This window comes from Janthinobacterium sp. RA13 (assembly GCF_000745325.1).
Lineage (GTDB): Bacteria > Pseudomonadota > Gammaproteobacteria > Burkholderiales > Burkholderiaceae_D > Janthinobacterium > Janthinobacterium rivuli.
The window spans coordinates 5,378,653-5,493,995 of the sequence record NZ_JQNP01000001.1 but is presented as its reverse complement, the minus strand read 5'-3'; the positions used below and the strand labels follow the sequence as shown (position 1 = coordinate 5,493,995).

Here is a 115,343-nt window from a genome sequence, read left to right as displayed (position 1 = left end):
TATGGCATACGGCCAAGGCTACCACGTGGGGTCGGTTTGCCGCCGCAGAAGTAGTACTCTGCGCCGTAGCCAGGACCGCCGAATGGATTGTCTTCGCCAGCATCGGCAACCGGGTTGGTGCCCAAGCAAGTTTTCGGACGACCCGATTGGATCAACAGATTGGCGCCAACCGACCACTCGTTAGTGAACTCGTAGTAGCCGAATGCTTTCAACTGATGACGGCGATCGTTCGGCAGCAAGCCCATCGAATCCGGAGTGAACTCGGGGAAGTCCCAACCAGCCGAGGTACCAACGTCGGTTTGACCGGTATCGGAACGGGTTTGACCTTCCATGTTGCCGTAGCTACGCGACCACGTGTAGTTGATCTTGCCATACCAGCCATTGCGGAATGGATGTTCGGCAAACACGTCCAGAGCAGCGTACGTACGTTTCACTTTCGGGAAGCCCAGTTCTTCTTTGGACAGGTGCACGTAACGGCCACTGCCATCGGAACCGTTCAGCCATACCGTTGCATCTTCGCCCGGATTGAAGATGAAGCAAGGAATATCCGTAGCGGTAACAGGAATACCGTTTTTGGCGGCATACGCGCGCAGCGGACGAGTATCGCAGCTATCATCGATACCGGCGCCCAGTTTACGGTAGGTCGCCTTGGCGCCGAAGTTCAGGCTAGGGTTGTAGGCCTTTTCAAAGCCCAGCGTGATTTCATCCTGGTAGTTAGGCTTGAGATCTTTGACAACAACACTGCGCACGTCCTTGCGTTGGCCGTATTCATTGTCTGGCGAGATCGGGGTATTGATAGCAACCAGGCCCGTAGGCTGGCCTTGAGCGTCGATACCGGTATAGGTAAAGTCTTGCGTAATCAAGGTCGAACGGCTGGCGGCACGTGCAGCTACCTGGGTAGGCAATTGCAGGTGATAACGACCGGCGCTACCAAATACCTTCATCGAAGCGTCACCAAAGACGTCCCACGATGCGGCCAGACGCGGAGCGATCTGGTTTTTCACATCGATGAACTTCTCGCCGTCGCCGTTTTTGTTGGTGTATTGCTCATTACGCAAACCAGCCGTGATCAGCAAATTCTTGGTGACTTGATAACGATCTTCCAGGTATTGCGCCGATTGGGTTGCCGAAGCATCCGTCACGCTGGAGAAGTCCGACAGGCGTGCGTAGAAACCGCGCGTGCCGTAACCACCGAAATCACCGACCACGCCAGGACGACCGCCCGACAGGTTGACCGGTTTATTGGCATTAGCCGCACCTACAGTACGATAGCTCCACGAACCGCCACCAGCACGGAACTGGCCAGCGTTAACGGAATCGATTTCGTTGTGATCGACACCGACACGCAGGGTATGGCTACCCAGCTTGTATTCCAAGTCGGCACGGAAGGATTTCACCTTATCGCTACCAGGCTTGGTGATGTTGCCGGTCGCACCCGAGTATTTTTGGTAGCTGCGGTACAGATTCTGCGCGTCCAGCTCCGGTACACGACCAGCCACCGTGGAAGTAACCGAACGCAAGATGCCGTTCACGTCATAGTCTTCGTACGTGGTGCTGCGCGGTGCCTTGGAGATACCATACAAGGTCGTGAAGACCAGATCGTCGGTGAGTTGGCCCGTGTACTTCAGCGCATTCGACTCGGCACCGTTACCGCCGCCGTTCTTGTCGTTCTGTTCCGAGTACTTGACGCCGGTCGACTTGAACGTGTCGGTGTTCAAACCATACGCACGCTGGCGGTCTTTGGTGGTATCGCCGATCGAAGTCCATTCCAGGCGATGGTTATCGGTGATATTCCAGTCAAATTTGGCCAGGTAGCGGGTTTGCTCGACACGGCGGTCGGCCCAGCCATCGCGCGCCAGGGTGGTGCTGGCGGTGCTGTTGGCGATGCCGGTCTTGGTCGCGGTTTGATCCACGGCGACAAACATGAACAGTTTATCTTCCACGATCGGGCCACCCACGTACGCGCCGTAGTAGTTCTGCGTGCTCTGGCTGGTGTCACGACGGAAATGCAGCTTGCCATCCGTATCCGGATTCTCGCCCGTGTTTGGATAGTTGATATTCTTGGAATCCGAACGCATCGAGTTTGGCGTAATGGCCGCTGTTGCGCCAAATTCCCAATTATTGGTACCGCTCTTGGTCGTGACGTTGAGCACGCCACCGATGGAGCGGCCGAATTCGGCACCGAAACCGCCGGTCAGCACTTGCGCTTGAGCAATCGCACCAAACGGCAATTCCGACGAGCCGAGCTGAGTCAACGGATTGGTGACGGGGAAACCGTTGACATAGAACGCATTTTCCGACGCGCCGCCGCCGCCGATACTCGTGCCGCCATAAGCGGAATCAGCACGCGTGGTGTTCGGCGCCAGCAAAATGATCGAACTCAAGTTCGTGGCAACTGGCAACTTATCCAGTTCCTTCGCGGTGAAGATCGCGCCATTGTTGGTATTCGAGACATCGATACGGTTACGGCGGCCAGTCACTTGTACGGCCTGTACTTTGGAACCGAAGGATGCATCCACACCCTGGCCAATCACAACATCCGTTTCCTTCGATTCGATCACCTTGCCGTCGCGAATCAACTCAACTTTGTAGCGACCGATAGGCAATGCCGTGACCGTGTAGCGACCACCGGCCTCTACCGCAACGGTACGCTTCAGTCCCGTATCCAGATTTTGCAGCGACACGGTCGTGCCGGCAGGCGCCTCAACCGTACCGTAAATCGTACCGGATGCATTCGACTGTGCCATGACAGGCGCTACGACCATCGTGGACATGGCGCCGGCACTGAAGGCCAGCGCCAGGGCACGTACTAAAACAGTTTTTCTCAACATGTGGTTTCCTAATTATTAGATTAAGCGTCTCTGGTAGAGTTGCTTGGTAAATTTAAGCACTAAATCATGTTTAATACGTTTTTATTTCCGGTTTTAGTTTTTGATGACTTGACACTCCCCCGCCACTGATAGGACAGGCTTCAGACAAAACAGGAAAAACCTACTTGCCTAAGCGATACATAAAACCATAGGCGATTGTTCACTGTCAACATAGGAGAAAAATATGATGCAAAGATACAACAAAATGAACGGAGCGGGAAAAATGGCAAATGCGTCCAAGATTGTGCGGCAATGCACCATTTTGATGCGCTGCAAAAAAACGCATATTAATATGCGAAAAATTATTGTTTGAAAACACATGACGTTGGGCGCGCCTCGCGTGTATGGCTACAAGCTGAAATGCCTGCCGTGGCGCACCTGCAGCCCTTGGCGCCCTGCCTTTCAAGCACACGAAGCCTATGGGATGGCAGCATGCTTGTTGCAGATTGACAACACACGATGGAATTGAACTATTCAAATCTTAAGTTTTCAATTACATTGTATGAATATCTTCAACGAGAATATTCACATTTGAATATAAGTTATTAGATCCACCAACGATTACCAAAATCTTGCAGTGAAATTTTTATATTCAATATTAAAATAAATAACAAATAGAAATACACCTCGCATTCTCGCCCCTCTGAGAAACAAAAAAAATCAGCACCATCAAAAAATCATATCTGCACAATCAAAAGCAATTAACTCGGAAATGCAATAACCTCACCACTCAGGGAGAATCGCATTAAGTAATTCCGCAGTTATTGAACGTAATAATTTAAAATAAAAAGCAGGTTTGGATGGCCGGTGCCGGTGCGCAGCATCCTTCACGCGTGCGAAGCTTCAATGTGGCAGCGCCAGCAGCACGCTGCCATGCCATGCCACGATGGCAGCCTTCCCGAGGCTGCGAAAAATCCCCTCTCCCCGTATCGCTGCTGCACTTCTTGTCCATTCAACTTAGCAAGAAAATTCAGAATTTGCCTATACATATTGATAATCAATTTATTTGACCGCTAGCCCGCCTGATCAACCGGTACACGGACGTGTGTAATTTGAGCGAGCAAAAACAGCCCCCCCCCCCCAGCACACAAAATGAACTGTGCTCAAAGACAGGTAAAACACCTCGCCATCAACTTTTCAGGCAGAATTTGCCTACCGCATTGCAAATGCCAGCCGAGGCTGTTCAACGACAGGCTGGCGCACCCAAATGGTGCATTGCGGAAGTTTGCTGTCATGCCATAGCCTCATGTAGCCGATGCCACCATGACGTCAGGGGAAGCGCCGCCTCCTGCGCTGAACCCGGCCGCCGGCAACTTCCATGGGGCAGGAAAATGGCCCGACATCCGCCCGGGCAGCCATGCATTGCGTGCCAGAAGGAGTAAAATGCCGCCTTGCGTCGCGCCACGCGGCTGCCCACTCTCCGCTAGATACGGAGCCCTGCACTTTTCGGATAGACACCATGTTGCGACTCAACGAAGTAAAACTCCCCCTCGAACACGACGAAGCGGCCCTGCCTGCCGCCATCCTGGCGCGCCTGGACATAGCCGCCGCCGATTTGCTCGGCTTTACCGTCTTCAAACGCAGCTATGACGCGCGCAAGCGCAGCGCCGTGGTGTTGATTTACTCGCTGCATGTGGACGTCAAAAATGAAGCAGCCGTGCTGGCGCGCCTGCAGCACGATGTGCACCTGATGCCCGCGCCCGATACCGACTACAAATTCGTCGCCGGCGGCGAACAGCTGGCCGGCCACAGCACTGAACCGCGCCCCATCGTCATCGGCACGGGCCCGTGCGGCCTGTTCGTGGCGCTGATCCTGGCGCAGATGGGCTTGCGTCCCCTCATCCTGGAACGGGGCAAGCAGGTGCGCGAACGCACGGTCGACACCTTCGGCTTCTGGCGCAAGCGCGAACTGAATCCGGAATCGAACGTGCAGTTCGGCGAAGGCGGCGCCGGCACCTTCTCGGACGGCAAGCTGTACAGCCAGATCAAGGATCCCAAGCATTACGGCCGCAAGGTGCTGACGGAATTCGTCAAGGCAGGCGCGCCCGAGGAAATCATGTATGTGAGCAAGCCGCACATCGGCACCTTCCGCCTGGTCAAGATGGTGGAAGAAATGCGCGCCAACATCGAGCAACTGGGCGGCGAATACCGCTTCAGCAGCAAAGTAGTCGATCTCGACATCGTGCCGGGCGCCGATGGCGGCCAGGTGCGTGGCGTGGTGCTGGATAATGGCGAAACCATCGCCAGCAACCACGTCGTGCTGGCCATCGGCCACAGCGCGCGCGACACCTTCGAGATGCTGCACAAGCGCGGCGTGTACATCGAAGCGAAACCGTTCTCGATCGGCTTCCGCGTGGAACACCCGCAATCGCTGATCGACAGCTGCCGCTTCGGCCCCAGCGCCGGCCACCCTATCCTGGGCGCGGCCGACTACAAACTCGTGCACCACGCCAGCAATGGCCGTTCCGTCTACAGCTTCTGCATGTGCCCGGGCGGCACGGTGGTGGCGGCCGCCTCGGAACCGGGCCGCCTGGTGACGAACGGCATGAGCCAGTATTCGCGCAACGAGCGCAACGCCAACAGCGCCATCGTCGTCGGCATCACGCCGGCCGACTACCCGGGCGACCCGCTGGCCGGCATCGCCCTGCAGCGCGAACTGGAAGAGCGCGCGTTTGCCCTGGGCGGCGGCAACTACGATGCCCCGGGACAATTGGTTGGCGACTTCGTCGCTGGCCGCGCCTCGACGGAGTTCGGCAGCGTGGTGCCGTCCTACAAGCCGGCCGTGCACCTGACGGACCTGGCGCCGTCCTTGCCCGAATATGCGATCACGGCCCTGCGTGAAGCGTTTCCGGCGTTCAACAAGCAGATCAAGGGCTATTACAAGGCCGACGCCGTGCTGACGGGCGTGGAAACGCGTACCTCGTCGCCGATCCGCATCAAGCGTCGCGACGACAACCTGCAAAGTCTGAACACGCGTGGCCTGTTCCCGGCTGGCGAAGGCGCCGGCTATGCGGGCGGCATCCTGTCGGCGGCCGTCGATGGCATCAAGGTGGCAGAGGCGGTAGCGCTGTCGATGGCCGCCGCCTGAGGCCCGTACAGCAGATCAGGCTGCCAGCGGTAGCCTGATCTGTATATGGCAGCCGGGTGTGCTGTCGATGGCGCACACCTGACCGCCCAGTTGCTGCACGATCGTATAGACGATGTGCATGCCCAGGCCGGAGCCGCCCTGGCCCCGCTTGGTGGTGAAAAACGGTTCAAACATGTGTTCGCGCACGGCGGGCGCCAGGCCGATGCCGTCGTCGGAAAATTCCAGCAGCAGCCAGCGCGTAGCCGCCTCATCACCGTCCGCCTCGATGCGCGCGCGTATCGTGATGCGTCCCGGCCCGCCCTGCGGATAGCCGTGGCGGGCGCTGTTCATCAACAGGTTCGAGATGATTTGCGACAGCTTGCCGGCCGCCAGGCGCACCTGGCAATCGGGCGCGATATCGAGTTCCACGCCCAGCGCCGCCTTGCGCAGTTCCGGGCTGTGCGCCGACACCAGGCCGTGCACATAGTCGTGCAGGGCCAGGTCGGCCACGTATTCGCTGACCTGGTCCACGGCCAGCTGCTTGAAGTTGCCGATCAGGTCGGCGGCGCGCGCCAGGTTGCGCTCGATCAAGGCGGCCGCGCCTTTCAGCGACTCGGCAATGTCGATCAGTTCGGCGCGGCTGACCTTGGCGCCGCCCAGCAGTTGCACCAGCTGGTCGGCATAACTGCCCATGCTCGACGCCGCCGTCAGCGCCACGCCGATGGGCGTGTTGACTTCATGCGAGACCCCGGCCACCAGCGAACCCAGGGCCGCCATCTGCTCCTGCTCGATCAGGTTGGCCTGCGCCGCCAGCAGCGATTCGCTGCGCTGGCGCACGATTTCTTCCAGCTGTCGGGTGCGCTCCTGGTGCTGCAGCTCGGCCGCGCCGCGCGCCGAGAAGATCGACAGCAGCAGCAAGGCCAGCAAACGCTTGTTTTCATCGATGGGCCGCGTGTCGATGGCCGACAGGATGCCCAGGGTCTTGCCGTCGGTATCGATCAGCGGCATGCCGACATAGCTTTCGGCCCGCATGTCGACCAGGAGGCTATCGAATGGAAAGCGACGCTGGATGTCGCTGCCGTGAAAACACATGCTCTGGCAGGTCACGTCCTGGCAAGGCGTGTGCTGCAGGCTGTATTCGATATTCGGCTGGTAGCCATCGCCGCCCCACAGGGCCAGGGTGCGGATGCCTTCGCTGCCATCGTCCAGGCGTACCAGGCGCCCGGCGATCACATAGTGCACGTCGAGCGCTTCGGCCAGGTCCTTGACGAGGATGCGCAGGAAGTCGTCGCCCCGGGCGTGCGCCGTCGAGGCGGTGATCGAGCGCAGGGCCGCTTCCGCCAGGGTGCGCCGCTGCTCGGGATCGAACAGGGGTTCTTGCGAATTCACATCAAACAACGGAATACTCATGAATGCTCCTGCACGGCACCGGCAGCGCAGGCACAGCTGCCAGCGCGGCGATTCTCAGCCATGACCCGCCCCAGCGGACCTGCCGCGATTGTACCCCTGGATATTGTTCAATAATACAGATGCACAGGAATTTTTTACAACCAGCCGGAACGCTTGAACAAGTAATACATATAACCGCAGACACAGCTCATCACTGCCACGGCGGCCGGATAGCCATAATGCCAGTCCAGCTCCGGCATGAACTTGAAGTTCATGCCCCAGATGCCGGCAAACGCCGTGAACACGGCAAAGATGGCCGCCCAGGCTGCCAACTGCTTGTTCACTTCACTCTCGTCGATGGCCACCATCGACAGATTCACCTGGATCGCCGTGCTGATCGTGTCGCGGATGGTGTCGAGCGTGCCGTTGATGCGCGCCAGATGGTCGTGCACGTCGCGGAAATACTCCTGGGTATCGTGGCACAGCGGCGGCACGCGGCCGCCGTGCAGCTTGCCCACCGCTTCCATCAGCGGCGCCACCACGTGGCGCAAGACCATGACCTTGCGTTTCAACTGGTACAGCCGTTCGATATTGTCACGCTCGGTGCCACGGTCGAAGATGCGGTCCTCGATCAGTTCCAGCTCCGATTCCAGCGCGTCGAGCACGGGAAAGTAACGGTCGACGACGGCGTCCATCAGCGCGTACAGCACGAAAGCCGAGCCCTGGCGCAGCAAGTGCGGTTCGCGCTCGGCGCGCGCACGGACGCCGAGGAAACCCTGCGAGCTGTTGCTGCGCGACGAGAGCACGTAATTGGCGCCGACAAAAATGTCAACTTCGCCCAGCACCAGCTCGTTCTCGACCATTTCCACGGTTTTCACGACGGCAAACAGGGAATCGCCATATTCCTCGATCTTCGGACGCTGGTGGCCCCGCTGTGCGTCTTCCACCGCCAGTTCGTGCAGGCAAAACTCGTGCTGCATCTGTTTCAGTTCGTCCGGCGTGGCGTCGAGCAAGGCGACCCAGACGAAACAATCGGGGCGCTCGACGTAATCGCTGATATCGTCGATCGGCAAGTCGGCCAGTTTTTTGCCATCCTGGTAGGCCACGCAGTTTATGAGCATGCTATTCCACAGTTCAAGTTAACACCGGACGAAACAGTCCGGCAGGCGCCAGCTTACCTTATCGCCTGTCATTGTTGTGGGTGTTGTGGCGTGCGAGAAACGCCGCAAGGGAAAGCGGACGGGGCATAAACCCCGTCCAGACGGCAGTCAGTCGTCCTTGGCGCCGTCGATGCCCAGTTCGGATATCTTGCGGGTGATGGTGTTGCGGCCGATGCCCAGGCGCACGGCGGCGTCATTCTTGCGCCCGTGCGTATGCTTGAGCGCCGTCTTGATCAGGGCCGACTCGAATTGCCGCCCCAGCACGGCCATGACTTCCTGCTGCCCTGCGCCCAGCATGCCGGCCGCCTGCAATTCCAGTAAACCAATCCAGCCCGGCGGCGCGCCATTGGCAGGCGCGGCCGCTTCAAAGACCTGGCCGCCCTGCGCATGGGCAACGGCCGCCGGCACAGCTTCGCTCGCCGCCACCGTGGCGGCGCCATCGCCCTGCCCCTGCGTCAGTTCCAGCGGCAAGTCCTTGATTTCCACCGTCTGGCCCGGCGCCATGACGGTGATCCAGTTGCACAGGTTTTCCAGCTGACGCACATTGCCGGGCAAGTCGAGGCTGCTCAAGAACTGCATCGTCGGTTCGCTCATGCGCTTGGCTTCCACGCCCAGCTGACGCGCGCTTTGCACCAGGAAGTGGCGCACCAGAATGGGGATATCCTCGCGCCGCTCCCGCAAACTGGGCAGGCGCAGCCGGATCACGTTCAGGCGGTGATACAAGTCTTCGCGGAACAGGCCGTCGCGCACGCGTTGCTCAAGGTTCTGGTGCGTGGCCGTAATGACGCGCACGTTCGCCTTCATCGGCTGATGCCCGCCGACGCGATAGAAATGGCCGTCGGACAATACGCGCAGCAAGCGCGTCTGCAGGTCGAACGGCATGTCGCCGATTTCATCGAGGAACAGGGTGCCGTTCTCGGCTTGCTCGAAGCGGCCGCGGCGCGTCGTCTGCGCGCCCGTAAACGCCCCGCGTTCATGGCCGAACAGTTCCGATTCCAGCAAATCCTTGGGGATCGCCGCCGTGTTGAGGGCGATGAACGGCTGCGCCGCGCGCGGGCTGTGCTTGTGCAGCGCGCGCGCCACGAGTTCCTTGCCAGAACCGGATTCGCCCGTGATGAGTACGGTGACATTCGATTGCGACAGGCGGCCGATGGCACGAAACACTTCCTGCATGGCCGGCGCCTGGCCGAGGATTTCCGGCGTTTCGGACGGGCCCGACTCAACGCTCGTCTCGCGCAGGCTTTCTTCCAGCGCGCGGCGGATCAGCTCGACAGCCTTGTCGATGTCAAACGGCTTGGCCAGGTATTCGAAGGCGCCGCCCTGGAAGGCTGCGACGGCCGAATCGAGGTCGGAAAAGGCCGTGATGATGATGACCGGCAAGCCGGGAAAGCGCGACTTGACCGTCTGCAGCAATTCCAGGCCGGACGCGCCCGGCATGCGGATATCGGACACGAGCACTTGCGGCGTGTCAAATTCCAGCGCGGCGATGGCGTCGCGCGCATTGGCAAAACTCTTGGTGGCGAGATTTTCCCGCGCCAGGGCTTTTTCCAGCACCCAGCGGATTGATTCGTCGTCGTCAACTATCCAGATTGGCTTCATTAGTGTGTGCGTCCCGCAATGGATTTCATGGGTGGGATACCGCCTCGCTTATGGCAAGGGTAGAACGATCCTGAAATCGGTGTATCCAGGCCGGCTTTCGCACTCGATCACGCCCAGGTGCTGTTGCACGAAGGTTTGCGCCAAGGTCAGTCCCAACCCACTGCCGCCTTCCCTGCCCGACACCAGCGGGTAGAAAATCCGGTCGCGGATCTGGGGTGCGATGCCCGGTCCATTGTCAATGATATGCAAGTCTAATGCCAGGCCGTAACGAACCTTGGCCAGGGTCACCTGGCGCGCCACGCGCGTCTTGAAAATGAGCTCCGCATCGCCCGCTTCGATGCGTTCGGCCAGGGCTTGCGCCGCGTTGTGCGCGATGTTGAGCACGGTCTGTATCAATTGCTCCTTGTCGCCGCGAAACTCGGGAATCGACGCGTCGTAGTCGCGCGAAATGGTCAGACCGCTGGGAAATTCCGCCAGGATCAGGCTGCGCACCCTTTCGCATACTTCGTGGATATTCACATCGCCCACGATATGCGGGCGGCGGTGCGGCGCCAGCAGGCGGTCGACCAGGGTTTGCAGGCGGTCCGCTTCCTTGATGATGACTTGCGTGTATTCGCGCAGCTCGCTCAGGTGCAGGGCCGGCAATTCCAGTTCCAGCAGCTGCGCCGCGCCGCGGATGCCGCCCAGCGGGTTCTTGATTTCATGCGCCAGGTTGCGGATCAGCTCCTTGTTGACCTGGCTCTGGTCGAGGATGCGCTCCTCACGGTCGAGTTTTAATTGCTGCACGTTTTCGCGCAGTTCGATCAGCACGCCGTCGCGCGGCGCGTCGAGCGCGCTGACGATGCTGTGCACGCGCAGCGGCTCGCGCCCCAGGCGCTCCAGGCTCAGGTCCTGGCGCAAGTCGGAAAATTTATGTTCGAGTGCCTGCGCGCAAATGCCGGCCAGCTCCTCGGGATTCAAGAACAGCGCCGTCAGCTTTTGCCGCGACAGGGCCTTCAATGAGCTTTCCAGCAGGTTTTCCGCCGCCGCGTTGGCATAGCTGATGCGGCCGTCGCCATCGAGCAGAATCACGGCCGAGGCCAGCAAATCAAGGCCGGCCAGGTGGGCGGGACGGCTGGAATGGTTGTCTAGTGTCATGTGCTTTACCGAATATTCGCGATCTCGCGTTTCAGGGCCTCGACGTTCTGCTGTGTCCGGCCAATGTTGTCCTTCAACTGCGCCACTCTTTCCTGGTATTTCGCATAGTTACGCTCATTGCCCTGACGTTCGGGCTGGCCGCCATTGAATTCCAGCCGCTGCGCCGCCAGTTTCTGCTCTTCGCTGCGCAATTCGTCCTGCAGGATCTGGCGCCGGTCCAGGTCGCGCGCGCGCTGCTCGGCGCCATCGACCTTGGGAAACGCGCCAGCGACAGGCGCCGCCGTGGCCGCCGCCTGTGTGGCGGGCCGGGCCGGCGCGCCGGCCAGCGGCGCCGTCTTGCGTGGCGGCTCCGTCATGGCGCCCGGCAAATCGAGCAGCTGGCAATGCGCGCCAGCCCGCTTGTCCGTGTACGTCTTGTGTCCTTGCGTATCGGCGCAGACATACAACTGCCCGTGCGCCTGTGCCGCCGCGCCCAGCAATCCTGCCATCAGCGCCATTCTGTAATGCTTGGTCAATCTTCACTCCTGTCGGCTCGTGCCGTATCAATCCTTGGCCGACTATACAACACCGTACTGTCACCGCCTTGGCGTACAGCATAAAAAAAACGCGGGCAAGACCATCGCCTCACCCGCGTTTTTTATTCACTACCGGCATGTTGCCGGCGTGGCGCCATTACAGCGAGTAGTACATGTCGAACTCGGCAGGATGCGTGGTCATGCGCATGCGCTGTACGTCCTGCATTTTCAGTTCCAGGTAAGCGTCGATCATCGAATCGCTGAACACGCCGCCACGGGTCAGGAACTCGCGGTCCTTGTCCAGTGCATCCAGAGCTTCTTCCAGCGAAGCGCACACGGTCGGGATCAGTGCGTCTTCTTCCGGCGGCAGATGGTACAGATCTTTCGAGGCGGCTTCGCCCGGATGGATCTTGTTGGCAACACCGTCCAGGCCAGCCATCAGCAGTGCGGCGAAGCACAGGTACGGGTTCGCCAGTGGATCCGGGAAGCGCGCTTCGACGCGGCGGCCTTTTGGATTGGCCACGTGCGGGATACGGATCGAGGCGGAACGGTTTTTCGCCGAGTACGCCAGTTTCACTGGGGCTTCGTAGCCTGGTACCAGACGCTTGTACGAGTTGGTGCCCGGGTTGGTGATCGCGTTCAGTGCCTTGGCGTGCTTGATGATGCCGCCGATGTAGTACAGGGCGAAATCGGACAGGCCGGCATAGCCGTCGCCAGCGAACAGGTTCTTGCCATCTTTCCATACGGATTGATGCACGTGCATGCCCGAACCGTTGTCGCCAACGATAGGTTTCGGCATGAAGGTAGCGGTCTTGCCATAGCTGTGCGCCACGTTCCACACCACGTATTTCAGGTTTTGCGTCCAGTCGGCGCGCTCGACCAGGGTCGAGAACTTGGTGCCGATTTCATTCTGGCCGGCGCCGGCCACTTCGTGATGATGTACCTCAACCGGGATGCCCAAGGACTCGAGAATCAGGCACATTTCCGAACGCATGTCCTGGAAGCTGTCCACTGGTGGCACGGGGAAGTAGCCGCCCTTGACGGTAGGACGGTGGCCGCTGTTGCCGCCTTCGATGTCCTTGCCGGCCGACCACGAACCTTCGTCCGAACCGATCTTGACGAAGCAGCCCGACATGTCGATCTTCCAGCGCACGCTGTCGAAGATGAAGAATTCTGGCTCAGGGCCGAAGTAGGCGGTGTCGCCCATGCCCGACGATTTCAGATAGGCTTCGGCGCGTTTCGCGATCGAGCGCGGGTCGCGGTCGTAGCCCTTGCCGTCCGACGGTTCGATCACGTCGCACTGCATGAACAGGGTCGTTTCTTCCATGAACGGGTCGATATTGGCCGTGTTTGGATCCGGCAGCAAGATCATGTCGGACGCTTCAATGCCTTTCCAGCCAGCGATCGAAGAACCGTCAAAGGCGTGGCCCGACTCGAATTTGTCCATGTCGAAGTGCGACACGGGAACCGTCACGTGCTGCTCTTTACCACGGGTATCAGCAAAGCGGAAATCAACGAATTTGACTTCGTTTTCTTCTACCATCTTCAAGACTTCTGCGGCTGTCATTGCCATGCGTATCTCCTAAATGAATGTGGGGTGAGCCGACCTTAGTGCGTCTGGGCTGATGAAGCGAAGCAAACATTGCGTGCCACCAAAACTCATAAGGATCATAGCAGATTCCATGCCAGCTTCTGATGGGATGTGGCGGCCCAAGTCAAAACCCGGCCTTGCCAGTGAAAGTTTTCCTGCCCGCGATTTTCCTGCTGTGTTTGCGTCAAATCAAGAATGCACTAAGCAAGTGCAAAAAACGAATAACGCACCATTATCGTGCATTTTGTGCCGATTCTTGAAAAATGCCTCGTTGTGGTGCATACGCGATGCACCATGGTTTTCCGTTTGCGAGGCGCGGACGGCGCACTATAATCGTCCACACCTGCCCACTTTCATCGAGGACGCCATGACCACCGCCGCCGACATCCTGACCACCGCCCGCAGCCGGGCCAATGAAGGTACGCCGTATGCCGGCGCCGTCACGCCGCAGGAAGCGTATGACCTGCTGCAGGGCGATCCCGCCGTCAAGCTCATCGACGTGCGCACGAATGCCGAGCGCGACTGGGTGGGCCGGGTCGACATCGCTGATACCCAGCATGGTGCGGTACAGTGGGCCATCTACCCCGGTGGCGTGCCGAATCCCGATTTTATGCAGCAACTGGCCGCCCAGGCCGGCAAGGACGAGGTGCTGCTGTTCCTGTGCCGCTCCGGTGTACGTTCGCGCCACGCCGCCAAGCTGGCGACCGAGCACGGCTACCTGCACTGCTACGACATCCTCGAAGGCTTCGAAGGCGACAAGGACGCCGACGGCCACCGCAAGCAGATCGGCGGCTGGTGCAAGGCGGGACTGCCGTGGCTGGGCGCCTGACGCTGGCCAACTGACTATCTGAACAGTGTTTGATCTGGCAGGCCACCTTGCGGCCCGCCATCGGCTACAACCATCCATGCGCGCCCGATTTTTTCAACTGCGGCGCAAATTCTCCTTGCGAACATGTACCTTATATAGTACAACGTAGAGGTGCGTCATGGATGCTTCCGGCTTGCGGCAGATTACCCTGCTGTTCTATGCGAACGGCAATGGCGGCGAACCCGTGCGCGACTGGCTCAAATCGTTGCCAGTTGAAGACCGCCATGTTATCGGGCAGGATTTGATGCATGCGCAATGGCGCTGGCCCGTCGGCATGCCCTTGTGCCGCCATTTGGGGCAAGGATTGTCGGAAGTACGCAGCAGCCTGCCCGGCAACCGCATCGCCCGCGTACTGATCTGCCATCATGGCGATTGCCTGGTGGCGCTGCACGGCTTTATCAAGAAAACCCGCGCCACGCCCGATGACGACCTGGCGCTGGCCCGCAAACGCTACAAGGAATTGACATGAACGCCACCGCTCCGCACCTCGGCAGCAGTCTCGACGACTTCCTCAAGGAAGAAGGCATTTTCGAGCAAACGCAAAACCGTGCCATCAAGGAAGTGATCGCCTGGCAACTGACGCAGGCGATGCAGGAACAATCGATGTCGAAGACGCGCATGGCGGCCCTGCTGCAGACGAGCCGCTCGCAACTCGACCGCCTGCTCGACCCCAGCAGCGACGTCACCCTGTCGACCCTGGAGCGGGCCGCCGCACTGGTGGGACGCAAGCTATCGATCACCCTCGTGTAAATCCTCAGGCCGGCTCGCCCGCCTCGGCGGCAGGATGCTCGCCCATCAGGGTCAGGATGCGCTTGCGCACGAAATTGATGTGGCTGCGCAAGCCATACAGGCCATCGGCAAACGACAGGGGAATCGAGATCTGGTTGACCATCTCCTCGATCTGGTCGAGCCGTTTCAATTGCGCCGCATACACTTGCGCACGCAGCTCTGGCGGCACGTCTTCCAGCGCCTGCTCCACCGTGCGCAACTGGCCGTACCAGCGGTACACCCGCGAACGGATGCGCCACACGTACAAGGGCGGCACCACGCGCGACAGCGGTAAAATCAGCGCGCCCAGGGCCACCACCAGCACCCACATACGGTCAAAGAAATTGGCCAGCCAGAAACTCATGTAGCGCTGCAGCACGGGCGCGCCATCCTTGTAGAATTTCAGCGCTTCGGGCGCCACGGGAATTTCCGTGTAGCGCGCGGACGGGAACTGCCCCTGCTGCTGGAACCAGCCCGTGCCGCCATGGATGCCGGCCGCCGCCTGCACGAACAGGTCGATCAGGGCCGGATGCAAGTCTTCGCGCGCGACCAGGGTAGCCGTCGGCGCGATCAAATGATAATCCTGCGCGGGAATATTCTGCCCCAGGTCGACGATGCCACGTGGCAAGACAACATGCGTGAGGAAAGGCAAACGCCGCGTGTAGGCTTCCGCTTGCGAAAAATCAAACAGCTTGATGCCCGGCGTTTGCAGCAGCATCTGGATCAGCGGCGCTTCCGGCGCCGAGCTGAACACGAGACCGTCGATGCGCCCTTCCAGCAGCTCCACCGTGGCGGGCGTGTTTTGCAAGTCGCTCACCGTCAATTCCTTCGCTTCGACGCCATTCACAGACAGCAACTGCCGGAACAGGCCGGGCACGCCCGTGCCCTCCGGCCCCAGGTTGATCTTCAGGCCCTTCAATTGCGTCAGTTCCGTCACGGCCTTGTCTTCGCGCATGAACAGCCAGACGGGTTCCGTAAACAGGCTGCCGAGGGAAATGAGGCCATGGCGCTCGGCATCGTCGTGTTCCGTCGAGCCACTTTGCACGAAAGCAATATCGGTCTTGCCCGCGTTCAGGCGCTGCAGGTTTTCCTGCGAGCCCAGCGACGGCTGCAAGGTCACCTTGATGCCGTGTTTGGCCAGGGTAGCCGCATATTTCTTGCCGAATTCTTCGTACGCGCTATTGTCCTGCCCGGTCGACAGGCTCACCTGGCGTGGCGGTGCCGGGTCGACCAGCCAGTAAGCGAGCGCGCAAAACGCGCCGACCAGCAGCAAGGTGGGACCGGCGGTGGCGAGAAAATCGCGCACGGAAAAGCGGCTGAACGCGAGGATTTTGGACATGTGGTGGCGCATAGGTTTCATGGGTGGCTACGATGCCAAGAAAACCTCAACTATGCAAGGCACTTTCACATGCACGGCGTGGCCAAATCCGCTACAGTGCTGGATCGACCATCTGCCTTCTGGAGCCCTGCATGCTGAAAATTCTTGGAAAAGCCGCCTCGATCAATGTCCGCAAAGTCCTGTGGACGTGTGAGGAACTCGATCTGCCCTATGAACGCGAAGACTGGGGTAGCGGCTTTCGCAGTACCGACGACCCGGCCTTCCTGGCCTTGAACCCGAACGCCATGGTGCCCGTGCTGCTCGACGGCGACCTGGTGCTGTGGGAATCGAACACGATTTGCCGCTACCTGTGCGCCCAGGCGGGCCGCGACGACTTGCTGCCAAGCATGCCCCGCGCCCGCGCGGAAGTGGAAAAATGGATGGACTGGCAAATGGGCGACCTCAACAACAGTTGGCGCTACGCCTTCATGTCGCTGGTGCGCCAGAGCCCGGCACACCAGGATGCGGCGCAGCTGGCAACTGGTATTGCCGGATGGAACAAAATGATGGGCGTGCTGGAACAGCAGTTGCAGCGCACGGGCGCCTACGTCTGCGGCGAAGCCTTCACCCTGGCCGATATCGTGCTGGGCCTGTCCGTCAAGCGCTGGCTGATGGCGCCGATGCAACGCCCCGACTACCCGGCCATCGCCGCGTATCACGCGCGCCTGGAAGATAAAACGGCCGTGTTTGCCGGCTAATCGAGTTCGATTGCCTCGACCGTGCCGCCGATGACATAGCAATCGCCATCGCGGCGCACCTCATCGAGGGTCGCCGGGTCATCGTGCGTGTAGGTGCCGTCGATATCGACGCACCACACGTCGCCGTAACGCAGCAGCTTCACGCCACAGCAGATGCGGTTGATGAAGTTGCCCGGCGTCTTGATCATCAATTCGCGCACGTCGCCCACCGTGATGGCGACCTGGCGCCAGACGTTGCCTTCCAGCCCATGATTTCTTGCGTACAAGACGATGCGCACGGCCTGCACGCCGCCGGGCTGATACTGCTGCTCGATGGACACGAGAGCGCCATCGTCAAAGCGGTGGTATTGCTGAAAAATCTGCTGCGTCTTGTCCAATTGCACTCCTCAAAAAAAAAGCCGGCCTTGCGGGCCGGCGTTCACACAGGCTAGATACTTTTAATTAGTACACTGCTTGGCCACGCCTTCGGCCGGCGCGGGCGCCTCGATCAGCGGCATCAAACTTGGCGCCAGCGACACCAGCAGTTGCACGGGCAAGGCGCTCGTGAAATCGTAGTTTTTCGATTCCGGCCCCCGCACATACGCCGTCATGCTGCCATAGAAGCGCTCGCCGATATTGAACACAAATGTCGCCGAACGGTTCACATAGCGCGACTCGATCAGGCGGCCACCGGCGCCATACACGTCGAAACGCTGGTCGCCCGTGCCCGTCTTGCCGCCCATCGGGATCGGCACGCCGTCGGCGCCGACAAATGCCGTCTTCGCCCGTTTCGCCGTGCCGTCCGACACCACTTCGCGGATGGCCTTGGCCACCGCTTTGGCCACGTCCGGCGACAATACTTGCTCCGCTTCCACCTTCGTGCCCCGCTTGACCATGGTGTCATATGGCGTGTTGGCGGCGAAATGCATGGAATCGATGCGCACGCTCGGTTTGCGCACGCCATCGTTGATGATGATGCCCATCAACTCGGCCAGCGCGGCGGGACGGTCGGCCGACGCGCCCAAGGTCGTCGCATACGACGGCACGAGCGAATCGAAGGGATAGCCCATCTTCTTCCACTGGCGGTGGATTTCCAGGAATCCTTCCACTTCCAGCAAGTTGGCGATGCGGCGGTCCTGCGCATGCTTGCGGTGCGTATTGAACAGCCATTTATAGACTTCCTGGCGTTCCTTCTCGCTGGCCGCCACCATCTGCGACAGGGTGGAGCCTTCGTGCTGGCGCAGATACGCCACCATCCACAGTTCCAGCGGATGCACATTGGCCAGATAGCCGCGGTCGGCCAAGGACCAGTTTTCCATCGCGTACTGCTGGTACATCTTGGCCACGCGCTCGGGCGGCACTTCGTTTTGCGACGTCAAGTTGGCGTTGAGGAAATCGCCAAATTCCGCGACGGTCCCCTTCGGATTGACGGTGCGGAAGATATTGGCCAGGCGCACGGGGGTCGGGCGGATGCTGGCCAGCAGGATTTTTTCCTGCTCGTCGACGCTCTTGCCACGGTATTTCTGATAGAAGCGGTGCAGGAACTCGCGCCCTTCCTTGTCGGCAAAACGGCTCAGGTACTGGGCGCGGCGCGGATCATCCGCGTCCGCCAGCAGCGAAGCCGACGAATCGGGACGCGAGAACATGTAGTAGCGGGCCACGTCGCGCATCAGGCGTACGAACACCAGGTTAGTCGACTGGCGCAGCGCCTGCTGCAAGGTCATGATGCGGCTGTCGTCAAGCTTGGAGAAGTTGCCGAAATGGTGCAAGCCGCCGCCCGTAAAGAAGCCTTCGCCCGGGTTGCCCGAATATTTGCGCTCCATGGCGGCTGCCAGCATGGCCGGCAGGTTGCGCGCCTCGCCGATGGCCAATGGTTTCAGATAGGCAATCGCCCACTGCGACAGCATGTCCTTCGGATCGACGGCAATTTTATTCAGCTCGGCGGCGCCCATGCCGCTGTAGCGCTGGTGCAACTGGTCGATGATGTCCAGGTAGGTAACCAGGGTGCGCAGCTTGGCGGTGGAACCGAGGTCCAGCTTGGCGCCCTCGTTGATGTCGAGCGGCTGGTCATAGTTATCGGTCTGCACGCGCAGCAAGTTGGCCTGGTCGCCCTTTTGCAGCAGGGTAAAGCTGTAGACGACATTGGCAGGGTCGCCATTGCCCAGCATGCCCTTGCCCGTCAGGCCGGCCGCTTTCGCCACTTCCGGGTCGCGCAATTCGCGCAAGACCTTGGTGACGGCGTTTTGCGCCTGTGCATCAAGCGTGCTGACCACTTTCAGGTCGAGACGGTCGAGGTTGTACAAGCGCGGATCGCCCAGCATGCTGGCCAGGTGATTGCGCACGGCATTCGAGGCCTTGCGTGTGACAAACGAGGTCGATGCTTCCGATTGCACGCCGGAGGCCGTCGACGGACGCAGCTTCTCGGCGATGGCCGCATTGCGCAGCTGCGGCGAAATCACGCCCGCTTGCGCCAGCAGGCGCAGATGGCTGTTCGTCAATTCTTCCAGGTCGGCGCCGCCGGCCACCAGGTAATGCGAAGGACGGCGCTGCGCGATCAGCAGGCTCAGCGCCTGCTTGTAGGCCAGCGCACTGCCCGGCTGGTCCATATTACCCTTGAGCAAAGTTTTCACTTCGGCAAACGGACGGCCATACCAGACCCACATGCCGTCGCCAATGCCGTTGACTTCGCCAAAGCCGCTTTTTGCCGACAGCGGCACGGTATTGAGGTAATTGACGACGATCCTGCGCCGCGCTTCCATGGTGTTTTCGCCATCCTGGTACGAGCGCAGGCTGGCCGAAATCATCTGCATCAGCTTGTCCTGCATGGAACTGGTGCGTCCGTCTTCCGAATGGCGATATTTTTCAATCTGCGTGGCCAGGGTGCTGCCGCCGCCACCGCGGTGGCCGCCGAACAGGTTCAGCGCCTTGTCGAGGACAGCCTTGCTCAGGCGGTCCCACTCCACGGCGGGATTGCGCTCGGGCGTGCCCGGGTCCAGCAATTCGCGGTTTTCGATGAACAGCAGGCTTTGCACGAGCGCGGGCGGCGCTTCGGCGAAGCCGTCGAACATGCGCTCGGGATAACTGGCCGCGAACAGCGGCGCGGCGCGGCAATCGAGGATGGTCAGCCCGGCGCGGTTTTTCTCGTGATATGTGGCAAAGATGCCCCGGTCGACCAGTTGCACCATCTTCGGCGACATGCGCGCCTGCGCCGTCACTGCATAGTCGCGCGCGTTGAGCTTGGTGATGAAGTCCGGCAAGCTGGCATAGCCGAGCCGTTCGTCATACGGGCCGTGCTGCGGATAGCGGATGGCGCCCGCCGGTGCGGGGCCGGGCTCGACCTTGAACGCCAGCTGGCGGTCCAGGCGCGTGAAAAACTCCGCCTGCAAGGCCGACGTGCGCACTTCGCGCATGACGAACCACGCCACGCCGGCGATCAGCGCCAGCACGATGATGGCAAAGATGGGCCAGATGCGCGAACGGCGGCGCTTCTTCGGCGGGCTCGCCGGCGGTGGCGCCTCGGCGCCCGTGTCGGAGAGTGGATCAGAAGGGGGCCGCTCTTGCGCGGCCAGATTGACGCCTGTGTCTTTCATGGGATGCTGGGGTAAGGTTGGGTTTGGACGGCGCGGGAAATGCGGTAGCGATACCGCTCCGCGCGGGATAAGACCAGGGCCGGCCAGGGCCGGTCACGACAAAGCTTGCTTAACATGATGTCCATACCGGTGAATCAAAAAAACACGCTGCTGCACAGGCAGGCAACCCCGCGTTCGACACGCCAGGCTCCTGTTCACCATTCCACCACATCGGCATGAGAACGACTGACGAGCGCACACAAAAATCTTGCTTCATTGAAGATTTTCGCAAAAAAACAACGTCTTGGAATGTACGCTTGCGTACTAAGAGCCTATCCCAGTAGATGAATACATCCCCTGCTGGCGCCCCTCAGAAGCGGGGACTGCGTTGATCGTCGTTGCGTGGCTCGCCACGCGTCCTCCTCACGCCTTGTCCGCGCTCCTGATGCGCTGCCAGCAGAAGACGCTCCCTACTGGGATAGGCTCTAAGATGCAAAGCGGGCTGGACGCCAGCGAAAAAGCCGCCGGCGCCGGGCTGGCTGCATGTCAGATGGTGGTGTATTCGGCCTGCAAGGTATCGAGCGCGGCGCACATCTGCGCGAAGGCGGCCGTCGCTTGCGAGGGCTCGCCCTTGACGCCCAGTTCGATATGCCGGCGCGTCTGCGCATCGCCCACGCTGGGCAGGCTGAATACCTTAATCAGCGGAAACTCCGCTTCCAGGCGCACCATCAGCGGCGTCAGCAGGGATTCGGCCGTTTCATACACGAGCAAGGCATGTTCCGCGTGCGGCACCTGGTTGAACAGGTGGGCGTAATGCGTGTCGAGCACCCATTCGATCATGGGCCAGGACATGACGGGAAAGCCCGGCACGAAGTAATGCTCGCGCACGGCAAAGCCGGCAATCTTGTTGTACGGATTCGGAATCAGCTCGGCGCCGTCGACAAATTCCGCCATTTTCAGGCGGTGCAGGTTTTCCGGCGAGTTCAAATCGGCCGGCACGCCCGCCTCTGCTCCCATTTCCGTGATGCGTTGCTGGATATTGACCTTGCCCTGCGGATGCAGCACCAGTGGCAAGCCCAGCGCATCGGCCGCCGCCTGGCGCGTATGGTCGTCCGGGGTGGCGCCAATGCCGCCAAAGCTGAAGACGATGTCGCCGCTGGCAAAGCTGCGCTTGAGCAAGGCAACCAGGCGGGCTGGCTCGTCGCCCACGTATTCCGCCCAGCTCAGCTGCAATCCGCGTTGCTTGAGCATTTGTACTACTTTCGGGAAATGCTGGTCCGTGCGCTTGCCCGACAGGATTTCGTCGCCGATGATGATCAATCCGATAGCCATGAAGCTCCCTCGTAGAATTCGATAAGAATGGTCAGACGTCCGCCGGCGCCACGTCGGTCATGCCGCGTACGCCCCGCAAACGCGACAGTGCTTCCAGGCAGTAATACTGGAACCACAGACCCGTAAAGATAAAGATCAGCACATACAACCAGATGGCGAACGCCGCCAGGAAGGGGAAGAACACCACCGACATCACGCCACCCATCCACAGCATGCCGGGCACGGCGCCGGCCGCGCCGGACACCATGCCGATGGCCAGCAGGGGCCAGCGCTGCTCGCGCATGATGGCGTGGCGCTCGTCCGCGCTGGCGTAGTCGGCCATGGCGTCGTACGCCATCACGCGGTACGTCAGCCAGCCCCACAGCACGGCCTGCCCCGCCAGTGCGGCCGGCGGAAACGCGTACAGGGGCAGCATCAGCACCCAGACCAGGATAAACAGCAGGAATGTCGCCAGCGAAGTGGCGACGCTGCCGAGCAGGCTGCCGCCATGCTTCTTGTCCAGTTGCGGAAAGTGCCGTCCGCCAATATGGCGGCCGATGGCCGGCATGGCGAACAGGCCCATGAAGATCAGCGCCGTCAGGATCATCAGCGGCAGCAGCATGAACATGGCGATCAGCGGCACGATGACGGCTTTCAGCACGCCCAGGCCAAAGGTGGACAACACCTGGCCGCTGGTGCGGAAGAAATCGTACTGCGTGAACAGCGCATGCAGGCTGTCGATCAGCGGCTGCAAGCCCACATACAGCAATCCGCCCCAGAGCACCAGCGAGAGGATGAAGGGCGCCACGCTCAGCAGCAATATCCTGCCATGCAATTGCGACAGGAAAGCACGGCCATACGAATTCAACACATTACGCATCAACGGCGTCCTTTTCGTTTAACTCTTGCAAATTCCACCATGCGGCGCAGGCCCAGCCATTGCTGCTGCCAGAAGCCGCGCCCATAGTGGCGTCCCGGCCTGCCCACGCCGTTGCTGTCGATGCGGGCCAGCTGGTCGCGCACGCCCGTGCGTGCATAGCCCGACGAGAAATTCGCGGTGCCCAGCAGCATATCCCAAATTGGCAAGACCACGCCGAAGTTGCAACCACCCATGCTGCCCTTTCCCTTCGACTCGTGCCCCACGCCGATCGCATGGTGCGTGCGGTGGAAACGGGGCGAGATCAAGAGCCGCTCGCCGATGCGGCCGAAGTGTATCCTCACATTCGCATGCTGCAAGCTTTGCAGAATGCGCGAAATCGACACCAGCAGCACATACTGGCCCGGCGGCACGCCGATACCGAGCGCCACCAGGGCCATCACCACGTCGCGTAAAAAATCGTCGAGCAAGTGGTTGCGGTCATCGCTCCACAAGTTCATGTTTTGCTGGCTGTGATGCAGGCTGTGCAAGCCCCACCACCAGCCGAAATGGTGCGAGGCCCGATGGTAGCAATAGTCGACGAAGTCCAGTATCACAAAATAAATGATAAAACTGAGCAAGGGACTGATGCCGGGCAACAGCGATTCCAGGTTCAAGGGATGAATATTATCGAAACGCAAGGCGCCCGCCAAGGCATCCATCAGCGGATCGAGCGTGAAGAAGACCACGACAGAAAACAGGCCGATGCGGTGCAGCACGGTGTACAAAAAATCGTTCCAGCGGGCGCGCGGGTCGGTGATCTTTTGCGCGGGAATCAGGGCTTCGAGCGGACGCAGCACGAGAAACAGCAGCACCAGTTCGCACAGGCCGATCAGCAGCCATTCCGTTCCCTCGAACGCTTCTTCCGTGAATTCGCCAAAGCCCAGGTGATACACGAGCGGATTGACGATGGTCTGGAACAGCCAGCCTTGCGCCACGCCAAAAGCGTCGACCACCGTGTCGATCACGGGCGTGACGTAGCCGAGGATATCGGCGGCGATCATGGCTGGCCCTTCTTTTGCGCGTAGGCAGGATGCTCGCGCAGGGTGGCAAAGCAGAACCCCTTGTCTTGCAATCCGCCAATCAGGGCGTCGAGGTTGGCCGGCGCCCACGCATCCTTGCGCGACCAGATGCCCATGTGCGCAATGAAAATGTCGCCGCTGCGCAAGTTCGCCAGGGCTTTTTTCAGCAGCATGGCGTTCGGATATTTATCGCTGGGCAGTTCATCGCCCGAATACCCCGCCGGCGCCCAGCCCGCATGCTGGTAGCCGCAGGCGCTGCCGGCCGCCAGGGTGCGCGGCGACGTGTAGCCGCCCGGCGCGCGCCAGAACGGGTCAAGCTTATGCCCGGTCAACTCCTGGAAGCGCGTATCGACGCGGCGCAATTCCTCGCAGAACTGCTTGTCGGTGAAGGAAGCGAGCTTGCCGCCATCCTTGCCGAACTGCGGCTTGACCTGGATCAAGCCGTTGGCCAGATCCTTCTTCCAGTACACGTGGTCAAACGTATGCGTGCCGAATGCATGGCCTTCGGCGACACGGGCTTTCCAGTATGGCGCCCACGAGGCATCGAGCGAATAGTCGCCGCGCGTGGTCTTTTCATTGGCCAGGAAGAAAGTTGCCTTCACATGGCGCTGATTCAGCACGTCAGCGATCAGTTGCGCTTGCGACTGGCTGCCCGTGTCGAAGGTCATGTAGATGGTGCCCTTGCAGGCGGCCGGGGCCGAAGATGCAGCCGGAGCCTGTGCGGCTTTGGCCAGTGCTGCTGGCGCCGGTGCGGCGGCATGCGCGGGTGGCAGCATGGCGCTGGCGCATAGCAGCATGGCGGGCACGCAGCCCGAGAAAGTGAGGCGTTTCATCATCACACCCGCCATCACATGCGCGGCGAGTGGGTGGCGAAATACACGCCATGGGGCGAGCGGCCCACCGGTATGGTCTTGATGACCTTGCGCGTGGTCAGATCGATCACGGCCACTTTCTTGATCCAGCGCAGGGTTACCCACATGGTCTTGCCATCGGGCGTGATTTCCATGCAATCGGGGCCGCCCGGCACATTGATGGTACCCACGTTTTCCAGGGTTTGCTGGTCGATGATGTTGATGGTGTTCGACACGCGGTTCGAGACGAACGTCATGCGGTTGTCACCGAGCGCGCGGAAATTGTGCGTGCCGGCGCCCGCCTTGATGCGCTTGACGGTCTTTTGCGTGCGCCAGTCGATCACTTCCACGTAATCGCTGCCCATGATGCCGACCAGCAAATGCTTGCCATCGGGCGTCATCGTGATGCCGGCCGGCGCCGGGCCGACAGGCATGGTCCATTTGACGGTTTGCGTGGCCAGATCGATGGCGCTGACCTGGTTGCTGCCCTGCTGCGTAATGAAGGCCATGGTGCTGTCGGCCGTGAACGCCATGTGGCTAGGCAACTTCGGCAGCGGGATGCGCTTGGCCAGGGTCAGGTTCTTGCCGTCGTAGCGGTACAGGTCGATGCGGTCCAGGCGCAGCGAATTCGAAATGAACCACTTCTGGTCCGGCGAAAAACCGATCTGGTACGGGTCGAGGATGTTGCTGATGCGGCGCTGGATCTGGCCCGAGACGGGGTCGAGGAAAATGAGCTCGTTGCCGACGGAACTGGCGACGATCAGCGACTTGCCGTCCGGCGTTTCCATCAGATGGTGCGGTTCCTTGCCGACGGCAAAGGTCGACAGGGGAGCATAGGTTTTCTGGTCCAGCAGTTGCACCGTGGCATCACGGGAATTGAGCACCACCACCACTTCGGCTTGCGCCGTCGATATTGCGGAAACCAGGCACAGCGAGGAAAAAACAAGGCGGCGTAGACTGCGGAACATGGAAGAAATCACTGTTAAATACAAAACATGCATTTTACGTGGAACACTGTATTTATTGTGCGAAATCCCCCCTTAAATGCTGCCGGCAGCCACACATCGCCATAATTTCCGTTTTTTCCCTGTGCCGGGCCTGGAATGGCGCTTTGCAACTCATTGCTCTACAATCTGAAGCTTTCATCGCCTACACAAGGATTATCATGACCACCACCACTACCGCTTCCGGCCTGCAATACATCGATACCGTCGTTGGCGAAGGCGCTGAAGCGCAAGCCGGCAACAATGTTGTCGTGCATTACACGGGCTGGCTGCAAAACGACGACGGCAGCGCCGGTTCGAAATTTGACTCGAGCAAGGACCGCAACGATCCATTCGAATTCCCGCTGGGCGCAGGCCGCGTCATCCAGGGTTGGGACGAAGGCGTGCAAGGCATGAAAGTGGGCGGCAAGCGCCAGCTGATCATCCCTGCGGCACTGGGCTATGGCGCACGCGGCGCCGGCGGCGTGATTCCACCGAACGCCACCCTGATTTTCGACGTCGAACTGCTGGGCGTATAAGCTCCAACTGCGCAGCGCTGAAGCGACTGTACCGGCGCCGCCCCTGTTCACGCAGCGGCGGCGTTTTTTGTTTTGAGTGTGCCCTCTAATGCACGGCGCGCTTTTTTCACTATGATGTCAGGCACTGCAGCACGCACGGTGGCCACTCCGCCGGGCCTGCCGCACTTTTCCAGCGATTCCATCAGCACACAGGAGCCATCATGAGTTTACAAGAGCAATTCGAACAAGCGCAGCTCGATTCCAAGACCCTGTCCGAGCGTCCGGACAATATGACCTTGTTGAAAATCTACGCCTTGTTCAAGCAAGCGTCGAGCGGCGACGCCACGGGCGAGCGTCCTGGCATGACCGACTTCGTCAACCGCGCCAAGTTCGATGCCTGGGCGGCCCTGGCCGGCACCTCGAAGGAAGATGCGCAGCAACAATACATCGACCTGATCGAAGACTTGAAGGACTGATCGTCCCTCCCTGCCCCGGCGCCTGTCGGGGCAGTATAATTTCTGCATGACACCATCACTGATTTCCCAGGTTTCGCTGGCGCATGCCGACGACCTGCCCCGTTTGTTCGACGTCTGGTACCTGTCCGTACGCGCCACCCACGATTTCCTCGCCGATAGCGATATCGCCTTCCTGATGCCCTTCGTACGAGAAGAGCTGGCCAGAGTGACGGCCGAACGCCTGCTGCATGTGCTGCGCGCCGATGACGGCGTCGTTTACGCCTTCCTGTGCGTCGAGCACGCCAGGATCGAAATGCTGTTCGTGCATCCCGACCAGCGCGGCAGCGGCGCCGGCCGCGCGCTGGTCCAGTTCGCCATCGCCAGCATGAAAGCCACGGCAGTCGACGTCAACGAACACAACACGCAGGCATATGGCTTTTACCGCCACCTGGGCTTTATCGTGGAAAACCGCTCGCCGCTTGACCCGTTCGGCAAGCCTTTCCCCATTTTGCACCTGAAACTGGCCGAAAACGGCTAAAAACTCACCAAAAACCACAAAAACAGGCCGTTAACGCAAAAGTGGCTACCAAATCGGTAGCCACTTTTCATGTTGAAACGGCGTTAACACTTACTTCTTGGCTGCCGCCAGCGCCTGCGCGATCCAGCCGTCAAACTTTTGCTGGTGGAACTTGATCCAGCCGGCCGTATGGCGGGCGATATCGGCCTGCGTGTTTTCGCCGCGGCGCATGCGCTCATTCTGCGCATTGATGTCCGCCACGGGCAGCTGCATCACTTCGAACAGCTTGGCCGCGGCCGGGTTTTTCTCGGCCCAGGCCTTGTTCGACACGATGCGTGCCGTGTTGACGGAAAAACCGTAATCGCTGCCATCGTCGAGGCGGGTATTCACCTTGTCCGGATTGGCCGAGAATGGCACTTTCAGCCAGATCACGTCCTTGCCCGGCACCAGCACGCCACTGACCCAGTATGGCGTCCACGTGTAGTACAGGATCGGTTCGCCACGCTTGTAGCGGCCCAGGGTATCGGCGATCAGGGCCGCATAGCTGCCCTGCACGTGCGTCACCGTCTCGCGCAATTTGTACGCATCCATGTGGTTCTCGATCAGCGCTTCGCAGCCCCAGCCGGGGTTGCAGCCCGTCAAGTCGGCCTTGCCATCGCCATCATGGTCGAACAGCTTGGCCAGGGTCGGATCGCGCAACTGGTCGATATTCGTGATGTTGTACTTTTCCGCCGTCGCCTTGTCGATCAGATAACCTTGCGCGGCAGGGCCCGCATACTGGCCCGTGCGCAACAGCTTGGCGTCACCGCCCGCATTGTTATAGAAATCCTTGTGCATCGGGTCCCAGTGCACGGCCATGAAGGTGGCGTCGCCGTTGGCGATGGCGATATGCGCGGTCGGGTATTCCACTTCCTTGATCGGCTGCACTTCATAGCCGAGCTTTTCCAGGGCCTTGTCGACCAGCATGGTCTGGAAGGTTTCTTCCGCGATCGAGCTTTGCAGCGGCTGCACCTTGACGCCCTTGCCGGGCAGCGCATCGGCGGCCACGGCCGGGGCCTGCGCCATGGCCAGGCTGGTGGTCAGGGCCATGGCGGCAATCGCCAGGGCGGAAAACAGCTGGAACTTGCGTTGCGATTTTTGCGTCACTTTAAAATTGTCAATTTGATGCATGTGCTTCCTTTATTGTGCGTTGGCCAGCGTAGCTTGCTGTTCAACATTATTTTTCTCTGCATTGCCGCGCACCAGGCGCAGCACGAAACCGGCAGGACCCGTCTGGTACCAGTGGCGCACGCCACGGCGTGGCTGGCCCATCGCTTGCGTCAAGCGGTCCAGGGTGATGGCCAGCAGCACGATGCCCAGGCCACCGACGGTTGCCAGGCCCATGTCCAGGCGGCCGATACCGCGCAATACCATTTGGCCCAGGCCACCGACGGCGATCATCGAGGCGATCACGACCATCGACAGCGACAGCATCAATGACTGGTTGATACCGGCCATGATCGATGGCATGGCCAGCGGAAACTGCACGCGGGTCAGCAACTGCCACGGCGAGGCGCCATAGGCGCGGGCCGCTTCGATCAGGTCGGGACGCACCTGGCGGATACCGAGGTTGGTCAAGCGCACGAGCGGCGGCAGGGCAAAGATAATCGTCACGATCACGCCTGGGGCATTACCGATACCAAACAGCATCACCACTGGCACCAGATAGACGAAGGCGGGCGTCGTTTGCATGGCGTCGAGCAAGGGGCGCAGGATATTCTGCGCGCGGTCGCTGCTGGCAAGGAAAATACCCAGCGGCAAGCCGATGGCCAGACAGAACGCCAGGGAAGTGAGCACCAGCGACAGGGTCGTCATGGCTTCGGGCCAGATGCCCAGCATCGACACGACCAGCAGCGCCAGCACGGTGCCGACGGCCAGGGTGCGGCTGGTAAATTGCCACGCCAGCAAGCCGATGATGGCGATCACCGTCAGCGACGGGGCCGCCAGCAGCACGCCTTCCACGCCGTTCAGGGTGCTATCGATCGGCGCGCGCACTGCCTGGAAGAAAGGGCGGAAATGGGCGACAACCCAGCCCAGGCCCTGGTTGATCCAGCTTTCCAGCGGCAGCGAGCCGTCGAAAATCTGCGTCAGGTGAAAGCCGGTCGCATGTTCCGGCTGCACGGCAGGCGCGGCGGCGTCCAGCCAGGCAGTGCTGGCGTCGGTCGGCGGCGTCAGCGCCCAGGGATTGATTTGCGCGGCTGGCTGCTCAACAACAGCTTCTACTGTGGAAACGGTGCTTGGGTTCATGCTTGTCCTTTCTGTTGTTGTTCGGCTATGGCTGGCGTGTCGCGGTCAAGGAACTTCAGCAAGGTTGTCTTGCTGATGGCGCCGCGGAAGCTGCCGTCATCGGCCACCACAGGGACGGCGTAAGGCAGTTGCGCCACCTGGCCGAACAGGCCGGCGACTGGCTCATCTGCGTTGATGGTCTGCACGTCGGGCAGGTAGGCATGCGCCAGGCCCAGCGGACCAACATGGCCGTCGAGCGCGCTGCGCAGCGAATCGGCCGACACGACGCCAAGGAACTTGCGCTGCGGATTGACGACGTAGGCAAACGCGCGATCCTGCTCTTCCAGCATCGACAGCGCGGCGCGCGAACCGCGGCTCGGCGATTCCGACACGACGATCTGGCTCTTGCGGGCAATATCGCTGGCCTTGAACACGGCCGCCGCATCGACGCCGCGCACGAAGTTGCGCACATAATCGTTGGCTGGTTTGCGCAGGATTTCTTCCGGCGTGCCCACTTGCACCACGTGGCCGTCTTTCATGATGGCGACGCGGTCGCCGATGCGCATGGCTTCGTCGAGATCATGCGAAATGAAGACGATGGTGCGGCGCTTGATTTGCTGCAAGCGCAGCAGTTCCGATTGCATTTCCGTACGAATAATCGGATCGAGCGCGGAAAACGCTTCATCCATCAGCAAAATCGATGGATCGCAGGCCAGCGCACGGGCCAGGCCCACGCGCTGCTGCATGCCGCCCGACAATTCGTCGGGATAGCTGGCACCGTAGCCATCCAGGCCTACCTGCTCCAGCGCTTGCTGGGCCAGCGCATGGCGCTCGGCCTTGGGCATACCCGCCAGTTCCATGCCGAAGGCAGTGTTGTCGAGCACGGTAATTTGCGGCAGCAGCGCGAACGACTGGAACACCATGCTGATGTCCTTGCGGCGCAGGGCGCGCAGCTGGGCGTCCGGCAAGGTATTGATGTCGTTGCCGTCGATCAGGATGCGGCCGGCGGTCGGCTCGATCAAACGGTTCAGCATGCGCACCAGGGTCGACTTGCCCGAACCGGACAGGCCCATGATGACGAAGATCTCGCCCGCTTCAATGGTAAAGGTGGCGTCGAAAACGCCGATGGTGCAATCGGTCTTGGCCAGGATATCCTGCTTGCTGGCGCCTTGATGAACGAGTTCAAGTGCTTCTTCTGGCTTGTCGCCGAACACTTTGAACACATGGTCGATAATGATTTGTTTTGCCACGATGTGGTTCTCCCTCGATTTGACGAATGGAATGAAACCCAGCAAGCTGCCAGCTTGCGGCGGGAATCAGCAAACCCTGTTGCGTCGGCTACGCCACGGCGCAAAAAGCGCACGGGAGCGACAGGAAACAGGGGGTGACACGCGTGTGACCAGCGGATGGCCAAGGCCGGTGCCGGGGTGCCGTGTGCGTGCTAAAAGAGGCTGTGGTTCAGGACTTTTAACAACGCTAGCGCCATGCAAATACATGGCACCAAATGTATTTGACCGAAAAAATCGACCAAGCTACTTTTAACTGGATGCGGGTGTAAAACCCGAAGAATTATTCACCACTCAGCGAGTGGGGAGTACTGCGAAGCAGAAGGTGAAACGCGGTGTAGCTGTTGTAAATATGACTCAAGTATAACGCAAAAAGCCACCAAAGTCCAATGGCTTTCCAAATAGAAATGTGCTAGCAATGTTCGCCAGCGTACAGTCAGACGTGAAAAAGGCGAAAAGCGACGGGTTTTCATCGTCTTTTCGCCCATCACTGCGACACGTTCCCTAGCACCAAACATGGCGCCAGACAAGCGGCTCAAGCTGGCTCGGTAAACACCTTGCGCATCTTCTCGGCAATCTTGCCTTCAATCGTGGAGGCGAAGGCGCTGAGCATGAAGCCCAGCTTGATTTGCAGTTGCGCCTGCTCTTTTTCCAGGGTCAGCGACCCATCGACGCCGCTGCGCTCGAAACGCAGCACGTCGCCATCCCAGGCGCACGCCAGGTCATATTCCTGGGCCAGCTTGTCGGCCACTTGCTGCGCCGCTGCGCGCGCCTTTTCTGCTGTCAGCTTATGTTGCTGAACTATATTTATATCCGCCATCAAACGATCCTTTTATTATAAAAACGGGTGCCATACGGCCAGCATCATACCAGCCGCCACGTGGCAGCCGCAGCCATGGGGAATGCCGGCACATGGAAAAAACCGCGCTTTCCTGTGCGGCGCTTGCGCCACATCAAACCGAAACCAGCGAAGCAGGCCGACTATCTCCATTCCAGTTGCGAGTGTTTTGGAGAGCTACCATGGACCAGAAAGTCATCGTGCCGGTCGAAGCCGTGCTGACCAAATGCGTGTCCTTGCCCGTCGGCTATGTCCCCACCCCCTCGGCGCCCTACCGCCAGCACCGCAAGAATGCGCAACTGACCCTGCAGCCGGGTCGGCCGCGCCTGACCGAGGCAACGGCCCGCGACTTGGCCGCCGTGCCTGTCGGTTCGCGCGTGCTGATCTGGAAGCAAGACCCGTCCGTGAGCGAGCTGGGCACGCGCAAGACCTTCCTGCCCGGCCTGACCCTGCAAGGCCCGCGCGACGCGCGCATCACGTTTGGCGAACCGGGCATCGCCCGGGTCAGCCCGAACGCCTTTGGCGACTTCATCGTCTCGCCCAACACCGACCAGTTCGACGCCGTGCACACGTTTGCCATCGTGCGCATGACGCTCACCATGTACCAGCGCGCGATGGCCAGCAACGACACGGCGCCGCCCCTGCCCTGGCAATGGAACAACGCCAACAATACGGAACCGCTGCGCGTGTTCCCGCACGGCTTGCCCAACGTCATGAATGCCTATTACAGCCGCAGCGACAACGCCCTCAAGTTTGGCGACTTTATTCCCAGCGGCGCTACCGAACGCGTCTACACCTGCCGTTCGCTCGACATCGTTTCGCATGAAACAGGACACGCCATCCTCGACGGCCTCAAGCCGAATTGGCTGCTCAACAATAATCCACCGCAGACGGGCGGCTTGCATGAATCGTTCGGCGACCTGACGGCCATCTTCCTGGCCCTGTCGCAGCTGGACCAGGTCGAAGCCGTGATCGCGCAAACCAAATCCGACCTCCACGATAAAACCTTCCTGGCCGACCTGGCGGAGCAGTTCGGCCTGGCGCTGGGCCGGCCTAACGGTTTGCGCAATGCAGACAATGACATCAAATTGTCGGAAGCAGGCACGGAAGTGCACGCCATCTCGCAAGTGTTTACGGGCGCCATCTACGACATCCTGGCCGACATCTTTGCCCACGAACGCCAGCCCCAGCTGGAAGACGACGCGGCCGTGCTGCACCGTTGCGGCGACTACCTGCGCAGCCTGGTCTTGCGCGCCCTGGTGGCGTCCCCCGATCACGCAGCCACGTACGCCGACGTGGCTGGCCACATGCTGACCCTGGCGCAGGCCGATGGCTACACTACCTACCTGGATTTCATCCGCAACAGCTTTACCGTGCGCGAAGTGCTCAAGAACGCCATGACGGGGGATGGACAGATGAACTTTGCCGCAGGCATCGTCGATGACGAGGGTGCCGTGCAAGACAGGCGGGCCTGCTGCGGTACCATGAACCATGCGGAATACAGCGAGTCCGATCAATTGCTGGAAGCGGAACGCGAAGCGCTGGCGGCCTGGTGCCGCAGTTACGCCCCCCGATAACGCCGTACGCGCCCACCAGCCAGCAGTCAGCCACAGGCGATGACATGCCGCATCACGTCCCCACCACCATCCTCAAGAAGGAGCAGCATGAAAATTTCAGCCCGCAGCAGCGGCGGCTTTGCCGGCCTGAGCGAACAGTACGAGATCGATACGCAGGCCCACCCGGCCGGCCCCGGGCTGGAAGCGGCACTGGCCAGCAGCGGTTTTTTCACGCACCCGCAAGCCACAGGCGAGCAGGTGGGCGCCGATATCCCCAAATGGCAGATCACCGTCGACGCCCCTGCCGCGCGCCGCACCATCACCTTTGCCGAGGATGGCAGTGCTGAAAATGCACGTTGGCAACAGTTACTGACGCAAATACGCGCCAGCGCCTGATTGTTCCGGCACTTGTTTGGCACATGTTTGGCACTTATTTTTACTGATCTTGATTTGAGTAAAACAAAAACGCCACACGGCAAGCCCTTGCGTCGCCCGCCCTGCACCCCGCACCGGCGGGCGACTGTCGCTTTCTTGCCGCGTTCTTTATGGCAACGTCCCGGATAGTCGCTGAATTGCCCACTCTGCGCGGCAACGGCACTGCCAAAAAATGAATTTGCTTATACGTATTGTATATAAGCGGGATTTGTGAGAAATAGCGAATTGCCTTAAAATACAATGCTTTGCTTTAGTATGCGCCGCCGAGTTTCCTGCAGGCGCTACAGCACCTCCCCAAAAATTGATAGGACTGTTATGACCCACGTTGTCACCGAATCCTGCATCGCCTGTCGCTATACCGACTGCGTCGATGTCTGCCCGGTAGATTGTTTCCGGGAAGGCCCGAACTTCCTGGCGATCGATCCGGACGAATGTATTGACTGCGCCGTCTGCGTGGCAGAATGCCCGGTGAACGCGATTTTCGCGGAAGAAGACGTGCCGGGCGACCAGCAAGCCTTCATCAAGATCAACGTCGATCTGGCGCGTAACTGGCCGTCGATCACCAAGACGAAGGCTGCCTTGCCGGAAGCCGAGCAATTCAAGGACGTCAAGGACAAGCTCGACATGCTGGTGCGCTAAACACACGGCGATGCCGCGGCCGTTCCGGCGGGAAGATTCTTCTCCGCAGGGGCGTAGCGGCAAAAAAATAGACAAAAAGCAGCGGAAACGCTGCTTTTTTTGCTTTTAAAGCATCGTTGCAGGTCTATCCACGCAAGTGTGGCGCGCTGTCACACCAAAGCGCAAACTGTGGACCTATGCGTGGTAATGCACATTTTGTCCTCAACAAATATCGTAAAATTGGATTATGATATTTGAGCCGATATTGGCGCTTGGAATTAAACAAGGACTCTATATGCTTTACCAACTGCACGAACTGCAACGCTCTTTCCTCACTCCGGTGATGCAATGGGCAGACATGTCCTCCAAGTTATTTACCAACCCGGTTTCTCCACTGGCCCACACCCCGTTTTCGCAACGCATCGCAGCCGGCTACGAGCTGATGTACCGCCTTGGCAAAGACTACGAAAAACCACAATTCGACATCAAATCCGTTCTCGTCCAAGGCGAGAGCGTCGACATCCGCGAACACGTTGTCGTCACCAAACCGTTTTGCCGCCTGATTCACTTCAAAAAAGAAGCCACTGGCTTGCAACAGCCCAAAGTTCTGCTGGTTGCCCCCCTGTCCGGTCACCACTCGACCCTGCTGCGCGATACCGTGCGCGGCTTGCTGGCCGAGCACGATGTCTACATCACCGACTGGACGGACGCGCGCATGGTACCGCTGACGGAAGGCCCGTTCCACCTGGACGACTACATTTATTATGTGCAGGAATTCATCCGCCTGCTGGCGCCTGATTTGCACGTCATTTCCGTCTGTCAACCGACCGTGCCCGTACTGGCAGCCATCTCGCTGATGGCGACGGCCAAAGATCCGCACATGCCGAAAACCATGACGATGATGGGCGGCCCGATCGACCCGCGCCGTTCGCCCACGCAAGTGAACAACCTGGCGACGGAAAAGAAATTCTCGTGGTTTGAAAACACCGTGATCTACGCGGTACCACCGAACTATCCGGGCTTTGGCCGCAAGGTGTATCCGGGCTTCCTGCAGCACGCCGGCTTCATCGCCATGAATCCGGGCCGCCACGCGCAAAGCCACCGCGAGTTCTATATGCACCTGGTGACGGGCGACGACGAGCCGGCGGAAGGCCATCGCCAGTTCTACAACGAGTACAACGCCGTGCTGGACATGCCGGCCGAGTACTACCTGGAAACCATCAAAACGGTTTTCCAGGAATTCAGCCTGCCGATGGGCACGTGGAAAGTGGGCGGCCAGCTGGTGCGTCCGCAAGACATCACGAACGTGGCGCTGTTCACGGTCGAAGGCGAGCTGGACGACATTTCCGGCGCCGGCCAGACGCAGGCGGCGCATGACTTGTGTTCCGGCATTCCTGCCGAGATGCAACAAGACTTCGTGGCGCCGAAATGCGGCCACTATGGCATTTTCTCGGGCCGCCGCTGGCGCGAGATTATTTGCCCGAAAATCGGCGAATTCATCCAGAAACACGGCTAATACACGGCATTTCCGTCAAAACGCCACGCCAGCTCACACTGGCGTGGCGTTTTTTTATGCCCAGCTCATGCGCGCGACGTTTCGATTTTCACCGTCGGACGCGTGTTGACAAAAATCTGCTCGACCCGCGGCTCGCCCGGTCCCGGCTTCTTCATCGCATAGCCATTCACGGGCTGCGAGCGGTTCACCCACAGCGCGTAATACAGGTGGTCGGCGCGAGGATCCTCCGTGTTCGGGTGGATCAGTATCGTCAGCCCCAGGCTATTAAGCTGCAGCCACGGCACGATCACGGGCAATAAATCATTGGTAAAGCCGAAATAGAACGACGGCGTCACGTGCGGGCCGCGCGGCTCCAGGTTCCAGTCGCCCAGCTCGATCTGGAAGCGTTCGGCCGCCCAGCGACGTATCAGCGCCGCCTTCTGGTAACTGTCTTCGTCAAAATAGATATGCGCGTGATAGCTCTCGATATCCGTGTAGGCGCGCGGTGTCGACGGCAAGGTTTCCTCGCCGGGCCGCACGCTGACGGGGCGCGGCGTGGGCGCCGTGTCCGTATGCTCGCCCCACGGGCTCTTGCCAAGTGCTGGTTTCGCGCGCTTGACTGCGCCATCCTGCGCCAGGGCCGTCCCCGCCAGGCCGGAAGCGGCCAATGCCGCCACCAGGCCGCCGCCGCGCAAGACCGTGCGGCGCTGCGGCGAGAGGAGATTGGCCCATTCCAGATCGATGGCCGCGTGTTGATTGTTGTCAGACATGGTATTTCCTGTTCTTGATGATAAGTATGAAGAGAAGGCGGATCAAAAATGCACCGTGGCGCGGGCGTAGTAATAAGCGCCGAGAACGCCAAGCGGTCCCGAGTTATCGTAGGCGCCTGTGTACTGCGCCAGATTCGCGGCGCTGCGCGCTGCGCGCGGCAGCTGGCCCGGTTTCTGGTCGAAGACATTGTTGGCGCCCACCGTCACGTTGATGCGCTTGCTGACGTCGTAGCCTAGGCTGACATCCGTCACGAAGGCGGCTTTCAGCTGGTAGTCGCCGCCCGTGATGGCGTTCAGGCGCTTGAGCTTGCCGTAGCGCGTCTCGCGCAGGTTGAACGTCCAGCCGGCTTTTTCATACGCCAGGGTAAGGATTTCCTTGTCGCGCGGGGCCCGGTACAGCAAGTCGTACTCGGCCGACTTGCTCAGGGTGCCGATGTTCGGCAAGCCTTGCAGCACGGCCGGCAAGGCCGCCTTGCCCACCAGGCTCGTGTGGTTGAAATTGGCGGCCGCCGTCCAGCGCAGCTTGCCATCGGCCACGCGCAAGACATCCTCGGCGGTGAAATCGATGCCACGCGTGCGTGTGTCGCCCACGTTGGCAAAGTAATGCGCGACGAGGCCATTGCCTACCGTCAGCCCCGCCGAGCGCAGCAGGTTTTCAATGACGGTTGCTTGCGCCCCCGTCAGCGGCCGGCCACTGCCGTCGAGCGCCACGCCCGAGCTGCGGTCGATACCGATGTTCGACGACACGCCCAGGCGGTCGCTGACCTTGATTTGATACGCGTCAACGGCCAGACGCAGAGTGGGCGTAGGATTGAAGGTCAGCCCGGCCGACAGATTCGTCGATTTTTCCGGCTTTAAGGCTTGCGCGCCCAGTGCCCGCGCAGCGGCCGAGTTCGGCTGCGCCAGGGTATACGGCACGCCCGCATGGTCGGACGTGTTCGAATATGATTGCGTCACCAGGCTCGGTGCATGAAAACCATTGCTGACGGTGCCGCGCACGGCGACCGTGGGCGTGACGTCATAGCGAGCGGACAAACGGCCCGTCGTCTTGCTGCCGAAATCGGAATATTTCTCGGCGCGCAGTGCCGTGTCGAGCAGCAACTGCGGCGTCAGTTTCGCGCCCAGGTCAATGTACGCCGCATAGCTGTGGCGCGCCGTGTCGGATGCATCGACGGGCAGGTAGCCGGCCAGCGCCGACGAGCCGCTGCCCTGCCAGGAAGCGGGCTCGCCCGGGCTGCGCTGCTGCGTTTCATGCGAGTACTCGAGGCCCAGGCTCAAGTCGGCCGGCTCGCTCAAGCCCAGCGGCACGGGACGGCGCACGTCGGCATTGGTGGTCGAGCGGCTGTAACGCTGATTGCCGATGTCAAAATCCGTCTTGCCGCCCGGATAGGTCAGCGAGTAATTGGCCGAGTGCTCCACGCCCACGTCGATATCGTCGCGGCCATACGTCGTGCTCAGGTCCCAGGACCAGCCGGCCGTCTCGCCCTTGATGCCGCCTGTCAGCGAAAAGTCGTTTTCGCTCGTCGTTTCATACGGCGTAAAGCCGTCCGGATATACGGACAGCAAGCCTTTGTTGTTATTGAAAATGGTATTGGGCAGGCGGAAATTCTGCGCCGAGCGGGCATTGCGGTGCGCATACGTGCCGAAGCCGTACAGTTGCACCTCGTTCGACAGGTCATAGCCGAGGTTTGCGCTGAGCGAGGCGGTCGTGCTTTGCGGCACGCCCGTATTACGCCATGGATTGCTGTTGCGGTTTGCTTCTGCCGGGTTCGGCGTAGCGCCGGCAGGCAAACTGTTGTTCGGTCCCAATTTGACCAGCTGGCCATCGCTGTTGCGCACGGCCGGGTACGACAGATAGCCGGGATTCAGCCCGAAATTGCGCACGGCGATGCCCTGGCGCTGGACTTCGGCGCCGAAGTGGGCAAAGCCGTGTTCGCCCAGGCGCGTACCGCCATCGATGCGCGCGGAACCGTTCGTGCCGTCACCCGCGTAGGTGGAACCGAGTTGCGTGCTGAAGCTACCCTTGTCATCCGCTTTCAGGATGATGTTGATGACGCCGGCAATGGCGTCGGAACCGTAGATGGCCGAGGCGCCGTCGCGCAGGATTTCCACGCGGGCAATGGCGCCCGTGGGAATCAGGGCCAGGTCCGTGGCGACGGAACCGGGAAAGCCATCCTCATTGACGATGGCCGTCGTATGCCGGCGCTTGCCATTGACCAGCACCAGGGTATGCGAGGGGTCGAGGTTGCGCAGTTGCCCCGCGCGCACGATGCTGCCCAGGTCGGGCTGCACGCGGGCTGGCAAGTTGAAGGATGGCAAGGCCGTGTCCAGCGCATCGAGCAAGTTCAACTTGCCCGTCGCTTGCAATTGCTGCGCGCTGATCACGTCGATCGGGGCGGCGCTGTTGGCCACCGTGCGGCCCGTGCCGCGCGCGCCCGTGACGATGACGGTGTCGAGAGGGGCTTGTGCATGCGCCACGCCAGGCACCCCCAGCACCAGCACGGCCACCGAGACGGCGTGCGCCAGTTGCCGCAAACGGGGAGCGGGGTCTTGCTTGTGAATCAGTTCCAGCATACGAAAACATCCTTTCAAAGTCGTCAACACAATGGCTGCAGACTAAAGGATGGACAAACAAACAAGAACGAATGCTTTCGTGTTTAGATATTTCGTTTTGGCAACTAACAACAGCGGCGCGCCGTCTCAGGGAGTGGCGGGGGCGGTCGCCAGGCTCTGATCGAGCCGCTTCCAGTAATCGCGTTCCAGCCGGGCCGTATCGATGTCGCGCGCGGCCTCGTTGAAGCGTTTTTGCCGCGCCGCCCCTTCCGCATCGCGCTGGAAGCACACGTGGACGGGGCGCTCCTTGAAGACGGTATCGATGATGGCGATGCGCTCCCGCTCGGCCTTGCTGAAGTTGCGTCCCATCAGCAAGTGCTGCAGGACATGGCGCTCAATGACGATCACGCGGTAACGCTTGATCAGCAGTTTCTTCAGGTTCGTCGCGTCGTTCAAGCCCTCTTCCGTATTCAACTCGCCGCGCGCCACCATGCCATCGAACTGTTCCCCATTCGAGTAGCCGGCCACGGTGCCGATGCGCAGCTTGCCCAGTTCCATCAGGCTGGCGCCGGGCACGCCATCCTCTTTCAGGTAGGCCAGCACACCCTGCGTGTTACCAACCGGCACAGAAAAGTGGCAGAGTTTTTCCCGTTCGGGCGTGCGCCAGACGGCCAGCAGCCCGGCATAGCGGGAACTGGCCAGGCCAAACTGCATGGCGCGCTTCCATGGGAAATATTCATATCTGACCGCATAGCCGAGACGCTCGAAGACGGCGCTGACCATGGCGCCCGACATGCCATCGGCCGGCAGGCTGCGGGAAATGAAGGGCGGCCAGTCTTCCGCCGCGAAGCGGACGATGCGCGAGCTGGCAGCGCCCGGCGCCGCCATGGGAGCAGCAGCCTGCCCGTATGCAAGGGCAAGTGTAGAGTGCATGAACAAACAGAAGGGCAAACCAACTGTCCGGAGGAAACGCATGTTTGGCTCCTATGGCCTGGCGCACCTGGCAATACAGGCGTGGCAACAGGACTGGCGGTCGGTTTTTTTTAATAACGAGCTTGATAAAAATCATGCTCCCACAAAAAAAAGGAATTGCAAAGTTGTTTATTTGCACTTTGACATTCCCATAGGAAATAAAATCCGATTGCGGCGCGCCTGCAACAGGCCCGCCATGGCGCGTGCTATCCCCTCTTGCAAAACAGGTTTTTACTTGTGCGCGCGCCGGATGGCCGATAATGGCGTTTTACCGTGGAAGATGACCGTGCCGCACCCTGCCCCTCCCTCACTTGCCGACCAGATCGAAGACTTGCTGCCGCAAACGCAATGCACCAAATGCGGCTACAACGGCTGCCGCCCATATGCGGAAGCGATAGCCGCCGGCAGCGCCGACATCAACCAGTGCCCACCGGGCGGCGTGCAAGGCATCGCGCGCCTGGCCGGCTTGCTGGGCAAAAAAGTCATTCCGCTCAATCCCGTCAACGGCCTCGAACGTCCGCGATCTGTCGCCTATATCGATGAATCGCTGTGTATCGGCTGTACCCTGTGCATCCAGGCCTGTCCCGTGGACGCCATCGTCGGCGCCGCCAAGCAGATGCATACGGTGGTCACCGATCTGTGCACGGGCTGCGACCTGTGCGTGGCGCCCTGCCCCGTCGACTGCATCGTCATGTACCCGGTCAGCGGCGACGCCACGGGCTGGGATGCCTGGAGCCAGGCCGAGGCGGACGACGCGCGCGCGCGCCACGATTTCCGCACCCAGCGCCTGCGCCGCGAAACAGAGGAAAACGAAGCGCGCCTGGCCGCCAAGGCCGTCGCCAAGATGCAGGAAGTGACGCAGGAAACACCCGCCACACCTGACGAACTGGCGGAGAAGGAGCGCAAGCGCGCCATCATCGCCGCCGCCATGGAGCGCGCGCGCGCCAAGGCCGCCGCCAGCACGGATACCCCCCAGCCAGCCCCCACCACCCCGAAAAAAGACGCATGAACGCCGCCAAACGCCTGGAAATCTTTACGCGCTTTCGCGCCGCCAACCCCTCCCCGAAGACGGAACTCGAATACACGACGCCGTTCGAGCTGCTGATCGCCGTGCTGCTGTCGGCGCAGGCGACGGACGTGTCCGTCAACAAGGCGACCCGCTTGCTGTATCCGGTCGCCAATACGCCGGCCAAGATACTGGCGCTGGGCGTCGACGAGCTGGCCAGCTACATTCGCACCATCGGCCTGTTCCGCACCAAGGCGAAGAACGTCATCGCCACCTGCCAGATCCTGCTGGAGCAGCACGGCGGCGAAGTGCCGCGCGACCGCGCCTCGCTGGAAGCCTTGCCCGGCGTGGGCCGCAAGACGGCGAACGTGGTCATGAACACGGCGTTTGGCGAACCGACGATGGCCGTCGACACGCATATCTTCCGCGTCTCGAACCGCACCGGCATTGCGCCGGGCAAGAATGTCGATATCGTCGAGCAAAAGCTATTGAAGTTCGTACCGAAAGAATTCCTGCACGACGCCCACCACTGGCTGATCCTGCACGGCCGCTACACCTGCACGGCGCGCAAGCCGCAATGCTGGAACTGCATGATTGCCGACCTGTGCGACTACAAGGACAAGTCGCCGATGCCGGCCGTGGTATAGGTAAAAAAAACGGCCCGAATGGGCCGCTGTCGTTGCGTCGTAGGTCGGGTTAGCCCACAGGGCGTAACCCGACAACACCACGGTCCGTGCCAACAATATTGTCGGATTACGCTCCGCTAATCCGACCTACAGCAAGACCATATTGTCGCGATGGATCAGCTCATGGCCTTCCATGTAGCCGAGGATGGACTCGATCTCGGTGGACGGCTTGCGCATGATGCGGCGCGCTTCGCCGCTCGTGTAGTTGGACAGGCCGCGCGCCACGGGCACGCCATCCGCGTCGACGCAGGTGATCACGGCGCCGCGGCCAAATTCGCCATTCACGCCCGTCACGCCGATCGGCAACAGCGACTTGCCTTCCTGGCGCAGCTTTTGCGCGGCGCCCGCGTCCAGCACGACGGCACCAGCCGTATGCAGATGATCGGCCATCCACTGCTTACGCGCAGTCAACTGCCCCGTTTGCGCCCGCAACTCCGTGCCGATCGCTTCGCCCTGGGCGAGGCGACTTAGCACGTCGCTGTCGCGGCCCCAGGCGATGATGGTGTGGGCGCCGGACTTGGCGGCGCGCTTTGCGGCGAGGATTTTCGTCAGCATGCCGCCACGCCCCAGGCTGCTGCCGGCGCCGCCGGCCATCGCTTCCAGGGCCGGATCGCCAGCGATGCCCTGCGTGATCAGATAGGCGTTCGGGTCCTTGCGCGGGTCGGCCGAGAACAGGCCGTGCTGGTCCGTCAGGATGACGAGCGCATCGGCTTCGATCAGGTTGGCGACCAGGGCACCCAGGGTGTCGTTGTCGCCGAACTTGATTTCATCGGTGACGACCGTATCGTTTTCATTGATGATCGGCACCACGCCCAGGCGCAGCAGGGTCGTCAGGGTGGAGCGGGCATTGAGGTAGCGTTCGCGGTCGGCCAGGTCGGCGTGCGTGAGCAGCACTTGCGCCGTGCCGAGGCTGTGGGCGCGGAAGCTGCTTTCATAGATTTGCGCCAGGCCCATCTGGCCGACGGCGGCGCAAGCCTGCAATTCGTGGATATCGGTGGGGCGCTGCTCGAAACCGAGGCGCAGCATGCCTTCGGCGATGGCGCCGGAGCTCACCAGCACGACTTCCTTGCCCAAGGCGCGCAAGCCGGAAATCTGCGCGGCCCAGCGCGCGATGGCGGCATGGTCGAGTCCGCGGCCATCGTTGGTAACCAGCGAAGAGCCGACTTTGATGATGATGCGGGTAGCTTTTTGAATCACGGAATCCATGGGGCGGCGCTCTTCACTTAATAGACGTCAGCGCGCAGGACGCAGCAGCAGCAAGGCCAGCCCCGCCGTCAGCTCCATTGCGCACATGAACAACACAAAACCCTGGGGCAAGCCGAAGCTGATGGCCGCGAACAGACGGCCGGCGGGCTGCGCCAGGACCAACATTGCAGTGATATCGCCGAGGACAGGCGGTTCGCCCTGCCGTGCCGCGAACAGCGCCAGGAGCGCGGTAGCGCCCCAGACACCGACATGAGTAGCGTAGAACTGGCTGTAGCCGTTGACGCCATTGAGGAAGATGCCCATGCCGGCCGCCATTTCATCGGCGAACAGCAGGCAGGCGACCGCGCTCAGCCCGTAAGCATACGCGATCAGATGCAATACACGGCGCTGCCACGCTTGCTTGCGCGCTGGCGCGGCAGCGGCCGTCTGTACCGACATCAGGGCAAAGCCTTAGTCGAGGATCTTGAAACGCGGATCATCCGGGTCGATCGACGAGATACCGCGTGCTTCTTCGGTCATCTGCGTTTCTTCGGCACGGCTTTCGCTGTGTTTCTTCTCTTCCAGATGCTGGTAAATCGCATTCACCAGTTCCGGGCAACCCTGATGGTTCAGCGCGGAGATTTCGAAGACGGGACCTTTCCAGGCGAAACGCTTGAGGAAGTCCTTGACGATCTTCTTGCGCTCTTCTTCCGGCACCATGTCGAGCTTGTTCAACACCAGCCAGCGCGGCTTGTCGACCAGCGACTCGTCGTACTTCTTCAATTCCTTGACCAGCGCCTTGGCTTCCTTGACAGGATCGACGTTGGTTTCAAACGGTGCCAGGTCGACGATGTGCAACAGCAGACCCGTGCGCTGCAAGTGACGCAGGAATTGATGGCCCAGGCCCGCGCCTTCGGAAGCGCCTTCGATCAAGCCGGGAATATCGGCGATCACAAAGCTCTTCTCGTGCGACACGCGCACCACGCCCAGGTTCGGGTGCAGGGTGGTAAATGGGTAATCGGCAATTTTCGGACGCGCGTTCGAGACGGCCGAAATGAAGGTCGACTTGCCGGCGTTCGGCATGCCCAGCAGGCCTACGTCGGCCAGCACTTTCAGTTCCAGGCGCAGTTCGCGGCGTTCGCCTTCCTTGCCCTCGCCCTTTTGGCGTGGTGCGCGGTTGGTCGAGGACTTGAAGTGGATATTGCCCCAGCCGCCTTCGCCGCCCTTGGCCAGCATTTCAGTCTGGCCGTGTTCGGTCAGGTCGGCCAGGATTTCGCCGCTCGCGTTGTCGATGATCAAGGTGCCGACCGGCATGCGCAGGTGGATGTCATCGGCGCCCTTGCCATAGCAATCTGCGCCACGGCCAGGCTCGCCATTGCGAGCCTTGTGCATTTTGGAGAAGCGGAAATCGACGAGCGTGTTGATATTGCGGTCGGCGACTGCCCAAATGGTGCCGCCCTTGCCGCCATCGCCGCCATCGGGACCGCCGAAAGGCCGGAATTTTTCACGGCAGAAAGAGGCGCAGCCGTTGCCGCCATCGCCCGCGATGACTTCGATTTTTGCTTCGTCGATAAACTTCATAATTTTGCCGCCATAAAACTAAAAAGGCTCTACCTTGGGCAGAGCCTTTCGATTGAAGGCTTGCGCCTTACATCATGCGATCATTGCGGAGCGAACTGGCGCTCCGCGATGAATTACGCTGGTACTGCTGCGTTAGGTACAACGGTCACGAATTGCTTCGAGCCAGCACCTTTGACAACGAACTTCACTTTGCCCGCGATCAGCGCGAACAACGTGTGGTCCTTGCCCATGCCTACGCCTTCGCCGGCGCGCACTGGGGTGCCGCGTTGACGAATGATGATGCCGCCAGCATTGATAGCTTGGCCGCCGTAGACTTTAACGCCCAGACGTTTTGATTCTGAATCACGGCCGTTTCGCGTTGTGCCGCCGCCTTTTTTATGTGCCATTTAAGACTCCTTGATAGCTGATTATGTAGACAAACTGCGTCAAACAGCGGCGATTAGCCGTTGATCGAAACGATTTGGATTTCGGTAAAATTCTGGCGATGGCCTTGATGCTTTTGGTAGTGCTTACGACGACGCATCTTGAAAATTTTGACCTTATCATGGCGACCATGCGCCACAACCGTAACCAGTACCGTTGCACCTTCGACCAATGGAGCACCAAACTTGATGCTGTCGCCCGCGCCTACTGCGAGAACTTGATCGATGGTGATTTCGGAACCAATGTCTGCCGGTATCTGTTCTACTTTAAGTTTTTCGCCAGCGACAACTTTGTATTGTTTGCCACCGGTTTTTATGACCGCGTACATGATTTGAAACCTCATCAAATGTTGAAAGAATTTGTCCCACTGCCATGAAAAGCAAGCCGTGCACAACAGGGGGAACCAGCGATTATACACGGACTGAGAAATTGCGTCAAAAACTATTCACAAAGCTTGACGATCGTGGTATGTCGACAACCTGACCACCGTGTCAGGCTAGCGCCAGGCGGACAGCAAAACGCGCGCCAGTGCCAACAAGGTCAATCAATTGCTCTACAGTCATAGGCAAACGTCACGCACGCGCAAGCCTTGTCGTATAATCGCGGCACCCACAATCTAATGCAGGTTCGCCTTGTCTGACGCTAACAAACACGTTAACCAAAACACCATCGTGCAAACGATTGCCGCCGATATGGACGCAGTCAATACGGTGATCCGCCAAAAGTTGCACTCCGATGTGATTCTGATCAACCAGATCGCTGAATACATCATCAGCGCAGGCGGCAAACGCATCCGTCCCGTGCTGATTTTGCTGGTGGCCAATGCCCACGCCTATCGCGGCACGGCGCACCATGAACTGGCCGCCGTGGTCGAATTCATCCACACCGCCACCCTGCTGCACGACGACGTCGTCGACGAATCGTCGATGCGCCGCGGACGCCAGACGGCCAATGCCCTGTTCGGCAATGCCGCTTCGGTGCTGGTGGGCGACTTCCTGCACTCGCGCTCGTTCCAGTTGATGGTGTCGCTGAACAACATGCGCGTCATGCAAATCCTGTCCGACGCCACCAACGTGATCGCCGAAGGCGAAGTGCTGCAGTTGCTGAACATGCACGATCCGGACGTGACGCAAGAAAGCTATTTGAACGTCATCCGCTCGAAGACGGCCAAGCTGTTCGAAGCATCGGCGCAACTGGGCGCCCTGATCGCCGGCGCCAGCGAAGACGACATCGAAGCGGCTGCCGAATACGGCCGCTCGCTGGGAACGGCCTTCCAGCTGATCGACGACGTGCTCGACTATGCAGGCGACGCCGCCGAGATCGGCAAGAATGTGGGCGACGATTTGCGCGAAGGCAAACCGACCATGCCGCTGATCTGGCTGATGGAAAACGGTACGCCGGAACAGCGCGAACTGGTGCGCAGCTGCATCGAGCAAGGCGACGAACAGCATTTCGATACCGTCCTGGCCGCCATCACCAATAGTGGCGCCCTCGACTACACGCGCAAGCAGGCGGAAATCGCCGGCCAGCGCGCCGCCGACGCCATCGCCGGCTGGCCGGACAGCGTCTACAAGCAATCGATGCTGCAACTGTGCTCGTTTGCCGTGGACCGCAATCACTGATCGCGTTGCACTGTCAACAATACAAAACGGCGCCACTGGCGCCGTTTTTTTATTTCACAGGCTTGCCATCGGCGCCGACCACGGCCTGGCCGTCTTCCTTGGCAAACGCGCCTTGCTGCGGCAGCGGCAATATCTCCAGCACTTTTTCCGACGGCCGGCACAGGCGCACGCCCAGTTGCGTGACGACGATGGGGCGGTTGATCAAGATAGGATGGGCTTGCATGGCGTCCAGCAGGACCACATCGCTGAGCTCAGGATTGGCCAGGCCCAGTTCGTCGTACAGGGCACCCTTGTCACGCATCGCCGCGCGCACGGACAAACCCGCGCGTGCGATCATGTCGACCAGCTCTTCACGCGAAGGCGGATGCTTGACGTAATCGATGATGACGGGCTCGACGCCCGTGTTGCGGATCAGGGCCAAGGTATTGCGCGAGGTGCCGCAGGCCGTGTTGTGATAGATCGTGATCGTCATGTCGTGATGTCCTTCAGTTAGTGGGTTCGCTGACGCAACAAGGCGCGCCAGCGCAGCAGTTCTCGGTCAAAAAGGCCAGCAAGCCGTTCATGCCCGCATAATTGGCGGCATAGATGATGGAGCGCCCCGCCTTGCTTGCCGTCACCAGATTGGCATGCGCCAGTTCTTTCAGGTGAAACGACAGCGACGAGGGCGCGATCGCCAGCGCTTCGGCGATTTTCGTCGCCGCCATGCCTTCCGGCCCCGCTTGCACCAGCAGGCGGAACACGGCCAGCCGCGATTCCTGTGCCAGCGCAGCCAGGGCTGCGATGGCGGCCGCACTCGTCAATGGCGCAGTTTGCGTTGCGATTGTCTTTTCATTTTCCATATTTCAATAATAGTCGAATTATTGAATCGTTTCAAGCGACACCTCTTACGTAACCCAGCGCACCGACTGTCATGGTCTATCGGTCTATCTTGAAGAAAAAATCACTGCGATTGGCATCCCCATGACACGCTCAACCCCGCTCAAAATCCTCGGCTGGAGCCTGGCCGCCCTGCTGGCCCTGATCGCCATCGTGGTCATCTTCGTGCTGACCTTCGACTGGAACCGCGCCCGCCCCTACATCAACGAGAAGGTGTCGGAAAGCACGGGCCGTACCTTCGTCATCGGCGGCGATCTGCAGGTGAAATGGCAGCAGGGCCTGAAAACGGAACCGGGCTGGCGCCGCTACGTGCCGCGCCCCGTCATCAGCGCGCAGGACGTGCGCATGAGCAACCCGGACTGGGCGACGGCCGGCCCGCAACTGGCCAGCGCGAAACGCATCGACGTGGCCATCCATCCCTTGCCCCTGTTGCAGCATCGCGTGGTGCTGACAGACCTGGCGCTAGCCTCTCCCAACATTGCCCTGCAGCGGCGCGCCGATGGCAGCAACAGCTGGACCTTGAAAGACAACGGCCCTTCGGCATGGGACGTGGAAATCCAGCGCATGGCCTTCGGCGACGGCGTCATCCGCTACCTCGACGAAGGCATCGCGCTGGACGTGCACGCCAAGGTCAGCTCGACGGCGCCCGACGCCACGCCGGGCGATGCGCCAGGCAACGCTCCCGTGCAGAAATACGGCATCGCCTTCACCTTGGGCGGCAGCTACCGCAAGGCACCCGTGACGGGCGGCGGCAAGGCCGGCGCGGTGCTGTCCTTGACCGACAACAACACCGTGTATCCCGTGCAGGCGCATGCCGTGCTGGGCAAGAACAAGGCCAGCATCGACGGCACCTTGACGGATCCACGCTCATTGTCGGGCATCGATTTGCAGCTGAGCCTGGCCGGCGCCAGCATGGCCGACCTGTATCCGCTGACGGGCGTACTGCTGCCGGAAACGCCGGACTACGCGACCAAGGGCCGCCTGCTGGGCAAGAAGGACGGCGCCAGCTGGAACTGGACCTATCAAAACTTCAAGGGCACGGTGGGCCAGAGCGACCTGGCTGGCACCCTGCAATATTTGCCGCGCCAGCCGCGCCCCCTGCTGCGCGGCGAAGTGACGTCGCAGCAACTGCGCCTGGAAGACCTGGGCCCCACCATCGGCGCCGACAGCAATGCGCGGAAACAGGCGCGCGGCAAGGCGCCCGTGCAACCCGATAACAAAGCCTTGCCCGTGGAACAGTTCAACACGGCCAAATGGAATGCGCTCGACGCCGACGTGAAATTCACGGGCAAGAAACTGGTGCGCACGCACGATATCCCGCTCAACAATGTCGTTGCCAACATCCACATGAAAGACAAGGTGCTGAGTTTGACGCCGCTCAACTTCGGCATGGCCGGCGGCGACATCACCTCGAACATCACGCTCGATGGCCGCCAAAAAACCATCGCCGCGCAAGCCAAGGTGGCGGCGCGCCACCTCAAGATACGCGAACTGTTTCCCAAGCTGCAATCGATGCAGGCGAGCTTCGGCGAAGTGTATGGCGATGCGGCGCTGACGGGCCACGGCAATTCCGTCTCGGCCATGCTGGCCAGCGCGAATGGCGAACTGGCAGCCACCGTCAGCGAAGGTTCCGTCAGCCAGTTCATGCTGGAGCTGGCGGGCCTTAACCTGGCCAACGCCGTCTTCGTGAAAATCTTTGGCGACAAGCAAGTGCACCTGAACTGCCTGGCCAGCGACTTCGCCGTGACGAATGGCCAGGCCGACGTGCGCCGCTTCGTGCTCGACACGGACACGGCCGTGGTAAATGTCACGGGCAACGTCAACCTGGCCACCGAAACCCTGGACCTCGACGTGCGCCCCCGTACCAAGGGCGCCCGCATCATCACGCTGCGCACGCCGCTGTACGCAAAAGGCACGTTCAAGAACCCGGACGTGGGCCCGCAAAAAGGCCCGCTGGCCCTGAAAGCCGGCGCCGCCGTAGCCTTGGCCACCGCCGTCACGCCGCTGGCCGCCCTGCTGCCGCTGGTCAACGTCGACAAAGCCCCCGACACGGACTGCGCCGCCGTCATGGCACAAGCCAACGCCACCCGCAAAGCCCCGACTTCGCCGGCAACGAATGCACCAGCGAAAAAAGTCAGCGAAGCGGAAATCAAGAAGGCGCAGCAGGAAAAGAAATAGAGGTTGATGCAGCCGCTTGAAACCCGCCCCGCCATCTGCTGTAATAAAGGAAAGCGGGGTGTGGCTCAGCCTGGTAGAGCGCTGCGTTCGGGACGCAGAGGCCGGAGGTTCGAATCCTCTCACCCCGACCAAATTTCTTTTTTGCAAATCAAGAACTTAGAAAAGCCACAGCTACTGGGCTTTGTCATTTTTAGTCCGTTAGTGGCAAATTAGCGTAGCTGTTCGGTGTTCCACTTCTAGTATCGGTTCGCCGTGGCCGCCGACAAACGGCAGATTGGCTGGCCCGAGGCGGCATGTTCGTCGCGTCGAGCACAAGGCTCGTTTCGCCCTCTTGCATGGTTCTGACTCCTTGAATTGATGGAGCCCGATTCTGGATGCCAAATGATCAGCAATGAAAAATGGGAGTAAGTAGCGCACTTGCGTACAATTTCCTGAATTGGCATGATGAAGTTGTTTCATAGTAGTTTGACACAGAGCTCTGACCGTCCACTCGAACGAGCCCAACAGGTTCATCAGCAGCGCGACACAACGCATAAACAATCTCAACTGGAATCCCCAGGCTCGGTCTGGCCGGAATCGCACCCAGCGCCAATCGGCCGACTTCGACTGATAGTCGTGGAGGCAAACATTGCCAGGTCAACAGCACTGCATCAGCCTGCTCGAACCAGAATACAGCCGTGAGGACAGGTGTTCCATGATTCACCTCGCCCGCCGTTCGCCAGCATGACGGAAGTAAGCTGATCCCCTAAATACCCCGAAGAAACTAATGATGATATTGTCCAAAAACAAGATGGGTTCGGAACTATCAAAGCAAAATGGCATCTCGGAATAGACAATCCGTACGTCTGCAGCTTGGCTTGGTTAGTAGCCTCATCCGGGCAGAGTTGAGAGGCTGGCCGCGTAACGGTGCGCCGATTTGACCAATTAACGGCCCTCGTCTTGTTTGGGCAATGGAAATCAATATGCCGCATGAACATGTTGCCGCGCGTACCGCCCTGGTATTGGAGACGAATAACCTGCGCGGCGGCGCCGGCTTGGATGCGGCCGGCGCCAGCCTGCTGCATGTGATCGGCCTGCTGGCGCAACAGAGCGTCGCACTAAGCGCACTCGCGCAAGTGATCGTCACGCACGACGGCTTGTGCGAGCGCATTCGCACAAGCGCGGAGCGCCTGGCGGGCCGCGACATCGACTTCGTGCGGATCCATGCCAGCACCGGCTACTACCAGGCCAAGAACGACGGTTTCGACGCCGTCCATGCCGACCGCTGCGACTACGTCTGCTTCGCCGACGCCGACTGCAAGCCCGAACAAGACTGGCTTGAACAGCTGATCGCGCCGCTGACGGACGCAGCGCCACCGGCAGTGGTGGCCGGCCGCACCAGCTACGCTGCCACTGTGGCAGGCACCGCCCTCACCACGATTGACTTCATGTACTTCCCCAGCCAGCTGCAAGCTCGCGCGACGCGCAACTTCTACGCCAACAACGTGGTGTTCTTGCGCGAGCTGTTCGCGCAGCACCGCTATCAGCCACTCGACGGCGTGTACCGCGCGCACTGTCAGGTGCTTGGCCTGCGCCTCCAAGCTGCGGGCGTGGCTCTACACTACGCCGTGCGGGCGCACACCGTGCACAAGCTGCCCGATACCCGCTCCGAGCTGTTCAAATTGCGCTGGATGCGCGGGCAGGACACGCTCGGTCTGACGCCCCACCTGGTGCGCACCTATCTGCCACGGTCCATGCAATGGCTGGCAAATAGCGGCCCTGTCGGACCGCTCTGCGTGCTGACGGCGCGGCTGTGGTACAGCCTGCGCGCACTCAACCATCAGGATGCAACGCCGGTGCGCGGCCTGCGCTGGGTGTCGGCCGTCGTTCTGATCGGGTTTTTTTCCGGGCTGGACATGCTTGGCGCACTGTGCCGGGGCCTCGGCATCCGCAGCGCTGCCGCCGAGGGCGCCGACGCACAATCGCTGTCCTACCATGAACGCTAACCACGGAAAACCCTACCATGACCTTGCACCGTTCCTACACCACTTTGCAATGGGCAGCCCTGAGTTTGCTGGCGCTGACCGGTAGCGCCCGCGCCACCGACCTGGAGGGGCGTGGCGTTCATTATTTTGCATCAGCCAGCGGCTGCCCGCTTCCCGAGGTGAACACGCGTGCCGAGATGTGTAACCGCATCGGCCTCGACGACCAGGCCACCACGGCAGCTGTCGACACCAGCTCGTACCAGATTCACTTCAACAACGCCCGCAGTTATGGCAAAAAGACCATCGTCGGCGATGTGCTGTTGCAAGGCTCGGCACTGGACGAAGCGGGCCGCCGCGTACCGGTCAGCGTCCACCTGATACTGAGTAAATCCGGAGACAGTTGGTCAGTCAGCAGCCATGCGCATACACCGGTCAAGGGGGCATTCAGCGCGGTACGTGTCGACCCCTATCTGGTGGACGTGCCGGCAGCAAGTGGCCGACGTGTGCTGGTATCGTTCGAGCAAGCCACAAAGCTGGTGTCCGATCCCGCCCTGGCCGCGCGCCTGTCCAGCCACCTGGTACAGGTACGTGACAACCGCGGCGCGAAGCCGGGCGATCCCGACATCACCATCGCGCTCGGTGCAGGTAAGGTAGCCAAGCCTGTGATGCGCGCACGGCTGCACAGCGATCCGCTAGGCGCCGGCAACGCCGGCGCCCTGCTGGCGCACGGCACTTGGTCATTCGAGCTCGAAGCGCTGACCGGCAAAATCCCCGACCAAGTGGTCCAGCGCGAACTGTTCCTGTACGGCCTGAGCGACCACCCGCTGCTCAAGCCGATGATGAAGCGTGGCTTCGCCGCGCGCGACAAGCTGACCATCGGCGCCGTGCACGGCCAGGGCTACCTGCGTTACGGCGACCAGCAACAGGCCTTTGCCGGGGCCGGCAATGCGGCGGCGGCTTTCCTGCAGCAAAGCTTTATCGGGCTCGTGCTGGGCAATCAGCTGGCGGCGGGCGATGCGCTTGCACGCTGATGGATGGCCGCTGCCGGCCCGCTTGGCAGCGCCGCCACTATGCGGCTTGCCGGCCATGCAGGCGCGCTGGGTCGACCGCATCAAGCGTGCCGCCCTGCGCCAACTGCATGCCAGCGTGGCCGGTGAACGGCTGCTGTTGCGTATCTACCTGATAGGCGAGGAGGCCAGCGAAATCGCGCTGCAGTCTGACCTGCTGGGCCAGCCGCCGGCCTGGCTGGCGCGACAAATGGAAAAGCACCTGGCGGACGAACGGCGTCATGCTTCGCTGTTTGCGGCTGCGCTAACGGCGCGGGGCGGGATAGCGCCGGTGCCTTTGTCCGCGCGCCCCGATGCGCTCACCCTACGCAAGATCGCGCAATGGCGCACACTCGCGCATCGCTACAGTAGCAGCTTTTCCGCAGGCCACCTCATCCCGGCGTTCGCTATCGGCTTGTGCGCCGAACAGACGTTCACCCGCGTTCTGCGGCGCCATTGCGCGCTGATTGGCGCAGTTCATCCGCTATATCCCCTGTTGGTTGGTGTGCTGTGCGATGAAGACCGCCACGTTCGCTTGTGCCAGCATACGCTGGCACGTCTGGTGCTGCCGTCCGAACACGGGAGCCTGGCATCGCTGCTCGATGAGATTCGCGCCATCGATCGTGCCTGGGGCGTCTCCAGCGCGCTCATCATGTATCTGGCCGGCGCCGCGTTGCGGCTGTGGCCCGCACGTCCATGAACACCATCAAGGTGACCTATCTGGCAACGGCCGACGCCCGCGGTCACCTGATGCGCGCGCAACTACTCACGCATGCGTTGCGCGAATACGGCGCCGATGTCGATGTACTGACCACATCGGACGAAGGCGTCGCTTTCCTGGCCGGATTCGGCATCACTGCGCAAGTGCTGTCGCGCCACTACGCAGTCCAGTTTGACACCCGGCAAAACATGCTGTCCGCAGAAACCGACGCAAATATCGCCAACTATCTGTTTCGACCGTCGCGGATGTGCCGCGACATGATGCAACTACGCATCGCTCTGCGCAGCGCGGACTTAATCATCAACGACTCATTTCACCCGGCATTGCTGTTCATGGGCTGCATGCCGGCATGGCGGGGCAAGGTGGTACACATCTACGGCACCAGCTTGCGGCAGGCGGTTCAAAACAATTTTTCCGGGCGACTACCAGCTATCCTCTCACGCCTGTTCCATCGCATCGTCGGATGGCAGATCAACGCCAGCTTAGCGCGCATTGAGCACGACTTCAGCTACGAGGCGACTTGCGACGGCGCCACATTCCGCCTGCCGACTCCGGTCGTTGTGGCCGCGCTGTTTGACGCCGCAGTGCCGCGCGTGCAGGCAAGCGCAGCCGTCTACCTCAATCCCCATTTCCGCGACCCCTGCCTGGCCGATGGGATCGAAACCGGCTTGCTCCTCGCCGGCATGCACGCAACGCTGGTCGGCGAGGGCTATGCCGGACGCGCGCGATGGAAGGCGCAGGACGCCGACTGGGTGCGGCAAGCTGCCGCCAGCAACCTGATCGTCTCGGCACCCGGCATGGCGGCGTTGTCGGTGGCACTGGTCTACGGTCGGCCCATCGTTCTGGTGCTAACCGAGCAGCCGGAGCAGAAAATCAACGCAGCGCGCGCGGCGGCGCTGGGGCTGGCGCATCGCATCGTCGTCTGGCGCGGCGACGCGCCAACGTTCGCCCAAGACCTGTGCAGCGCGTGCGCCGATCTGCTACAAAGCGCCCCCACCTTGCCTGCGCCGGACGGCCGCGCGGTAGCCGGCGCACGCCTGCAGAGCTGGGTAGCGGTGCTGTACGAGCTGGCCGCGCGGTCTGTCCACCGATGAGGCGTCCATCATGAGGCCCCCATTACCGGCGCATCTCACAACGATCAGCAATCCGCGCGCACTACTCGCCGTCGCGCTTGACTGGGCGCTGATTGCTGCCTGCTTCGCCGCGGCTATCCGCTTTCCCTATCCGCTGGTGTTCCTGCTAAGCGCGGTCCTGGTCGCCCGCACCCAGCTCGCGCTAGCCGTTCTGATGCATGAAAGCGCTCACGGTACCCTGCTGTCGCATCGGCACCTGAACGACATCGCAGGCCAACTGTTCGCGGCAGCGCCACTTCTGCTGGTGATGGATTTTTATCGCAGCGGCCACTTGCAGCATCACCGTGCACCGATGGTAGCCGACGATCCGGTCGCCACCATATTCGGCATCGACGACTACCCCGTGACGCGTAGGGAATTGGTGTGGCGTTTGTTCAAAGATGCCACAGGCATTGGATACTTCCTCAGCGCGCGCAATCTGGTGCGCGCCAGGCTGCGTGGCCGCAATCCGCACAAGGCTGCCGGCCACAGCAAGAGGTTCTACGCAATCGCCAGCATCGTTGCGGTACAGGGCGTGATGATCGGCCTGCTCGTGGCGGCAGGACATGCAGCGCTGTATTTCGGGCTTTGGATCTTACCAGCGCTGACCTTGCTACCGCTGTTCGGGCGCATACGCGCGATCACCGAGCACGCGGGCTACCGGGCGTCGGAAGATCAGCGATTCAGTGCGCGTACCGTCGTACGGCGCAGCTGGCAAACTTTTTTCGTCGGACCGCATCGTATCCATTACCATATCGAGCATCATGAATATCCACACGTACCCTTCTATCGCCTGCAGCAGGTGCATGCGCTAATGGCGCAACAAGGCCGCCTGCCGGCGGCCAACTTGTATCGATCGTATGGACAGGTGCTGAGAGACGTCAGCCAACTCAAGCAAATTGCTGAACACTGACCGCATGCTTTGCATTCGAACACGATCAATGTCTGAGCTAAGCGTTGATTTAATTTTGAATACCCTGACGGTGGAGTCGCGCCAAGTGGAATTGCCGCGGCCCGACCATGTCGGCGTATCGGATTTTCTTTGCTTTTCAACGTATAAGCAAGTTCGAATCCTCCCATCCCGGCCAGCATCCTGAAATGCCATCGGCATCCTTCCTTATCTGAATTCGCGTGACAAGTCTGCGTCGCTGGTTGATATAAATTTCTGAGAAGGCGTCCAAGCCATGATGAACCATCCGTCGAAGCAAGCGGCAAGCAAGAAGAAAGCCTATCTCCTTGGACTGCTCACTGGATTTCTCCCGATCCTCGCCTTTTTCCTGCTCCTGATCGATCATCCGACTGAGTTTCTTGGGATATTCACAGGTATCAGCGTGCCACGTTTCAATGACCGGCCACTGAAAATCCCACTTGCATGCCTCGCACTGTGCCTGTTTATTTGGGCATGGGTCAAGCTGGGGAAAACAGGAAGAATCACGATCAGTGAACAGTATGGATTGCTTTTTATTGCGACACTGATTGTCATGGTACGGTTCTTGATTTTTATGCATCAACTAGGGGAGGCATTGAAAGGCATGGCTTGGTAATTAATTCGAAGGAAGTCCAACGGCCGACGCGACGCTTAGACAGGCAGAAGGGCAATTCGAATACTTTTGTCCAGAGTCACTTTACCCCCTTGCTTTCTTGCCCACGCAATCTTCAAGCACCTTTACCTGCGCGTTAGCGTGTGCCCGCGAAGTGTGATATTAATTGAATAATTGATTAATTAAACACCTTCATCGCGCAAGGGCCCAGCCATATGTCTTTCCTGATAGTTCTGGCCGCACTGGCCTTCCTCATGCTGGCCGCCTACCGCGGCTATAGCGTGATCCTGTTTGCGCCCGTCGCCGCGCTCGGTGCCGTGCTGCTGACCGATCCGTCCGCCGTGCCGGCTGTCTTCAGCGGCATCTTCATGGAAAAGATGGTGGGCTTTATCAAGCTGTATTTCCCCGTATTTTTGCTCGGTGCCGTGTTCGGTAAACTAATTGAGCTGTCCGGCTTTTCACAGTCCATCGTCGTGGCCGCCATTCGTTATATCGGCAGTGCGCGCGCGAATGCCGTCATCGTTGCCGTGTGCGCAGCCCTGACGTACGGCGGCGTGTCGCTGTTCGTGGTGGTGTTCGCCGTCTATCCATTTGCTGCTGAACTGTACCGCCAGAGCAATATCCCCAAGCGGCTGATGCCGGGCGCTATCGCCCTGGGCGCGTTTTCCTTCACCATGGATACCTTGCCGGGCACGCCGCAGATCCAGAACATCATCCCCACCACCTTTTTCAATACGACCGGCTGGGCCGCGCCGTGGCTGGGCACGATAGGCGCCGTGCTGACGGTGATCATGGGACTGGCCTTCCTCGAATGGCGCAGGCGCTCCGTCATGGCGACGGGCGAAGGTTATGGGGCCGAGGCCGACAAGGCCACGGCCGACATGGGCGACTTGCCCCATCCGCTGCTGTCGGTGGCGCCTCTGGTGCTGGTCGGTGTGGCCAACTTTGCGCTGACCAAACTGATTCCCCAATGGTACGGCGACAGCTACGTGCTCACCGCCGACGCCCTGCCCGGCTTGCATGCGCCCGTGTCGACGTCGATAGCCTCCGTGACCGGCATCTGGGCCGTGGAAGGCGCCTTGCTACTGGGAATTTTGCTCGTCTGCATTACCGCCTTCGGGCGCATCCGCGCCGCCTTTGCCGAAGGCACCAAGGCGGCCGTGGGCGGCGCCTTGCTGGCGGCCATGAATACGGCATCCGAATACGGCTTTGGCGGCGTCATCGCCGCGCTGCCCGGCTTTCTTGCCGTCAGCAACACCCTGCGCAGCGTGCCCGATCCGCTCGTCAACGCGGCCGTGTCCGTGACGACCCTGGCCGGCATCACGGGCTCGGCCTCGGGCGGCATGAGCATCGCGCTGGCAGCCATGTCGGACAGTTTTATCCAAGCCGCGCAGCAGGCGCACATTCCGCTCGAAGTCATGCACCGCGTGGTGGCCATGGCCAGCGGCGGCATGGATACCTTGCCGCACAATGGCGCCGTGATCACCCTGCTGGCCGTCACGGGCCTCACGCACCGCCAGTCCTACCGCGACATTTTCGGCATCACCGTCATCAAGACGGTAGCCGTGTTTTTAGTGATCGGTATTTACTACCTGACAGGGCTGGTATGATCGCGTCTTCCCCGACGCTCACTCGCACCGCTCCATGAATCATTTCCAGGTATTGATCGCGGCCGTCTCGGCCGTGGTGCTGTTCTTGTACAGCTTGCAAGCTTTCAGCCGTGAACTGCAAGCGATGGGCGGCGCGGGCATGCAAGCCTGGCTGGCCAGGGTCACCACCAACCGCTGGTATGGCTTTCTCGTCGGCGCCATCGCCACGGCGCTGGTGCAGTCAAGCAGCGCCACGACGGCGCTGGCCGTCGCCCTCGTCGATGCGCAGGTGATCAGCTTTGCGGGCAGCCTGGCAATCCTCCTGGGGGCGAATGTCGGCACGACGGCCACGGCCTGGCTGGTGTCGATGAAGCTGACGGGCATCGGCCCGCTGTTCATCATTGCCGGCGCCCTCGTCTCCAGCCTGCCCAGCAAGATACAGGCGCTGGGCAAGGCGGCGTTTTACTTTGGCTTGATCTTCTTCGCCCTGGACCTGATCTCGAGCGAACTCAAGCCGCTGCAGGCGCAACCGTGGTTTGTCGATACCCTGGCGCAGGCGCGCGAACCGTGGATCGCCTTGCTGATGGGCGCGCTATTTACGGCGCTGGTGCAATCGAGCAGCGTATCCACCGGCCTGGCCATCGTGCTGACGCAGCACCAGCTGATCCCGGCCGAAGCGGCCATCGCCATCGTCGTGGGCGCGAATGTCGGCTCTACCTCGACGGCGCTGCTGTCGAGCCTGCAAATGAGCGCCAACGCGCAAGCTACGGCCAAGGCCAACTTCCTGTTCAACCTGGCCGGCGCGCTGGCCTTCTTCCCCTTCATTCCCGCCCTGTCGGACGCCTTGCTGCCGCTGGCAGGCACGGCCGTGGCGGCCGCCCACCTGATTTTCAACCTGTGCGTGGGCCTGTGTTTCCTCGTGTTCCTGCCCTACCTCCAGCCGCGCCTGATGCGCTGGCTGAAGGCGGCTCCCGCCTAAGTCTATTTCACGGCCGGCGCGGTACCCACCGGCTGCGCCGGCTTGAACACATGGCTAATGCCCATGGTCAGCAGCGGACCGGCCAGCGCCAGGTAGGAACTGTCCACGCCGTACGGATTGCCCGCCAGGAACCAGCCAATCGTGGCGATCACCGAGACGATCACGCCGACAAAGGCGCCGCGCGGCGTGCCGAATTTCGGCGCATAAAAGGCCATCAGCACCAGCACGGCCAGCGTGGCGCGCAGGGCCTTGCCCAGGAAGGCGATCATCAGCAGTTTTTCCGCATACAGCGCCAGCACCAGCGGCAGCAGGCCCGCCACGACGATGGCGATGCGCAGGAACATCAGCGATTTCGCGTCGTTCTTCGCCTTGTTATACCAGGGATCATAAAAATCCTTCATGGCCAGGGTGGCCGATGCCAGGGTGGTGGCGGAAATACCGCCGAACAGGGCGCCGGCCAGGCCGACGATCATGATGCTGGCGGAAAACGCCGGCATGTGGGCGATCATCGTGGGAAACGCGTCGATCGACTTCATGCCCGGATACAGTACGGCGCTGCACATGCCGATCAGGGCCGCCATCAGGCCGAACGGGATCATCAGCGACGACACGTAATAGCAGGCGCGCTTGGCCACGGCCGGGTTATCCGTGCTGACCAGCGCCTGGATCACGTATTGCGTGGCGAAGATGGAACCGATGCCGCCGATCATCCAGGCGATGATCTGGCCCCAGCCGATCTCGACCCAGTTGAACATCTTGGCCGGCAATTGCGCCTGCAACTCGCCGATGCCGCCCGTCGCCTCCAGCGCATACGCCAGCGCCAGGATCACGCCCAGGTATTTGACGATGGAATGGGCGAAATTGGTGTACACGACCGAGCGCATGCCGCCCAGGCTGACATAGATCACGGTGATGGCGCCGACCAGCAAGATGGCGACCGTCTTGTTGATGTGCAGCACGGCCGCCAGCACGGCGCCGCCGCTCGCATACAGGGCCACGGCAACGATGCTCAGCGCGACGATGGTGAGGATGGACGCCGCATAGCGCACTGGCTCGCCATACGTTTGCGCCAGGATGCCGGAAATCGTCGACTGCCCGCTTTCCTTGTATTTTTTCACCAGCACGATGGCAAGCAGGAAAAAGCCCAGCGACAGCGCCACCAGATTCCACGCGGCGGAAATGCCCAGTTCATAGCCCTTCTGGGCCGTGCCGATGCTGACGGAGCTGCCGATGAATTCCGACAACAAGAGCGCCCCGATCAGGAAGGCGGGATAATTGCGCCCGCCCGCCGTCATGCCCTCGGCGCTGTTGGCATGCTTGCGCACGCTATAGGTAATGTACGACATGAGGGCGAAATAGCCCACCGTGACCGCGGCGATGATGATCAATCTGTTTTCCATCCGTCTACTCCAAGTCTGCTTTTCTTATTATTATTTTTCAAGAAAGCCTCCCCTGCCGCATGCCGCATGCCAGTCTTGCCGGCGACGCTGCTCAGGGGAAAACCACATTCCCGCCGTACCGATACGGTACAGCAAGCCTCACACTAAAAAAGTCCGCAATTGTTCTGTAAACAAGTCCGCCGCTTCGATATTCGAGATATGCGAAGCGGGCAGGCTGGCCAGGCGGGCGCCCGCGATCTGCTGCTGCAGCCAGCGCCCGTCGTCGATGGTGGTCACGGGATCGTGCTCGCCCGCGATGATCAGGGTCGGCACGGCGATCGTGCCGACGGCGTCGTGCAAATCCGTCTGGGCCAGCACGTCGCAGCAGGCCGCGTAACCGCTCGCATCCTGGCGCAGCAAAATGCCGGCCAGGCGCGCCACCGTGTCCGCTTCGCGTTCGATGAACTGCGGCGTGAACCAGCGCGCGGCCGCGCTCTCGGCCACCGCGGCCATGCCGTCGCGGCGCACCTGCTCCGCCCGCAACTGCCACGGCGCGGCGCCGCCGATGCGCGCCGCCGTATTCGCCAGCACGAGGTGCGTCAAGCGCCGCGGCTGGTGTATGCCCAGCCACTGGCCCGTCAAACCGCCCATGGAAATGCCGCAGAAGGCGGCGCGTTCGATATCAAGATGGTCGAGCAGCGCCACCACGTCCTGCCCCAGCCGTTCGATGCCGAATGGCGCGCCGCCGCTGGCCGACTGGCCATGGCCACGCGTATCGTAGCGCACGACAAAAAATTCGTCGCTCAGCGCGGCCGCCTGCGCCTCCCACATGGACAGGTCCGTGCCGAGGGAATTCGACAGGACCAGGCAAGGCTTGCGGCGCTCGCCATCCGTGCGGTAATGCAGGCGAATACCGTCCACCGAGCACGTTTTCCCCACAATATCGTTGCCTATCATTGCATGTCTCCTCAGGAATCGTCGTCGCGCACGGACGAGGGATGGCGGCACAGCGGCATCACGTCGATCTGCATGTAGGGGAAAAGCGGCAAGGAAGTGAGCAAGTTGTGCAGCTCGTCCACGCTGTCCACGTCGAAGACGCTGACGTTGGCGTACTGACCGGCGATGCGCCACAGGTGGCGCCACTTGCCCTCGTGCTGCAGACGCTGCGCCAGTGCCTTTTCCGTTTGCTTGAGCTGCGCCGCCTGCTCGGCGGGCATGCTCAATGGCAGATTCACGTTCATGCGTACATGGAATAACATGGTTTCTCCCTTGACTGACTTATTGACGCTGCATGACGCGCAGCTTGTCCATATCGATCTCGACGCCCAGGCCCGGCCCTGTCGGCACCTGCAGCATGAAGTCGCGGTACACGAGCGGCTCGCGCAAGACTTCCTGCGTCAGCAGCAGTGGCCCGAACAGCTCCGTGCCCCAGGCCAGTTCCGCGAACGTGGAGCACACGTGGGCCGTGGCGGCCGTGCCGATCCCGCCTTCGAGCATGGTGCCGCCGTACAGGCCCACGCCGGCCAGACGCGCCACGGTGGCCACTTCCAGCGCCGGCAGCAAGCCGCCCGACTGGGTGATTTTCACGGCATACACGTCGGCCGCATCGGCTTGCGCCAGCGCCAGCGCATCGGCCGGGCCATGCAAGGCTTCATCGGCCATAATGGCCACGTCGAAACGCTGCTTCAGGCGCGCCAGCGCGGCGCGGTTGCCCGCCTTGACGGGTTGCTCGATCAGGTCGACGCCGCCCGCTTCCAGTGCGGCGATACCGCGCACGGCGTCCGTCTCGCTCCAGGCCTGGTTGACGTCGACGCGCACGCTGGCCCGTTCGCCCAGCGCACGCTTGATCTCCAGCACGTGGGCCACGTCATCCATCACGTCGCGCAGACCGATCTTCAACTTGAAGATGCGGTGGCGGCGCAGTTCCAGCATCTTTTCGCCTTCGGCGATATCGCGCGCCGTGTCGCCGCTGGCCAGCACCCAGGCCACGGGCAGCGCATCGCGCACGCGGCCGCCCAGCAGTTCCGACAGCGGCACGTTCAGGCGGCGCGCCTGCGCGTCCAGCAGGGCCGTTTCGATCGCGCACTTGGCGAAGCGGTTGCCCTGGATGACCTTGCGCACCCTGGCCATCGCCTTGGCCACTTCGCTCGCTTCCATGCCGACCAGCAGCGGCGCGATATAGGTGTCGATATTCGTCTTGATGCTTTCCGGGCTTTCGCCACCGTAGCCCAAGCCGCCGATGGTGGTGGCCTCGCCCCAGCCCGTGATGCCGTCGGCGCAGCGCAGCCGCACCAGCACCAGGGTCTGCGTATTCATGGTGGCGACCGACATGCGGTGCGGTCGAATGGTAGGCACATCGACCAGGTAGGTCTCGATATTTTGAATCATATTTATTCCGTATAATTCTGTGGAGTGGTGACACGATATGCCCCGAATCTCCCCACGTCCAACACCGAGTTGGTATCAAACCTATACCTGAAAGGTATGAAGATGGAATTACGGCACTTGCGCTACTTTGTTGCGGTCGCGGAGGAAAGGAACTTCACGCGGGCCGCCGCGCGCCTGCACATCGCGCAGCCGCCGCTGAGCCGGCAGATGCAGCAGCTCGAAGAAATACTGGGCGTGGCGCTGATCGAAAAGGGGTCACGGCCGCTGCGGCTGACGGAAGCGGGCGAGTTTTTCCTCGCCCATGCGCGGCCCCTGCTCGACCAGGTGCGCGACCTGCAGGCGATGACACAGCGTGTCGGCAAGCTGGAACGCACGCTGTCGATCGGCTTTGTCGCCTCGACCCTGTATGGGGAGTTACCCGACATCGTGCACCGCTTTTGCGAGCGTCATCCCGAGGTCGACGTGAGCCTGCATGAAATGACGACGGTGCAGCAGTTGAAGGCCCTGAAGGAAGGCCGCATCGACGTGGGATTCGGACGATTGAAAAGCGAGGACCCCAGCATCCGCCGCATCCTGCTGCGCGAAGAGCGCTTGGTGGTGGCCCTGCCGCCGGGCCACCGGCTGGCGAAGGGGGAAGGCGGATTGCGCCTGACTGACCTGGTCCACGAAACCCTGCTCGTGTATCCGAAAGCGCCCCGCCCCAGCTTTGCCGACCAGGTGCTGGCCATGTTCAGCGAAGGCAATGTCACGCCCGGCCCCGTCACGGAAGTGCGCGAGCTGCAGATTTCCATGGGCCTGGTGGCGGCTGGCCAGGGCATTTCCATCGTGCCGGAAAGCGTGCAGGCCATGCATCACCGGAACGTCGTGTACCGCAAGCTGGACGACAAGCACGCGTTCTCGCCCATTTTATTCAGCATGCGGCATATGGACCGCTCGCCGGAACTGGAAAACCTCCTCGCTGCCGTGTACTCGATCTACGATGAACACGGCATCGCGCACGTCAAGGAAAGCCTGTAGCCGTCACTACGCGGCGTCGGCCAGCAATGCCGGGCGCAGCGCGCGGATGCGCAGCTCCGTAAAATAGCCGCCCGCCTCGTTGTAGCGCAGGTAGTGGCGGCCGCAGTTCAGGCAGCGGGCCACCTGGCTCAGGTTCGCGGGATAGTAGCGCGGGGCGATGGGCGCGTCCACGCTGTCATAGCGCGTGCCGTGCGGGTGGTATTCGGCAAACGTCGGTTCTTCGTACGGGTCTTCGCGCAGGGTGCCGACTTCTTCAAAGCGGTCCAGCTCCAGCGAAGTGGGAAGGCGCTGCCAGGCGTCCAGCGGGACGGCGCAGCAGCTGCATTTTTTGGTCACCAGCGCCGACGCGGCGGCCAGTGCGGACAAGGCGGGAAAGTCGATGAATACCATGTTCAGCCGTTACAAGGGGGCGGCCCATGGCAACGAGCCTGGCCGCACCCCTTATTCTAGCGCAGTCGCACCCTGCCGATACGCGCACCGCATTTCGCCAGGAGCAGCTCCAGCAACAACAGCATGCCGCCGGAAACGAGCAGCAGCGGCATCAGCGCGCACATGCCGGCCGCCGCCAGCCAGGCCAGCATGGAAGGCGAGGTCCAGGCGCCCGGCAGCAGCTTAGGCAAACCCAGCGAGCCTGGCAAGCGCCGCTTGAAAAACATCACCCAGCCCGACACCAGCGAGAACAGCACGCTGGCGCCGAACAGCAGCAGCAAGGCCTGGTTCCACCAGCCAAATTCGCCGCGGTGGAATGGAATGCCGATGGCCGTGGCCTTGCCGAACGCCGTCTGCGCTTCCCAGCCCGCATAGTACAAAGGCTTGCCGCTGTAGGCATCGAATTGCAGATCGAAGCGCAAGGTGGGCTGGCTGCGGTCGGCCATGGTGGCGCGCCACACATCGTCCTGGCTGGCCGGCGCCGTCAGCTGCACGGCGATGGCGGGCGCATGGCTGCGCGCCACTTGCCACGCATCCTGCCAGTCGAGCGGAGCGCCCGCCTCGGCCGAATGCAAGCCGCGCGGCACGGGCGGCGGCGCCTGGCCGCTGACGTCGCGCAGCGCGCGGATGCGCCCGCCCGCCTGCTGGCTCCACGTCAGCCCCGTCGTCAGGATCACGACGCTGACGATACCGAGCGCCACACCGAGAAACGCATGCCACTGGCGCCAGCCATTGCGGCCCCGCGCGCCCCGTTTTGGCAAGCCCGATTGGGCGCCGCGCGGCCACCACAGCACCACGCCCGTCACCAGCATCACCATCAGCCAGCTGGCGGCCAGTTCGATCATCCAGCGCCAGCCATCGTTTTGCAGCAAACGCGAATGCAGCTTTTTCGCCCAGTTGCCGAAGCGCTCGCTGCTGGCCAGGCTGCCCAGCACACGCGCGTCATACGGATTCACATACACGATGATGGCTTGCGCGGGCAGGCCAAACTTCGGCTTGGCCGGCGCGGCATGTCCGCCATGGCCCGCATGTTCATCCTGCGCGCCGCCGGGCGGCGCAAAAGCCACCTGCACCGCGTCATCCGGTTGAAACGGCGGCACCACGTGCTGCACCGTCCAGCCGCGCGACGCGGCCCGTTCGGCCGCCGTCACGGCGGCGTCCAGCGGCAGCATCGAGTCCTGCGGCGCCACATGATCGAGGTGCTGGTACAGCCTGGCCTCGATCTGCGGCGTGAACACATACAACATGCCCGTCAGGGTGGCCACCAGGGCAAACGGCGAGGCGATCAGCGCGGCCCAGAAGTGGATGCGCCAGTACAGGCTTTTACGCCGCGCGATGAGAAAGGTGAAATCGTCCATGGCCATCCTCACAGTGCGTTGAAGGTATAGCCCAGGCCCAGCATCACGCTGCGCGGCGCGCCGGGCGTGTACTGGTTCTGCGTATTGGCCGCGTAGCTGCCCGTGCCCGCGTAACTGCTGCTGGCCGAATCGGCATAGCGTTTATCTGCCAGGTTGCGCACCTGCGCCCACGCTTCCAGCCCGCGCGCGAGCTGGTAGCTGGCGCGCACATTCAGCAGTGCATGGCCCTTGTATTCCACCGTGTTGGCGTTGTTCATCCAGTAGCGGCCCTGGTGCACGGCTTCAAGTGCGATACGCGCGCCGGCCACGGGCTTGTAGCCGATCTCGATCGACGTGATGTCGCGCGGCGCCTGCGGCATGGCGCGGCCGCTGTAATCGAGAGTGGCAGATACCTGGTAGCGCAGGTAGCGGTGGCGCGCGATGGCCGTGGCGAAGCGCGCGTCGAACGGGCCGCTGTCGTAGTTCAGCCCCAGCTCCAGGCCCTCGCTACGCGTGCGCCCCGCATTGCGGTTTTCGCTGTTGCCCGGCGAGACCGTATAGCTGACGATGGTGTCGCGCCCGTCGAGCCGGTACAGGGCCGTGTCGAGTTTCAGCCGTCCTTGCAGGAAAGCCCAGCGCAAGCCCAGCTCATAGTTGTTGTAGACGGACGGCTGCAGGTCGGCGATGCCCGTCTTGCCATACAGCTGGCTCACTTCGGGCGGCGTGAAACCCTGGCTGACGTTTGCATACGCGCTGCCCGCATGGCCGATGGCGTAGGTGGCGCCCAGCTTCGGACTCACATGCGAAAAGCTGCGCGACTCGTCGGGCGCGCCGTAATTGACGCTGCCGCCCGGCGCCAGATGATTATGGTAGTCGTAGCGGATGGCGTCCGAGCGGCCGCCCAGCACCACGCGCGTGCCAGGCAGCGGAGAGAACTCCCATTGCGCGAAGACGGCCGTGTTGAGGATGTCCGTCTGGTAGTCGCGCACGCCCTGCGGATTGCTGGCATTGGCCAGCGAATAGCGCAGGTAGCGGCCTGTGGCCGCATCGCGCACGATGGACAGGTTGTCGCTGACGAAGGGATTGTCGCTCTTGTCCACATAAACACCGGCGATCAGGCGCGAACGCAGCCACGCGAATTCCTGCTGGTGCTTCACGTCCAGCCCCAGCGAATCGACGTGGTTGTTGTTGATGACGCCCTTGCACAGCATGCCCGCGCAACTGCCTATGGAATACGCGGGAATCTGCCCATGGTCGTTCTTGCGCGTAAACACGGTGACGGTGCTCGTGCCATTGGCCGTCGTCGCACCCTCCCACGCCAGATTCATGCGCGTCGTCTTGTCCTTGCGGTAGGTGAACGTGTTCAGGCTCTTGCCGCGATTATTGCGGTAATCGTTTTCGAACAGGCTGCCCGTCATGGCCGCATCGAGATCCGTGTGGACGATGGTGGCGCGCAGCTGCGACGTGGGACTGAGCGCATAGTCGGCGCGCAGCGAGAACGAATCCTTGTCGCCATAGCTGTACTCTTGCCAGTTGTCGCGCGAACGGCGCGAACTGTAGTGGGAAAAGCGCAATCCCAGCGGGCCCCAGGTATCGCTGGCGGACGTATCGTAGCGGGTAAAGCCAGCCACGCTGTCGCGCCGCACGCCGACCTTGGCCGTCGGCGTGGCGCTGGCGCCGGCCGAGAGGAAATTGACGGCGCCACCGACGGCATTGCTGCCATACAGCGAGGAGGCGGCGCCCTTCACCACTTCCACCCCGCTGGCCCCCGCCATGTTCATCTCGTTGAGCGAGTTATGGTTGAAGACGCCCAGCGGACGGATGGGGATGCCGTCTTCCAGGTACTGGTAGACGGCATTCGTGCCGATGGGCTGGCGGATGCTCATGCTGTGCTGCTCGTTGCCCAGGTCATTCCAGTACACGCCGGCGATGCGGTTGAGGATATCGCCCATGGTCTTGGGCTTGTCGCGTTCCAGCGTTTTGGCGCTGACGACACCGATGGCCTGCGGCGTCTCGGACAGCCACGATTGCGCACGCGAGCCGGAAACGACGACGGTGTCGATCGCGTGGTCGGTTTGCTCAGGTTGCTGCGCCTGCGCACAAGGGTAAGCCACAGTGATGGCAGCAGCCAGCACCAATAATGTCTTGTTCATGTGATTCTCGTTTAAGTGTGCGGATGCGGCGCCTCACACCGCAAGGTGGACAGCGCCAGCATTGGAAAGGCAAAAACTTAAACGAGGGCGGGCGGCGCGCGCGACTGCGCGGTGGACCAGATGAACAGGGGGGATGGGGACTGGTAGTACAGGGACGGGAAAATGGCCGTGCCGCTGGCCACAGGCAGCGGCAGCACGGGGCTGGCGGGCGGCAAGCCGACGGAACCCGCATGCGTGGAACAGAAGGCGCAATGCTCCATCTGCATGGCCTTGCCGCCAGATTTTCCGTCGGCGGCGCCATCATCATCGGCCTGCACAAGCTGGACGAAACGGATGCCGGCCACCGAGCAGATTTCCGCCCAGCCGGAGCCGGATTCCTGCTTGGCGTTGGCGACGGCCTGGGAAATCGATGGCGCGAGCGCCGCCAGCAGGATCGCGAAACAGGCGATCCAGGCGGCGAAGCGGCGCGTGAACAAGGTCATTCCCATGGCCGCATTTTACCAGCGGCCGCCGGGACTGGGTAGCGCAATGCCGCTCAGGCGGCCGGGCAGGCGGCGTTGCCGTTGTCAAAAGCGCGCACGACACTTGCCGCATCGGCGGCGATGCGGTTCACGGCGCGGCGATGGCCAAGCACCAGTTCATCGTAGCCGGCGCCCACCTTTTCATTGGCGATCGTGCGGCACGTCACCACCTTGCTGGTGGCCAGCTGGCGCACGCTCCACACGGCGTCGATCAGCGCATACTGGCCCATCACCGACTCGAAACGCTGCACATTGGTGCTGATGCGGTACACGGGCAAGTTGTCCGGATGCGGCGTGCGGAACACATCGATGGCGCCCAGGTCGTTCGTCACGGCCGTCGACAGGGCCTGGCCGATTTCGCCGGCCAGCGGCCCGGCCCAGCGCTGCTGCTCCAGCAATTCGATGCGGCCCGACGGCGCCGTCACAACAAACTGGTTGCGGCTCACCTGCTGCGGCACGCTGACGGCCAGCACCTCGACATAGTATTTGACGGGCTTGGCCGGCTGCGCATCGGCGCCGCCGCTGAGCGTATAGAAATGCTCGGGCTGGGGCGTGGAGCAGGCGCCCAGCAGGCTGGCCGCCAGCAGCGCGGAAAAAATTGGTTTCATCATTTTTTTTCATCTCCTTTTTTACCGCGGATCAGGGACTCGGGATGACGTTCCAGGTAATCCGACAAGGCATTGAGCGATTGCAGGGTTTGCGTCAGCTGCTGCAAGGCCTGGCGCACGTCCGACTGCAGCGGCGAATCCTTCTGCAGCACCTGTTCGGCCGAACCGAAGGTCTGTTTCGCCGCCGTCAGGGTATCGCGCATTTCCGGCACCACCTGGCCATCGAGCTGCTTGAACAGGGTATTGGCCTGCTTGATGGTGGCATTCAGGTTGTTGCCGATCTCCGCATACGGCACCTGATCGAGCTTGCGGGCGATGCTGGCGATCTGCGTCTGCAGTTCATCGAGGGTATTGGGCACGGTAGGCACTTCCAGCGGATACCTGTTCGGATCGAGCGCCACCTTCGGCGCTTTCGGGAAGAAGTCGAGCGCGATGTACAGCTGGCTGGTGAGCAAGTTGCCCGTGCGTAGCTGCGCGCGCAAGCCGCGGCTGACCATGCGTTCGAGCAGCTGGTGCCCGGCCGAGCCTTCCTCATCGTCGACGGCGGCCTTGAAGCGCATGCCCAGACGGGCCGGGTACAGGTTGACGGTGACGGGCATGCGGAAGTTCTTCTTCACGGGATCGAACTCGATGCCCACCGAACGCACCTCGCCCAGCACGATGCCGCGGAAGTCCACCGTGGCGCCAGGCTGCAAGCCGCGCAGCGACTGGTCGAAATAGAATACGGTGGTGATCGCCTCGCCATCGGGTTCGCGCATGGCGCTGGCCTCGTCGGCCGCCAGGCGGAAATTGGTATTGGCCGGCGCCGGCTCTTCGGGCTTGCGGCCATTTTCCGCCTCGAAGGCGATGCCGCCCACCAGCATGGCGGCCAGCGATTGCGTATTCAGTTTGAAGCCGTTGGAATCCAAGCGCACGTCGACGCCGCTGGCATGCCACCAGCGCGCGTTCTTGCCGACGAACTGGTCGTACGGCGCATTCACGAAAACGGACATGGTGATGCCGTTGCCATCCTTGTCCAGCGCGAAGCTGACCACCTTGCCCACGCGCAGGCGGTGGAAGAACAGGGGCGAGCCCACATCGACGGAACCGAGACTGTCCGCGTGCAGGGTGTAGAGCTTGCCCTTCTGGTCACCGGCCACGGCTGGCGGATTTTCCATGCCGACGAAGTTGTCCTTTTTGGCTTCCGACTTGCCCGTATCGACGCCGATGTAGGCGCCCGACAGCAAGGTGCCCAGCCCCGTCACGCCGCTGGCGCCGATCTGCGGGCGCACCACCCAGAAGCGCGAATCGGCGGTGGCGAAGCGGCGCGCTTCCTTGCTCATGTCGATCGTCACGAGCACCTTGCTCAAGTCCTCGCCCAGGGTGATGGCGCGCACCTGGCCGATATCGACATCCTTGTATTTGACCTTGGTCTTGCCCGGCTCCAGGCCTTCGGCGCTCTTGAAACTAACCGTCACCGTGGGTCCCTGGTCGAGGATGGATTTGGCGGCCAGGCCGGCGCCGATCAGCGCGGCCAGCAGCGGAATGAGCCACACCAGTGACGGCAGCCAGCGGCTGGCCGGATCCACGTCGGGTTCGGGCAGAGGCCGTGCGCCGGTTTCGGCAAGGTCGCCCGTTTCTTTGTCAGCCATGCTGTTCTCCAATCACTGTATTGTTTCCGGTATTTGCCACCACCACGGGTTCTTCCTCGCCAGGCACCTGCCCGTCGACGGGATCCCAGATCAGGCGCGGGTCGAACTGCATCGCCGCCAGCATGGTCAGCACCACCACGGCGCCAAAGGCCAGCGCGCCGGGTCCAGCCGTGATCACGGCCAGCGACTTGAAGCGCACCAGCGCCACCGTCAGGGTGACAACAAAGATGTCGAGCATGGACCAGCGGCCGATGAATTCAACCATGCGGTACAAAATGGTGCGCTGGCGCGGCCGCCAGCGCGAACGCCGCTGCGCCGTGAACGCCAGCAGCGCCAGCACGCCCAGCTTCAGCATCGGCACGACCACGCTGGCGATGAAAATGATGATGGCCAGGCCCTTCGAGCCGCTGGTCCAGAACAGCACCACGCCGCTCATGATGGTGTCGTCCTGCGCGCCGAACAGCGATTGCGTCACCATCACGGGCAGCAGGTTGGCGGGAATGTAGAGGATCATGGCGGCGATCAGCAAGGCCCAGGTGCGGTTGATGCTGTCCGGTTTGCGCACGTGCAGGGCCGTGCCGCAGCGCACGCACGCCAGGTGTTTGCCCTTGCCCAGCGGCGGCGCCACCAGGCCGCACGCATGGCAGGGCAAGACCTTCTCGCCCGGTGCGAAGGCCCTGTAGCGGATGCCGGGCAGCGCCTGGCGGGTCAGGTCGTCGCCCAGGTTCCACAGGGCCTTGGGGTCGAACGAGACGACGATGGCCAGCATCAGGGTCAGCGCGCCAAACGCGAACAGCCCCGGTTGCGGCAGCACCGTGGCCAGGCTGGTCATCTTGACGACGGTGATCAGGATGCCGATCATCAGCACCTCCGTCATGCCCCATTCGCGCGCCGTCTGCACGGCGCGCAGCACGCGGTTAAAGCCTGGCACCTTGACGCCGCCGCGCAAGCCCAGCGCCACATACAGCAGGGAACCGAGTTCGATGGCGGGAAAGAGTATGGTAAACAGGAAGACCATCGTCGCCACGATGTGCATCTGCTCGGACCACAGCACGCGGATGGAACCGAGCAGGGTGGCGCTGGAGGTCAGGCCATTGACGTCGAGTTCGACGATGGGGAAAAACTGGGCGATCAAGAAGACGAAGGCGGCGCCCAGGGTCAGCGCCACCACCTTGCTCAATTCGGCCGATGCGCCGCGCGCGTGGGCGCCGCGATACAACACCGAGCGGCAACGGATGCAGCGCGCCTTTTCGCGTGGACGCAGCGGACGTTTGCGGTACAACACGCCGCAGTCATGACAGCTAATCAGGTCGTATCGGTGCACAGTGTGAAGTTTGCCGGCGCCTGAAGCGCGACTTTCCCATGTTAATGCCAGCCATCATGACAGAGTTGGCATTTTCCTGCACTACGGTATTACTCTTTTCCACTCCCGCGCAACAGCGCCTCCACGGCGCGGCCGATTTGCAGCACCTGATCGTCGGCGCCGGCCAGACCGCAAATGCCCAGCCCCACGGGCAGCTCACCCTCCGCATGGCAAGGCAAGGACAGCGCGCAGCCGTCGAGGAAGTTGATCACGCTGGCGTTGCGCAGCACCAGACCGTTCGTGGCAAAGAAGGTGGCATCATCCGCTTCCAGCGGCGCGACTTCCGGCGCGAGTACGGCTACGCTGGGCATCAGCCAGGCGTCGAATGGCGCCAGACGCTGCTTCGCGATGGCGATCAGGCGCGCGCGCGCATCGAGCAGGTCGATGTAGTCGGCTGCGCCTTGCTGCTGGCCGCGGCGGATGCGCGCCGCCACGCGCTGGTCGTATTGCGCGCCCTTCTCTTCCAGCCGCGCCCTGTGCCAGTGCCAGGCTTCCGCCGCCACCAGGCCGCCACCGCCATTGATCGTCGGCAGCTCCAGCAATTCCGGGAAATCGAACTGCTCGACCAGGGCACCGGCCGCGCGCAGCTTGTCCAGCGCACGGTCGAATGCCTGCTGCACCTGCGGCTCGACATGGGTGCCCACGTAGTCCAGGGTAAAGCCGAAACGCAGTCCTTTCAACGCTGGCGCGCCATCGGCAAGCTTGCGGCCCGACAGCGCCGCGTAAAGCACCGCGCAGCAGTCGACGCTGTGGGCGATGGGGCCTGCCGAATCGAGGGAGCGCGACAGGGGCACTGTGCCAGCCAGCGGCACGGAAGCGGCCGTCGGCTTGAAACCGGTCAGGCCGCAAAAGGCGGACGGGATGCGGATCGACCCGCCCGTGTCCGTGCCCAGCGCGCCGGCCGCCATCGCCAAAGCCACCGTCACGGCGCCGCCCGAGGTGGAGCCGCCCGCCACGCGCGCGCCGTCCAGCGGATTGCGCGGCGTGCCGTAATGGGGATTCAAGCCCAGGCCGGAAAACGCGAATTCGCTCATGTTGGTGCGGCCCAGCAGGATCGCGCCGGCCGCGCGCAGGCGCGCCACGGCAAGCGCATCGGCCACGGCGGGCGGCGCGTCGGCCAGCGCCAGCGAGGCGGCGCTGCTGGTTTGCCCCTTGACGTCGAACAGGTCCTTGATCGAGATGGGCACGCCTGCCAGCGGCGAGGCAACGATGCCGGCGGCGCGCGCCGCATCGCTGGCCCGCGCCTCCATCAGCGCCTGTTCGCCATCGAGGCTGACATAGGCATGGCCGCCCTGCGCCCGGTGCGCCTCGGCGCGCGCCAGCATCTGCTGTGTCAGCGCCACGCTGGTGATGCGGCCGGCGGCCAGGTCGGCCGCCAGCTCCCTTATCGTCCTCTTGCCAGTCAACTCCATGCTGCCTCCGCGATTGTCCAAGCATGCATCTTACCGGATGCATGCGGCATAGTCGCCGCCCTGTCAAGCGCCCAGGAAGTCGAGCAAGGTCAGGGCGACGATCTTGCTGGCCTTGCGCAAATCGTCGAGCGCCAGGCGCTCGTCGGCCTTCTTCGCATTCGATTCGGGCACCGTGCGCGGGCCGGCGCCATACAGCACGGCGGGGATGCCCCGCTCGCCATACAGGCGCGCATCGGCATACAGCGGCGTGCCGACGGCGGGAATCGTCTCGCCCAGAATAGCTTGCGCGTTTTTCTGCAAGCTGCCAACCAGCTGCTCGGAACCAGGCAAGGGGCGCAGCGCATGCGACAGCAGCAGGCGGCGGATCTCGATGCGGATGCCAGGTTCGCCGCGCACGGCATTCTCGATCAGCGCGCGCACCTGCGCCTCCACCGCCACCGGGTCTTCTTCCGGGATCATGCGGCGGTCCATCTTCATGACGACCTTGCCCGGCACCACATTGGTATTCGTGCCGCCGTCAATACGGCCCACGAGCATGGTGGGCGAGTCGATGCCGGCCACTTTGGACTTGATCTTTTTCAGCTCCGGCAACTGGCCATAGATGGCGTTGAGGATCTTGTTGGCCGCCTGCAGCGCATCGTGCCCCGTCTCCGGCATGGAGCCGTGGCCCGACTTGCCATGCACGGTAATTTCCAGCTGCAGGCAGGCGTTGTGCGCCGTGACGATGCCGTAGCTGAAACCGGCGGCGATGACGAAATCGGGCTTCGTCAGTTGCTGTTCCAGCAGCCAGCCCGGCCCCAGCAAGCCGCCGAATTCCTCGTCGTACGTAAAATGCAGTTCCAGCTGGCCTTTGAGCGGAATGCCCAGGGCTTCGAGCGCGCGCGCGGCAAACACATAAGTGGCGAAATCACCTTTCGAGACGGCCGTCGCGCGGCCATATATATAGCCGCCGTCGATCTGCCCGCCATATGGCGGATACGTCCAGTTGTCGCCGGGCGGCACGACGTCGCCATGCGCATTCAGGGCCACGATCGGCCCGCCCGCGGCATATGGCCGGCGCACGATCAAATTGGTGATGCTCTGCATGCCGTACGCTTCTACCTGGTCGGCAGGGACCGCGTGTTTTTCGGCGTGCCAGCCATACGCCTGCAGCAATTGGGCCACCAGCTCCGCATGGGGCGCGTTGTTGCCGGGCGGCGTATCCGTCGGCTGCTGCACCACCTGCTGTAAAAAGGCGACTTCCTCGTCGAAGTGGTCGTCGATCCAGGCCGTGATTTTTTCTGCGTGCGTCGTCATTTTGCTCCTTGCATGGTCTGTTGCAGCCAGGCGCCCAATTCGCTGCGCTCGGCCTCCGTCATATTCGTCAGGTTCCCGATCGGCATGGCCTTCAATTCGATGGCCTGCTTGTAGATTTGCGCCGCGTGCTGGCGGATTTGGGTTTCATTATCGAGCATCATGCCGGACGGCGCCGTGGCGAAACCGGCTTGCGTGGGCTGGGCCGAATGGCAGGTGGCGCAGCGCTGGGCGATGATGGCATGCACGCTATTGAACTGCGCGACAGGGTCCACCGCCGGCGCGGCCGACACGGCCACGGGTGCTTTCGGCGCGATGGCGATAGCCACGGCCAGCAGCAAGGCCACGCCGATGGCCGGATAGCGCCACTCGACACGTCCCTTGTGGCGCAGGTTGAAGAAGTGGCGAATGAAGACGCCGGCCGCCATGATCAGGGCCAGCACCAGCCATGCGTGGTCGTTACGGTAAGTCATCGCGTAGTGGTTGCTGATCATGATGAACAGCACCGGCAACGTGAAATAATTGTTATGCACGCTGCGCTGCTTGGCCTTCAGGCCGTGCTTGGGGTCGGGCAGCTTGCCGGCCGCCATGGCCTCGACCATCTTACGCTGGCCGGGAATGATCAGCATCAGCACATTGGCCACCATGATGGTGCCGATCATGGCGCCCACGTGGATATAGGCGGCGCGCCCGCTGAGCAAATGCGTGAGCACGTAGGCGGCGCCGACGATCAGCGCGAACACCATCACGCCGAACCACAGTTCATATTGCGCCAGCTTCGAGCGGCACAGCAGGTCGTACACGGTCCAGCCGATGACGAGGGTGGCGATGCCGATGCCGACGGCCTGGCCGCTGGAGATGTCCGCCACGGCCTTGTCGATCATCATGGCCTGGGCATTGAAGTAATACGCGATGGTCAGCAGCGCGAAACCGGACAGCCACGTGGAATACGCTTCCCACTTGAACCAGTGCAGCTCCTTCGGCAGTTCAGCGGGCGCCACCAGATATTTTTGCGGGTTGTAGAAGCCGCCGCCATGCACAGCCCACAGTTCTCCCGACACGCCCTTCTTCGCCAGCTCGGAACCGGGCGCGGGCGGGCGGATCGAGTTATCGAGCCAGACGAAATAAAAGGAAGCACCGATCCAGGCGATGCCCGTGATGACGTGCAGCCAGCGGACGATCAGGTTCAGCCACTCAAGGCCGTACGGGATCAGGTAGGCAAATACTTCCATAAATTTCCTCTAGTCAGACCGAACCAATATTCGTGCCAATCTACACAAGATAAACGGATTTACCGCCCATCACATGAAATATATCGTATATTTGACATATTCAAATCGATATACAACAGAGGCGCCGCCACATGTCAAGCCTGCCGCAACACCTCGACCTGCACCTGATCCGCATTCTCTACCTGCTGCTGGTGGAAAAGAATGTCTCGCGCGTGGCATTGAAGCTCAATCAGCCGCAGCCCTCGATTTCCGCCTCCCTGCGCAAGCTTAGAGAACTGACGGGCGACCCGCTGCTCGTGCGCGGCGCGCGCGGCATGGTGCCGACCCAGCATGGCGAAAGCCTGCTCAATCCGGCCAAGCGCATCCTCGACCAGACGGAAAGCCTGTTCGTCAAGAAGACGCCGTTCGTGGCGCAGGACGAGGCGCGCACCTTTCATATCGCCGCGCCCGACTACCTGGACAGCCAGTTCCTGCCCAACGTGGTGGCGCTGCTGCGCCGCGGCTCGCCGAAAAGCCGCGTCGTGCTGCACAGCCTGGGGCCGGGCATCGACCATATCCGCCAGCTCTCCGATGGTGGCCTGGACCTGGTGATCGCCAACTGGGACGAGCCGCCCGCGCACCTGCACATCTCGAAGCTGTTCGAAGACCCCATCATCTGCGCCATGCATGCGGAAAACGCCTATGCGCGCCGCACGGCCAGCGACGCCATGACCCTGGACGATTATCTGAGCCTGCCCCACGTGGCGCCGTCGCAGATGATGCCCGGCTACCACGGCGTGATCGATTCCTTCCTCGAACGGCAAAACCTGCAGCGCAACGTGGTGGTGGAATCCGCGTATTTCGGCCTGATCCCCTACATGCTGACGCAGACGGACCTGGTGCTGACCACGGGCCGGCAATTCATGCGTTTCTATGAAAAGACCCTGCCGCTGAAAACGTATACCGTGCCCTTGAAATTTCCGCCCATGCGCTTTTACCAGCTGTGGCACCAGCGCGTGCACCAGGCGCCCGAGCACAAATGGCTGCGCGACCAGGTCAGCGCGGCCGCCAAGGCGCTGGTGCAGCGATAGCCGCTATCAGCACGCGCATATAATGGACGCAGGAACGGGGCGCTATCATCACCGCTTGCATGATCGGAAAACCATGACCACCCTTTCAGACCTGAACGCCGGCAGCCCGGCAGACTTTATCGCACGGCTGCATGGCATCTATGAACATTCGCCCTGGATCGCCCAGCGCGCGGCCGCCGCCCGGCCGTTTGCCAGCCTGACGGCGCTCAAGACGGAGCTGCAGCGCGTGCTGGCGCACGCCTCGCCCGAAGAGCAACTGGGGCTGATACGCGCCCACCCGGAACTGGCCGGCAAGGCAGCCATCGCGGGCCAGCTGACGGCGGAATCGACGCGCGAACAGGCCAAGTCCGGCCTGAACCTGTGCAGCGCCGACGAATTTGCCACCCTGCAGCGCCTCAACAGTGAATACAACGCCAAATTCGGCTTTCCCTTCATCCTGGCCGTCAAGGGCCCGACGGGCGAAGGCTTGACGCGCCAGGACATCATCGCCACATTTGCCCGGCGCCTGAAGAACCGGCGCGCCGATGAACTGGCCGAATCGCTGCGGCAGATCAAGCGCATCGCCGAGCTGCGCCTGAACGACCTGTTCGACGTGCGCCTGGACTTCGGTCCGGCCATCATGCAGCACGCGGAAACCTTGGCCGGCTGGAGCGACAGCGATTACAACCTGACCTGCGCCTACCTGACGCCGGCGCACCAGAGAACGGCCGCGCAGCTGGCCGACTGGATGCGGGACGCCGGCATGCAGGTGCACATCGACGCCGTCGGCAATGTGGTCGGCCGCTATCTGTCCGATATCCCCGGCGCGAAGACCCTGATGACGGGATCCCATTACGACACGGTGCGCAACGGCGGCAAGTACGACGGCCGGCTGGGCATCGTGCTGCCGATCGCCGTCGTGCGCCACCTGCACGAACGGGGCGAAAAGCTGCCTTTCCACTTCGAGGTCGTCGGCTTCGCCGAGGAAGAGGGCGTGCGCTTCAAGAGCACGTTCCTGGGCAGCACGGCCATCACGGGCAAGTTCGACGTGTCGCTGCTGGAACAGCGTGACGCGGATGGCGTGAGCATGCGCGACGCGCTGGCCGCCGCCGGCCACGAGGCGAGCGCCATCGGCGCCATCGCGCGCGATCCGGCGGATTTGCTCGGCTATGTGGAAGTGCACATCGAGCAGGGTCCCGTGCTGCTGGAACGCGACCTGCCGCTGGGGATCGTCACGGCGATTGCCGGCAGCTCGCGCTACCTGGTCAATCTTGGCGGCGTGGCCAGCCACGCGGGCACCACGCCCATGACCATGCGCAAGGACGCCGCCAGCGCGGCCGCCGAAATCATCCTGCTGGTGGAACAGCGCTGCAACCAGGGCGAGGCGCTGGTGGGCACCGTGGGCCAGCTGCACGTGCCGAATGGTTCCGTCAACGTGATCGCCGGCGCCTGCACCCTGTCGCTCGATATCCGCGCAGCCGTTGATGCCGTGCGCCAGGCGGCCGTCGACGATATCCTTGATGGCATCGCCGCTATCTGCGCACGGCGCCAGATCGACTATCATCTGGAGCTGCTGCTGTCGGCGCGTGCGGCGCCGTGCGCGCCGTGGCTGATGGCGCAGCTGGCGCAAGCCGTGGAATCGGTCGGCATCGCACCGTATGCGCTGTTGTCGGGCGCCGGCCACGACGCCATGGCCATGGCCGCCATCACCGATGTGGCCATGCTGTTTACCCGCTGCGGCAATGGCGGCATCAGCCACAACCCGCTGGAAACCATGACGGCGGACGACGCCGACATCGCGGGGCGCGCGCTGCTGGCGTTCTTGCGCAGCTTCCAGCCGAAGCCGTAAGGCTACACCGCCACGGCCCGCTCCAGCATCGCGTGCAGCAGCACGTTGCAGCCCGCTTCCAGGTGCTCGGGCTTGGCGTCTTCGATTTCATTGTGGCTGATGCCGTCCTTGCACGGCACGAAGATCATGCCGGCCGGCGCCAGCCTGGCCGCGTAGATGGCGTCGTGTCCGGCGCCGGAGACCACGTCCATCACCGAGTAGCCGAGCTTTGCCGTGGCGTTGCGCACGGCGCCCACGCAGTCGGGGTGGAACGGGCATGGCGGGTAGTAGGACACCCTTTCCAGTGAAATGCCCAAGCCTGACTTCTCGCGCGTGGCATCGATAAAGGCCGTGATCTCGCCATGCATGGTGTTGAGCAGTTCGTCGTTCACATTGCGCAGGTCGATGCTGAATGTGACTTCGCCGGGAATCACGTTGCGGCTGTTCGGGAAGACTTGCACCATGCCCACCGTGCCGCGCCCATACGGCGGGTAGCGGTTGGCAATGGCGACGACTTCCTGCATGATGGTCGTGGCCACTTGCAGCGCATCCTTGCGCAAGCCCATGGGCGTGGGTCCCGCATGCGCTTCCATGCCCGTCACCACGCAGTCATACCACGACAGGCCCATCACGGCAGGCACCACGCCAATCACCTTGTCCGCGTCTTCCAGCACGGGGCCCTGCTCGATATGCGTTTCAAAGTAGGCGCCTATCGGATGGTCGCCCGGCACCTGCTCGCCCTTGTATCCGATGCGCGCCAGCTCCTCGCCCACCGTTTTGCCTTCCGTGTCCTTGGCAGCATACGCGGTCTCCAGCGAGAAGGCGCCGCAGAACACGCCGGACCCCATCATCACGGGCACGAAGCGCGAGCCTTCCTCGTTGGTCCAGAAGGCCACCTCAATGGGCGCCCGCGTCTTGATGTGTAAATCGTTCAGGGTGCGCACCACTTCCAGGCCGGCCAGCACACCGTAATTGCCATCGAACTTGCCGCCCGTGGGCTGCGTGTCGATATGGCTACCCGTCATCACGGGTGGCAGCGTATTGTCGGTGCCGTCGCGGCGCATGAAGACATTACCGATCTGGTCGATCGTGATGCTCATGCCCGCTTCGCGGCCCCAGCCCACCACCAGGTCGCGGCCCTGTTTATCGAGGTCCGTCAGGGCCAGGCGTTTCACGCCGCCCTTCGCTGTCGCGCCGATCTGCGCCAGTTCCATCAGGGCCGCCCACAGGCGCTCGCCATTGATACGCAATGCATCCATCATCAACTCCTTAAGCTGTCGTGGCGGAAAAAGCGGGCCGTTCGACATAGCGCCCTGCCCCTTCGACGGCCATCAGCTCGCCCTTGTGGAACACCACCTTGCCAGCGGCAATCGTGGTGCTGGGGATGCCGCGCACGGTGCGCCCTTCGAAGACGTTGAAGCCTCCCTTGGCGAACTGCGTAGCGGCGGAAATGGTGCGCGTGCCCTGCGGATCCCATAGCACGATGTCGGCATCGCTGCCCGCGGCGATGACGCCCTTGCGCGGATACATATTGAAGATTTGCGCCGCATTGGTGGAACTCACCTTGACGAATTCGGAAGGCGTCAGCATGCCGGAATTGACGCCAGCGTCCCACACCACGGCCATGCGTTCCTCAACGCCGCCGCAACCGTTCGGGATGCGCGTGAAGTCGTCCTTGCCGGCCGCTTTCTGCTCGGCGCAAAAGGTACAGTGGTCGGTGGCTGTCGTGTGCAGGTTGCCGCTTTGCAGGCCGTGCCACAAAGCTGCCTGATGGTGCTTGCCGCGAAACGGAGGGCTCATGACGTGGCCCGCCACGTAGTCGAAATCGTCGCTCTGGTAGACGCTGTCGTCGATCACCAGGTGGCCCGCCAGCGCTTCGCCATACACGCGCTGGCCGTTGGCGCGCGCCCGCGTGATGGCGTCAAGCGATTCGGCGCACGAGACGTGCACAATGTAGACAGGCGTATTGAGCACGTTGGCAATGGCGATGGCGCGGTTGGCCGCCTCCGCTTCCACGGCCGGTGGGCGCGACAGCGGGTGCGCCTGCGGCCCGGTGATCCCCTTCTTGAGCAAGGCTTGCTGCAATTGAAAAACCAGCTCGCCATTTTCCGCATGCACGGTGGGCAGCGCGCCCAGCTCCAGCGAGCGGGTAAAGCTTTTCACCAGCGTCTCATCGTCGGCCATGATGGCGTTTTTATAGGCCATGAAGTGCTTGAAGCTGTTCACGCCATGCTCGCGCACGAGGGTGCCCATGTCTTCATGTACCTGCTCGCTCCACCAGGTGATCGCCACGTGGAAGGTGTAGTCGCCAGCCGCCTTGGCCGACCACTCGCGCCACTGGTGATACGCCTCGATCAGCGACTGCTTGGGCGCGGGAATGACGAAGTCCATGATGGTGGTGGTGCCGCCCGCCAGACCCGCCGCCGTGCCCGTGAAAAAATCGTCCGACGTCACGGTGCCCATGAAAGGCAAATTCATGTGCGTGTGCGTGTCGATCCCGCCCGGCATCACGTACAGGCCGCCCGCGTCGATCACGGTAGCCCCTGCCGGTACGGCCAGGTGCTCGCCGACGGCGGCGATGATGGCGCCCTCGATCAGCACATCGGCGCGAAAGGCGCGGTCGGCGTTGACGACGGTACCGCCACGTATCAGTGTAGTCATCTTGTCTCCTTCAGTGATTACGACTGCGGCGCCTGCTGCACGTGCGCCACGGCCTTGCCCTTCATCATGACGCCGTACACGACGGCGGCGATGGCCACGCCCACGAACCAGGCGTAGGTGTAGATGGTTTTGAATCCTTCGGCTACGCCGGGAAACGCCGCGGGAAAGGCCGCATTCAAAAAGCCCGGGATGTTCGGCAGCACGGCGATGACAAAGGCGATCAGCGCCGCCATGTTCCAGCCATTGCCATACGAGTAGACGCCGTCGTCGCGGTACAGCTGCTTGACGTCCAGCTGCGTCTTGCGCACAAAATAATAGTCGACGATGAGGATGCCGGCGATGGGTCCCAGCAGGGCCGAGTAGCCGATCAGCCAGGTGAAGATGTAGCCCTGCGTCGACTCAAGCACCTTCCACGGCATCATGACGATGGCGATGAAAGCCGTGATGTAGCCGCCCATCTTGTACGAAATCTGCTTCGGCGCCAGCGAGGAAAAGTCATACGCGGGGCCAACCAGGTTGGCGGCCAGATTGACGCTGACCGTGTCGATCAGGAGGATGATCAGGGCGATCAGCACGGCGGCGCCCGTCATGCGGCTGGCCAGATCGACGGGATCCCAGATGGCCTTGCCGTACATGACGACGGAGCCTGCCGTGACGATCACGGCCAGCATGGCCAGGAGGCCCATCGGCACCGGCAAGCCGATGGACTGGCCGATCACCTGGTCGCGCTGCGTCTTGGCGAAGCGCGTGAAGTCGGGGATATTCAATGCCAGGGTGGCCCAGAAACCCACCATGGCCGTCAGCGATGGCCAGAAGACGCTCCAGAACTGGCCCGCCTTTTTACCGCCAGGGATGAATTGCGATGGCTGATCCAGCAGGCTGGCCACGCCGCCGGCCTTGCTGTGCACCCAGTACAGCAGCACGAAGCAGATCAGGATTTTCAGCGGCGCCGTGTAGGTTTCGAGCTTGCGGATCGACTCCATGCCATGCAGGATGTAATAAAACTGGATGGCCCAGAAAGCCAAAAAGCACAGCAACTGGCTGCCGTTGATGCCCAGGCCCGCGATCTTCTCGCCGCCCAGTTCATGGCCCACCAGCACGCCCATCAGGGTATAGATCATCTGCCCGCCGAACCAGGTCTGGATGCCGTACCAGCCGCAGGCGACGATGGCGCGCATCAGGGCGGGCAAGCGCGCGCCCATGGTGCCGAACGAGGCGCGCGCCAGCACGGCATACGGGATGCCGTACTTGGTGCCCGCATGGCCGATCAGCAGCATGGGCAGGAGCACGATGGCGTTGGCGAGAAATACCGTGAGCACGGCCTGGTAACCGGACATGCCGCTGTCGATCAGGCTGGCCGACAGGGTGTAGGCGGGAATGCACATCACCATGCCGACCCACAGCGCGGCAAAGTGATACCAGCGCCAGGTGCGCTGCGCCGCCGTGGTGGGCGCCAGGTCTTCATTCCAGAGTTGCGTGTTGCCTGAATAGTCGTGGTTCACAGGTATGCTCCATCGGTTGGGAGGGGATCGGTTTTATAGAAACGGCGCGACCTTTAAGTCAATCTAGCTTACCGCAAAGGCCGGCCGCTGTTTACAAATAAAACGCACGCAATAACCGTGCCCTATGCCGACTCCGCCAATGCCCGAGGGTTGCGCGGATCCTGCGTCCAGTTCATGTACGGCTTGCCTGTCGTCTGCGGCACCATCGTGATGCAACCCTGCACCGGACAGGTGATTTCGCACAGATTGCAGCCCACGCATTCGTCCTTGATCACTTCATAGGTGCGCGTGCCGGCCGCGTCGATCAGCTGCGCAATCGACTGGTGCGAGGTGTCTTCGCAGGCCACATAGCACTTGCCGCATTTGATGCAGTCGTCCTGGTTGATCTGCGCGATGACCTGGTAATTCATGTCCAGGTATTTCCAGTCCGTCGTGTTGGCCACGGCCTTGCCGGAAAAATCGCTGATGCGTGCATAGCCCTTCTCGTCCATCCAGCGCGACAGGCCATCCTTCATCTCGTCGACGATGCGAAAGCCATGCAGCATGGCGGCCGTGCACACCTGCACGCAGCCGGCGCCCAGGGCGAGAAATTCGGCCGCGTCGCGCCAGTTGCCGATGCCGCCGATGCCGGAAATGGGCAAACCGCGCGTCTGAGGATCGCGGGCGATTTCGGCCACCATGTTCAGGGCGATCGGTTTGACGGCAGACCCGCAATAGCCGCCGTGCGTGCTGGCGCCGCCGACGATGGGCAAGGCCACCATGCGGTCCAGGTCCAGCGAGGTGATCGAGTTGATGGTGTTGATCAGCGAGACGGCGTCCGCGCCGCCCGCCTTGGCCGCGCGCGCCGGCATGCGCACGTCCGTGATGTTGGGCGTGAGCTTGACGATGACGGGCAAGCGGCTATGCTTCTTGCACCAGGCGGTGACCATCTGCACGTACTCGGGCACCTGGCCCACGGCCGCTCCCATGCCCCGCTCCGGCATGCCGTGCGGGCAGCCGAAATTGAGTTCGATGCCATCCGCTCCCGTCGCCTCGACCTTGGGCAGGATGTCGGCCCAGTAGTGCTCTTCGCACGGCAGCATCAGGGAGACGATCATGGCGCGGTCGGGCCAGTCCTTTTTCACCTGCGTGATTTCGCGCAGATTGATCTCCAGTGAGCGGTCGGTGATCAGTTCAATGTTGTTGAAGCCCACCACTTCGCGGTTCTTGCCATACAGGGCGGAATAGCGCGACGAGACGTTGACGGCGGCCGGGTCTTCCCCCAGGGTTTTCCACACGACGCCGCCCCACCCCGCCTCGAACGCGCGCACCACGTTGTAGGCCTTGTCGGTCGGCGGTGCGGACGCCAGCCAGAAGGGATTCGGCGCCTTGATGCCGCAAAATTCGATGCTGAGATCAGCCATTATGCAGCCTCCACTTTATTGATCAAATCGGAATGGATGGCCAGTGCGGCCAGCTTGCCATGCTGGACGGCTTGCACCGTCAAGTCCTGCCCCGGCGCCACGCAATCGCCGCCCGCATAGATCCCCGGCAGCACCGTGCGAAAGCCCCCATCGACGGCGATCTTGTCGCCTTCGCGTTTCAGCAGCGAGGCCATCGGATCATGCAGCACCTCGGTGTCGAGGCTCTGGCCGATGGCCTTGAAAATGGCGTCGGCCGCCACGTCGAATGTTTCGCCCGTGCCCGCCAGACGCGTGCCCTGCATCCGCGTTTTCTCGAAACGCATGCCGGCCACCTTGCCAGCCGCGCCGAGCAGCACTTGCTGCGGCTGGGCCCACGTCAGCATGCGCACCTGGTTGGCCTTGGCGATTTCCTGTTCATGGTGGGTGGCCGTCATGGCGTCGAAACCGCGCCGGTAGACGAGGGTGACTTCCTCGGCGCCCAGGCGCTGTATCTGCACGGCCATGTCGATGGCCGTATTGCCGGCGCCAATCACGATCGCCCGTTTCGGCACGGGCAGCGCGGCCAGGTCGTCGGCCTGGCGCAGCGCGCTAATGTAATCGACGGCGGCCAGGAGTCCCGGCGCCTCCTCGCCCGTCAAGCCCAGCTTGCGGCTGGCGCCCAGGCCCAGGCCGAGGAACACGGCGTCGTACTGCGCGTGCAGGTCGCGCAGCTGCAGGTTCTCGCCCAGCACCTGACGACATCGGATCTCGATGCCGCCGATGTCCAGCAGGAAGTCGATTTCCTTTTGCGCAAAGTCGTCCGTCAGCTTGTATTTGGCGATGCCGTATTCATTCAGGCCGCCCGCCTTGCCTTCCTTTTCAAAGATCACCACGTCGTGGCCCAGCATGGCCAGCCGGTGCGCGCACGACAGGCCGGCGGGACCCGCGCCGACGATGGCAATCGTCTTGCCCGTGCTTGCAGCCCGCTGGAACGGATGGCGGGTGAAGTGCATGTGGTCGACGGCATAGCGCTGCAAGAGACCAATCTTGACGGGCTGGCCTTCGGCGTCGTGGTTGCGCACGCAGACGTCTTCGCAGAGGATTTCCGTCGGGCAGACCCTGGCGCAGCTGCCGCCCAGGATATTCTGCTTCAGGATGCCGGCGGCGGCGCCGTTGATGTTCTTGTCGTGGATGTTGCGGATGAAGCTGGCCACGTCGATTTCCGACGGACAGATGCGGCTGCACGGCGCGTCGTAGCAATACAGGCAGCGGGCGCTTTCGATGGCGGCCTGGCGCGCCGTGAGCGGTGGCGCCAGATCCGTGAAGTGGCCCGCCAGTTCCTCGTTGGGCAGGGTGGGATGCGGCAAATAGTTCAAAGACTCGATCATCGCGTATTCCTCTTGTTATGTGCGGCCGGCTTGTGATTTGAAACCTTTACTTCATCTGGGGAAAAGCAAATTCCACACCAGCGCTTGCCGTGTTCGGCCAGCGCTGCATCACGGCCTTGTGGCGCGTGTAGAAACGCACGCCTTCGGGGCCATAGGCGTGGTGATCGCCGAACATGCTGCGCTTCCAGCCACCGAAACTGTTGAAGGCCATCGGCACGGGCAAGGGGATGTTGACGCCCACCATGCCGACCTGAATCTGGCGCACGAATTCGCGCGCCACACCGCCGTCACGCGTGTAGATGGCCACGCCGTTGCCATACTCGTTGGCGTTGATCAGCTCCACCGCGTGCACCACGTCAGGACACCGGAGCACGCACAGCACGGGGCCGAAAATCTCTTCCTTGTAGATGCTCATGTCGCGCGTGACGTGGTCGAACAAGGTGCCGCCGACAAAGAAGCCGTTCTCGCGGCCCGGCACCACGTGGTTGCGGCCATCGACGACCAACGTCGCGCCCTGCTCCACACCAGAGGCGATGAGTTTTTCGATACGCTGCTTGGCGGCCAAGGACACGACCGGTCCCATTTCCGCACCATCTTCCATGCCGTCGCGCACTTTCAGTGCGGCCGTGCGCGTTGCCAGTGCATCGATCAATTTGTCGCCCGCGTCGCCCACGGCCACCACGACGGAGATGGCCATGCAGCGCTCGCCCGCCGATCCGTAGGCTGCGCCGATCAGCGCATCGACCGTCATGTCCATGTCCGCGTCGGGCATCACCACCATGTGGTTTTTCGCGCCACCCAAGGCTTGCACGCGCTTGCCGCTGGCGCTGCCGCGCGCATAGATATATTCGGCGATTGGCGTGGAGCCGACAAAGCTGATCGCCTGCACGACGGGGTGGTCGAGCAAGGCGTCGACCGTCACTTTATCGCCCTGCACCACGTTGAAGACGCCGTCGGGCAAGCCCGCTTCTTTGAGCAGTTTGGCGTGCAGCAGGGACGCCGACGGATCGCGCTCGGACGGTTTCAAGACGAAGGTATTGCCGCAAGCGATAGCGACGGGGAACATCCACATCGGCACCATCACGGGGAAGTTGAATGGCGTGATGCCGGCCACCACACCGAGCGCCTGGCGCATGGACCAGGCGTCGATGCCGCGCGAAATCTGGTCCGTGAATTCGCCCTTTAACAACTGCGGAATGCCGACGGCAAACTCCACCATCTCGATGCCGCGCGCCACTTCGCCCTGCGCATCGGCAAAGGTCTTGCCATGCTCGCGCGTGAGCATGGCGGCAAATTCGTCCGTGTGCTGCTGGCACAGCTGCAGGTAGCGGAACAGTACCCTGGCACGCGTCAGGGGAGGCGTGGCCGACCAGGAAGGAAAGGCGGTGGCGGCCGCCTGCACGGCCGCGTCGACGTCTTCCACGGTGCCCAGCGCCACCCGGGCGACGGGTTCGCCGAGGGCCGGGTTGTAGACGTCGCCGTAGCGGCCACTGTGGGTGTCGACTTTGGCGCCGTTGATGTAGTGGGTAATCGTGTCGAGATCAGTCATTGGTATTCCTCTTTATAAACCCAAAAAATGCTGGGGTCAGACCCAACGGGTCTGACCCCGGGTTGACGCCGTCTCAATCGAGATTTTTGAGTACCTTGGCCAGCTTGCCAAACAGCTCGTCGACATGCTGTTTTTCCAGCACCAGCGGCGGCGACAGGGCGATGATGTCGCCCGTCGTGCGTATCAGCACGCCGTCGGCGAAGGCTTGCTTGAAGGAGTTGAAGGCGCGCGTGCCCGGTTTGCCGGCGATGGGATCGAGCTCAATGCCGGCGATCAGGCCGATGCTGCGCAAGTCAATCACGTGCGGCAGGCCCTTCAGCGAATGCACGGCGTCGCTCCAATATGCCTGCATCGCTTTGGCGTGACCGAGGATGTCCTGTTCCTCGAACACTTGCAGGGTCGCCAGCGAGGCGGCGCAGGCCAACGGGTGGCCGGAATACGTGTAGCCGTGGAACAGTTCAATGCCGGGCGGCGCATCCATGAAAGCGTCATGGATATACTTTTTGCTGAACACGGCGCCCATTGGCACCATGCCGTTGGTCAGGCCCTTGGCCGTCGTCATCAGATCCGGCTCGACGTCGAAATAGTCGGCGGCGAACGGCGTCGTCATGCGGCCGAAACCCGTGATGACTTCATCGAAGATCAAGAGGATGCCGTGCTTGGTGCACAGTTCGCGCAAGCGTTTCAGATAGCCTTTCGGCGGAATCAGTACGCCAGTGGAACCGGCCACCGGTTCGACGATGACGGCGGCAATCGTCGAGGCGTCATGCAGGGCGACGATGCGTTCCAGTTCATCGGCCAGGTGGGTGCCGTATTCGGGCTCGCCCACCGTGTAGGCGTTCTTGTCCAGGTTGTGTGTGTGCGGCAGGTGGTCCACGCCGGGCAGCAAGGGGCCGAAGGTCTTGCGGTTGCCGCCGATGCCGCCAACGGAAATGCCGCCGAAGCCCACGCCGTGGTAACCGCGTTCGCGGCCGATCAGGCGCGTGCGTGCGCCCTCGCCGCGCGCCCGGTGGTAGGCCAGCGCGATCTTCAAGGCCGTGTCGACGGCTTCGGAACCGGAGTTGGTGTAGAAGACGTGGCCAAATTTATGCCCCGTGTAGTCCATCAGTTTTTCCGCCAGCTCGAAGGCGGCCGGATGGCCCATCTGGAAGGTGGGCGCGAAGTCCAGCTGGCCCACCATCTCGCGGATGGCGCCGACGATTTTCGGCTGCGCATGGCCGCACGGCACGCACCACAGGCCCGCCGTGCCGTCGAGGATGGCGTTGCCATCGACGTCCTTGTAGTACATGCCTTCGGCCGACACGAGCAGGCGCGGGTTGGCCTTGAAATCACGGTTATTCGTAAACGGCATCCAGAATGCCGACATCGATTCCGGCCTTGTTTCGTTCATGACCTTCTCCTTGGGATGGGGGCTGGCGCGGGGCCAGGATCGTTTTTGACGAAGCGTAAAATAATTTACCAGTTGGCAAAAAGCTGATGTAATAATAGACAGGCCATCCCCAATGGCACAGATACACAAACGGCAAAGTACCCCAACCGTACAGGTCGAAAAACCACTACAGTTTTGTGCAAGGCAGCATAAGGAGCCACCGTGAAGCACAGCGACAGCACAGACGATGCCCCCGAGCAAGCAAGCGGCTGGCCCGTGCTGGACATCGACCGCCAGAAGAAGGGCGGCCTCGTCGAGCAGATCGTCATCGCCATCAGCGTCATGGTGGGCAGCCGCACCCTGCGCATCGGCACGCGCATGCCGTCCGTGCGCCAGTTCGCCCGCTGCAATGGCGTGTCGACGTTCACCGTCGTCGAATCGTATGACCGCCTGGTCAACCTCGGTTTGCTGTCGTCGCGCCGTGGTTCCGGCTACTTCGTCGCGCGCCACGATATCGCCGCCTCGCCGCAGGCCGCCGTCCACGCGAGTCCCACCGCCATCGATGCCCTCACGCCGGATCTATATTCGGGCGTGTCCGACGCCCTGCCCGTGGGCGCGGGCTGGCTGCCGCCCGAGATGTATGGCGAGGCGACCGTGCTCGATGCCGTGCGTCAGGCCATGCGCATTCCCGCCAGCCGGCTGCGCGGCTATGGCCATCCTCTCGGCTTTCCCTCGCTGCGCCAGCACCTGGCCACCAGCCTGTCGGAAGAGCTGTTCCAAGTGGAGCCGGACCAGGTCTTGCTGACGCACGGCGCCACGCACGCTTTCGATCTGATCCTGCGCAGCCTGACCAAGCCGGGCGACACGGTGCTGGTGGAAGACCCCGGCTACAGCAATCTGCAATCGCTGATCCGCCACCACGGCTGCATCCCCGTGGGCATTGCGCGCGGCGAGACGGGCCTCGATCTCGATGCGCTGGCCGTTGAAGCCGCGCGCACGCAGCCCAAGCTCATGTTCGTCAACACGGTGCTGCAAAATCCGCTGGGAACATCGCTGAGTCAGGCGCAGACGCACCGCCTGCTGGCACTGGCCGAGCAATTCGATTTCTGGCTGGTGGAAGACGATATCTACCGCGAACTGGCGGCGCGCGGCGAAGCGTCACTGGCGGCCATGGATGGCTTGCGCCGCGTGATCCGCGTGGGCAGTTTTTCCAAGACCCTGTCGCCCGTGCTGCGCGTGGGCTCGATTTGCGCCTCGCCGTCGCTGGTGGCCGAACTGGTGCGCGTGAAAATGCTGGCTGGGCTGACCACGTCAGAAATCAACGAGCGCGCCGTCTACCACGCCGTGTCCGCGCGGCCCTACAAGCGCATGGTGGAACGGCTGGTGGCGCAGCTCGATGCGGCCCGCGAGCGCAGCATCGACTGCCTGGCGCAGGCGGGCATGGCGCCCGTGGCGCGTCCCCGTGGCGGCATGTTCGTCAGCGCTGGCTGGCCCACTATTCAGACACCGGAATGGAATGGCAAGGTCATCGCCGACATGGCCTTGAAGGCGGGCATCCTGCTGTCGCCGAACGAATTTTTCATGCTGCGCGCACCCGAGACGGTGTGGTTCCGCTTCAACGTGGCCTACACCGATACCCCCGTGCTGCAGGCATTCCTGCAATCGATACGCCCACGCTAAAGAACCCGCCATGGCCAGCGACAAATCCCCTGCCCCTCTCGTGAAAAATGCCGGCGGCCGGCGCCTGCAAAACCGCGATCGCCTGGAAGCGGACATCCTGGCACAAGCCGTGCGCGTATTTGCGGAAAGCGGCTATGAAGGCGCGTCGATCGCCACCATCGCCGAGCGGGCCGGCCTGTCGAAGCAAAACCTGATGTATTACTTCCCGTCCAAGCAGCTGCTGTACCAGCGCGTGCTCGACGACGTGCTCGACGACTGGCTGGCACGCATGGACATGCTGGCCAATGAACACGACGAGCCGCGCGACGTGCTGCGCGCGTACATCGGCGCCAAGCTGCGTTTTTCGCGCGAACAGCCGTGGGCTTCGCGCGTGTATGCGCTGGAGGTGATCAATGGCGCGCCCCTGTACGGCGCGCAGATACGAGAAAGAGTCGTGCCCCTGCTGCGCAAGGATATCGCCGTCTTCGAAGCGTGGATCGCCGCCGGCAGGATCGCGCCCGTCAACGCCACGCACCTGATGTTCGCCATCTGGGCCATGACGCAATCGTATGCGGATTTTTCAGCGCAGATGACCCTGGTGCTGGAGCGCAAGCAGCTCACGCGCAAGGATTACGAGGACGCGGAAATCCTGCTCACGCACATGGTGCAGGCGGCCATCGCCCTGCCTGGCGCTGCGCCGGGCACGTGATGAAATTTCCAATGAACAATCTGGCAGTGATAGCATGACGCGCTGGAGCGCTTGCATTGGCGGCGCCATATCGACAGGACAAGGAACAGGCATGAAACAATGGTCATCGGCGCGCACCGCGTCATTGCTGGGCAAAGCTGCCTGCGCGGCGCTGCTGGCAGTGGCGGGCGCGGCACAGGCGCAGACAGTCGGCATGATAGAAAATCAGCCGCTGAGCGAAACCTGGCTCAACGCGGGCTTTTATTCGTATCACTTTCAGCGCGACAAGAACCTGAACGACAGCAACCCGGGCCTGGGCGCCGAATACCGCTTTTCCACGGTCGCCTCGGTCACGGCTGGCCGCTTCTACAATAGCGACCGCGCCTACTCGAACTACCTGGGCGTGTACTACCAGCCGATCAAGGTGGGCCCGCTGCGCGTCGGCGCCGTCGTTGGCGGCTTCAGCGGCTATCCGAAGATGCGCGATGGCGGCTGGTTCCCGGCCCTGGTGCCCACCATCAGCTATGAATATCAGCGCGTGGGCGTGAATATCGCCATCGTGCCGTCCTACAAGGACCGCCTGTATGGCGCCCTCAGTTTCCAGCTGAAACTCAAGGTGTTTGAATAACCGCTTGTCCCGGCCTGTCGCCGTTCGGTCCGCCATTCCTGCCATTCGTCGCATACGCAATGCTCGGCAGCAAGGTTTTGCCTATAGTGAGTTCATTGCCAGCATGCATACGGCAGCGGCACCCACACGACAGGAGAACGGCATGAAAGACATCAATTCGGCACCGGGCAGCACTTCCTTCAGCGCTTTCTGGAACGAGCTGTGCGCTTACACGCGCCAGGGCATGGCCGCCTTGCGCGCCATGTCCTGGCCGATGCTGCTGGCATGCTGCCTGGGTCTGGCGTTCCTGATCACCATCTTGCCGCTGGCCATCATGCTGTTTGCGCTTGTGATGCTGCTCAGATGGGCAAGCAACGGCGACGACACGGACACGGATACGAAGGCAGCGAACTCGTCGCAGTCACCGCAATAAAAATTTGCGTTATGGCAAGAGTGCAAGGATTGTTCTATGGCACTATGGAGGGACGTAGCACTGACGGGCATCAACCCTATCCCGATGGTTGGTATGGATATGGAACGCCAGACAGTATCCATGATCGAAGCTACTCCCCCACAGCCATAGGAGTTTTCTGATGACCACGACAGCAAAAGCGACAGCAGCGACAACCATACCCTGCCTGCGCTACCGCGACGCGCCCGCCGCCATCGAATGGCTGTGCAAAGCGCTCGGCTTTGAAAAACAATTGATCGTGCCAGACGGCAACGGCGGCGTCGCCCATGCGCAACTGAGCTTTGGCAATGGCATGGTCATGGTGGCGCCAGCCATCGACAGCGACTATGGCCGCCTGATGAAACTGCCTGGCGACATCGGCGGCGCCAACACGCAAAACTGCTACCTGGTCGTCAGCGACGCCGACGCCGTCTACCGCAGCGCGCGCGAAGCCGGCGCCGAGATCGTGCTCGACATCAAGGATGAAGATTACGGCGGACGGGGCTTTACCTGCCGCGACCCGGAAGGCCACATCTGGAGCCTGGGCACCTACGATCCATGGTAAAACGGAGAACAATGATTATCAGTACCCTTGCCGCCGCCAGCCTTGCGCTAGTCGGCGGTTTCCTGTCCGCTCCCGTCCTCGTCGACGAGCACCTAAACCGTGTCCATCCGCCGTCCGGCAAGGCGCCATCGGCAGCCACTACGGCCCTGCACCAGAGCCTGTGGATCGCCGACCTGCACGCCGACAGCCTGCTGTGGCAACGCAATCTGAACCGCGACAGCCAGCGCGGACATGTCGACTTCCCCCGCCTGCAGCGGGCCAACGTGGCGCTGCAAGCCTTTTCCGTCGTTACCAAGACGCCGCGCAAGATGAATATCGAGCGCAATGGCAGCGATACGGACAACATCACGGCCCTGGTGGTGGCGCAAGGCTTGCCGCCCGCCACCTGGAACAGCCTGCTGGCGCGCGCCACTTACCAGGCCGGCGAGCTGCGCCAGCAAGCAGCCAGGAGCGATGGCAAGGTGCGCGTGATCGGCAGCCGCGCCCAGCTGCGCAGCTTCATCGCCGCGCGCGAAAAAGATCCGAACCTGGTGGCCGGCTGGCTGACCCTGGAAGGCGCGCATGCGCTCGAGGGCAAGCTGGACAATCTCGATACCCTGTACCGGGCCGGCTACCGCATGGCCGCGCCCACGCATTTCTTCGACACGGAACTGTCCGGTTCCCAGCACGGCTTGAAAAAAGGCGGCCTGACGCCGCTGGGCAAGCAATGGCTGCGCGCCATGGAGCAGCGCAAGATGATCGTCGACCTGGCGCACGCCTCGCCGGCTACCATCGACGACGTATTGACGATGGCGAAACGCCCCGTGATGGTGTCGCACACGGGCGTGCGCGGCACCTGCGCCAACGGCCGCAACCTGAGCGACGCACAACTGAAACGCATCGCCGCCCAGGGTGGCCTGGTGGGTATCGGTTTCTGGAATACGGCCGTCTGCGGCAAGGACGTGGCGTCCATCGCGCGCGCCATCAAGTACACGGTCAAACTGATCGGCGCCGACCACGTGGCCTATGGCTCGGACTTCGACGGCGCCGTCACCACGGCCATTGATGCGACGGGCTTGCCGCGATTGACGCAGGCGCTTCTCGACGCTGGCCTGTCGCAAGCGCAGATACGCCGCGTGGCGGGCGAGAACGTGCGCGACTTTTTACTCAAAAATCTGCCGGACGATGATGCTTAGCCCAGGGCGCTGATCAAGTCCAGACTCGCCACCTGGCGCGGCCGGATGCGTATCAGCTTGCGGTACAGCGGCGGCATCGACTCGCACAGCGCCAGCAGCGCGTTTTCCTCCATGGCCGGGCGCACGTACTGGAATTGCGCGGGATTATTCTCCGGCAGCGCGCCTTCCATGGTGGAGCCGTAGGCGCCCAGGGTCATGAAACTGGCGGCGCCGTCGTCCGGGCCGATGGCCAGCACGAAGGTGCCGTGCTTGGGATGGCCCAGATAGCTTTTGATTTCTTCCTGCAGCGCCGGCGCCGCATTCGTCATCAGTTCAAAGCGCAGCTGCGCGTACTGGCGCGTGCATTCCATGAACGGCGTGCGGATGACCGACTGCGCCAATTTTCCGGGCATGCACAGCAGCAGGTTGCCGAAGGAATCGAGCAAGGCGGCAGCGTCGCCCTGTCCGCCATCGCGCACATCCTGCTCCATGGCCGCTTGCAGGAACGGTGCCAGGCCGGCATCGGGCGCGTGCGGCGCGCAACGGTAAGTCAGGGCGTCGGGATAGCGGCGGCGCAGGGCGCGCACCACGGCATGCTCGGATGGCAAGGTGGCGGGATCGCGCAAATGCACGTCGTCACCCGCGTTCAGCAGCTGCATTACCTGCGCCGATGTCGACTCGAACACAAGCGAACACAGTGCCTGCGTCGCCTCGTGGATGCTCTTGCCGATGAAAAAAGATTTGGGCGCGGCGCCCGATGGCAGGCGCGCATACTCGGTGGCGCCGCGCACGGCTGGATAACAAAAACTGCGGCCAGCCTGCGCCTGCAGCGGCGCCGGCAAAGCCGTGAACGTGGCGCTGCCATCGTAATTGATGCCCGCCTTGACGTCGGGCGCGGCCACCACCACGTTGAAACCGGCCGTCAGAATCGCCCCCGTGCACATGCAGCAGGGGTCGAGCGAGGTGACGATGGTCAGTTCGCCCGGCGGCGGCAAGGGCGTGCCCTTGGCCCGTTCGGCAAAATACCAGTCCACCAGCTGGCGTTCGCCATGCGCCGTGGGGTCGAACACCAGACCCTGGCGCACGACATTGTTATGCATCGATTGCAGCACGTTGCCGGCGCCATCGAGCAGCACGCCGCCCACGCCGAAGGTGCCCTGCGTCTTGGCGGCCATGGCTTCGGCCGCGGCAATCGCCACGGCGGCCTGGATGTCGATCGTCTTGTTCAAGCGAATCCTGTTACTTCATGTCCAGGTCGGAATTGCCGAAGCCGTGCGGCAGCAGCCAGCCCGCCGTCACTTCCATGACATCGTTTTTCAGGTTCGTCAGGATGACCGGCAGGTCGGCGCCGCCCATCTCGAAGATCACCTGGCGGCAGGCGCCGCACGGCGAGATCGGTTCGACCGTGTCGCCCGTGACGGCCAATTTGGCGAAGTCGCCCGGCTTGCAGCCATGCGCGATGGCGCTGAAAAACGCCGTGCGCTCGGCGCAGTTGCACAGGCCATACGCCGCATTTTCCACGTTACAGCCACGGAAGACGCGGCCATCCTTGCACAGCAGCGCCGCGCCCACCTTGAAACGCGAGTATGGCGCGTAGGCCAGTTCACGGCCGGCATTGGCTTCGGCGATCAGTTCTTGGTTGTTCATTTGATTTTCTTTTCAACCCCAGCAGCAAGATGCTGGGGTCGTACCCTGAGGGTACGACCCCAGACTTTGCTTCTGGGTTTAGTTTAAGGTCGTATCGTACGGTAAATCACCGGATTGCCCGTCAACGCCACCGCGCTGATGGCATACGCTTGCTGGATTTCCCTGACGGCTTGCTGCGCCGCCGCTTCCGTGCGCGCGTGCACCATGGCCAGCGGCTGACCCACGGCCACTTGCTCGCCCAGGTTCACGAGGTCCGTCAGGCCGACAGCGAAATCGATGCTGTCCGTCGGACGGCGGCGGCCACCGCCCAGGGCCACCACGGCCAGGCCGATGGCGCGGCAATCGCGCACGTTGGCAAAACCGGCTGACAGCGCTGGCGCCGGCACGATGAATGGTGCTGTTTCCAGGTGCTTGTCCGGATGTTCGACGATATCCGCCGGGCCGCCCAGGGCCGACACCATGCGCGAGAAGCGCTCGGCCGCTTCACCCGAATCGAGGGCCGCCGTCAATTTCACACGCGCTTCCTCTTCGGTGGCGGCCAGGCCGCCCAGCACCAGCATCTCGGCGCACAGCGCCAGGGTCACTTCATGCAGGCGCGCGGGACGCGAACGACCCGTCAGGTAATCCATGGCGCCGCGCACTTCCAGCGCATTGCCCGCGTACGGCGCCAGCGATTCGTTCATGTCCGTCAGAATGGCCGACGTCTGCATGCCCGCGCCATTGCCGACGGCGACGATGCTCTCGGCCAGTTCCACCGATTTGTCGTAGGTCGGCATGAAGGCGCCCGAACCCACTTTCACGTCCATCACCAGCGCGTCCAGCCCGGCCGAGAGTTTCTTCGACAGGATGGAGCCGGTGATCATGGCCACCGATTCCACCGTGGCGGTGACGTCGCGGATGCTGTAGAAACGCTTGTCGGCCGGCGCCAGCTGCGCCGTCTGGCCGATGATGGCCACGCCGATATCCTGCACCACCTTGCGGAACAGTGCATTGTCCGGCACCGTGCAATAGCCTGGAATGGCGTCGAACTTGTCCAGGGTGCCGCCCGTGTGGCCCAGGCCGCGGCCCGAGATCATCGGCACGTAACCGCCGCATGCGGCGACCATGGGACCCAGCAGCAAGGAGACGACGTCGCCCACGCCGCCCGTCGAATGCTTGTCGACGATGGGGCCAGGCAGGTTCAGCGAGCGCCAGTCCAGCACCTGGCCGGAATCGCGCATGGCCAGGGTGAACGCCACGCGCTCGTCCATGTTCATGTCGTTGAAATAGACGGCCATGCCCAGCGCCGCGATCTGTCCTTCGCTGACGCTGCCGTCAGTGATGCCACGCACGAAAAACTGGATTTCCTCGGCGCTCAATACGCCCTTGTCGCGCTTTTTGCGGATGATTTCCTGAGTTAGAAACATGATAGCTCCCGATGTCTTGTTCAAATACTGATGTCGATCCAGCGGCCTTGTCGGATTACGCCCTGCGGGCTAATCCGACCTACACGCCTTGCTGGCGAAAGCAACTTGGGGCCGGTGCCCCGGCGCATCGCTGCGCGGGAGAACCGGCCCCACTGTCCTGCTTTACAAACTTAGACGCCGTAAGGAATCCACACGTTTTTCACCTGCGACGCATGCGCCAGCACGGCGCGGCCGCCACTTTGGGCGGCGCTGTACCAGTCGCGGCCCTTCGCACCACCGACCCAGGTGCGCTTCAGGGTGCCGGCCGACAGGCGCTCGACTTCGGCGCAACCTTCAGCGGAACCGTCATGGCGCCAGACGGCGTCGATGTCGGCGTGCGTGGCCAGGGTGCGCGCCAGTTCATCGGCGTTGCCGCTGATGATGTTGACGACGCCGCCCGGCAAGTCGGACGTGTCGAAGACCTGGTACAGGTCCAGCGCGGAAAGCGGATGCGCTTCCGATGGCACCACCACCACGCGGTTGCCCAGCGCGATGGCAGGGGCGACGAGCGAAATGAAGCCCAGCAAAGGCGCTTCGTTCGGGCAGACGATGCCGATCACGCCGACCGCTTCATTCAGCGCCACGGTGATGCCTTTCGTTGGCGGCTGGTGCGCCAGGCCGTCGTACTTGTCGGCCCAGGCGGCGTAGTAGAACAGGCGTTCGATCGATGCCTGCACTTCCTTCTCGGGGTTTTTATTGCCCGTCATGGCGGCGATGCGGGCGGCGAATTCGTCGGCGCGCGCAGCGAGGTTTTCAGCGATGTAGTACAGCACTTGCGCGCGGTTGTGCGCCGTGGCGCCGGTCCAGCCGGACGCTTTATGGGCCGCTTCGACGGCGTTGCGGATATCCTTGCGGCTGCCCACGCCCACTTCGGCCAGCAGGGCGCCGTTCGCGCCAAACACCGGGGTGCTGTAGGCGCTGTCAGGGCGCGCCTGCTTGCCGCCGATGTACATCTTGGCCGTGCGGTCGATGGCGAACGGATCGGCTGCAGCCGGCTTCGCATTGCCCTTGGCCTTGACTTCCACCACCGGCAAGGCTGGACGCGCATCTTCGGCCAGGGCCGTCATGTATTCCAGCATGCCTTCGCGGCCGCCTTCACGGCCGAAACCAGATTCACGGTAGCCGCCGAAGCCGCATGCCGCATCGAACTGGTTGGCGCTGTTGATCCACACCACGCCAGCCTTGATGGCGGGAGCGATATCGAGGGCCAGGCTGATCGACTCGGTCCACACGCTGGCGGCCAGGCCGTACACCGTATTGTTCGCCAGTTGCACCGCTTCGGGCGGCGTGCGGAAGCTCATGGCCACCAGCACGGGACCGAAGATTTCAGCCTGTGCCACGGCGGCCGAGGTCGACGCGCCCGTGATCAGGGTCGGCGGGAACCACGAACCGTCGGCCGGCAATTCACACGCCGGTTGCCACACGTCGCAGCCTTCGGCACGCGCCGAATCGACCAGCGCGGCGATGCGCTGGCGCTGCACGGGGTCGACCAACGCGCCCACGTCCATCGATTTGTCCAGCGGCGAGCCGAGGCGCAGGTTTTCCATGCGGGCGCGCACCTTGTTCAGGAAGCGCTCCTGGATCGATTCCTGCACCAGCAGGCGCGAACCGGCGCAGCACACCTGGCCCTGGTTGAACCAGATCGAATCGACCAAGCCTTCCACGGCGCCATCGAGGTCCGCGTCTTCAAAGACGATGAACGGCGACTTGCCGCCCAGTTCGAGGGAGAGCTTCTTGCCGCTGCCGGCCGTCGCTTCACGAATCAGGCGGCCCACTTCCGTGGAGCCCGTAAACGCGATCTTGTCCACGCCAGGATGCTTGACGATGGCCGAGCCCACTCTGCCGTCGCCGGTGACGATGTTGACGACGCCAGCCGGCACGCCTGCCTGCACGCACAATTCGGCGAACAGCATGGCGGTCAGCGACGTGAATTCGGCCGGCTTGAAGACGACCGTGTTACCGGCCGCCAGGGCCGGGGCGATTTTCCACGACAGCATCAGCAGCGGGAAATTCCACGGCACGATCTGGCCCACCACGCCCACGGCGCGGTAGTCGGCGAATTCTTCCGACTGCAGCTGCGCCCAGCCGGCGTGATGATAGAAGTGGCGCGCGGCCAGCGGCAAGTCGATATCGCGCGTTTCGCGGATGGTCTTGCCGTTGTCCAGGGTTTCGAGCACGGCGAACAGGCGCGAATGCTTTTGCAGCAGACGGGCCAGCGCGTACATGACTTTCGCGCGGCCGTGGCCGCCCATGCCTTGCCAGACGGGCAGCGCGCGGCGCGCCGCTTCGACGGCGCGTTCGACGTCCGCGTCGGTCGCTTGCGTCAGTTCGGCCAGCTGCGCGCCATCGGCAGGATTGGTCGAGGCGAACAGTTCCGCCGGCGCGCTCCAGGCATTGTCGATGAACAAACCGAATGTGCGCTGGTGGCCATCGAGCCACGCTTGCGCTTCTTTTTGACTTTCGGGAGCAGGGCCGTAGTCCATAGTATTGAGAATCTCGTTAATTGTTGGCATGACGATTGTTCTTTAAGGTTGTGCGTGACGATTATTGGCCGAGTAGCTGCCGGTGACGTAGTGCTCGAGCTGGCGCTCGATGTCGGTCAGCAGGCTGGAAGCGCCGATGCGGAACAGGTGCGGCTGCAGCCATTCGTTGCCCAGTTCTTCCTTCATCAGGGTCAGGTATTGCAGCGCGCTCTTGGCCGAGCTGACGCCGCCGGCTGGCTTGAAGCCCACCTGGAAGCCCGTCTGCTCGTGGTATTCGCGGATCGTGCGCACCATCGTCAGGGCCACGGGAATGGTGGCGTTCACGCCCTCTTTACCGGTGGAGGTCTTGATGAAATCGGCGCCTGCCATCATGCAGACCCACGACGCCTTGGCCACGTTTTCCATGGTCAGCAAGTCGCCCGTGGCGAGAATCGCCTTCACGTGGGCTTCGCCGCACGCCTTGCGGTAAGCGAGCATTTCGTCGTACAGCACTTGCCAGTTGCCGTTCAGGACGTGCTGGCGCGTGATGACGATATCGATCTCGGAAGCGCCGGCAGCGACCGACAGCTCGATCTCCCGCAGCTTCGTTTCCATGCTCGTCAGTCCGGCCGGGAAACCCGTCGACACGGCGGCGATGGGCAAACGGCCCTGGATGACTTTCACGGCTGGCTGAATCATCTCGTGGTACACGCACACGGCGCCGGTGCTCAATTGCGTCAGGCCCAAGGCGTCCATCAGGTCGGCGCGCAGCGGGCGCATGGCCTTCATGCACAGGCGTTCCACTCTGCCCGGCGTATCGTCGCCGCCCAGGGTGGTCAGGTCGATCATCTGGATGGCTTTGACCAGCCAGGCGGCCTGGTATTCCTTTTTCACCGTACGGCGGTTCGCCAGGCTGGCCGCGCGGCGGTCCGTCGCGGCGCGGTTGACGCGGATCTGGTTGATCCAGCCCAGGTCGAGGCCAACGGCCTCATTACGCTTGAATTCGGGGTGCATGAGTGTCATAACAAGCTGGTTCCATTAGCAAGTGGTGGTACGCCAAGGTGTTTGGCGAGGGTTTGGCCAATATCGGAGAAGGTCTCGGAAATACCCAGTGCGCGCGGGGCGACACCGGGGCCGAAGAAGATCATCGGTATGTGTTCGCGGGTATGGTCGGAGCCGTGCCAGGTCGGGTCGCAGCCATGGTCGGCGGTGATCACGACCAGGTCGCCTTCCTTGAGCTTGGCCATGAATTCCGGCAGGCGACCATCCATTTCGCGCAGCGCGTCGGCATAGCCTTCGACGTTGCGGCGGTGGCCGAAAGCCTGGTCGAAATCGACGAAGTTCACGAAGGTGAGCGACTTGTCCTGCACTTCATCGGCCGTCTTCAACAGCGCTTCGAACAGCGCCATGTTGTCAACGCCCTTGACGACGCGCGAGATTCCCTGGGTAGCGAAAATGTCGCTGATCTTGCCCAGGCCGACGACTTCGCCGCCCGCATTCTTGACGTGGTCGAGCAGGGTCGGCGCGGGTGGCGCGACGGCGTAGTCATGGCGGTTGGACGTGCGCGTGTAGTTGCCATTGCTGCCGGTGAACGGGCGGGCGATGACGCGGCCGATGTTGTACGGCTCGACCAGCTTGAAGGCCATTTCGCACACTGCGTACAGGCGCTCGAGGCCGAACGACTCTTCGTGCGCGGCGATCTGCATCACCGAGTCGCCCGAGGTATAGATAATCAGCTTGCCGGTGGCGACGTGCTCGTCGCCATGCTTGTTGATGATGTCCGTGCCCGAGGCATGGCAGTCGCCGAGGAAGCCCGGCACGCCCGACATGGCTTTGAGCTTGTCGGTCAGGTCGGCCGGAAACGACGGCGTGGTGCGGGGGAAATATCCCCAGTCGAATTCGACGGGCACGCCGGCGATTTCCCAGTGGCCGCTCTGCGTGTCCTTGCCGGTGGAGCGCTCGCGCGCCGCACCATAGGCGCCGGTGAAGCCGTCGCGCTGGTCGAAACCGGTGGCCCATTCGCCGCTGGCCAGGTGCGCGGCGGCGCCCAGGCCCAGGCGTTCCATGTTCGGGAGTTTCAAGGTCTTGCCGCTTTTGGCGACAGTGCTGGCAATGTGGCCAAAGGTATTGGCACCTGCGTCGCCATACTTGGCGGCGTCTGGCGTCGCGCCAAGGCCGAAGGAATCAAGCAGGAGGATAAATGCGCGTGACATGATAAGGCTCGCTTTATGGATGTAATGCGGGATGATGCGAACAGTGTAGGCCGGATTTTCCCGGCCTGCCGCGCGGCAGCGCCAGTAGATGGCGCGCCGCTACTGCATAAAAAAGTGCTTAGGCTTGCGGCTTTTCTGCGACTTTGGAGAGGAAGGCCAGGATCAGCTTGACCAGGTCTTTCGCGCCGATGGCCGCGTATTTCAGGGTTTGCTCATGCGACAGGGCGAATGGCGACATGCCTTCGGCCAGGTTGGTAATCACCGACACGCCCACCACTTTCAGGTCGCAATGGCGGGCCGAGACCACTTCCGGCACCACGGACATGCCGACCGTGTCGGCGCCCAGGCGGGCCATCATGCGGATTTCGGCGGCCGTCTCGAAGTTCGGACCAGGGTAGGCGACGAACACGCCTTCATGCAGGGTGATGCCGTTCGAAGCGGCCGTGTCCTTGACCAGATTGCGCAAGTCCGCATCGTAGGCGTTGGCCATGCTGAAGAAGCGCGGGCCGAAGCGGTCATCGTTCGGGCCGACCATCGGCGTGCCTGGCAGCAGGTTGATGTGATCGCTGATGGCCACCAGGCTGCCGGCGTCCACTTCAGGGCGCAGGGAGCCGGCGGCGTTGGTGACGAACAGCATTTCGCAGCCCAGAAGTTTCAGGGTGCGGATGGCGCTCGTCATCACGCCCATGCCATAGCCTTCATAGAAGTGGCCACGGCCCTTCATACAGACAACGGCGACGCCCGACAGGGTGCCGATCACCAGTTCGCCGGCATGGCCGTGCACGGTGCTGATCGGGAAGCCTGGCAATTCGTCAAAGCTGATGCTGACGGCGTCCGTCATCTGCTCGGCCAACACACCCAGGCCGGAGCCGAGGATCATCGCCACGCGCGGCTTGAAATTTTCAGGAGCGCGGGCACGGATGATTTCGGCGGCGTGGAAAGGGGTGTTGTTCGACATGGTTATCCTCTGATTGACTAATGGTGATGGGTTGCTGCCTGCGCGACGGTGTACGAAAAGTATCGCCCAGGTATCGGGTATGTATGGGTATGTATGGTGTTACAGGTATATCGAAATGCGTATTGCCTCTATTTGCCGCCACTATGCATCAAACGGAATATGTATGGCAAATACCATTTTTCTTGCCCATTTATACAATTCAAATATAAATCGCCGATATTATAGTCGAGGCATGCCCAGGCCCGCCATGCCCGGGAAATCCGTGCATACAAGCTCCATACGAAGGTTTTTCGCATGCACTTGACACGCGCTTGACATCAGAAAGACAAATGTTTACAGTTCCAGACAAATGTTTAAACCTCAGCGAAAACCCTGTGACCGATACCAATAAAAAAGACCAGCTGTACACGCTGATCCGCAACAACCCCTTCATCTCGCAGCAAGACCTGGCGAGCGAGCTGGGCTTGTCGCGCTCGGCCGTCGCCGGCCACATCGCCGGATTGATCCGCGAGCGGCGCCTGCTGGGGCGCGCCTACGTGCTGCCCGACAGCCGCCCCGTGCTGTGCATAGGCGCCGCCAACCTCGACCGCAAGATGCGCACCCTGGCGACCTTGCAGATGGGCACATCGAATCCCGTGCGTTCGGAAGAAGTGTTTGGCGGCGTGGGCCGCAACATCGCGGAAAACCTCGCACGCCTGGCTATCCCCGTGGCCCTGCTGACGGCGCTGGGCGACGACGCGGCCGGCCACGCCCTGCAGACGCACGCGGAAGACGCGGGCATCGACATGCGCGGCAGCTTGCATCTGAGCAACACCAGCAGCGGTACCTACACGGCCGTGCTCGACGAGCATGGCGAAATGCTGCTGGCGATGGCCAACATGCAACTCTATGAACAGCTGACACCGGCTTTTCTGCACAGCCGCCAGCCACAGCGCGCCGCCGCCGCCCTCACCGTCTGCGACCTGAACCTGGGCCACGACAGCGTGCAGGCCCTGCTGGCCGATGCGCGCCAGGATGCGACGCACGCGACGCCGCTCGTCATCGTCGCCGTCTCGCAGCCAAAGATGGCGCACTTGCCGCAAGACCTGACGGGCTTGCATTTGCTGATCCTGAACCGGGGCGAACTGGAAACGCGCGTGGCGCGGGCCTTGCCCACGGCGGCGGATCTGCGCGCCGCCTGCCGCGAAGTGCAACGCCAGGGTGCGCGCCAGGTGATCGTCACCTGCGGCGGCGAAGGCGTGTACTTCACGGATGGCGACAGCCTGGACGCCCCCATCGTGCATCTGGCCGCGCGCGAAGTGGACGCCGTCGACGTGACGGGCGCCGGCGACGCGTTTTCCGCCGCCGTCTGCTGGTCGCTCTACCACGACAGCAGCGATTTGAAACTGGCCTGCCGGCGCGGCCTGAAACTGGCCGCCATGACCCTGGAATCGGCTGCCACCGTCTCGCCCCAGATTTCCGCCGGCGCGCTCGACAACATTGACGACGCCGACCTGGCGCCGCCTCCCCCTACCCTCTTTCAACAGGACTGAACCATGACCCAATTACAGAATTTCCTCTTGTTCTCGCAAGAAGTGCTCGACGCGCGCGCCGCCGGCAAGGCCATCGTGGCGCTGGAATCGACCATCATTTCGCACGGCATGCCGTATCCGCAAAACGTGGAAATGGCGCGCGAAGTGGAACAGATCATCCGTGACGGCGGCGCCGTGCCGGCCACCATCGCCATCATCGGCGGCAAGATCTGCGTGGGCCTGTCGCCCGAGCAACTGGAATTGCTGGGCACCTCGCCCGACGCCATGAAGGTCAGCCGCCGCGACCTGCCGTTCGTCCTGTCGCAGGGTAAACTGGGCGCCACCACCGTGGCCGCCACCATGATCTGCGCGGAACTGGCCGGTATTGCCGTGTTCGTCACGGGCGGCATCGGCGGCGTGCACCGCGGCGCGGAAACGAGCTTCGATATTTCCGCCGACTTGCAGGAACTGGCGCAAACCTCGGTGGCCGTCGTCTGCGCGGGCGTCAAATCCATCCTCGACATCGGCCTGACCCTGGAATACCTGGAAACCCACGGCGTGCCCGTCATCAGCGTAGGCCAGGAAGGTTTCCCGGCCTTCTTCACGCGCGAAAGCGGCTTCAAGGCCGATTTCCGCCTCGACACGGCCGCCGAGCAGGCCGCCTTCATCGGCACCAAGTGGCAGCTGGGATTGAAGGGCGGCGTGATCGTCAGCAACCCCGTGCCGGCCGCGCAAGCCATGCCGAAGGAAGAGATCGATGCGATCACGGCGCAAGCGCTGCAGGAAGCGGACGCGGGCGGCGTAAAGGGCAAGCAAGTCACGCCATTCCTGTTGTCGCGCATCAAGCAACTGACGGATGGCCGCAGCCTGGCGACGAATATCGCGCTGGTCAAGCACAATGCCCAAGTCGGCACGGCGCTGGCCATTGCCATGCAGGCAGTCGTGGCACGATAATAGGACTGCTGTAAAGAAAGCGCGCGTACCTTCACGGGTCTGCGCGCCGTTCCATCGCCAAGCACCACGCAACGCCAAGGAAAGCATGTCCATCGATCTGAAACAGTTAAAGTATTTTCTTGCCGTTGCCGAGGAGAAAAGCTTCAGCCGGGCCGCCGAGCGCCTGCATATCTCGCAGCCGCCGTTGAGCCAGCAGATCATGAAACTGGAAAGCGAACTGGGCGTGCGCCTGTTTGCGCGCACCACGCGCACGTTCGAGCTGACCGTGGCGGGCAAGGCCCTGATGAACGAGGCGGCCGACCTGCTGGCCAAGATGCGCATGACCATCGACACGATCCGCCAGATTGACCGCGGCGAAGTGGGCCGCTTGCGCGTGGGCATCGTCGGCTCGGCCATGTGGGGCCCCATCCCCAGCTTGCTGGAAGAATTCCAGACCAAATTTCCCCGCGTCACCTGGACCATCCATGAGTTCGGTCCCACAGTCCAATATGAAGCGCTGCGCGCCAAGCAGATCGACGTGGGCTTCTGGCGCGAACCCAAGCTCAACGACGACGACTTACGTCACGATAATCTGCGCCAGGAACTGTGCTTCCGCGAAAACGTCTGTGTGGCCGTCAATGAACATCATCCGCTGGCGAAAAACACGTCCATCGAGCTGATCGACATCGCCCACGAGCCGATGCTGACCCTGAACCTCGACAAATCCGCGTTTCCCCGCTATCTGGTGCAATGCTGCATCAACGCCGGTTTCGAACCCGTGATCTTCCAGGAAGCGAGCGAACCGCAAACCCTGCTGGCCATGGTGGGCGCGGGCCTGGGCGTGACCCTGGTGCCGGAAACGACGAGCCGCATCGGCTGGCCCGGCGTCGTGTTTCTGCCGATCAAGACCAATCCGCCGTCGGCGAATCTGTACATCAGCTACACCACGCTCGACGACGCGCCAGTGGTGCGGGCCTTCCTGAATATCCTCAATCCCCCGGCTAATTGAAGCAAAACCTCAAGTGACATCAAGTAACGCGACCCCGAAAAGCAGCAAGACCGGGGTCGGACCCTGAGGGTCCGACCCCAGCCCTTCATTTTGGGTTTGCACTCCAATTTATATGGCTTTCATATAAATAGTTAAACAAAAACGTATTTGTCATACATATCTGGCATGATGCATAGTGATTCGGACGCCCATCGCGGCGCCGGTCCCGTGCTTGCCCTGCCCGTCATCTGACGGCGCATCCCAGCCCGCTCCGGCAGCCCCATTCGATGTTGTACCTATAAAAGAGACGGGGCGCGACTGTTGCATGAGCATCACACTGACGGCATGAAAGCAGACGAGGTCAGCAATGATCTTGTGCAATACAGTGCAATGTTGATAAGGAATTATCACCTCGTGCATCAAAAACAGGCTAAATCGGCCCCAAATTATATGTTTCACCTATAAAAAATATACAATATCGATCTTCCAGGAGCCAATTCATGAAACTTACACAATTTAGTTTGACGATCGCAGCCGTATTTTTGACTGCTCAAGCGTCCGCGGCTACCCCAAAACTGGGTGTCGTGTATGACGCGGGCGGCAAGTTCGACAAGTCGTTCAACCAATCCGCTTTCGAAGGCGCCTCGCGCTTCAAAAAAGACACGGGCATTTCCTTCATCGAAGTGCAGGCATCGAGCGATACGCAGGCTGAACAAGTCATGCGTGGCCTGGCCCGCAAGAAACTCGACATGATCGCCGCCATCGGCTTTGCGCAAACGCAAGCCGTGCAAAAGGTCGCCAAGGAATTCCCGAACGTGAAATTCGTGCTGATCGACGGCCAGGCCGCCGGCAGCAACGTCAATTCCGTCGTCTTCAAGGAAGAAGAAGGCTCCTACCTGGTGGGCGTGGCTGCGGCCATGGCCAGCAAGAGCAAGAAGGTCGGCTTCATCGGCGGCATCGATATTCCCCTGATCCGCAACTTCGCCTGCGGCTACGCGCAAGGCGCGAAAGCCGTCAATCCGAAGACGGAAATCACGCAAAACATGGTCGGCACCACGTCAGGCGCCTGGAATGACCCGGCCAAGGGCGGCGAACTGGCCCGCTCGCAATTCGAGCGCGGCGTCGATGTCGTCTTCGCCGTCGCTGGCGGCAGCGGCATGGGCACCTTGCAAATGGCCAAGGAAAAAGGCAAGCTGGCCATCGGCGTCGATTCGAACCAGAATCATCTGTATCCAGGCAGCATCCTGACCTCGATGGTCAAGCGCGTCGACAACACGGTCTACGACAGCTTCATGCAAGTCAAGAACGGCACCTGGAAGGGCGGCGTCAGCTATAAAGGCTTGAAAGAAGGCGGCGTGGATTGGGCGCTCGACGCGAACAACCGCAAGCTGATCACGCCGGAAATCGAAAAGCGCGTGTTGGGTGCGCGTAAGGACATTATCGATGGCAAGATCAAAGTGATCGATTACCGCGTCGGCAGCAGCTGCCCGGTTTAATTTTTCTCCGTATCTTTTAGCGCGCCGCCGGGGCCAGTCTCCGCGCGGCGCGTTTCCATGAAACTATCCAGTTATGAACCTATGCAGCCAGCAGTAGAATTTCGCAGCATTTCCAAGCAGTTTGGACATGTGAAGGCGAACGCCGACGTCAGTTTCTCCATCGCCAAGGGCAGTATCCATGGCCTGGTGGGGGAAAACGGCGCCGGCAAATCGACCTTGATGAGCATCCTGTACGGGTATTACCGTGCCGACGGCGGAGAAATCCTGCTCGACGGAAAAGTACAGCCTATCCGCAACAGCCAGGAAGCGATCAACCTCGGCATCGGCATGGTGCACCAGCACTTCATGCTGGTCGAGAACTTCACCGTTCTCGACAATATCATGCTGGGCACGGAAGGCGGTTTTCGCCTGGCCAGCCACCGCACGGAAGCGGAAGCGAAATTGCGCGAAATTTGCGCGCGCTACCGCCTCGACGTCGACCCGCTGGCGAAGATCGAAGACCTTTCCGTCGGGGCGCAGCAGCGCGTGGAAATCCTCAAGCAGATTTACCGCAGCGCCAATATCCTGATCCTCGACGAGCCGACGGCCGTGCTGACGGCCCAGGAAACGGCGTCGCTGTTTGAAATCCTGCGCCTGTTCAAGGAACAAGGCAAGACCATCATCCTGATCACGCACAAGCTGCAAGAGATCCTGGAAATCACCGACAACGTCACCGTCATGCGCGGCGGCACGGTGGTGGGCGCCGTGGCGACGGCCGGCACCTCGAAAGAGGAACTGGCCAACATGATGGTCGGCCGCCCCATCCAGAGCCACTTGCCCCGTGCACCGTACAATCCGGGCGCCACGGTGCTGGAAGTGGACGGTCTGCAACTGGCGGATGAGCAACAGGTGAAACTGCTGGCCGACATCGGTTTCAACTTGCGCGCCGGCGAAATCGTCGCCATCGCGGGCGTCTCCGGCAATGGCCAGAGCGAACTGCTGGAAATCCTCTCGGGCATGCGCTTGCCCACCTCGGGCAAGCTGCGTTTTCTCGACAAGGACTTGCCGTTTGCCAAACGCCACGATGCCGACGGCTTGCCGCTGGCCTTCCGCGAGCTGGGCATCGCCCACATTCCTGAAGACCGCTTGCGCGATGGCGTGGTGAAAAATTTCTCCGTCATGCAAAACACCATCCTCGGTTACCAGGATCACCTGAAAAACCGCTGGGGCCTGTTCAACTTCAAGGCCATCGGCGCCCGCTGCGCGGAACTGCTGAAGACTTTCGACGTGCGCCCGGCCAATCCTGACTTGCGCATCGGCTTGCTGTCGGGCGGTAACCAGCAAAAAGTGGTGATCGCGCGCGAAGTGCTGGCCAAGCCGAAACTGATGCTGGTAGGCCAGCCCACGCGCGGCGTCGACATCGGCACCATCGAAAGCATCCATACGCAATTGCTGGCCCTGCGCGACGCGGGCGTGGCGATCCTGCTGGTGTCCGTCGAACTGGAAGAAGTGCGGGCGCTGGCCGACCGCATTCTCGTCATGTGCGGCGGACGCATCACCGGCGAACTGAAAATTGAAGAATTCGATACCACCCGCATCGGTCTGTTGATGGGGGGAATGCATAAATCATGAATAACGACTTGCCACGCTGGGCGACAGCCTTTGTCATGCCCATGTTAAACCTGCTGTCGGCCTTGCTGGTCGCGGCCCTGGTGATTTATATGCTGGGCGAAGACCCGGCCGAATCGCTGTCCATCCTCGTCCACAGCGCCATCCTCAATCCGGAAGGCTTGAGCTACACCCTGTTCTACGCCAGCACCTTCATTTTCACGGGCCTGTCGGTCTCCGTGGCGATGCAGGCCGGGCTGTTCAATATCGGTTCCGAAGGCCAGATGTATATCGGCGGCCTGGGCTTGACGGTGGCCATGCTGGCCTTCGACCAGACCCTGCCCGCCTGGCTATTGATTCCAGCGGCCATGATAGGCGCGGCCCTGTTCGGCGCGCTGTGGGGCTTTTTGCCTGGCTACCTGCAAGCGAAGCGCGGCAGCCACATCGTCGTCACCACCATCATGTTCAACTTCATCGCCGCCAGCCTGATGAACTTCGTGATCGTGAAATACCTGATCCCACCGGGCGAGCAGAACACGGCCAGCCGCGTGTTTGCGGAAAGCGGCGAAATGCCGCGCTTAAGTACCTGGTTCCCATCCTTGGGCGACACGCCGTTGAACATCAGTTTTATCCTGGCGATCGCCGCGCTGGTGATCTACGGCGTGATGGTGTGGCGCTCGTCGTGGGGCTTCAAGCTGCGCGCCACGGGCCTGAACAAGCACGCGGCGCACTATGCGGGCGTGTCAATCAGCAAGATGATCATCATCGTCATGCTGATCTCGGGCGCGCTGGCGGGCCTCGGTTCCGTCAATTCCATCATGGGTTCTACGCATTATCTGTCGCTCAATTTCGTCGGTGGCGCCGGCTTCATCGGCATCGCCATCGCCCTGATGGGCCGCCAGCATCCGGTCGGCATCTTCCTGTCGGCCGTGCTGTTCGGCGCGCTGATCCAGGGTGGCTTCGACTTGTCGCTGGAAAAACCGAATATCCCGACGGAAACTTTCATTTTCATCCAGGGCTTGATCATCCTGTTCTGCGGCGCCATGGAAAACTTCTACGCACCGGCCATTTCCGCCCTGCTCAAGCGCACCAAAGGCTAACACCATGACACTCGACGACTTTCAATTCGCCAGCATCCTGGTATCGACCGTGCGCAATGCGCCCGTCCTGATCTTTGCCGCCATGGCCGGCCTGTTTGCCGAACGCAGCGGCATGATCGACATCGGCCTGGAAGGCAAGATCCTGGCCAGCGCCTTCGCTTCCGCCGCCGTGGCCTACACGACGCAAAACCCGTATTACGGCATGGCTGCCGGCATGCTCGTGTGCGTCGCTCTGGCCCTGCTGCAGGCCTACGTCAGCATCACGCAAAAGGGCAACCAGCTGGTGGCCGGCATGGCGATCAACATCGCCATGAGCGGACTGACGTTTGTGTTGGCGCAATTTTTCTTCCAGCAAGGCGGCCGCACGCCCGACCTCGGTTCGGCGCGGCTGTTCGACGTGGTCTTGCCGGGCACGCAGTATGTGGAACATATCCCGTTCATCGGCTGGGTGTATGCCCATTTGATCGGCGGCCATTCCATCCTCGTCTACGTGGCGTTCCTGTTGATCCCGCTCGTGCACTGGTTGCTGTACCACACGCGCTTCGGCCTGCGCCTGCGCGCCTGCGGCGAAAACCCACATGCGGCCGACTCGGCGGGCGTGAGCGTGGAAGCGACGCGCTACCTGGCCATGCTGGTGGCCGGCATCCTGTGTTCGTTCTCGGGCGCCTATCTTGCCATAGTGCAAAGCGGCTTCTTCCTGCGCGACATGTCGGCCGGCGCCGGCTACCTGGCCCTGACGGCCATGGTGTTCGGCAACTGGCGTCCCGTCTACACCTTCCTCGGCTGTCTGATGTTCGGCTTCTTCGCCGCCATCCAGATTCAAATTGAAGGCGTGGACTTGCCGGTCGTGGGCCGCATCCCCGGCTCCTTGATCCAGATGGTGCCGTACGTGGTTACCGTCATCGTGCTGGCGGGCTTGATGGCGAAATCCATCGCGCCAAAAGCGATCGGCATTCCGTTCGTCAAGTCCCGCTAAGTTTCAGCGAGCGCTGGCAAAAAAGCGAAGCTCACGGGCTTCGCTTTTTTTACGCCTGAAGAATTGCGTCCAGCGAGAAATACGCGGGCAGCCCCAGGCTGCGCGCCACTTCCACCATCTGGTCGGCGCCTTGGGACGCACCGCCGAGGCGCAGCACGGCATCACAATGGCTCAATAAACGCGTCGCATGCGCGTGAAATAATTCCTCGTACACGGCGTCGCCCACTTGGCTTGAACCGGCCAGCGCCAGCATGGGCAAGGCCAGCCATTCACCGAGCACGGGCATGTGGCCCCTGGCATACAGGGGCAGGCAGACGGCTTGCATGGCCGCCACATTCGCCGCCATCAGGGCCGGATCGTCGCCCGTGCCGGAGCGATACGGGCCGGCAACGAGGATCTGCATGCCTTGTTTGACCGGCATCAAATGCAGCTGCGCATGCTGTAGCAGCATGATGGTCTTGCCGTCGCAGATGCGGCCATCGGCCACCATGCGCATGGCCTGCGCCAAGGGCAGCTCCAGTACTTCGATGTCTTCGCCCTCGTGCGCCAGGCCGCCTCCGTCGCCGATGCGGCTGGCCGGGTCGTACTCGGCGACAAAGAAATGCAAACGCTCCGTCACGGAACCGGGACTCATGAAGGCTTCGAAGACCTTGTGCACTTGTCCCACCCGGTAACCGGTTTCCTCTTCCACCTCGGCGCGGATGCGCTGCTCCGCGCTGGCCTCTTCCAGCAAGCCGGCCGCCGCTTCGATGAGGAAACCATCGTGGCCATCGCGGTAGGTGGGAAAGCGGAACTGGCGGATCAGGATCACCGTGCGTTGGACTTTGTTGTAGAGCAGGATGGTGGCGCCATCGCCACGGTCATAGGTTTCCCGCGTCTGCGTCTGCCATTCACCATCGTGACGCAGATAGTCGAACGTGGTCTTTTGCAGCAGATACCAGTCATGCGACAGGGTTTGCACGTTCTGAATGCGGACCCGTTCCTGCTTGCTGTTTTCTTCGCGCATAGTGTCTCCTTGTGCTTGTCTTTGTCGACTTTATCATGCAAACTCGTGCAATATCAAGAAAATACAAGAAAAACCATGCTGACACATCAACGCAAACAATACCTGCTGGACTTGCTCCAGCGCGAAGGGCAGATCGTCGCCAGGGCCGTCAGCGATAGCCTGGGCTTGTCGGAAGACACGATACGGCGCGACCTGCGCGAACTGGCAAAAGATGGGTTGTTGGAGCGCGTGCATGGCGGCGCCCTGCCCTTGCTGCCGCGCTCGCCCGCGCTGGCGCCGTTTGCGGGGCGCGAACAGATTTCGCCCGAAGCCAAGCCCGCCATCGGCCGCGCGGCGGGCGCCATGATACAAACGGGACAAGTGGTGTTCCTCGATGGCGGCACTACCGCCGTGCAGCTGGCGCGCCAGCTGCCGCGCGACTTGCGCGCCACCATCGTCACGCACAGCCCCTCGATTGCCGTCGAACTGGTGCATCATCCATCGATCGAGGTGCTGATGCTGGGCGGGCGCCTGTACAAGCACTCGATCGTGGGTGTCGGCGCCGCCACAGTGGAAGCCATCGGCCGCATCCGTGCCGACCTGTATTTCATGGGCGTGTCCAGCCTGCATCCGCAAGCGGGCATCACCACCGGGGATTATGAAGAAGCGTGCGTGAAACGCGCGCTGAGCGAGGCGTCAAGCCGCACCATCGTGCTGGCGTCGCCGGAAAAATTCAATACGGCTTCGCCGTTCCAGATCGCGCCCTTGAGCCAGGTCAACGATATCATCGTGCACCGCGACGTGGACGACGCCCTGCTCGCGCCCTACCGCGAGATGGGAATCGCCATCACACTGGCATGAAAAAAGCGGCCCGCAGGCCGCTTTCGAATGACATCTTACTGCGGCCAAATTACTGCGGCCAGATCGCCTGCAGCACGGCGGCCAGATGATAGCCGCCCTCGATCAGCTGCTGCTTCGCCAGTGCCGAGCTGGGCACGGGATAGTTGTCGGGCACCGTCAAGCTCCAGACGTTGTAGACCTCGCCCTTGCGGCTCGTCTGCTGCGTGGCAGAGCCAGCCACCACATCCGTGAAAGCAAGCTTCGATGCCGCCAGCGAGGCATCGGCCCACTGATACGGCCAGGTGGCAGGGTCGCCGCTGTTGGCGCTCACTACCGGCGCGCTGGCGATCACGGTGCGGGCGAACTGCTGCGGCGTGCGCGTGCTCAGGCGGCGCATGGCGTAGTCGACCACGGTCGTATCCCAATACGAATGCAAGGGCTTGGTGGGCGATTTCGGATAGCTGCTGGCAGGCTTGGCCGCGCCATCCTCGGCCGGCAGCGGCGCAGGAATCACGGCATCGGACAAGGCCGTCATCTTCGCATCGTCAAGCAGTAAATCGTTGCCGCCGCGCGCGTTGAAAATGGCGACGTCATCGATCTGCGCCTGCGTGGCGGGCACGAAAAACTGGCCATCCTTGCCGAGAAACGCATTGCCCACATGCAAAGGCTGGTGGATATCGCCCACCAGGTGCGTGATCAGGATCAGGGCTTCGCGCTGGCTGAAGCCGTGCGGATTGCTGGCCGCATCAGCCTTGCCTTGCAGCACCAGGATCGCCTGCTTGAGCGTTTGCACGATATCGTCATCGGCCGTGCCCACGCCATGGTCGTGATAGTGCGCGTTCTGGAACGGCACGTTCGTGTAATGGTATTCGCCGTGTTTCGGGTTCGCCGCCACATACGTCAGCATTTCCGGTGTTTGCGGGCCGCAATACGTGCCTTTCACGCAATCGGGCCAGTTGGCGATCTTTTCCAGGCTTTCGCCCGGCAGCAGCAACTTGGCCACTTGCGCCTGGGCCGCGCTACCCTTGAGCAATTGATCGGCGATGGCGCCCACGGCGCGGTGGCCGTCATTGCCCCAGGCCAGCACATTGCCGGACGCAAAAGCGGCGCCCAGCGCCAGCACGCTCAGCAGTTTTTTCATGTTCACTATTACTCCTTGCCTTGCGGCGCAGCCTTGGCCGGCTTCGGATACTGCTTGTTGATGTCGATGGGCTGCGCATACGCCGAGCTCCACGTCTGCTCATGCAGCGCGGCAATGCGCTGCGCCATCTGTTCGTTGCGCAGCACCACTTCCAGGTTGCGCGAGAGGTCGAAATAACCGCCCGCCCAGTTGCTCGTGCCGACCCAGGCCAGCTTGCCGTCGATGGTCATGGTCTTGCTGTGGATCACGCGCGCGAACGGGATGAAACCGGTCGACGCCGCGGGAATCGTCACGATACGGATGTCCACGTTCGGCACCAGGGCCAGGCTTTTCAGGTAGGCGATGGCCGGCGCTTCCGTGTTCCAGCTTGACACCATCAGCTTGATTTTCACGCCACGCTGGGCGGCCGCGCGCACGGCATTGTCGATCACGGCGTAGTACGGCCGCGTACGGTTCGGACCGTAGGACAGCGGCGCGTAGTCGAGCAACTGGATGCGCACTTCGTTTTTCGCTTCCGCCAGCAAGGCGGGCAAGCCCGTTTCCGAGTCGCCCACGCCGGCCGGGTTGTAGGCATTCGGGCTGGCCAGCAGGAAAGCGTTTTGCGCGTAATTGGCCGGCACCACCTTGCTGTTAAGTACCGTGGCGCGGCTGCCTTGCGACGTCAATGCCTGGGCTTGCCAATCCTGCTCGAAGATGGCTTGCACCTGGCTCACCATGGCGGCTTCCGTGATTTTCAAGCCCGTCTCATGGATGTGCTCGAACGAGCGCCAGTCGAAATTCTGGCTGCCGATGTACGCCACCTGGCCATCGACGGCCAGGTATTTGGCGTGCACGATGCCGTTGCCCGTGACTTTATTGAAATCGATGAGGCGCAAGTCCAGATTGGGAATCGCTTTGATCTGCGCGATGGTGGCCGCTTCCGACAAGCCCACGCCCTTCTGGTCCAGCAGGAAGCGGATCTTCACGCCGCGCTGGCCGGCCGCCGTCAGGCTGGCCAGCACTTTTTCAAAAACCGTACCCGGCTTGCTGACAGCATAGAACTGCGCGATGACGATCTCTTTCTTGGCCGAATCAAACAGCTCGCTCCACACGGCAACAGGCTCGCGCAGGTCGGGATTCGTCAGGGTGGTTTCCACGGGCGAGGTGTGCACCAGTTCAAAGCCGGGAATGGTGAAGTCCGCGTGGGCCGTGCCCGCAAACAGGGTAGTGACGAGCAGGGAAACAAATAAACGACGCATGGTTTTTCCTTGTAAATTATTTGACGCGCACGATGCGGCCGGCCGCCGTGGGGCTGCCGGCCGGCTTGCCGGCACGCGCGCGGTCGATCAGGTAATTGCTGAAGGCGTCGATGTCGCGCACGCCCGTGTCGAGCCGGCGCGTGCCGGCCGCCAGCACGGTGAAGCGGTCGCCGCCGCCGGCCAGAAAACTGTTGGCGGCGACTCTGTATTGTTGATTGTCGTCAAGGGGAATGCCATTGAGCATGATGCTGCCCGGCAGCACACGCTGCCCGTGCGGCTTGGTGCTGTCCCAGCGATAAGTAAAACCTTCGGATACTTGCAGCAGATTGCCCTCGCCCGCCTCTGCTCCTGGCCATTGCTGCTCGAGCAAGGTACGGATTTGCGCACCGGACAGACTCACGACGATCAGCGTATTGCCGAACGGGACAACTGCCTGGTTCTGGCCCACGTTCGTCATCAGGTCGGCGCCCGCTTCCAGGTCCTTGCGGATGCCGCCATTGTTCATCAAACCGATTTGCGCACCGGCGGCGCGCGCGCCGAACAGGGTGCTGTCGGCCACCAGGTCGCCCAACGGCGAAGCGCCGCCACCCTTGGTGCTGCGGCCCACGTTCGGCACGGCGATGGCGGCCACGGGACGCGACAATTCCGCCGCGCTGCGCTGCTTGACCGATTCCAGGTAGGCTGCGACGGCCGGGTCCGGCTCATACATGCCTGGCAGCATGACGACATTTTGCGCGCTGGCATCAACGA

101 protein-coding genes, 1 tRNA gene and 1 pseudogene (2 of these 103 only partly in view) are annotated in these 115,343 nt (G+C 62.0%); 42 read left to right on the top strand and 61 right to left on the bottom strand.

What is annotated here, in order from left to right; all coding sequences use genetic code 11:
* Positions 1-2,831, bottom strand: partial view of a TonB-dependent receptor gene (locus FG13_RS24370; RefSeq protein ID WP_035825154.1) — the 5' portion only. 226 nt of this gene lie to the left of the window's left edge; 2,831 of the gene's 3,057 nt are visible here — the first part of the coding sequence; the start codon lies at positions 2,829-2,831; the stop codon falls past the left edge of the window.
* Between the two features lie 1,498 nt (positions 2,832-4,329).
* On the opposite strand from FG13_RS24370, the gene FG13_RS24365 reads away from it, so the two are divergent.
* A complete protein-coding gene (locus FG13_RS24365) occupies positions 4,330-5,958 on the top strand; it encodes an NAD(P)/FAD-dependent oxidoreductase (RefSeq protein WP_035825150.1) in 1,629 nt (542 codons plus the stop codon).
* Between the two features lie 15 nt (positions 5,959-5,973).
* On the opposite strand, the gene FG13_RS24360 is transcribed toward FG13_RS24365, so the two are convergent.
* From FG13_RS24360 to glnA, 6 genes are all read right to left on the bottom strand, one after another.
* Positions 5,974-7,347 (bottom strand): GAF domain-containing sensor histidine kinase, encoded by a 1,374-nt coding sequence (locus FG13_RS24360; protein ID WP_035825147.1) that lies wholly within the window; start codon positions 7,345-7,347, stop codon positions 5,974-5,976.
* A 134-nt stretch (positions 7,348-7,481) separates the two neighbouring features.
* The gene (corA, locus tag FG13_RS24355) at positions 7,482-8,447 is read right to left on the bottom strand and encodes a magnesium/cobalt transporter CorA (RefSeq protein ID WP_034760218.1); all 966 of its coding nucleotides are present in this window, start codon (positions 8,445-8,447) and stop codon (positions 7,482-7,484) included.
* Positions 8,448-8,594: 147 nt separating this feature from the next.
* Positions 8,595-10,085 carry a nitrogen regulation protein NR(I) gene (gene ntrC / locus FG13_RS24350; protein ID WP_035825145.1) on the bottom strand — a complete coding sequence of 497 codons (1,491 nt, stop codon included), beginning with the start codon at positions 10,083-10,085 and terminating at the stop codon, positions 8,595-8,597.
* Between the two features lie 48 nt (positions 10,086-10,133).
* Positions 10,134-11,222 (bottom strand): nitrogen regulation protein NR(II), encoded by a 1,089-nt coding sequence (glnL, locus tag FG13_RS24345; protein ID WP_035825143.1) that lies wholly within the window; start codon positions 11,220-11,222, stop codon positions 10,134-10,136.
* 5 nt (positions 11,223-11,227) lie between these two features.
* On the bottom strand, positions 11,228-11,710 hold the full coding sequence (locus FG13_RS24340) for a DUF4124 domain-containing protein (RefSeq protein WP_051959661.1): 483 nt from the start codon (positions 11,708-11,710) through the stop codon (positions 11,228-11,230).
* Positions 11,711-11,894: 184 nt separating this feature from the next.
* The gene (glnA, locus tag FG13_RS24335) at positions 11,895-13,310 is read right to left on the bottom strand and encodes a type I glutamate--ammonia ligase (protein WP_035825139.1); all 1,416 of its coding nucleotides are present in this window, start codon (positions 13,308-13,310) and stop codon (positions 11,895-11,897) included.
* A 385-nt stretch (positions 13,311-13,695) separates the two neighbouring features.
* On the opposite strand from glnA, the gene FG13_RS24330 reads away from it, so the two are divergent.
* From FG13_RS24330 to FG13_RS24320, 3 genes are all read left to right on the top strand, one after another.
* Positions 13,696-14,157: a rhodanese-like domain-containing protein gene (locus FG13_RS24330; RefSeq protein WP_035825137.1), complete on the top strand. Its 462-nt coding sequence runs from the start codon at positions 13,696-13,698 to the stop codon at positions 14,155-14,157.
* 157 nt (positions 14,158-14,314) lie between these two features.
* Positions 14,315-14,665 carry a type II toxin-antitoxin system RelE/ParE family toxin gene (locus FG13_RS24325; RefSeq protein WP_035825131.1) on the top strand — a complete coding sequence of 117 codons (351 nt, stop codon included), beginning with the start codon at positions 14,315-14,317 and terminating at the stop codon, positions 14,663-14,665.
* Complete coding sequence (locus FG13_RS24320; RefSeq protein WP_035825129.1) at positions 14,662-14,946, top strand: XRE family transcriptional regulator; 285 nt, start codon at positions 14,662-14,664, stop codon at positions 14,944-14,946. Before FG13_RS24325 ends, FG13_RS24320 begins: the two co-directional genes overlap by 4 nt.
* Positions 14,947-14,950: 4 nt before the next feature.
* Here the strand turns inward: FG13_RS24320 and FG13_RS24315 are convergent, their stop codons facing one another.
* Positions 14,951-16,303, bottom strand: a complete 1,353-nt coding sequence (locus FG13_RS24315; protein ID WP_035828686.1) for a TAXI family TRAP transporter solute-binding subunit — start codon at positions 16,301-16,303, stop codon at positions 14,951-14,953.
* Between the two features lie 131 nt (positions 16,304-16,434).
* Between FG13_RS24315 and FG13_RS24310 the strand changes: the two genes are divergently transcribed.
* Positions 16,435-17,040 (top strand): glutathione S-transferase family protein, encoded by a 606-nt coding sequence (locus FG13_RS24310; protein ID WP_035825126.1) that lies wholly within the window; start codon positions 16,435-16,437, stop codon positions 17,038-17,040.
* On the opposite strand, the gene FG13_RS24305 is transcribed toward FG13_RS24310, so the two are convergent.
* From FG13_RS24305 to FG13_RS24275, 7 genes are all read right to left on the bottom strand, one after another.
* Positions 17,037-17,417 (bottom strand): hypothetical protein, encoded by a 381-nt coding sequence (locus FG13_RS24305; protein ID WP_035825124.1) that lies wholly within the window; start codon positions 17,415-17,417, stop codon positions 17,037-17,039. The genes FG13_RS24310 and FG13_RS24305 overlap by 4 nt on opposite strands.
* A gap of 60 nt (positions 17,418-17,477) precedes the next feature.
* On the bottom strand, positions 17,478-20,609 hold the full coding sequence (locus FG13_RS24300) for a transglycosylase domain-containing protein (RefSeq protein ID WP_035825122.1): 3,132 nt from the start codon (positions 20,607-20,609) through the stop codon (positions 17,478-17,480).
* Positions 20,610-21,134: 525 nt separating this feature from the next.
* Positions 21,135-21,920 (bottom strand): competence/damage-inducible protein A, encoded by a 786-nt coding sequence (locus tag FG13_RS24295; protein WP_035825119.1) that lies wholly within the window; start codon positions 21,918-21,920, stop codon positions 21,135-21,137.
* 31 nt (positions 21,921-21,951) lie between these two features.
* Positions 21,952-22,779 carry an EI24 domain-containing protein gene (locus FG13_RS24290; RefSeq protein ID WP_035825117.1) on the bottom strand — a complete coding sequence of 276 codons (828 nt, stop codon included), beginning with the start codon at positions 22,777-22,779 and terminating at the stop codon, positions 21,952-21,954.
* On the bottom strand, positions 22,779-23,819 hold the full coding sequence (locus FG13_RS24285; protein ID WP_081922694.1) for a sterol desaturase family protein: 1,041 nt from the start codon (positions 23,817-23,819) through the stop codon (positions 22,779-22,781). Before FG13_RS24285 ends, FG13_RS24290 begins: the two co-directional genes overlap by 1 nt.
* Positions 23,816-24,613: a polysaccharide deacetylase family protein gene (locus FG13_RS24280; RefSeq protein WP_442905222.1), complete on the bottom strand. Its 798-nt coding sequence runs from the start codon at positions 24,611-24,613 to the stop codon at positions 23,816-23,818. The genes FG13_RS24285 and FG13_RS24280 overlap by 4 nt, the downstream gene beginning before the upstream one ends.
* Positions 24,614-24,684: 71 nt before the next feature.
* Positions 24,685-25,656, bottom strand: a complete 972-nt coding sequence (locus FG13_RS24275; protein WP_034760259.1) for a YVTN family beta-propeller repeat protein — start codon at positions 25,654-25,656, stop codon at positions 24,685-24,687.
* Positions 25,657-25,853: 197 nt separating this feature from the next.
* Here FG13_RS24275 and FG13_RS24270 point away from each other — a divergent pair, with 197 nt between their 5' ends.
* The 3 genes from FG13_RS24270 (at position 25,854) to FG13_RS24260 (ending at position 27,182) form a co-directional block, all read left to right on the top strand.
* A complete protein-coding gene (locus FG13_RS24270; protein ID WP_034760263.1) occupies positions 25,854-26,210 on the top strand; it encodes an FKBP-type peptidyl-prolyl cis-trans isomerase in 357 nt (118 codons plus the stop codon).
* 200 nt (positions 26,211-26,410) lie between these two features.
* On the top strand, positions 26,411-26,665 hold the full coding sequence (locus FG13_RS24265) for an acyl-CoA-binding protein (RefSeq protein ID WP_034760268.1): 255 nt from the start codon (positions 26,411-26,413) through the stop codon (positions 26,663-26,665).
* A 46-nt stretch (positions 26,666-26,711) separates the two neighbouring features.
* Positions 26,712-27,182: a GNAT family N-acetyltransferase gene (locus FG13_RS24260; RefSeq protein ID WP_051959403.1), complete on the top strand. Its 471-nt coding sequence runs from the start codon at positions 26,712-26,714 to the stop codon at positions 27,180-27,182.
* Between the two features lie 90 nt (positions 27,183-27,272).
* Here FG13_RS24260 and proX read toward each other — a convergent pair whose 3' ends face one another.
* From proX to FG13_RS24240, 4 genes are all read right to left on the bottom strand, one after another.
* Positions 27,273-28,331 carry a glycine betaine/L-proline ABC transporter substrate-binding protein ProX gene (proX, locus tag FG13_RS24255; protein WP_035825114.1) on the bottom strand — a complete coding sequence of 353 codons (1,059 nt, stop codon included), beginning with the start codon at positions 28,329-28,331 and terminating at the stop codon, positions 27,273-27,275.
* A 9-nt stretch (positions 28,332-28,340) separates the two neighbouring features.
* Positions 28,341-29,447 carry a glycine betaine/L-proline ABC transporter permease ProW gene (gene proW, locus FG13_RS24250; protein WP_035825112.1) on the bottom strand — a complete coding sequence of 369 codons (1,107 nt, stop codon included), beginning with the start codon at positions 29,445-29,447 and terminating at the stop codon, positions 28,341-28,343.
* Complete coding sequence (proV, locus tag FG13_RS24245) at positions 29,444-30,676, bottom strand: glycine betaine/L-proline ABC transporter ATP-binding protein ProV (RefSeq protein WP_035828675.1); 1,233 nt, start codon at positions 30,674-30,676, stop codon at positions 29,444-29,446. The genes proW and proV overlap by 4 nt, the downstream gene beginning before the upstream one ends.
* 571 nt (positions 30,677-31,247) lie before the next feature.
* Positions 31,248-31,532, bottom strand: a complete 285-nt coding sequence (locus tag FG13_RS24240; RefSeq protein ID WP_035825110.1) for a polyhydroxyalkanoic acid system family protein — start codon at positions 31,530-31,532, stop codon at positions 31,248-31,250.
* A gap of 200 nt (positions 31,533-31,732) precedes the next feature.
* On the opposite strand from FG13_RS24240, the gene FG13_RS24235 reads away from it, so the two are divergent.
* The 4 genes from FG13_RS24235 (at position 31,733) to FG13_RS24220 (ending at position 35,675) form a co-directional block, all read left to right on the top strand.
* Complete coding sequence (locus FG13_RS24235) at positions 31,733-33,127, top strand: hypothetical protein (RefSeq protein WP_035825108.1); 1,395 nt, start codon at positions 31,733-31,735, stop codon at positions 33,125-33,127.
* An 87-nt stretch (positions 33,128-33,214) separates the two neighbouring features.
* Complete coding sequence (locus FG13_RS24230; protein ID WP_035825106.1) at positions 33,215-33,502, top strand: protealysin inhibitor emfourin; 288 nt, start codon at positions 33,215-33,217, stop codon at positions 33,500-33,502.
* Positions 33,503-33,856: 354 nt separating this feature from the next.
* Positions 33,857-34,180 (top strand): ferredoxin FdxA, encoded by a 324-nt coding sequence (fdxA, locus tag FG13_RS24225; protein ID WP_034782458.1) that lies wholly within the window; start codon positions 33,857-33,859, stop codon positions 34,178-34,180.
* 274 nt (positions 34,181-34,454) lie between these two features.
* Positions 34,455-35,675 (top strand): polyhydroxyalkanoate depolymerase, encoded by a 1,221-nt coding sequence (locus FG13_RS24220; protein ID WP_035825103.1) that lies wholly within the window; start codon positions 34,455-34,457, stop codon positions 35,673-35,675.
* A gap of 65 nt (positions 35,676-35,740) precedes the next feature.
* Here the strand turns inward: FG13_RS24220 and FG13_RS24215 are convergent, their stop codons facing one another.
* The 3 genes from FG13_RS24215 to FG13_RS24205 all read right to left on the bottom strand — a co-directional run bounded on the left by FG13_RS24215 (position 35,741) and on the right by FG13_RS24205 (position 39,865).
* Positions 35,741-36,424: a DOPA 4,5-dioxygenase family protein gene (locus tag FG13_RS24215; protein ID WP_035825100.1), complete on the bottom strand. Its 684-nt coding sequence runs from the start codon at positions 36,422-36,424 to the stop codon at positions 35,741-35,743.
* 42 nt (positions 36,425-36,466) lie between these two features.
* Positions 36,467-38,998, bottom strand: coding sequence for a TonB-dependent receptor plug domain-containing protein (locus tag FG13_RS24210; protein WP_051959401.1), 2,532 nt, complete (start codon positions 38,996-38,998; stop codon positions 36,467-36,469).
* 126 nt (positions 38,999-39,124) lie between these two features.
* The gene (locus FG13_RS24205) at positions 39,125-39,865 is read right to left on the bottom strand and encodes a substrate-binding periplasmic protein (protein WP_035825098.1); all 741 of its coding nucleotides are present in this window, start codon (positions 39,863-39,865) and stop codon (positions 39,125-39,127) included.
* Positions 39,866-40,229: 364 nt separating this feature from the next.
* Here FG13_RS24205 and rsxB point away from each other — a divergent pair, with 364 nt between their 5' ends.
* Together rsxB and nth are read left to right on the top strand one after the other, a co-directional pair.
* Positions 40,230-40,958 (top strand): electron transport complex subunit RsxB, encoded by a 729-nt coding sequence (gene rsxB, locus FG13_RS24200; RefSeq protein ID WP_035828671.1) that lies wholly within the window; start codon positions 40,230-40,232, stop codon positions 40,956-40,958.
* Positions 40,955-41,602, top strand: coding sequence for an endonuclease III (gene nth, locus FG13_RS24195; RefSeq protein ID WP_035825095.1), 648 nt, complete (start codon positions 40,955-40,957; stop codon positions 41,600-41,602). The genes rsxB and nth overlap by 4 nt, the downstream gene beginning before the upstream one ends.
* Before the next feature lie 126 nt (positions 41,603-41,728).
* Here nth and proB read toward each other — a convergent pair whose 3' ends face one another.
* The 5 genes from proB to rplU all read right to left on the bottom strand — a co-directional run bounded on the left by proB (position 41,729) and on the right by rplU (position 45,158).
* The gene (proB, locus tag FG13_RS24190; RefSeq protein WP_035825093.1) at positions 41,729-42,847 is read right to left on the bottom strand and encodes a glutamate 5-kinase; all 1,119 of its coding nucleotides are present in this window, start codon (positions 42,845-42,847) and stop codon (positions 41,729-41,731) included.
* A gap of 27 nt (positions 42,848-42,874) precedes the next feature.
* Positions 42,875-43,285 (bottom strand): hypothetical protein, encoded by a 411-nt coding sequence (locus FG13_RS24185; protein ID WP_035825091.1) that lies wholly within the window; start codon positions 43,283-43,285, stop codon positions 42,875-42,877.
* 12 nt (positions 43,286-43,297) lie between these two features.
* Complete coding sequence (gene obgE / locus FG13_RS24180; protein ID WP_034754647.1) at positions 43,298-44,407, bottom strand: GTPase ObgE; 1,110 nt, start codon at positions 44,405-44,407, stop codon at positions 43,298-43,300.
* A gap of 113 nt (positions 44,408-44,520) precedes the next feature.
* A complete protein-coding gene (rpmA, locus tag FG13_RS29650) occupies positions 44,521-44,793 on the bottom strand; it encodes a 50S ribosomal protein L27 (RefSeq protein WP_010395157.1) in 273 nt (90 codons plus the stop codon).
* A gap of 53 nt (positions 44,794-44,846) precedes the next feature.
* Positions 44,847-45,158, bottom strand: coding sequence for a 50S ribosomal protein L21 (gene rplU / locus FG13_RS29645; protein ID WP_034754730.1), 312 nt, complete (start codon positions 45,156-45,158; stop codon positions 44,847-44,849).
* Positions 45,159-45,462: 304 nt separating this feature from the next.
* Here rplU and ispB point away from each other — a divergent pair, with 304 nt between their 5' ends.
* A complete protein-coding gene (gene ispB / locus FG13_RS24165) occupies positions 45,463-46,452 on the top strand; it encodes an octaprenyl diphosphate synthase (RefSeq protein ID WP_035825085.1) in 990 nt (329 codons plus the stop codon).
* Between the two features lie 49 nt (positions 46,453-46,501).
* Here the strand turns inward: ispB and arsC are convergent, their stop codons facing one another.
* Positions 46,502-46,924 carry an arsenate reductase (glutaredoxin) gene (gene arsC / locus FG13_RS24160; RefSeq protein WP_035825084.1) on the bottom strand — a complete coding sequence of 141 codons (423 nt, stop codon included), beginning with the start codon at positions 46,922-46,924 and terminating at the stop codon, positions 46,502-46,504.
* A 13-nt stretch (positions 46,925-46,937) separates the two neighbouring features.
* The gene (locus FG13_RS24155; protein ID WP_200880310.1) at positions 46,938-47,291 is read right to left on the bottom strand and encodes an ArsR/SmtB family transcription factor; all 354 of its coding nucleotides are present in this window, start codon (positions 47,289-47,291) and stop codon (positions 46,938-46,940) included.
* Positions 47,292-47,412: 121 nt separating this feature from the next.
* On the opposite strand from FG13_RS24155, the gene FG13_RS24150 reads away from it, so the two are divergent.
* The 10 genes from FG13_RS24150 (at position 47,413) to FG13_RS24105 (ending at position 58,458) form a co-directional block, all read left to right on the top strand.
* Complete coding sequence (locus tag FG13_RS24150) at positions 47,413-49,506, top strand: AsmA family protein (RefSeq protein WP_035825083.1); 2,094 nt, start codon at positions 47,413-47,415, stop codon at positions 49,504-49,506.
* Between the two features lie 54 nt (positions 49,507-49,560).
* Positions 49,561-49,637 (top strand) — tRNA-Pro (locus tag FG13_RS24145).
* An 819-nt stretch (positions 49,638-50,456) separates the two neighbouring features.
* Positions 50,457-51,491 (top strand): glycosyltransferase, encoded by a 1,035-nt coding sequence (locus FG13_RS24140; RefSeq protein WP_152598850.1) that lies wholly within the window; start codon positions 50,457-50,459, stop codon positions 51,489-51,491.
* A 17-nt stretch (positions 51,492-51,508) separates the two neighbouring features.
* Positions 51,509-52,501, top strand: coding sequence for a hypothetical protein (locus tag FG13_RS24135; protein ID WP_035825081.1), 993 nt, complete (start codon positions 51,509-51,511; stop codon positions 52,499-52,501).
* Between the two features lie 55 nt (positions 52,502-52,556).
* Complete coding sequence (locus FG13_RS24130; protein ID WP_235211797.1) at positions 52,557-53,216, top strand: ferritin-like domain-containing protein; 660 nt, start codon at positions 52,557-52,559, stop codon at positions 53,214-53,216.
* A complete protein-coding gene (locus tag FG13_RS24125) occupies positions 53,213-54,331 on the top strand; it encodes a hypothetical protein (protein ID WP_035825076.1) in 1,119 nt (372 codons plus the stop codon). Before FG13_RS24130 ends, FG13_RS24125 begins: the two co-directional genes overlap by 4 nt.
* Positions 54,332-54,341: 10 nt before the next feature.
* The gene (locus FG13_RS24120) at positions 54,342-55,262 is read left to right on the top strand and encodes a fatty acid desaturase family protein (RefSeq protein ID WP_035825073.1); all 921 of its coding nucleotides are present in this window, start codon (positions 54,342-54,344) and stop codon (positions 55,260-55,262) included.
* A gap of 271 nt (positions 55,263-55,533) precedes the next feature.
* Positions 55,534-55,893, top strand: a complete 360-nt coding sequence (locus FG13_RS24115) for a hypothetical protein (protein ID WP_035825071.1) — start codon at positions 55,534-55,536, stop codon at positions 55,891-55,893.
* A gap of 212 nt (positions 55,894-56,105) precedes the next feature.
* Positions 56,106-57,500, top strand: a complete 1,395-nt coding sequence (locus tag FG13_RS24110) for a GntP family permease (RefSeq protein ID WP_035825070.1) — start codon at positions 56,106-56,108, stop codon at positions 57,498-57,500.
* Positions 57,501-57,534: 34 nt separating this feature from the next.
* A complete protein-coding gene (locus tag FG13_RS24105; RefSeq protein WP_051959398.1) occupies positions 57,535-58,458 on the top strand; it encodes a Na/Pi cotransporter family protein in 924 nt (307 codons plus the stop codon).
* A gap of 2 nt (positions 58,459-58,460) precedes the next feature.
* Here FG13_RS24105 and FG13_RS24100 read toward each other — a convergent pair whose 3' ends face one another.
* The 4 genes from FG13_RS24100 to FG13_RS24085 form a co-directional block, all read right to left on the bottom strand.
* Positions 58,461-59,858: a sodium:solute symporter family protein gene (locus tag FG13_RS24100; protein WP_035825068.1), complete on the bottom strand. Its 1,398-nt coding sequence runs from the start codon at positions 59,856-59,858 to the stop codon at positions 58,461-58,463.
* A gap of 138 nt (positions 59,859-59,996) precedes the next feature.
* Positions 59,997-60,794 (bottom strand): 3-oxoadipate enol-lactonase, encoded by a 798-nt coding sequence (gene pcaD / locus FG13_RS24095; protein ID WP_035825066.1) that lies wholly within the window; start codon positions 60,792-60,794, stop codon positions 59,997-59,999.
* Between the two features lie 11 nt (positions 60,795-60,805).
* Complete coding sequence (catC, locus tag FG13_RS24090) at positions 60,806-61,096, bottom strand: muconolactone Delta-isomerase (protein ID WP_035825063.1); 291 nt, start codon at positions 61,094-61,096, stop codon at positions 60,806-60,808.
* A 19-nt stretch (positions 61,097-61,115) separates the two neighbouring features.
* A complete protein-coding gene (locus tag FG13_RS24085; RefSeq protein WP_035825060.1) occupies positions 61,116-62,225 on the bottom strand; it encodes a muconate/chloromuconate family cycloisomerase in 1,110 nt (369 codons plus the stop codon).
* 102 nt (positions 62,226-62,327) lie between these two features.
* Between FG13_RS24085 and FG13_RS24080 the strand changes: the two genes are divergently transcribed.
* Entirely contained in the window at positions 62,328-63,242 is a 915-nt protein-coding gene (locus FG13_RS24080) for a LysR family transcriptional regulator (RefSeq protein ID WP_035828665.1), read from the top strand.
* Between the two features lie 6 nt (positions 63,243-63,248).
* Here the strand turns inward: FG13_RS24080 and FG13_RS24075 are convergent, their stop codons facing one another.
* The 10 genes from FG13_RS24075 to FG13_RS24030 all read right to left on the bottom strand — a co-directional run bounded on the left by FG13_RS24075 (position 63,249) and on the right by FG13_RS24030 (position 75,221).
* A complete protein-coding gene (locus FG13_RS24075) occupies positions 63,249-63,632 on the bottom strand; it encodes a hypothetical protein (RefSeq protein WP_035825058.1) in 384 nt (127 codons plus the stop codon).
* A 56-nt stretch (positions 63,633-63,688) separates the two neighbouring features.
* On the bottom strand, positions 63,689-65,029 hold the full coding sequence (locus FG13_RS24070; protein ID WP_035828664.1) for a PepSY-associated TM helix domain-containing protein: 1,341 nt from the start codon (positions 65,027-65,029) through the stop codon (positions 63,689-63,691).
* Between the two features lie 8 nt (positions 65,030-65,037).
* Positions 65,038-67,161 (bottom strand): TonB-dependent receptor family protein, encoded by a 2,124-nt coding sequence (locus tag FG13_RS24065; protein WP_035825056.1) that lies wholly within the window; start codon positions 67,159-67,161, stop codon positions 65,038-65,040.
* 77 nt (positions 67,162-67,238) lie between these two features.
* Positions 67,239-67,649, bottom strand: a complete 411-nt coding sequence (locus tag FG13_RS24060; RefSeq protein ID WP_235211796.1) for a DUF2946 domain-containing protein — start codon at positions 67,647-67,649, stop codon at positions 67,239-67,241.
* A 47-nt stretch (positions 67,650-67,696) separates the two neighbouring features.
* Positions 67,697-68,293, bottom strand: coding sequence for a PqiC family protein (locus FG13_RS24055; RefSeq protein ID WP_035825051.1), 597 nt, complete (start codon positions 68,291-68,293; stop codon positions 67,697-67,699).
* Positions 68,290-69,921: a PqiB family protein gene (locus FG13_RS24050; RefSeq protein WP_035825049.1), complete on the bottom strand. Its 1,632-nt coding sequence runs from the start codon at positions 69,919-69,921 to the stop codon at positions 68,290-68,292. The genes FG13_RS24055 and FG13_RS24050 overlap by 4 nt, the downstream gene beginning before the upstream one ends.
* A complete protein-coding gene (locus FG13_RS24045; protein ID WP_442905210.1) occupies positions 69,914-71,206 on the bottom strand; it encodes a paraquat-inducible protein A in 1,293 nt (430 codons plus the stop codon). The genes FG13_RS24050 and FG13_RS24045 overlap by 8 nt, the downstream gene beginning before the upstream one ends.
* A 128-nt stretch (positions 71,207-71,334) precedes the next feature.
* A complete protein-coding gene (locus tag FG13_RS24040) occupies positions 71,335-72,696 on the bottom strand; it encodes an amidase (RefSeq protein WP_035825046.1) in 1,362 nt (453 codons plus the stop codon).
* A gap of 63 nt (positions 72,697-72,759) precedes the next feature.
* On the bottom strand, positions 72,760-73,992 hold the full coding sequence (locus FG13_RS24035) for a M20/M25/M40 family metallo-hydrolase (RefSeq protein WP_035825043.1): 1,233 nt from the start codon (positions 73,990-73,992) through the stop codon (positions 72,760-72,762).
* On the bottom strand, positions 73,989-75,221 hold the full coding sequence (locus tag FG13_RS24030) for a urate hydroxylase PuuD (RefSeq protein ID WP_035825041.1): 1,233 nt from the start codon (positions 75,219-75,221) through the stop codon (positions 73,989-73,991). The genes FG13_RS24035 and FG13_RS24030 overlap by 4 nt, the downstream gene beginning before the upstream one ends.
* Positions 75,222-75,352: 131 nt before the next feature.
* Here FG13_RS24030 and FG13_RS24025 point away from each other — a divergent pair, with 131 nt between their 5' ends.
* On the top strand, positions 75,353-76,291 hold the full coding sequence (locus tag FG13_RS24025; protein ID WP_035825036.1) for a LysR family transcriptional regulator: 939 nt from the start codon (positions 75,353-75,355) through the stop codon (positions 76,289-76,291).
* A 73-nt stretch (positions 76,292-76,364) separates the two neighbouring features.
* Positions 76,365-78,119, top strand: a complete 1,755-nt coding sequence (locus FG13_RS24020; RefSeq protein WP_035825033.1) for an allantoate amidohydrolase — start codon at positions 76,365-76,367, stop codon at positions 78,117-78,119.
* Between the two features lie 2 nt (positions 78,120-78,121).
* Here the strand turns inward: FG13_RS24020 and FG13_RS24015 are convergent, their stop codons facing one another.
* The 7 genes from FG13_RS24015 to FG13_RS23985 form a co-directional block, all read right to left on the bottom strand.
* Entirely contained in the window at positions 78,122-79,357 is a 1,236-nt protein-coding gene (locus tag FG13_RS24015; RefSeq protein ID WP_035825030.1) for a Zn-dependent hydrolase, read from the bottom strand.
* A 10-nt stretch (positions 79,358-79,367) separates the two neighbouring features.
* On the bottom strand, positions 79,368-80,759 hold the full coding sequence (gene hydA, locus FG13_RS24010) for a dihydropyrimidinase (RefSeq protein ID WP_035825027.1): 1,392 nt from the start codon (positions 80,757-80,759) through the stop codon (positions 79,368-79,370).
* A 17-nt stretch (positions 80,760-80,776) separates the two neighbouring features.
* Positions 80,777-82,261, bottom strand: a complete 1,485-nt coding sequence (locus FG13_RS24005) for an NCS1 family nucleobase:cation symporter-1 (RefSeq protein ID WP_035825024.1) — start codon at positions 82,259-82,261, stop codon at positions 80,777-80,779.
* A 122-nt stretch (positions 82,262-82,383) separates the two neighbouring features.
* Positions 82,384-83,664 carry an NAD-dependent dihydropyrimidine dehydrogenase subunit PreA gene (preA, locus tag FG13_RS24000; protein WP_035825022.1) on the bottom strand — a complete coding sequence of 427 codons (1,281 nt, stop codon included), beginning with the start codon at positions 83,662-83,664 and terminating at the stop codon, positions 82,384-82,386.
* Positions 83,664-85,031: an NAD(P)-dependent oxidoreductase gene (locus tag FG13_RS23995; RefSeq protein WP_035825020.1), complete on the bottom strand. Its 1,368-nt coding sequence runs from the start codon at positions 85,029-85,031 to the stop codon at positions 83,664-83,666. The genes preA and FG13_RS23995 overlap by 1 nt, the downstream gene beginning before the upstream one ends.
* Before the next feature lie 46 nt (positions 85,032-85,077).
* Complete coding sequence (locus FG13_RS23990; RefSeq protein WP_035825017.1) at positions 85,078-86,580, bottom strand: CoA-acylating methylmalonate-semialdehyde dehydrogenase; 1,503 nt, start codon at positions 86,578-86,580, stop codon at positions 85,078-85,080.
* Between the two features lie 73 nt (positions 86,581-86,653).
* A complete protein-coding gene (locus FG13_RS23985) occupies positions 86,654-87,970 on the bottom strand; it encodes an aspartate aminotransferase family protein (RefSeq protein ID WP_035825014.1) in 1,317 nt (438 codons plus the stop codon).
* 201 nt (positions 87,971-88,171) lie between these two features.
* Here FG13_RS23985 and FG13_RS23980 point away from each other — a divergent pair, with 201 nt between their 5' ends.
* From FG13_RS23980 to FG13_RS23955, 6 genes are all read left to right on the top strand, one after another.
* The gene (locus FG13_RS23980; RefSeq protein WP_051959392.1) at positions 88,172-89,629 is read left to right on the top strand and encodes an aminotransferase-like domain-containing protein; all 1,458 of its coding nucleotides are present in this window, start codon (positions 88,172-88,174) and stop codon (positions 89,627-89,629) included.
* Positions 89,630-89,639: 10 nt separating this feature from the next.
* Positions 89,640-90,317 (top strand): TetR/AcrR family transcriptional regulator, encoded by a 678-nt coding sequence (locus tag FG13_RS23975; RefSeq protein ID WP_035825011.1) that lies wholly within the window; start codon positions 89,640-89,642, stop codon positions 90,315-90,317.
* Between the two features lie 91 nt (positions 90,318-90,408).
* Positions 90,409-90,924: a hypothetical protein gene (locus tag FG13_RS23970; RefSeq protein ID WP_081922693.1), complete on the top strand. Its 516-nt coding sequence runs from the start codon at positions 90,409-90,411 to the stop codon at positions 90,922-90,924.
* A gap of 142 nt (positions 90,925-91,066) precedes the next feature.
* Positions 91,067-91,336 carry a hypothetical protein gene (locus FG13_RS23965; protein WP_035825009.1) on the top strand — a complete coding sequence of 90 codons (270 nt, stop codon included), beginning with the start codon at positions 91,067-91,069 and terminating at the stop codon, positions 91,334-91,336.
* Positions 91,337-91,496: 160 nt separating this feature from the next.
* Positions 91,497-91,919 (top strand): VOC family protein, encoded by a 423-nt coding sequence (locus FG13_RS23960; protein ID WP_035825006.1) that lies wholly within the window; start codon positions 91,497-91,499, stop codon positions 91,917-91,919.
* An 11-nt stretch (positions 91,920-91,930) separates the two neighbouring features.
* On the top strand, positions 91,931-93,094 hold the full coding sequence (locus FG13_RS23955) for a dipeptidase (RefSeq protein WP_152598849.1): 1,164 nt from the start codon (positions 91,931-91,933) through the stop codon (positions 93,092-93,094).
* Here FG13_RS23955 and FG13_RS23950 read toward each other — a convergent pair.
* From FG13_RS23950 to xapA, 7 genes are all read right to left on the bottom strand, one after another.
* Positions 93,091-94,302, bottom strand: coding sequence for a nucleoside deaminase (locus FG13_RS23950; RefSeq protein ID WP_035825002.1), 1,212 nt, complete (start codon positions 94,300-94,302; stop codon positions 93,091-93,093). The two genes, FG13_RS23955 and FG13_RS23950, sit on opposite strands and share 4 nt — an antisense overlap.
* Before the next feature lie 10 nt (positions 94,303-94,312).
* On the bottom strand, positions 94,313-94,720 hold the full coding sequence (locus tag FG13_RS23945) for a cytidine deaminase (RefSeq protein WP_035824999.1): 408 nt from the start codon (positions 94,718-94,720) through the stop codon (positions 94,313-94,315).
* An 83-nt stretch (positions 94,721-94,803) separates the two neighbouring features.
* Positions 94,804-96,126: a thymidine phosphorylase gene (gene deoA / locus FG13_RS23940; RefSeq protein ID WP_035824996.1), complete on the bottom strand. Its 1,323-nt coding sequence runs from the start codon at positions 96,124-96,126 to the stop codon at positions 94,804-94,806.
* Between the two features lie 170 nt (positions 96,127-96,296).
* Complete coding sequence (locus FG13_RS23935; protein WP_442905209.1) at positions 96,297-98,678, bottom strand: aldehyde dehydrogenase family protein; 2,382 nt, start codon at positions 98,676-98,678, stop codon at positions 96,297-96,299.
* Between the two features lie 12 nt (positions 98,679-98,690).
* Positions 98,691-99,650: a deoxyribose-phosphate aldolase gene (gene deoC, locus FG13_RS23930; RefSeq protein WP_035824993.1), complete on the bottom strand. Its 960-nt coding sequence runs from the start codon at positions 99,648-99,650 to the stop codon at positions 98,691-98,693.
* Positions 99,647-100,840: a phosphopentomutase gene (locus FG13_RS23925; RefSeq protein WP_035824990.1), complete on the bottom strand. Its 1,194-nt coding sequence runs from the start codon at positions 100,838-100,840 to the stop codon at positions 99,647-99,649. Before FG13_RS23925 ends, deoC begins: the two co-directional genes overlap by 4 nt.
* Before the next feature lie 118 nt (positions 100,841-100,958).
* Entirely contained in the window at positions 100,959-101,798 is an 840-nt protein-coding gene (xapA, locus tag FG13_RS23920; protein ID WP_035824988.1) for a xanthosine phosphorylase, read from the bottom strand.
* Positions 101,799-102,172: 374 nt separating this feature from the next.
* Here xapA and FG13_RS23915 point away from each other — a divergent pair, with 374 nt between their 5' ends.
* The 7 genes from FG13_RS23915 (at position 102,173) to FG13_RS23880 (ending at position 110,389) form a co-directional block, all read left to right on the top strand.
* Complete coding sequence (locus tag FG13_RS23915) at positions 102,173-103,330, top strand: carbohydrate kinase (RefSeq protein WP_035828659.1); 1,158 nt, start codon at positions 102,173-102,175, stop codon at positions 103,328-103,330.
* A 3-nt stretch (positions 103,331-103,333) separates the two neighbouring features.
* Positions 103,334-104,263, top strand: a complete 930-nt coding sequence (locus FG13_RS23910; protein ID WP_035824986.1) for a pseudouridine-5'-phosphate glycosidase — start codon at positions 103,334-103,336, stop codon at positions 104,261-104,263.
* 85 nt (positions 104,264-104,348) lie between these two features.
* Positions 104,349-105,251: a LysR family transcriptional regulator gene (locus tag FG13_RS23905; RefSeq protein WP_035824984.1), complete on the top strand. Its 903-nt coding sequence runs from the start codon at positions 104,349-104,351 to the stop codon at positions 105,249-105,251.
* Between the two features lie 479 nt (positions 105,252-105,730).
* Positions 105,731-106,726, top strand: a complete 996-nt coding sequence (locus FG13_RS23895) for a BMP family lipoprotein (RefSeq protein WP_035824980.1) — start codon at positions 105,731-105,733, stop codon at positions 106,724-106,726.
* Positions 106,727-106,807: 81 nt separating this feature from the next.
* Positions 106,808-108,337, top strand: coding sequence for an ABC transporter ATP-binding protein (locus FG13_RS23890; RefSeq protein ID WP_035824977.1), 1,530 nt, complete (start codon positions 106,808-106,810; stop codon positions 108,335-108,337).
* Entirely contained in the window at positions 108,334-109,413 is a 1,080-nt protein-coding gene (locus FG13_RS23885) for an ABC transporter permease (RefSeq protein WP_035824975.1), read from the top strand. The genes FG13_RS23890 and FG13_RS23885 overlap by 4 nt, the downstream gene beginning before the upstream one ends.
* 4 nt (positions 109,414-109,417) lie before the next feature.
* Positions 109,418-110,389 carry an ABC transporter permease gene (locus FG13_RS23880; protein ID WP_034754516.1) on the top strand — a complete coding sequence of 324 codons (972 nt, stop codon included), beginning with the start codon at positions 109,418-109,420 and terminating at the stop codon, positions 110,387-110,389.
* A 421-nt stretch (positions 110,390-110,810) separates the two neighbouring features.
* On the opposite strand, the pseudogene FG13_RS31010 reads toward FG13_RS23880, so the two are convergent.
* Positions 110,811-111,395, bottom strand: a pseudogene (locus FG13_RS31010) (NUDIX domain-containing protein); the annotation flags it as partial.
* 75 nt (positions 111,396-111,470) lie between these two features.
* Here FG13_RS31010 and FG13_RS23870 point away from each other — a divergent pair.
* Positions 111,471-112,235, top strand: coding sequence for a DeoR/GlpR family DNA-binding transcription regulator (locus tag FG13_RS23870; protein WP_035824967.1), 765 nt, complete (start codon positions 111,471-111,473; stop codon positions 112,233-112,235).
* Positions 112,236-112,284: 49 nt separating this feature from the next.
* Here FG13_RS23870 and FG13_RS23865 read toward each other — a convergent pair whose 3' ends face one another.
* The 3 genes in view from FG13_RS23865 to FG13_RS23855 are tightly spaced (at most 16 nt apart) and all read right to left on the bottom strand, a layout consistent with a single transcriptional unit that may run on beyond the window.
* Positions 112,285-113,355 carry a S1/P1 nuclease gene (locus FG13_RS23865; protein WP_035828657.1) on the bottom strand — a complete coding sequence of 357 codons (1,071 nt, stop codon included), beginning with the start codon at positions 113,353-113,355 and terminating at the stop codon, positions 112,285-112,287.
* An 8-nt stretch (positions 113,356-113,363) separates the two neighbouring features.
* Positions 113,364-114,593, bottom strand: a complete 1,230-nt coding sequence (locus tag FG13_RS23860; RefSeq protein WP_035824964.1) for a phospholipase D-like domain-containing protein — start codon at positions 114,591-114,593, stop codon at positions 113,364-113,366.
* Positions 114,594-114,609: 16 nt separating this feature from the next.
* On the bottom strand, positions 114,610-115,343 hold the end of the coding sequence (locus tag FG13_RS23855; RefSeq protein WP_035824962.1) for a bifunctional metallophosphatase/5'-nucleotidase. Its footprint extends 952 nt past the window's final position; the window shows 734 of its 1,686 coding nt (coding positions 953-1,686); its start codon lies off the right edge, out of view; the stop codon is at positions 114,610-114,612.

Excerpts from the sequence above, each read along its gene's own strand:
- FG13_RS24365 (WP_035825150.1), top strand. The coding sequence starts at position 4,330 with ATGTTGCGACTCAACGAAGTAAAACTCCCCCTCGAACACGACGAAGCG.
- FG13_RS24360 (WP_035825147.1), bottom strand. The coding sequence starts at position 7,347 with ATGAGTATTCCGTTGTTTGATGTGAATTCGCAAGAACCCCTGTTCGAT.
- corA (WP_034760218.1), bottom strand. The coding sequence starts at position 8,447 with ATGCTCATAAACTGCGTGGCCTACCAGGATGGCAAAAAACTGGCCGAC.
- ntrC (WP_035825145.1), bottom strand. The coding sequence starts at position 10,085 with ATGAAGCCAATCTGGATAGTTGACGACGACGAATCAATCCGCTGGGTG.
- glnL (WP_035825143.1), bottom strand. The coding sequence starts at position 11,222 with ATGACACTAGACAACCATTCCAGCCGTCCCGCCCACCTGGCCGGCCTT.
- FG13_RS24340 (WP_051959661.1), bottom strand. The coding sequence starts at position 11,710 with ATGGCAGGATTGCTGGGCGCGGCGGCACAGGCGCACGGGCAGTTGTAT.
- glnA (WP_035825139.1), bottom strand. The coding sequence starts at position 13,310 with ATGGCAATGACAGCCGCAGAAGTCTTGAAGATGGTAGAAGAAAACGAA.
- FG13_RS24330 (WP_035825137.1), top strand. The coding sequence starts at position 13,696 with ATGACCACCGCCGCCGACATCCTGACCACCGCCCGCAGCCGGGCCAAT.
- FG13_RS24325 (WP_035825131.1), top strand. The coding sequence starts at position 14,315 with ATGGATGCTTCCGGCTTGCGGCAGATTACCCTGCTGTTCTATGCGAAC.
- FG13_RS24320 (WP_035825129.1), top strand. The coding sequence starts at position 14,662 with ATGAACGCCACCGCTCCGCACCTCGGCAGCAGTCTCGACGACTTCCTC.
- FG13_RS24315 (WP_035828686.1), bottom strand. The coding sequence starts at position 16,303 with ATGTCCAAAATCCTCGCGTTCAGCCGCTTTTCCGTGCGCGATTTTCTC.
- FG13_RS24310 (WP_035825126.1), top strand. The coding sequence starts at position 16,435 with ATGCTGAAAATTCTTGGAAAAGCCGCCTCGATCAATGTCCGCAAAGTC.
- FG13_RS24300 (WP_035825122.1), bottom strand. The coding sequence starts at position 20,609 with ATGAAAGACACAGGCGTCAATCTGGCCGCGCAAGAGCGGCCCCCTTCT.
- FG13_RS24295 (WP_035825119.1), bottom strand. The coding sequence starts at position 21,920 with ATGGCTATCGGATTGATCATCATCGGCGACGAAATCCTGTCGGGCAAG.
- FG13_RS24290 (WP_035825117.1), bottom strand. The coding sequence starts at position 22,779 with ATGCGTAATGTGTTGAATTCGTATGGCCGTGCTTTCCTGTCGCAATTG.
- FG13_RS24285 (WP_081922694.1), bottom strand. The coding sequence starts at position 23,819 with ATGATCGCCGCCGATATCCTCGGCTACGTCACGCCCGTGATCGACACG.
- FG13_RS24280 (WP_442905222.1), bottom strand. The coding sequence starts at position 24,613 with ATGCTGCCACCCGCGCATGCCGCCGCACCGGCGCCAGCAGCACTGGCC.
- FG13_RS24275 (WP_034760259.1), bottom strand. The coding sequence starts at position 25,656 with ATGTTCCGCAGTCTACGCCGCCTTGTTTTTTCCTCGCTGTGCCTGGTT.
- FG13_RS24270 (WP_034760263.1), top strand. The coding sequence starts at position 25,854 with ATGACCACCACCACTACCGCTTCCGGCCTGCAATACATCGATACCGTC.
- FG13_RS24265 (WP_034760268.1), top strand. The coding sequence starts at position 26,411 with ATGAGTTTACAAGAGCAATTCGAACAAGCGCAGCTCGATTCCAAGACC.
- FG13_RS24260 (WP_051959403.1), top strand. The coding sequence starts at position 26,712 with ATGACACCATCACTGATTTCCCAGGTTTCGCTGGCGCATGCCGACGAC.
- proX (WP_035825114.1), bottom strand. The coding sequence starts at position 28,331 with ATGCATCAAATTGACAATTTTAAAGTGACGCAAAAATCGCAACGCAAG.
- proW (WP_035825112.1), bottom strand. The coding sequence starts at position 29,447 with ATGAACCCAAGCACCGTTTCCACAGTAGAAGCTGTTGTTGAGCAGCCA.
- FG13_RS24240 (WP_035825110.1), bottom strand. The coding sequence starts at position 31,532 with ATGGCGGATATAAATATAGTTCAGCAACATAAGCTGACAGCAGAAAAG.
- FG13_RS24235 (WP_035825108.1), top strand. The coding sequence starts at position 31,733 with ATGGACCAGAAAGTCATCGTGCCGGTCGAAGCCGTGCTGACCAAATGC.
- FG13_RS24230 (WP_035825106.1), top strand. The coding sequence starts at position 33,215 with ATGAAAATTTCAGCCCGCAGCAGCGGCGGCTTTGCCGGCCTGAGCGAA.
- fdxA (WP_034782458.1), top strand. The coding sequence starts at position 33,857 with ATGACCCACGTTGTCACCGAATCCTGCATCGCCTGTCGCTATACCGAC.
- FG13_RS24220 (WP_035825103.1), top strand. The coding sequence starts at position 34,455 with ATGCTTTACCAACTGCACGAACTGCAACGCTCTTTCCTCACTCCGGTG.
- FG13_RS24215 (WP_035825100.1), bottom strand. The coding sequence starts at position 36,424 with ATGTCTGACAACAATCAACACGCGGCCATCGATCTGGAATGGGCCAAT.
- FG13_RS24210 (WP_051959401.1), bottom strand. The coding sequence starts at position 38,998 with ATGCTGGAACTGATTCACAAGCAAGACCCCGCTCCCCGTTTGCGGCAA.
- FG13_RS24205 (WP_035825098.1), bottom strand. The coding sequence starts at position 39,865 with ATGGCGGCGCCGGGCGCTGCCAGCTCGCGCATCGTCCGCTTCGCGGCG.
- rsxB (WP_035828671.1), top strand. The coding sequence starts at position 40,230 with ATGACCGTGCCGCACCCTGCCCCTCCCTCACTTGCCGACCAGATCGAA.
- nth (WP_035825095.1), top strand. The coding sequence starts at position 40,955 with ATGAACGCCGCCAAACGCCTGGAAATCTTTACGCGCTTTCGCGCCGCC.
- proB (WP_035825093.1), bottom strand. The coding sequence starts at position 42,847 with ATGGATTCCGTGATTCAAAAAGCTACCCGCATCATCATCAAAGTCGGC.
- FG13_RS24185 (WP_035825091.1), bottom strand. The coding sequence starts at position 43,285 with ATGTCGGTACAGACGGCCGCTGCCGCGCCAGCGCGCAAGCAAGCGTGG.
- obgE (WP_034754647.1), bottom strand. The coding sequence starts at position 44,407 with ATGAAGTTTATCGACGAAGCAAAAATCGAAGTCATCGCGGGCGATGGC.
- rpmA (WP_010395157.1), bottom strand. The coding sequence starts at position 44,793 with ATGGCACATAAAAAAGGCGGCGGCACAACGCGAAACGGCCGTGATTCA.
- rplU (WP_034754730.1), bottom strand. The coding sequence starts at position 45,158 with ATGTACGCGGTCATAAAAACCGGTGGCAAACAATACAAAGTTGTCGCT.
- arsC (WP_035825084.1), bottom strand. The coding sequence starts at position 46,924 with ATGACGATCACGATCTATCACAACACGGCCTGCGGCACCTCGCGCAAT.
- FG13_RS24155 (WP_200880310.1), bottom strand. The coding sequence starts at position 47,291 with ATGGAAAATGAAAAGACAATCGCAACGCAAACTGCGCCATTGACGAGT.
- FG13_RS24150 (WP_035825083.1), top strand. The coding sequence starts at position 47,413 with ATGACACGCTCAACCCCGCTCAAAATCCTCGGCTGGAGCCTGGCCGCC.
- FG13_RS24140 (WP_152598850.1), top strand. The coding sequence starts at position 50,457 with ATGGAAATCAATATGCCGCATGAACATGTTGCCGCGCGTACCGCCCTG.
- FG13_RS24135 (WP_035825081.1), top strand. The coding sequence starts at position 51,509 with ATGACCTTGCACCGTTCCTACACCACTTTGCAATGGGCAGCCCTGAGT.
- FG13_RS24130 (WP_235211797.1), top strand. The coding sequence starts at position 52,557 with ATGCAGGCGCGCTGGGTCGACCGCATCAAGCGTGCCGCCCTGCGCCAA.
- FG13_RS24125 (WP_035825076.1), top strand. The coding sequence starts at position 53,213 with ATGAACACCATCAAGGTGACCTATCTGGCAACGGCCGACGCCCGCGGT.
- FG13_RS24120 (WP_035825073.1), top strand. The coding sequence starts at position 54,342 with ATGAGGCCCCCATTACCGGCGCATCTCACAACGATCAGCAATCCGCGC.
- FG13_RS24115 (WP_035825071.1), top strand. The coding sequence starts at position 55,534 with ATGATGAACCATCCGTCGAAGCAAGCGGCAAGCAAGAAGAAAGCCTAT.
- FG13_RS24110 (WP_035825070.1), top strand. The coding sequence starts at position 56,106 with ATGTCTTTCCTGATAGTTCTGGCCGCACTGGCCTTCCTCATGCTGGCC.
- FG13_RS24105 (WP_051959398.1), top strand. The coding sequence starts at position 57,535 with ATGAATCATTTCCAGGTATTGATCGCGGCCGTCTCGGCCGTGGTGCTG.
- FG13_RS24100 (WP_035825068.1), bottom strand. The coding sequence starts at position 59,858 with ATGGAAAACAGATTGATCATCATCGCCGCGGTCACGGTGGGCTATTTC.
- pcaD (WP_035825066.1), bottom strand. The coding sequence starts at position 60,794 with ATGATAGGCAACGATATTGTGGGGAAAACGTGCTCGGTGGACGGTATT.
- catC (WP_035825063.1), bottom strand. The coding sequence starts at position 61,096 with ATGTTATTCCATGTACGCATGAACGTGAATCTGCCATTGAGCATGCCC.
- FG13_RS24085 (WP_035825060.1), bottom strand. The coding sequence starts at position 62,225 with ATGATTCAAAATATCGAGACCTACCTGGTCGATGTGCCTACCATTCGA.
- FG13_RS24080 (WP_035828665.1), top strand. The coding sequence starts at position 62,328 with ATGGAATTACGGCACTTGCGCTACTTTGTTGCGGTCGCGGAGGAAAGG.
- FG13_RS24075 (WP_035825058.1), bottom strand. The coding sequence starts at position 63,632 with ATGGTATTCATCGACTTTCCCGCCTTGTCCGCACTGGCCGCCGCGTCG.
- FG13_RS24070 (WP_035828664.1), bottom strand. The coding sequence starts at position 65,029 with ATGGACGATTTCACCTTTCTCATCGCGCGGCGTAAAAGCCTGTACTGG.
- FG13_RS24065 (WP_035825056.1), bottom strand. The coding sequence starts at position 67,161 with ATGAACAAGACATTATTGGTGCTGGCTGCTGCCATCACTGTGGCTTAC.
- FG13_RS24060 (WP_235211796.1), bottom strand. The coding sequence starts at position 67,649 with ATGGGAATGACCTTGTTCACGCGCCGCTTCGCCGCCTGGATCGCCTGT.
- FG13_RS24055 (WP_035825051.1), bottom strand. The coding sequence starts at position 68,293 with ATGATGAAACCAATTTTTTCCGCGCTGCTGGCGGCCAGCCTGCTGGGC.
- FG13_RS24050 (WP_035825049.1), bottom strand. The coding sequence starts at position 69,921 with ATGGCTGACAAAGAAACGGGCGACCTTGCCGAAACCGGCGCACGGCCT.
- FG13_RS24040 (WP_035825046.1), bottom strand. The coding sequence starts at position 72,696 with ATGGAGTTGACTGGCAAGAGGACGATAAGGGAGCTGGCGGCCGACCTG.
- FG13_RS24035 (WP_035825043.1), bottom strand. The coding sequence starts at position 73,992 with ATGACGACGCACGCAGAAAAAATCACGGCCTGGATCGACGACCACTTC.
- FG13_RS24030 (WP_035825041.1), bottom strand. The coding sequence starts at position 75,221 with ATGGAAGTATTTGCCTACCTGATCCCGTACGGCCTTGAGTGGCTGAAC.
- FG13_RS24025 (WP_035825036.1), top strand. The coding sequence starts at position 75,353 with ATGTCAAGCCTGCCGCAACACCTCGACCTGCACCTGATCCGCATTCTC.
- FG13_RS24020 (WP_035825033.1), top strand. The coding sequence starts at position 76,365 with ATGACCACCCTTTCAGACCTGAACGCCGGCAGCCCGGCAGACTTTATC.
- FG13_RS24015 (WP_035825030.1), bottom strand. The coding sequence starts at position 79,357 with ATGGATGCATTGCGTATCAATGGCGAGCGCCTGTGGGCGGCCCTGATG.
- hydA (WP_035825027.1), bottom strand. The coding sequence starts at position 80,759 with ATGACTACACTGATACGTGGCGGTACCGTCGTCAACGCCGACCGCGCC.
- preA (WP_035825022.1), bottom strand. The coding sequence starts at position 83,664 with ATGGCTGATCTCAGCATCGAATTTTGCGGCATCAAGGCGCCGAATCCC.
- FG13_RS23995 (WP_035825020.1), bottom strand. The coding sequence starts at position 85,031 with ATGATCGAGTCTTTGAACTATTTGCCGCATCCCACCCTGCCCAACGAG.
- FG13_RS23990 (WP_035825017.1), bottom strand. The coding sequence starts at position 86,580 with ATGACTGATCTCGACACGATTACCCACTACATCAACGGCGCCAAAGTC.
- FG13_RS23985 (WP_035825014.1), bottom strand. The coding sequence starts at position 87,970 with ATGAACGAAACAAGGCCGGAATCGATGTCGGCATTCTGGATGCCGTTT.
- FG13_RS23975 (WP_035825011.1), top strand. The coding sequence starts at position 89,640 with ATGGCCAGCGACAAATCCCCTGCCCCTCTCGTGAAAAATGCCGGCGGC.
- FG13_RS23970 (WP_081922693.1), top strand. The coding sequence starts at position 90,409 with ATGAAACAATGGTCATCGGCGCGCACCGCGTCATTGCTGGGCAAAGCT.
- FG13_RS23965 (WP_035825009.1), top strand. The coding sequence starts at position 91,067 with ATGAAAGACATCAATTCGGCACCGGGCAGCACTTCCTTCAGCGCTTTC.
- FG13_RS23960 (WP_035825006.1), top strand. The coding sequence starts at position 91,497 with ATGACCACGACAGCAAAAGCGACAGCAGCGACAACCATACCCTGCCTG.
- FG13_RS23955 (WP_152598849.1), top strand. The coding sequence starts at position 91,931 with ATGATTATCAGTACCCTTGCCGCCGCCAGCCTTGCGCTAGTCGGCGGT.
- FG13_RS23945 (WP_035824999.1), bottom strand. The coding sequence starts at position 94,720 with ATGAACAACCAAGAACTGATCGCCGAAGCCAATGCCGGCCGTGAACTG.
- deoA (WP_035824996.1), bottom strand. The coding sequence starts at position 96,126 with ATGTTTCTAACTCAGGAAATCATCCGCAAAAAGCGCGACAAGGGCGTA.
- FG13_RS23935 (WP_442905209.1), bottom strand. The coding sequence starts at position 98,678 with ATGCCAACAATTAACGAGATTCTCAATACTATGGACTACGGCCCTGCT.
- deoC (WP_035824993.1), bottom strand. The coding sequence starts at position 99,650 with ATGACACTCATGCACCCCGAATTCAAGCGTAATGAGGCCGTTGGCCTC.
- FG13_RS23925 (WP_035824990.1), bottom strand. The coding sequence starts at position 100,840 with ATGTCACGCGCATTTATCCTCCTGCTTGATTCCTTCGGCCTTGGCGCG.
- xapA (WP_035824988.1), bottom strand. The coding sequence starts at position 101,798 with ATGTCGAACAACACCCCTTTCCACGCCGCCGAAATCATCCGTGCCCGC.
- FG13_RS23910 (WP_035824986.1), top strand. The coding sequence starts at position 103,334 with ATGACCCAATTACAGAATTTCCTCTTGTTCTCGCAAGAAGTGCTCGAC.
- FG13_RS23905 (WP_035824984.1), top strand. The coding sequence starts at position 104,349 with ATGTCCATCGATCTGAAACAGTTAAAGTATTTTCTTGCCGTTGCCGAG.
- FG13_RS23895 (WP_035824980.1), top strand. The coding sequence starts at position 105,731 with ATGAAACTTACACAATTTAGTTTGACGATCGCAGCCGTATTTTTGACT.
- FG13_RS23890 (WP_035824977.1), top strand. The coding sequence starts at position 106,808 with ATGCAGCCAGCAGTAGAATTTCGCAGCATTTCCAAGCAGTTTGGACAT.
- FG13_RS23885 (WP_035824975.1), top strand. The coding sequence starts at position 108,334 with ATGAATAACGACTTGCCACGCTGGGCGACAGCCTTTGTCATGCCCATG.
- FG13_RS23880 (WP_034754516.1), top strand. The coding sequence starts at position 109,418 with ATGACACTCGACGACTTTCAATTCGCCAGCATCCTGGTATCGACCGTG.
- FG13_RS23870 (WP_035824967.1), top strand. The coding sequence starts at position 111,471 with ATGCTGACACATCAACGCAAACAATACCTGCTGGACTTGCTCCAGCGC.
- FG13_RS23865 (WP_035828657.1), bottom strand. The coding sequence starts at position 113,355 with ATGAAAAAACTGCTGAGCGTGCTGGCGCTGGGCGCCGCTTTTGCGTCC.
- FG13_RS23860 (WP_035824964.1), bottom strand. The coding sequence starts at position 114,593 with ATGCGTCGTTTATTTGTTTCCCTGCTCGTCACTACCCTGTTTGCGGGC.